Source organism: Dokdonia pacifica, assembly GCF_900188275.1.
Lineage (GTDB): Bacteria > Bacteroidota > Bacteroidia > Flavobacteriales > Flavobacteriaceae > Dokdonia > Dokdonia pacifica.
This window is the reverse complement of the sequence record NZ_FZNY01000001.1, coordinates 1,326,446-1,441,788: the sequence shown is the minus strand read 5'-3', so window position 1 is coordinate 1,441,788 and position 115,343 is coordinate 1,326,446. Positions and strand designations below refer to the sequence as shown.

The 115,343-nt window shown below is 34.0% G+C and carries 113 protein-coding genes (2 of these 113 running past the window's edge); 50 read left to right on the top strand and 63 right to left on the bottom strand.

All coding sequences use genetic code 11. From position 1 onward, the window contains the following. Positions 1–298 carry the 5' portion of a hypothetical protein gene (locus tag CHB80_RS06470; RefSeq protein ID WP_089370594.1) on the bottom strand. Its footprint begins 278 nt before the window's first position, so 298 of the gene's 576 nt are visible here — the first part of the coding sequence; the start codon lies at positions 296–298; its stop codon lies beyond the left edge, outside the window. A gap of 233 nt (positions 299–531) precedes the next feature. Then, the gene (locus CHB80_RS06465; protein WP_089370593.1) at positions 532–1,728 is read right to left on the bottom strand and encodes a beta-ketoacyl synthase N-terminal-like domain-containing protein; all 1,197 of its coding nucleotides are present in this window, start codon (positions 1,726–1,728) and stop codon (positions 532–534) included. 129 nt (positions 1,729–1,857) lie between these two features. On the opposite strand from CHB80_RS06465, the gene CHB80_RS06460 reads away from it, so the two are divergent. Beyond that, positions 1,858–2,271, top strand: coding sequence for a cytochrome c oxidase assembly factor Coa1 family protein (locus tag CHB80_RS06460; protein ID WP_089370592.1), 414 nt, complete (start codon positions 1,858–1,860; stop codon positions 2,269–2,271). 15 nt (positions 2,272–2,286) lie between these two features. After that, on the top strand, positions 2,287–2,748 hold the full coding sequence (locus CHB80_RS06455) for a cytochrome c oxidase assembly factor 1 family protein (protein WP_089370591.1): 462 nt from the start codon (positions 2,287–2,289) through the stop codon (positions 2,746–2,748). Positions 2,749–2,821: 73 nt separating this feature from the next. Here CHB80_RS06455 and bioA read toward each other — a convergent pair whose 3' ends face one another. From bioA to CHB80_RS06420, 7 genes are all read right to left on the bottom strand, one after another. Beyond that, a complete protein-coding gene (gene bioA, locus CHB80_RS06450) occupies positions 2,822–4,087 on the bottom strand; it encodes an adenosylmethionine--8-amino-7-oxononanoate transaminase (RefSeq protein ID WP_089370590.1) in 1,266 nt (421 codons plus the stop codon). 66 nt (positions 4,088–4,153) lie between these two features. Further along, positions 4,154–4,774, bottom strand: coding sequence for a dethiobiotin synthase (gene bioD / locus CHB80_RS06445; RefSeq protein ID WP_089370589.1), 621 nt, complete (start codon positions 4,772–4,774; stop codon positions 4,154–4,156). A 5-nt stretch (positions 4,775–4,779) separates the two neighbouring features. After that, complete coding sequence (locus tag CHB80_RS06440) at positions 4,780–5,223, bottom strand: putative signal transducing protein (RefSeq protein ID WP_229746905.1); 444 nt, start codon at positions 5,221–5,223, stop codon at positions 4,780–4,782. 24 nt (positions 5,224–5,247) lie between these two features. After that, positions 5,248–6,246: a S41 family peptidase gene (locus tag CHB80_RS06435; protein WP_089370588.1), complete on the bottom strand. Its 999-nt coding sequence runs from the start codon at positions 6,244–6,246 to the stop codon at positions 5,248–5,250. Positions 6,247–6,358: 112 nt separating this feature from the next. Further along, positions 6,359–7,186 (bottom strand): LytTR family transcriptional regulator DNA-binding domain-containing protein, encoded by an 828-nt coding sequence (locus CHB80_RS06430; protein ID WP_089370587.1) that lies wholly within the window; start codon positions 7,184–7,186, stop codon positions 6,359–6,361. Next, positions 7,170–8,345, bottom strand: a complete 1,176-nt coding sequence (locus tag CHB80_RS06425) for an aminotransferase class I/II-fold pyridoxal phosphate-dependent enzyme (RefSeq protein ID WP_089370586.1) — start codon at positions 8,343–8,345, stop codon at positions 7,170–7,172. The genes CHB80_RS06430 and CHB80_RS06425 overlap by 17 nt, the downstream gene beginning before the upstream one ends. Then, positions 8,332–8,874, bottom strand: a complete 543-nt coding sequence (locus CHB80_RS06420) for a hypothetical protein (RefSeq protein WP_089370585.1) — start codon at positions 8,872–8,874, stop codon at positions 8,332–8,334. The genes CHB80_RS06425 and CHB80_RS06420 overlap by 14 nt, the downstream gene beginning before the upstream one ends. Positions 8,875–8,998: 124 nt before the next feature. Between CHB80_RS06420 and CHB80_RS06415 the strand changes: the two genes are divergently transcribed. The 11 genes from CHB80_RS06415 (at position 8,999) to CHB80_RS06365 (ending at position 17,546) form a co-directional block, all read left to right on the top strand. After that, a complete protein-coding gene (locus CHB80_RS06415) occupies positions 8,999–9,532 on the top strand; it encodes a DUF2975 domain-containing protein (RefSeq protein ID WP_089370584.1) in 534 nt (177 codons plus the stop codon). 3 nt (positions 9,533–9,535) lie between these two features. Continuing rightward, positions 9,536–9,742, top strand: a complete 207-nt coding sequence (locus tag CHB80_RS06410) for a helix-turn-helix domain-containing protein (protein ID WP_089370583.1) — start codon at positions 9,536–9,538, stop codon at positions 9,740–9,742. 27 nt (positions 9,743–9,769) lie between these two features. Continuing rightward, entirely contained in the window at positions 9,770–10,207 is a 438-nt protein-coding gene (locus CHB80_RS06405; RefSeq protein WP_089370582.1) for an ankyrin repeat domain-containing protein, read from the top strand. Between the two features lie 64 nt (positions 10,208–10,271). Then, positions 10,272–10,835, top strand: a complete 564-nt coding sequence (locus tag CHB80_RS06400) for a DUF2975 domain-containing protein (RefSeq protein ID WP_089370581.1) — start codon at positions 10,272–10,274, stop codon at positions 10,833–10,835. A gap of 7 nt (positions 10,836–10,842) precedes the next feature. Then, on the top strand, positions 10,843–11,379 hold the full coding sequence (locus CHB80_RS06395) for a GNAT family N-acetyltransferase (protein ID WP_089370580.1): 537 nt from the start codon (positions 10,843–10,845) through the stop codon (positions 11,377–11,379). Positions 11,380–11,588: 209 nt separating this feature from the next. Continuing rightward, entirely contained in the window at positions 11,589–11,981 is a 393-nt protein-coding gene (speD, locus tag CHB80_RS06390; protein WP_089370579.1) for an adenosylmethionine decarboxylase, read from the top strand. After that, a complete protein-coding gene (locus CHB80_RS06385; protein ID WP_089370578.1) occupies positions 11,971–12,789 on the top strand; it encodes a potassium channel family protein in 819 nt (272 codons plus the stop codon). Before speD ends, CHB80_RS06385 begins: the two co-directional genes overlap by 11 nt. A 3-nt stretch (positions 12,790–12,792) precedes the next feature. Continuing rightward, complete coding sequence (locus CHB80_RS06380) at positions 12,793–13,278, top strand: DUF4178 domain-containing protein (protein ID WP_089370577.1); 486 nt, start codon at positions 12,793–12,795, stop codon at positions 13,276–13,278. A gap of 159 nt (positions 13,279–13,437) precedes the next feature. Continuing rightward, on the top strand, positions 13,438–14,151 hold the full coding sequence (locus CHB80_RS06375) for a hypothetical protein (protein ID WP_089370576.1): 714 nt from the start codon (positions 13,438–13,440) through the stop codon (positions 14,149–14,151). Between the two features lie 8 nt (positions 14,152–14,159). Next, entirely contained in the window at positions 14,160–15,698 is a 1,539-nt protein-coding gene (locus CHB80_RS06370) for a polyamine aminopropyltransferase (protein WP_229746904.1), read from the top strand. 63 nt (positions 15,699–15,761) lie between these two features. Continuing rightward, positions 15,762–17,546, top strand: coding sequence for a M61 family metallopeptidase (locus CHB80_RS06365; protein WP_089370575.1), 1,785 nt, complete (start codon positions 15,762–15,764; stop codon positions 17,544–17,546). Between the two features lie 72 nt (positions 17,547–17,618). On the opposite strand, the gene CHB80_RS06360 is transcribed toward CHB80_RS06365, so the two are convergent. Next, complete coding sequence (locus CHB80_RS06360) at positions 17,619–17,897, bottom strand: FoF1 ATP synthase subunit delta/epsilon (protein WP_089370574.1); 279 nt, start codon at positions 17,895–17,897, stop codon at positions 17,619–17,621. A 65-nt stretch (positions 17,898–17,962) separates the two neighbouring features. Then, positions 17,963–19,471: a F0F1 ATP synthase subunit beta gene (gene atpD / locus CHB80_RS06355; RefSeq protein WP_089370573.1), complete on the bottom strand. Its 1,509-nt coding sequence runs from the start codon at positions 19,469–19,471 to the stop codon at positions 17,963–17,965. 295 nt (positions 19,472–19,766) lie between these two features. On the opposite strand from atpD, the gene CHB80_RS06350 reads away from it, so the two are divergent. The 8 genes from CHB80_RS06350 to CHB80_RS06315 all read left to right on the top strand — a co-directional run bounded on the left by CHB80_RS06350 (position 19,767) and on the right by CHB80_RS06315 (position 27,575). Further along, positions 19,767–20,441, top strand: coding sequence for a DUF4956 domain-containing protein (locus tag CHB80_RS06350; RefSeq protein WP_089370572.1), 675 nt, complete (start codon positions 19,767–19,769; stop codon positions 20,439–20,441). Between the two features lie 9 nt (positions 20,442–20,450). Further along, the gene (locus CHB80_RS06345) at positions 20,451–23,465 is read left to right on the top strand and encodes a pectate lyase family protein (protein ID WP_089370571.1); all 3,015 of its coding nucleotides are present in this window, start codon (positions 20,451–20,453) and stop codon (positions 23,463–23,465) included. After that, complete coding sequence (locus CHB80_RS06340) at positions 23,446–24,156, top strand: VTC domain-containing protein (RefSeq protein ID WP_089370570.1); 711 nt, start codon at positions 23,446–23,448, stop codon at positions 24,154–24,156. The genes CHB80_RS06345 and CHB80_RS06340 overlap by 20 nt, the downstream gene beginning before the upstream one ends. A 102-nt stretch (positions 24,157–24,258) precedes the next feature. Then, positions 24,259–24,912 carry a hypothetical protein gene (locus CHB80_RS06335; protein ID WP_089370569.1) on the top strand — a complete coding sequence of 218 codons (654 nt, stop codon included), beginning with the start codon at positions 24,259–24,261 and terminating at the stop codon, positions 24,910–24,912. Positions 24,913–24,930: 18 nt separating this feature from the next. Continuing rightward, positions 24,931–26,001, top strand: coding sequence for a sensor histidine kinase (locus CHB80_RS06330; protein ID WP_089370568.1), 1,071 nt, complete (start codon positions 24,931–24,933; stop codon positions 25,999–26,001). Then, entirely contained in the window at positions 25,988–26,686 is a 699-nt protein-coding gene (locus CHB80_RS06325) for a LytR/AlgR family response regulator transcription factor (RefSeq protein WP_143337060.1), read from the top strand. Before CHB80_RS06330 ends, CHB80_RS06325 begins: the two co-directional genes overlap by 14 nt. A 9-nt stretch (positions 26,687–26,695) precedes the next feature. Further along, a complete protein-coding gene (locus tag CHB80_RS06320) occupies positions 26,696–27,310 on the top strand; it encodes an inorganic diphosphatase (RefSeq protein ID WP_229746903.1) in 615 nt (204 codons plus the stop codon). A gap of 4 nt (positions 27,311–27,314) precedes the next feature. Next, positions 27,315–27,575, top strand: coding sequence for a hypothetical protein (locus tag CHB80_RS06315; protein WP_089370566.1), 261 nt, complete (start codon positions 27,315–27,317; stop codon positions 27,573–27,575). A gap of 59 nt (positions 27,576–27,634) precedes the next feature. Here CHB80_RS06315 and glmS read toward each other — a convergent pair whose 3' ends face one another. The 3 genes from glmS to CHB80_RS06300 are packed head-to-tail and all read right to left on the bottom strand — an operon-like array spanning position 27,635 to position 32,020. Beyond that, the gene (gene glmS, locus CHB80_RS06310) at positions 27,635–29,482 is read right to left on the bottom strand and encodes a glutamine--fructose-6-phosphate transaminase (isomerizing) (protein ID WP_089370565.1); all 1,848 of its coding nucleotides are present in this window, start codon (positions 29,480–29,482) and stop codon (positions 27,635–27,637) included. A 23-nt stretch (positions 29,483–29,505) separates the two neighbouring features. Further along, positions 29,506–31,203 (bottom strand): DUF4270 domain-containing protein, encoded by a 1,698-nt coding sequence (locus tag CHB80_RS06305; RefSeq protein ID WP_089370564.1) that lies wholly within the window; start codon positions 31,201–31,203, stop codon positions 29,506–29,508. Between the two features lie 7 nt (positions 31,204–31,210). Further along, positions 31,211–32,020, bottom strand: a complete 810-nt coding sequence (locus tag CHB80_RS06300; protein WP_089370563.1) for a glycogen/starch synthase — start codon at positions 32,018–32,020, stop codon at positions 31,211–31,213. A 95-nt stretch (positions 32,021–32,115) separates the two neighbouring features. Between CHB80_RS06300 and panC the strand changes: the two genes are divergently transcribed. From panC to radA, 5 genes are all read left to right on the top strand, one after another. Next, positions 32,116–32,964 carry a pantoate--beta-alanine ligase gene (panC, locus tag CHB80_RS06295; RefSeq protein ID WP_089370562.1) on the top strand — a complete coding sequence of 283 codons (849 nt, stop codon included), beginning with the start codon at positions 32,116–32,118 and terminating at the stop codon, positions 32,962–32,964. A 19-nt stretch (positions 32,965–32,983) separates the two neighbouring features. Next, a complete protein-coding gene (gene panD / locus CHB80_RS06290; protein ID WP_089370561.1) occupies positions 32,984–33,334 on the top strand; it encodes an aspartate 1-decarboxylase in 351 nt (116 codons plus the stop codon). A gap of 3 nt (positions 33,335–33,337) precedes the next feature. Next, complete coding sequence (locus CHB80_RS06285; RefSeq protein ID WP_229746902.1) at positions 33,338–34,300, top strand: lysylphosphatidylglycerol synthase transmembrane domain-containing protein; 963 nt, start codon at positions 33,338–33,340, stop codon at positions 34,298–34,300. Positions 34,301–34,340: 40 nt separating this feature from the next. Continuing rightward, positions 34,341–35,489, top strand: a complete 1,149-nt coding sequence (locus tag CHB80_RS06280) for an alpha/beta hydrolase (RefSeq protein WP_089370560.1) — start codon at positions 34,341–34,343, stop codon at positions 35,487–35,489. A 201-nt stretch (positions 35,490–35,690) separates the two neighbouring features. Further along, positions 35,691–37,061, top strand: coding sequence for a DNA repair protein RadA (gene radA, locus CHB80_RS06275; RefSeq protein WP_089370559.1), 1,371 nt, complete (start codon positions 35,691–35,693; stop codon positions 37,059–37,061). Positions 37,062–37,074: 13 nt separating this feature from the next. Here radA and CHB80_RS06270 read toward each other — a convergent pair whose 3' ends face one another. The 5 genes from CHB80_RS06270 to CHB80_RS06250 form a co-directional block, all read right to left on the bottom strand. Then, positions 37,075–38,535, bottom strand: a complete 1,461-nt coding sequence (locus tag CHB80_RS06270; RefSeq protein WP_089370558.1) for a hypothetical protein — start codon at positions 38,533–38,535, stop codon at positions 37,075–37,077. 349 nt (positions 38,536–38,884) lie between these two features. Further along, positions 38,885–39,919: an aldo/keto reductase gene (locus tag CHB80_RS06265; RefSeq protein WP_089370557.1), complete on the bottom strand. Its 1,035-nt coding sequence runs from the start codon at positions 39,917–39,919 to the stop codon at positions 38,885–38,887. A gap of 45 nt (positions 39,920–39,964) precedes the next feature. After that, the gene (locus CHB80_RS06260) at positions 39,965–40,375 is read right to left on the bottom strand and encodes a hypothetical protein (protein WP_089370556.1); all 411 of its coding nucleotides are present in this window, start codon (positions 40,373–40,375) and stop codon (positions 39,965–39,967) included. Positions 40,376–40,394: 19 nt separating this feature from the next. Then, positions 40,395–41,378: an OmpA/MotB family protein gene (locus CHB80_RS06255; protein ID WP_089370555.1), complete on the bottom strand. Its 984-nt coding sequence runs from the start codon at positions 41,376–41,378 to the stop codon at positions 40,395–40,397. Positions 41,379–41,416: 38 nt separating this feature from the next. Then, a complete protein-coding gene (locus tag CHB80_RS06250) occupies positions 41,417–42,181 on the bottom strand; it encodes an exodeoxyribonuclease III (protein WP_089370554.1) in 765 nt (254 codons plus the stop codon). 197 nt (positions 42,182–42,378) lie between these two features. Between CHB80_RS06250 and CHB80_RS06245 the strand changes: the two genes are divergently transcribed. Both CHB80_RS06245 and CHB80_RS06240 read left to right on the top strand, forming a co-directional pair. Continuing rightward, positions 42,379–45,816: a hypothetical protein gene (locus tag CHB80_RS06245; protein WP_089370553.1), complete on the top strand. Its 3,438-nt coding sequence runs from the start codon at positions 42,379–42,381 to the stop codon at positions 45,814–45,816. A 37-nt stretch (positions 45,817–45,853) separates the two neighbouring features. Beyond that, positions 45,854–46,201 (top strand): hypothetical protein, encoded by a 348-nt coding sequence (locus CHB80_RS06240; protein ID WP_089370552.1) that lies wholly within the window; start codon positions 45,854–45,856, stop codon positions 46,199–46,201. A 256-nt stretch (positions 46,202–46,457) separates the two neighbouring features. On the opposite strand, the gene CHB80_RS06235 is transcribed toward CHB80_RS06240, so the two are convergent. The 4 genes from CHB80_RS06235 to CHB80_RS06220 form a co-directional block, all read right to left on the bottom strand. Continuing rightward, entirely contained in the window at positions 46,458–49,415 is a 2,958-nt protein-coding gene (locus tag CHB80_RS06235) for a GEVED domain-containing protein (protein ID WP_089370551.1), read from the bottom strand. A 219-nt stretch (positions 49,416–49,634) separates the two neighbouring features. Next, the gene (locus tag CHB80_RS06230) at positions 49,635–52,304 is read right to left on the bottom strand and encodes a GEVED domain-containing protein (protein WP_089370550.1); all 2,670 of its coding nucleotides are present in this window, start codon (positions 52,302–52,304) and stop codon (positions 49,635–49,637) included. A gap of 133 nt (positions 52,305–52,437) precedes the next feature. Further along, a complete protein-coding gene (locus CHB80_RS06225; RefSeq protein ID WP_089370549.1) occupies positions 52,438–53,973 on the bottom strand; it encodes a glycine--tRNA ligase in 1,536 nt (511 codons plus the stop codon). A gap of 160 nt (positions 53,974–54,133) precedes the next feature. Next, positions 54,134–55,015, bottom strand: a complete 882-nt coding sequence (locus CHB80_RS06220; RefSeq protein WP_089370548.1) for a coiled-coil domain-containing protein — start codon at positions 55,013–55,015, stop codon at positions 54,134–54,136. Between the two features lie 54 nt (positions 55,016–55,069). Here CHB80_RS06220 and CHB80_RS06215 point away from each other — a divergent pair, with 54 nt between their 5' ends. Next, positions 55,070–55,750 (top strand): ComF family protein, encoded by a 681-nt coding sequence (locus CHB80_RS06215; RefSeq protein ID WP_089370547.1) that lies wholly within the window; start codon positions 55,070–55,072, stop codon positions 55,748–55,750. A 113-nt stretch (positions 55,751–55,863) separates the two neighbouring features. Next, positions 55,864–57,429, top strand: coding sequence for an Ig-like domain-containing protein (locus CHB80_RS06210; RefSeq protein ID WP_179218095.1), 1,566 nt, complete (start codon positions 55,864–55,866; stop codon positions 57,427–57,429). Here the strand turns inward: CHB80_RS06210 and CHB80_RS06205 are convergent. Continuing rightward, entirely contained in the window at positions 57,426–58,202 is a 777-nt protein-coding gene (locus CHB80_RS06205) for an amidohydrolase (protein ID WP_089370545.1), read from the bottom strand. The two genes, CHB80_RS06210 and CHB80_RS06205, sit on opposite strands and share 4 nt — an antisense overlap. A gap of 179 nt (positions 58,203–58,381) precedes the next feature. Between CHB80_RS06205 and CHB80_RS06200 the strand changes: the two genes are divergently transcribed. From CHB80_RS06200 to CHB80_RS06185, 4 genes are read left to right on the top strand one after another with little or no spacing between them, the layout of a single operon-like run. Beyond that, positions 58,382–60,289 (top strand): DUF294 nucleotidyltransferase-like domain-containing protein, encoded by a 1,908-nt coding sequence (locus CHB80_RS06200; protein ID WP_089370544.1) that lies wholly within the window; start codon positions 58,382–58,384, stop codon positions 60,287–60,289. Positions 60,290–60,298: 9 nt separating this feature from the next. Further along, positions 60,299–60,955: a 3'-5' exonuclease gene (locus CHB80_RS06195; RefSeq protein ID WP_089370543.1), complete on the top strand. Its 657-nt coding sequence runs from the start codon at positions 60,299–60,301 to the stop codon at positions 60,953–60,955. Further along, positions 60,952–61,599 (top strand): HAD family hydrolase, encoded by a 648-nt coding sequence (locus CHB80_RS06190; protein ID WP_089370542.1) that lies wholly within the window; start codon positions 60,952–60,954, stop codon positions 61,597–61,599. The genes CHB80_RS06195 and CHB80_RS06190 overlap by 4 nt, the downstream gene beginning before the upstream one ends. Before the next feature lie 55 nt (positions 61,600–61,654). Beyond that, positions 61,655–64,726, top strand: a complete 3,072-nt coding sequence (locus CHB80_RS06185; protein ID WP_089370541.1) for a CHAT domain-containing protein — start codon at positions 61,655–61,657, stop codon at positions 64,724–64,726. Here CHB80_RS06185 and CHB80_RS06180 read toward each other — a convergent pair. Together CHB80_RS06180 and CHB80_RS06175 are read right to left on the bottom strand one after the other, a co-directional pair. Further along, on the bottom strand, positions 64,716–65,444 hold the full coding sequence (locus CHB80_RS06180; protein ID WP_089370540.1) for a tetratricopeptide repeat protein: 729 nt from the start codon (positions 65,442–65,444) through the stop codon (positions 64,716–64,718). The two genes, CHB80_RS06185 and CHB80_RS06180, sit on opposite strands and share 11 nt — an antisense overlap. Continuing rightward, positions 65,437–65,979: an RNA polymerase sigma factor gene (locus tag CHB80_RS06175; protein ID WP_089370539.1), complete on the bottom strand. Its 543-nt coding sequence runs from the start codon at positions 65,977–65,979 to the stop codon at positions 65,437–65,439. The genes CHB80_RS06180 and CHB80_RS06175 overlap by 8 nt, the downstream gene beginning before the upstream one ends. A 78-nt stretch (positions 65,980–66,057) precedes the next feature. Here CHB80_RS06175 and CHB80_RS06170 point away from each other — a divergent pair, with 78 nt between their 5' ends. Beyond that, a complete protein-coding gene (locus CHB80_RS06170) occupies positions 66,058–67,401 on the top strand; it encodes an OmpA family protein (RefSeq protein WP_089370538.1) in 1,344 nt (447 codons plus the stop codon). Between the two features lie 169 nt (positions 67,402–67,570). Continuing rightward, a complete protein-coding gene (locus CHB80_RS06165; RefSeq protein ID WP_089370537.1) occupies positions 67,571–68,038 on the top strand; it encodes a DUF6252 family protein in 468 nt (155 codons plus the stop codon). A 12-nt stretch (positions 68,039–68,050) separates the two neighbouring features. Here the strand turns inward: CHB80_RS06165 and CHB80_RS06160 are convergent, their stop codons facing one another. Next, positions 68,051–68,515: an ankyrin repeat domain-containing protein gene (locus CHB80_RS06160; protein WP_089370536.1), complete on the bottom strand. Its 465-nt coding sequence runs from the start codon at positions 68,513–68,515 to the stop codon at positions 68,051–68,053. A 212-nt stretch (positions 68,516–68,727) separates the two neighbouring features. Here CHB80_RS06160 and CHB80_RS06155 point away from each other — a divergent pair, with 212 nt between their 5' ends. Next, positions 68,728–69,876, top strand: coding sequence for a serine hydrolase domain-containing protein (locus CHB80_RS06155; RefSeq protein WP_089370535.1), 1,149 nt, complete (start codon positions 68,728–68,730; stop codon positions 69,874–69,876). Between the two features lie 3 nt (positions 69,877–69,879). Beyond that, on the top strand, positions 69,880–70,530 hold the full coding sequence (locus CHB80_RS06150) for a DUF2459 domain-containing protein (RefSeq protein WP_089370534.1): 651 nt from the start codon (positions 69,880–69,882) through the stop codon (positions 70,528–70,530). A gap of 6 nt (positions 70,531–70,536) precedes the next feature. On the opposite strand, the gene CHB80_RS06145 is transcribed toward CHB80_RS06150, so the two are convergent. From CHB80_RS06145 to CHB80_RS06135, 3 genes are all read right to left on the bottom strand, one after another. Beyond that, positions 70,537–71,397: an alpha/beta fold hydrolase gene (locus tag CHB80_RS06145; protein WP_089370533.1), complete on the bottom strand. Its 861-nt coding sequence runs from the start codon at positions 71,395–71,397 to the stop codon at positions 70,537–70,539. Between the two features lie 2 nt (positions 71,398–71,399). Next, positions 71,400–72,542 carry a methionine aminotransferase gene (locus tag CHB80_RS06140; protein WP_089370532.1) on the bottom strand — a complete coding sequence of 381 codons (1,143 nt, stop codon included), beginning with the start codon at positions 72,540–72,542 and terminating at the stop codon, positions 71,400–71,402. A gap of 62 nt (positions 72,543–72,604) precedes the next feature. Then, positions 72,605–73,174: a DUF3109 family protein gene (locus CHB80_RS06135; protein ID WP_089370531.1), complete on the bottom strand. Its 570-nt coding sequence runs from the start codon at positions 73,172–73,174 to the stop codon at positions 72,605–72,607. Between the two features lie 240 nt (positions 73,175–73,414). Here CHB80_RS06135 and CHB80_RS06130 point away from each other — a divergent pair, with 240 nt between their 5' ends. After that, positions 73,415–73,996: a MarC family protein gene (locus CHB80_RS06130; RefSeq protein ID WP_089370530.1), complete on the top strand. Its 582-nt coding sequence runs from the start codon at positions 73,415–73,417 to the stop codon at positions 73,994–73,996. A gap of 5 nt (positions 73,997–74,001) precedes the next feature. Next, entirely contained in the window at positions 74,002–74,217 is a 216-nt protein-coding gene (locus CHB80_RS06125; protein WP_089370529.1) for a hypothetical protein, read from the top strand. 14 nt (positions 74,218–74,231) lie between these two features. On the opposite strand, the gene CHB80_RS06120 is transcribed toward CHB80_RS06125, so the two are convergent. From CHB80_RS06120 to CHB80_RS06105, 4 genes are all read right to left on the bottom strand, one after another. Continuing rightward, a complete protein-coding gene (locus CHB80_RS06120; RefSeq protein WP_089370528.1) occupies positions 74,232–74,525 on the bottom strand; it encodes a hypothetical protein in 294 nt (97 codons plus the stop codon). Between the two features lie 18 nt (positions 74,526–74,543). Beyond that, on the bottom strand, positions 74,544–76,130 hold the full coding sequence (locus CHB80_RS06115) for a S41 family peptidase (RefSeq protein WP_089370527.1): 1,587 nt from the start codon (positions 76,128–76,130) through the stop codon (positions 74,544–74,546). Further along, the gene (locus CHB80_RS06110) at positions 76,130–76,558 is read right to left on the bottom strand and encodes a deoxycytidylate deaminase (protein WP_089370526.1); all 429 of its coding nucleotides are present in this window, start codon (positions 76,556–76,558) and stop codon (positions 76,130–76,132) included. Before CHB80_RS06110 ends, CHB80_RS06115 begins: the two co-directional genes overlap by 1 nt. 103 nt (positions 76,559–76,661) lie before the next feature. Next, the gene (locus tag CHB80_RS06105; protein WP_089370525.1) at positions 76,662–77,255 is read right to left on the bottom strand and encodes a HupE/UreJ family protein; all 594 of its coding nucleotides are present in this window, start codon (positions 77,253–77,255) and stop codon (positions 76,662–76,664) included. Positions 77,256–77,344: 89 nt separating this feature from the next. Between CHB80_RS06105 and CHB80_RS06100 the strand changes: the two genes are divergently transcribed. Next, a complete protein-coding gene (locus tag CHB80_RS06100) occupies positions 77,345–77,776 on the top strand; it encodes a tellurite resistance TerB family protein (RefSeq protein WP_089370524.1) in 432 nt (143 codons plus the stop codon). 50 nt (positions 77,777–77,826) lie between these two features. On the opposite strand, the gene CHB80_RS06095 is transcribed toward CHB80_RS06100, so the two are convergent. The 5 genes from CHB80_RS06095 to fbp all read right to left on the bottom strand — a co-directional run bounded on the left by CHB80_RS06095 (position 77,827) and on the right by fbp (position 82,123). Then, complete coding sequence (locus tag CHB80_RS06095; RefSeq protein WP_089370523.1) at positions 77,827–79,395, bottom strand: ATP-binding protein; 1,569 nt, start codon at positions 79,393–79,395, stop codon at positions 77,827–77,829. Further along, on the bottom strand, positions 79,388–79,882 hold the full coding sequence (locus CHB80_RS06090; RefSeq protein ID WP_089370522.1) for a Rab family GTPase: 495 nt from the start codon (positions 79,880–79,882) through the stop codon (positions 79,388–79,390). The genes CHB80_RS06095 and CHB80_RS06090 overlap by 8 nt, the downstream gene beginning before the upstream one ends. Continuing rightward, positions 79,869–80,666, bottom strand: coding sequence for a cell envelope biogenesis protein OmpA (locus CHB80_RS06085; protein ID WP_089370521.1), 798 nt, complete (start codon positions 80,664–80,666; stop codon positions 79,869–79,871). The genes CHB80_RS06090 and CHB80_RS06085 overlap by 14 nt, the downstream gene beginning before the upstream one ends. Positions 80,667–80,687: 21 nt before the next feature. Beyond that, entirely contained in the window at positions 80,688–81,038 is a 351-nt protein-coding gene (locus CHB80_RS06080) for a fructose 1,6-bisphosphatase (RefSeq protein ID WP_089370520.1), read from the bottom strand. 77 nt (positions 81,039–81,115) lie between these two features. Next, positions 81,116–82,123, bottom strand: a complete 1,008-nt coding sequence (gene fbp / locus CHB80_RS06075; protein ID WP_089370519.1) for a class 1 fructose-bisphosphatase — start codon at positions 82,121–82,123, stop codon at positions 81,116–81,118. A gap of 118 nt (positions 82,124–82,241) precedes the next feature. Between fbp and CHB80_RS06070 the strand changes: the two genes are divergently transcribed. The 3 genes from CHB80_RS06070 to CHB80_RS06060 are packed head-to-tail and all read left to right on the top strand — an operon-like array spanning position 82,242 to position 85,845. After that, complete coding sequence (locus tag CHB80_RS06070) at positions 82,242–82,724, top strand: GNAT family N-acetyltransferase (RefSeq protein ID WP_089370518.1); 483 nt, start codon at positions 82,242–82,244, stop codon at positions 82,722–82,724. A gap of 12 nt (positions 82,725–82,736) precedes the next feature. Beyond that, positions 82,737–83,990 (top strand): aspartate kinase, encoded by a 1,254-nt coding sequence (locus tag CHB80_RS06065; protein WP_089370517.1) that lies wholly within the window; start codon positions 82,737–82,739, stop codon positions 83,988–83,990. A 40-nt stretch (positions 83,991–84,030) separates the two neighbouring features. Beyond that, entirely contained in the window at positions 84,031–85,845 is a 1,815-nt protein-coding gene (locus CHB80_RS06060) for a GNAT family N-acyltransferase (protein ID WP_089370516.1), read from the top strand. Between the two features lie 124 nt (positions 85,846–85,969). Here CHB80_RS06060 and CHB80_RS06055 read toward each other — a convergent pair whose 3' ends face one another. Further along, positions 85,970–87,442 carry a M28 family peptidase gene (locus tag CHB80_RS06055; protein ID WP_089370515.1) on the bottom strand — a complete coding sequence of 491 codons (1,473 nt, stop codon included), beginning with the start codon at positions 87,440–87,442 and terminating at the stop codon, positions 85,970–85,972. A gap of 147 nt (positions 87,443–87,589) precedes the next feature. On the opposite strand from CHB80_RS06055, the gene CHB80_RS06050 reads away from it, so the two are divergent. After that, entirely contained in the window at positions 87,590–88,342 is a 753-nt protein-coding gene (locus tag CHB80_RS06050) for a DUF5995 family protein (protein WP_089370514.1), read from the top strand. A gap of 151 nt (positions 88,343–88,493) precedes the next feature. On the opposite strand, the gene CHB80_RS06045 is transcribed toward CHB80_RS06050, so the two are convergent. The 15 genes from CHB80_RS06045 to CHB80_RS05975 form a co-directional block, all read right to left on the bottom strand. Then, positions 88,494–90,944 carry an alpha/beta hydrolase family protein gene (locus CHB80_RS06045; protein WP_089370513.1) on the bottom strand — a complete coding sequence of 817 codons (2,451 nt, stop codon included), beginning with the start codon at positions 90,942–90,944 and terminating at the stop codon, positions 88,494–88,496. Between the two features lie 157 nt (positions 90,945–91,101). After that, positions 91,102–92,517 carry an MBOAT family O-acyltransferase gene (locus tag CHB80_RS06040; protein WP_089370512.1) on the bottom strand — a complete coding sequence of 472 codons (1,416 nt, stop codon included), beginning with the start codon at positions 92,515–92,517 and terminating at the stop codon, positions 91,102–91,104. A gap of 2 nt (positions 92,518–92,519) precedes the next feature. After that, on the bottom strand, positions 92,520–93,551 hold the full coding sequence (locus CHB80_RS06035) for a hypothetical protein (protein ID WP_089370511.1): 1,032 nt from the start codon (positions 93,549–93,551) through the stop codon (positions 92,520–92,522). A 181-nt stretch (positions 93,552–93,732) separates the two neighbouring features. Beyond that, positions 93,733–94,152: an arsenate reductase ArsC gene (locus CHB80_RS06030; RefSeq protein ID WP_089370510.1), complete on the bottom strand. Its 420-nt coding sequence runs from the start codon at positions 94,150–94,152 to the stop codon at positions 93,733–93,735. 83 nt (positions 94,153–94,235) lie between these two features. Next, the gene (locus tag CHB80_RS06025; RefSeq protein WP_179218094.1) at positions 94,236–95,351 is read right to left on the bottom strand and encodes a TlpA family protein disulfide reductase; all 1,116 of its coding nucleotides are present in this window, start codon (positions 95,349–95,351) and stop codon (positions 94,236–94,238) included. A gap of 112 nt (positions 95,352–95,463) precedes the next feature. After that, the gene (locus CHB80_RS06020; protein ID WP_089370784.1) at positions 95,464–95,970 is read right to left on the bottom strand and encodes a GNAT family N-acetyltransferase; all 507 of its coding nucleotides are present in this window, start codon (positions 95,968–95,970) and stop codon (positions 95,464–95,466) included. 8 nt (positions 95,971–95,978) lie between these two features. Further along, positions 95,979–96,470 carry a DUF6428 family protein gene (locus CHB80_RS06015; protein ID WP_089370508.1) on the bottom strand — a complete coding sequence of 164 codons (492 nt, stop codon included), beginning with the start codon at positions 96,468–96,470 and terminating at the stop codon, positions 95,979–95,981. Between the two features lie 12 nt (positions 96,471–96,482). Then, positions 96,483–97,928 carry a pyridoxal phosphate-dependent decarboxylase family protein gene (locus tag CHB80_RS06010; RefSeq protein WP_089370507.1) on the bottom strand — a complete coding sequence of 482 codons (1,446 nt, stop codon included), beginning with the start codon at positions 97,926–97,928 and terminating at the stop codon, positions 96,483–96,485. A 4-nt stretch (positions 97,929–97,932) separates the two neighbouring features. Then, a complete protein-coding gene (locus CHB80_RS06005) occupies positions 97,933–98,256 on the bottom strand; it encodes an ArsR/SmtB family transcription factor (protein WP_089370506.1) in 324 nt (107 codons plus the stop codon). A 168-nt stretch (positions 98,257–98,424) separates the two neighbouring features. Continuing rightward, a complete protein-coding gene (locus CHB80_RS06000; RefSeq protein ID WP_089370505.1) occupies positions 98,425–98,859 on the bottom strand; it encodes an NINE protein in 435 nt (144 codons plus the stop codon). Positions 98,860–98,967: 108 nt separating this feature from the next. After that, entirely contained in the window at positions 98,968–99,351 is a 384-nt protein-coding gene (locus CHB80_RS05995; RefSeq protein ID WP_089370504.1) for a VOC family protein, read from the bottom strand. Positions 99,352–99,396: 45 nt separating this feature from the next. After that, a complete protein-coding gene (locus CHB80_RS05990) occupies positions 99,397–99,891 on the bottom strand; it encodes a DUF4199 domain-containing protein (RefSeq protein ID WP_089370503.1) in 495 nt (164 codons plus the stop codon). Positions 99,892–100,128: 237 nt separating this feature from the next. Continuing rightward, the gene (locus CHB80_RS25100) at positions 100,129–100,542 is read right to left on the bottom strand and encodes a response regulator transcription factor (RefSeq protein ID WP_089370502.1); all 414 of its coding nucleotides are present in this window, start codon (positions 100,540–100,542) and stop codon (positions 100,129–100,131) included. Between the two features lie 14 nt (positions 100,543–100,556). After that, on the bottom strand, positions 100,557–101,495 hold the full coding sequence (locus CHB80_RS05980) for a 2-hydroxyacid dehydrogenase (protein ID WP_089370501.1): 939 nt from the start codon (positions 101,493–101,495) through the stop codon (positions 100,557–100,559). 71 nt (positions 101,496–101,566) lie between these two features. Next, the gene (locus tag CHB80_RS05975) at positions 101,567–103,321 is read right to left on the bottom strand and encodes an FG-GAP-like repeat-containing protein (RefSeq protein ID WP_089370500.1); all 1,755 of its coding nucleotides are present in this window, start codon (positions 103,319–103,321) and stop codon (positions 101,567–101,569) included. Between the two features lie 240 nt (positions 103,322–103,561). On the opposite strand from CHB80_RS05975, the gene CHB80_RS05970 reads away from it, so the two are divergent. The 4 genes from CHB80_RS05970 to CHB80_RS05955 all read left to right on the top strand — a co-directional run bounded on the left by CHB80_RS05970 (position 103,562) and on the right by CHB80_RS05955 (position 107,218). Further along, entirely contained in the window at positions 103,562–104,368 is an 807-nt protein-coding gene (locus CHB80_RS05970) for a LytR/AlgR family response regulator transcription factor (protein WP_089370499.1), read from the top strand. Beyond that, complete coding sequence (locus tag CHB80_RS05965) at positions 104,365–105,453, top strand: sensor histidine kinase (protein WP_089370498.1); 1,089 nt, start codon at positions 104,365–104,367, stop codon at positions 105,451–105,453. The genes CHB80_RS05970 and CHB80_RS05965 overlap by 4 nt, the downstream gene beginning before the upstream one ends. Before the next feature lie 177 nt (positions 105,454–105,630). Beyond that, positions 105,631–106,188, top strand: a complete 558-nt coding sequence (locus CHB80_RS05960) for a hypothetical protein (RefSeq protein ID WP_089370497.1) — start codon at positions 105,631–105,633, stop codon at positions 106,186–106,188. A gap of 19 nt (positions 106,189–106,207) precedes the next feature. Further along, positions 106,208–107,218, top strand: coding sequence for a response regulator transcription factor (locus CHB80_RS05955; protein ID WP_089370496.1), 1,011 nt, complete (start codon positions 106,208–106,210; stop codon positions 107,216–107,218). Between the two features lie 3 nt (positions 107,219–107,221). Here CHB80_RS05955 and CHB80_RS05950 read toward each other — a convergent pair whose 3' ends face one another. Further along, positions 107,222–107,608, bottom strand: a complete 387-nt coding sequence (locus CHB80_RS05950) for a cupin domain-containing protein (protein ID WP_089370495.1) — start codon at positions 107,606–107,608, stop codon at positions 107,222–107,224. A gap of 124 nt (positions 107,609–107,732) precedes the next feature. On the opposite strand from CHB80_RS05950, the gene CHB80_RS05945 reads away from it, so the two are divergent. Next, positions 107,733–109,121, top strand: a complete 1,389-nt coding sequence (locus CHB80_RS05945; RefSeq protein WP_089370494.1) for a TlpA family protein disulfide reductase — start codon at positions 107,733–107,735, stop codon at positions 109,119–109,121. Positions 109,122–109,133: 12 nt separating this feature from the next. On the opposite strand, the gene CHB80_RS05940 is transcribed toward CHB80_RS05945, so the two are convergent. The 7 genes from CHB80_RS05940 to serS all read right to left on the bottom strand — a co-directional run. Further along, positions 109,134–109,559 carry an acyl-CoA thioesterase gene (locus CHB80_RS05940; RefSeq protein ID WP_229746901.1) on the bottom strand — a complete coding sequence of 142 codons (426 nt, stop codon included), beginning with the start codon at positions 109,557–109,559 and terminating at the stop codon, positions 109,134–109,136. Continuing rightward, positions 109,556–110,914, bottom strand: a complete 1,359-nt coding sequence (gene mgtE / locus CHB80_RS05935; RefSeq protein ID WP_089370492.1) for a magnesium transporter — start codon at positions 110,912–110,914, stop codon at positions 109,556–109,558. Before mgtE ends, CHB80_RS05940 begins: the two co-directional genes overlap by 4 nt. 38 nt (positions 110,915–110,952) lie before the next feature. Then, positions 110,953–111,819, bottom strand: a complete 867-nt coding sequence (gene rsmA / locus CHB80_RS05930; RefSeq protein WP_089370491.1) for a 16S rRNA (adenine(1518)-N(6)/adenine(1519)-N(6))-dimethyltransferase RsmA — start codon at positions 111,817–111,819, stop codon at positions 110,953–110,955. Next, positions 111,803–112,240, bottom strand: a complete 438-nt coding sequence (locus CHB80_RS05925; RefSeq protein ID WP_089370490.1) for a hypothetical protein — start codon at positions 112,238–112,240, stop codon at positions 111,803–111,805. Before CHB80_RS05925 ends, rsmA begins: the two co-directional genes overlap by 17 nt. Beyond that, a complete protein-coding gene (locus tag CHB80_RS05920) occupies positions 112,233–112,547 on the bottom strand; it encodes a DUF4286 family protein (protein WP_089370489.1) in 315 nt (104 codons plus the stop codon). Before CHB80_RS05920 ends, CHB80_RS05925 begins: the two co-directional genes overlap by 8 nt. Before the next feature lie 27 nt (positions 112,548–112,574). Beyond that, complete coding sequence (locus tag CHB80_RS05915; RefSeq protein WP_089370488.1) at positions 112,575–114,368, bottom strand: tetratricopeptide repeat protein; 1,794 nt, start codon at positions 114,366–114,368, stop codon at positions 112,575–112,577. Between the two features lie 85 nt (positions 114,369–114,453). Continuing rightward, positions 114,454–115,343: the 3' portion of a serine--tRNA ligase gene (gene serS / locus CHB80_RS05910; protein ID WP_089370487.1), read on the bottom strand. Its footprint extends 385 nt past the window's final position; only the last 890 of its 1,275 coding nucleotides appear in the window; the start codon falls outside the window, past its right edge — the gene reads right to left on this strand; the stop codon is at positions 114,454–114,456.

Sequence of the window (115,343 nt, the reverse complement as noted above, 5' to 3'; positions counted from 1 at the left end):
CTAAACCACAAGCTGAAGCAAGCAGTACGACAATTCCCTTAGACATACCTGCCTCTAGAAAAGAGATGCCACTCCATCCAAAAATGGTAAAAAAAGCAACTAGGTTTTTAAAACTGAAAAACTGAAATCCTATTCCTGTATCTCCTTCTATTTCTGCATCTACATCACCTTCGAGACCATCGGCATCACCTCCTAACAAGGTAGTTACCAGAACAAAAACAAAAAACACAGAAGCAATTAAAGCGATACCCCAAAAGACTTGCTCAAAACTAGAGAGCGCACTATACCATTCTTGCATAAGAAAACATTTAAAAGGTTACTAATCCCATTTGCTCATTGAATTTACCGTAATAAAATGCCCTTCTCCCCTTTCTATTTCAGAATAAAAAAAAGCCGTAGCTAAGGCTATGCCTTATTTTTATTCCTCATATAAAGAAAAAAATAATCATTTTCTTTTCCAGCAAATTCAATGAACAAATAGTATAAAAAATACTTTGAAAAGATAGCGACTTTATCTGCGATGGCAAAGCTTTATCTTGAGACTAATACACTTACTGCATTACCTCCAAAACCAACTGCATTTACGAGAATATTATTGAGCTTTTGGGATCTTGTTTTCTCTTCCAGATATGGAATGCCTACATAAGTTTGATGTTGTAACATCTGTACGGCAAGTTTGAGACTTAACAGTCCACTAGCACCAAAAGTGTGACCTATCTTCCACTTATTGGTAGTCAATAAAGGCATTTTGTTACAAAAAATCGTATGAATTGCCTCTATTTCTGATTGATCTCCCTTTACTGTACCTGGCGCATGCATCACAATAGCATCAATTTCTGAAGGGTCCATATCTCCTATAGCCATACGCATAGACTTCTGAAAACAACTCCCATTTGCCGATAATGAAACGGCGTGTGTAAGTTCTTCTGTTGCATATCCTATACCTGTAATGTAGGCTAATGCATTTTCTTTTTTTCCAACCTCTAGACAAGCAACACCAGCTCCTTCTCCTAATACCATGCCATTTGTGGTTTTGGTCAAGTCTAAAGCTTTACAGTAGTATTGTGATATGTTATTAGTGTTACCAGATGAAGTTCCAGTATTGCTAGGAGGGGTTCCTGCTTGCGCGGGGATTAATTTCATGGCACGCATTTGCGCTATGGTAAAAGGAGTAAGTGCAGCCTCACTTCCACCTACTAAAAACTTAGATGTCATCCCAGATTGCAACCATACTACTCCATTTAATACTGCATGTAATGCTGTACTACACGTAATAGAATGAGAGATATCAGGACCGGTGCTTTTAAGGTCCTGTGCCACCCAAGAGGCTATATTACCTAAGGTAGTTGATGGGGAAGCATGTGTAGATGTTGTTTTTGCTTTCGCGAAAGCGTTATAATGTGCTTCAAAAAGTTGTGTAGCACCTCTTGACGATCCAATATTAATCCCAAAATCACCTTGCTTCCATCCCGCTTGTTTTATTGCTTTACGGGCTGTAGCAATAGCATACAACACAGATGGATCTAATCTTTTATAATGTGTATTCTCTTCTCGTAACGCATCAATGATAGTATATGCATCTTCTGTTAATTTAGATACAGGTGCTTTCAATATATTGTCCCATGCAATGACTGTTTCTGCTGTTAAATATGCATCCCATTCTTCTTGACTTGTTGTGCCAAGTGGAGATAATGATGCAAGTCCTGTAATTGCGATAGGAGTCTTCAAGGAGGATTATTTTTTCGCAAAAATACGAGTTCATAAATCTAGGAAAAACTAAAATGCAAAGTTTGTTTGCACAATCTCGTAACATATATCTGTTTTGATCTACTTATTAGCAAATCACACACTATTTTTATGGAAGAAGAAATCAAACAAAGTTGGTGGAAACGCAATTGGAAATGGGCATTGCCTTCAGGAGGTTGTCTTACTATTTTAATCATTATTGCTATTGTTATAGGGGTTACATTTAACTCACTTACTAAAAGCACTTCTATTATTGCGTATATTAACGTGGTAACTGAGCTTCAAGCAAATAAAGAAGTAGCTGAGGCGCTTGGAAAACCTATAGAGATACGAGATGAAGGGTATGATCCTGAGTTTTCTAAAGATCGTTTAGATATACAGATGGAGCTTGATGGACAGAAAGCAGATGGAACGCTCATAGCAAAGGCTGATAAAATAGATGGGAAATGGGTATATTCTATGTGTATGATTACTGTAGAAGGTACTGATCAAGTAATTGATATAAAAGATGCATTAAACGACTAAAACTATATTATACAAATGACAGATCAAAACGAACTTATTCAAGAAAAATCATGGTGGAAACGCAATTGGAAATGGGTCGTGCCTACTGGGGGATGCCTTACGTTACTTATTTTATTTATCGTTTTTATAGCTTCTGTAGTTTTTGGAGTCACTAAAGCAATTTCTGGTACCGAGCCTTATCAAGATAGTTTTGCGAAAGCGCAAAGTAATGAACAAGTTATTGAGTTGTTAGGCGAACCCATAGAGATTGATGGAATCATGCAAGGAAGTATCAATTTTAGTAATAATGATGGTGATGCTGATATTAGAATTCCTATCAAGGGCCCACAAGGAGAAGGGACTATTTATGTAGTTGGTGAAAAGCGAAATGATGTCTGGTCGTATAGCGAGCAAGAAGTAAGAATCGATCAAAACAATGAGGTCATTAACCTACTTAATGAAGGATTAGATCAACCAGAGGAAGAAGAGGATTTTTAAAGAGTTACACAGTAGTATCTCTTTTTTAGTTCTCGACTGCGCTCGAACGGACAGTCTACATTTATATATACTCCTAAAAGATTTCTAAAGCTTCTTCTATAGCTTTATAAATCTGATCTAATTGGGCATCACTAATTACAAAAGGAGGTAAGATATAGATCGTATTACCAAGAGGTCTTAAACAGACACCATGATCCATAAAGTGTTTAAAAAGTTGATTTCGCACGTTTCCGTAGCGTTCCATTTCGGTATGAAGTTCTAAAGCAAAGATCACCCCTTTCACACGTATATTGATCGCTTTGGGATGGGTTTTTATTGCTTTCGCGAAAGCGGAATGACGTTTATGAATATGCTGTATTTGAAGCTGAATATCATCACTAATTAATAAATCAATTCCTGCAATAGCGGCGGCGCAGGCTATAGGGTTTGCACTATAGGTATGGGCATGAAAAAAACCTTTAGCCACAGTATCATCTAGAAAAGCATCGTACACAACTTGTGTGCATGTAGTCAAACTCATAGGCACTAAGCCTGCTGTAAGCGCCTTACTTAAACATATAATATCTGGGTAGGTTTCTAAATATAAGGAAGCAAAATGTTTTCCCGTTTTCCCAAAACCTGTCATCACCTCATCGGCAATTGTAATAATATCGTTTTCTTTACAAACTTTAAGGATTGCTTCAAGTCCTATTGCATCATATATCTGCATTCCTGCGGCTCCTTGTACTAGAGGTTCATATACGAAACCTGCACATGGATGTTTAGCTATAATGGTTTCTAATAATTGAAGTACGTGTGGAAGGTTTTCTTTTGTAGGAGTAGGAATACGTTCTACCTGTAAAAAATACTCCTCAAAAGGACCATTATATACAGAAAGTCCGCTTACAGACATGGCACCAAATGTATCTCCATGAAATCCATTTTCAAAAGCAATAAGAGTATTACGTGTATTTCCTTTGTTATGATGGTACTGTAATGCCATTTTGATACCCGCTTCTACTGCTGTAGAACCATTATCATTAAAAAATATTTTTTGCTGATTATTTGGAAGAATTTCCAACACTTTCTGCGCCAGTGTTGTTGCGGGAGCATGTGTAAATCCTGTAAACACGATTTGATCTAGCGTTTTCATTTGAGCCGTTACTTGCTCAATAATATATGGATTGCAATGTCCATACATTGCCGTATACCAAGATGCTATCCCATCTATATATGCAGTACCATCTTCGGCATAAAGCATGGCTCCTTCTGCTCTAACAATAGGCGTTGGAGCATTACTGGTTTTATGCTGTGTTAAAGGATGCCAAATATGTGCTTGGTCTATTGACGAAATACTCATACTACTCGGAATTAATTGCAACACAAATGTAATGAATCGCTATATACACGATCCCTTTCAGAAGATTTATAATGCGTTTAATTTTTCCTTAAATAAAGAAGCATATTCACTTATAACACGTTCATCAAAATAAGGTTCTTCATCGATACGACCTATAATAGGGACATTTGCCATTTTAGTAATGATTGCTTCGGTAGTAGGATGTTCTTCTCCAGAAAAAATAATACCCGCTATCGTAAGATTTCTATTCTTTAAGGCCTCGACGGTTAATAAGGTGTGATTAATACTTCCTAAATAATGTCTAGAGACAATGATTACTTTGTCTTTAGGTTGAATTAAATCAATAATGGTTGCTGTATCATTTAGAGGAACTAATAATCCTCCTGCTCCTTCTACAACAAGATTATTTGATGTTTTAGGGCGCTTAATACTAGGCACTGTAATCTTTACATCATCTATCTCAGCTGCCGCATGAGGACTCATTGGGGTATGTAATGCATATGAGTTATCGTGATATTGCGATATATCATTAGATACTAAATATTTTACTTTGTGGGTATCACTATGATCAAGTTCTCCTGCTTGAACAGGTTTCCAGTAATCGGCTTCCAATGCTTCTGTGACAATAGCTGATGCTATTGTTTTCCCTACTTCGGTAGAGATTCCTGTTATAAAATAGGTATTCATAGTACTTAAAACTTGTGTTTACAATTTTCGCAACGATGATTATATTTGGTATAAAGTGGTAATACTCCTGCTAGGATACTCACTAAAAAAGACATCAATGATTTAAGATCGGTCACATTAGTCATATAATGAATTTTAGTACTTTGACAGTTGGGACATATCATTGGTGTACCTTCGTCATTTTGAGAATATTCTTCTATGCTATTGAGAATTTCTTTGGCTTTTACTTCATCTTCAATCCTAACTTTAAGCTTCACTCCACCTATTGCATTACTTACTAAAGGATCTGTATCTATGGTATAATTATCTGCGATAAAGACCTCTAACCCATCTGCCTCCAATCGTCCTTTTATAATTTGTGCTTCACTAGAATATTGATATCTAGCAATGGTAATAAATGTATTAGACATCTTACAAAAATACCAAATGCCTCTATCTTCGAGAGGCATTTGGTATTAAAATATATCTTAAAATTAAAGAAGTTCTAAGACTGTGTTTAGCGCATCTTCTGGTGCTGTTTTAATGGTTGGTGCAACTCCTATTTTATCTAGTCTACTACCATTTGCAGTGATATAATCTTGTACAGGTATAAAGAGGCTCAGGCTTTTATTAAGTTTAAAGTTTACACCACTTAACATGGCTCCAGCAGTATGCTCTCCCACTATTTCTGCAACACCTTGTTCTTTTAAAAGGTATACAAAAGGCTCACAGGTACTCGCGGTATACTTATCTGTAAGCACATACACTTTCCCTGTAAACGTAGGATTATTATGCGGAGGTACTACCATTCTAAAGGCTGGTTTTTTAGCCGCTTCTCTAAATCCAGCATAGGTCATATCTTGAAGAAATGGAAAGCTTGTAATTTCCTCTGGTGTAGGATAGTGATCGTTTTGCTCAAACCAAGAGCGACTCAGGTAAGATCCAGCATCTATCATCTTAGGTGTTATAAACTGCCCTAATACAACTGCCGCATCTAATGTCCCTCCTCTATTCCCTCGTACATCTATAATGAGGTTTTTATACTCTTTTTCTGATATTTCTGTTACTAATGATTTCATAAGAGAGGCATTTGGTATAAATTTTCGAACGGTAAGTAAGGCCGTTTCTGCATCTATTTCTGATAACTCAAATGCTTTTTTTGTCACTGTTCTTTTCTTTGTCTTTTTAGCTTTACGACGTTTTTCTTTAGCAGAATACTTTAGATAAAAATGAGAGAATGTTAGTTTTTGAGTTGCTATATTAAATGCTTTTTTAAACTGAGCATCATCTAAAGAAAGTACTTCTTCACTTTGAATATAATTTACAAATACATCCCATTCTTTGGTTTCTAAAAAAGCGGGATTACACATATGAGTATCTGTAAGATCTATAATGGTGTTGACTAATTCTCTTCGTTCTTGTAATGGATCAAATTGCGCATATGATGGTACAGATATGCATAAGAAGCTAATGACTATAAGTATTGTTTTCATGTTTTGTGTTTTAAAATTCCTTACAAATAGAAGGGCTTAAAACACAGTAAAAAAATGATAGTGACGAGTGCGTCCCTTTTGTGCTGAATTTGCATTTTTAGGGCTCTGATTGTTATTTTAGGGATGAAATTGAACCTCTTTTTTGTAGTGCTTCATAGTATTTTTGGGATACTGGAATAGCTTCTGGTGTTTCAGTTAAGAATAGTTCTCGTTTTCTACTATTACCAGAAATTGTCTTTGCGAAGGCTAGATTTACCAAATAAGATCGATGTACCTGCCAAGCATCGGGTATTTGTTTTTGAACATTAGAAAGTGTACTTCTAATCATCTTTTTTTGCAAGGTTTCATTTTCCAAATAATGAATTGCCACATAGTTTTGTTGTGCTTGTGCATACACAAAATCTGAAACTGAAATTGTTAGACTTTCTTTTTTATTTTCTCCAGTTATTGTTGTTGTTATATCTTTTTGCATTGTAGATTCAGGCAAGGTAATTTTCCCAAATCGGTTTCTAAAATACAACCACAAAGGGCCTAAAAAAGGCATAAAAGGAAGCCCGTAATAAATCATAAAATACTGCCATCCTTTTAGAGAAGCAACCCCTCCATTATTTACAATGTATGTATTATAAAAATAACAAGTCGTGTATATCAAGAGCAAACAAATAATGATATACCCTAACTCATTTAGAATATACCATCGGTATTGTTGTTTTTTAAAAAGAGCATTCTCAATAGGGTGCATTACTAGAATAGGAATCAAAAAACACAAACCATATCCAGCAAGTTTTAATACTTTATAACTCAACTGTACCTCACTGGTATCAAAGGGTTCTAAAAAGATTAAAAGCATACTTAACCCTGCCCCAACAATACTACCAATAGCTATTGTTTGTTTCCAGCCTTGTGTGTAAGGGATAGGGCGATTAAGTGATAGATTCATGAATAAAACTTTCTAGTAAAGATAATACGCTTTTTATTTTTTCTTCTGTCATTTCACTATGCAAGCAAAAACGCAAGCGTTCTTGGCCTTCTGGCACTGTAGGCGCAAGTATAGGTTTTACGTTGTATCCATGCTGTTTTAGCTTTCGCGAAAGCGTACTTACCTGACTACTTCCTGGAACGATCATACAGTGTATCGCTGAGTAACTGGGTATAAAATGATCTTTGATTTTAAGGGTTTCTAATTGCTTTGTAAATACACCTATGGTGTTTTGTAGTTTTGTGATAGCTGAATGAGGTTCATTCTTTGCCTCAAAACTTAGCTCATCATATACTGCTAAAATAGTAGCAAGTGTATGAGGCGGCAACGCTGTTGTATATATAAAAGATCGTGCGAAATTAATCAGATATTCACGTAATTTTTCATTACATAAAATAGCAGCTCCATGGACTCCAATGGCTTTACCAAAGGTAACGATACGAGCAAATACTTTCTTTTCTAATCCTAATTGCTGTACGAGTCCTTGGCCATAGCGACCTATTACACCCGTGGCATGTGCTTCGTCTACCACAAGATGCGCATTATAGGTATCACACAAGGTTTGCATTGCTAAAAGATCTGGAGTATCCCCATCCATTGAAAAGACGGATTCTGTAACCACATAGATTTCTTGGCCCGTTTCTTCTAGTGCATAATTAGCTATTTTCTTTTCTAAGTCTCCTAAGTCATTATGTATAAACTTATAAGATTTTGCATGACTCATCGTGAGGCCATCCCTGATACTTGCATGGATATACTCATCATACAAAATCACATCACCTCGTTGGGGAACGCTTTGAAAAAAACCTATGTTAGCATCATACCCTGAATTAAAAATTAATGCTGTTTCACTTTCGTGAAAACTTGCGACGGCACTTTCGGCAAGTGTATATAATTTATGATTCCCTGACAGCAATCTGCTTCCTGTAGCTCCTTGATGTTGTATATTATTCTTTCGAAGAATCTCAGATGCCTTATCTAAAAGAGAGCTGTTTTTAGAAAATCCCAAATAATCATTTGACGAAAAATCAAAGAGAGAATTAGATTCTCCTAATGACCGTAACGTATTGTTTTTTATACGTTGTTCTATTTTTTTTTGAAGTTTATTAGGAAGTTTCATTGAGTTTTTTTCGCCATTCGTCTTTATCTATCCATTTATAATCATTAGGAGTTGTTGCATCTAGTAAATCTATAGCTAACTGTTCTGAAAGATCAAATCCAATTAAAAAACTCTCCCTGTAATCTGTATTCGTATACAGTTCCCAGTGTTTATTTCTATCATACCAAAGATTAACTTTAAAAATATTATTCCCCTGTTGTACGGCTTGTTGAAAAACAGAGACATATTCTGGATCAGGTATTTTTTTCCATTGCCCTAAAACAAGAGGGCCTATTTCAAAGGTAGCTTTAAATTCTTTTGATTGCGGTTTTATTTGTATTCCTCTCTTATAACAAAGGCCTATTGCTAAAATCAGAAAAAAGACGCCCATCTCCATATAATCTCTATGTGTTTCGAGATCGGAAACTTCTGGAGATCTAGAAAAATATAGCCAAAACACATACCCACAAAGCGTAAAACAAACAGCAGCCAGAATGTTTTGCCATAAAGGTCTTACCGTATCTGCTATGATTACTTTTTCTGCTCCCATTATTCAAATATACCTTGAAAAATTAATCGACAAAAATTTCATTAATTATCAAAAAAGAACAATTTATTATTGTTTTTCAATAATTTTCATATATTTGTTATCGTAAAACGATAATTATTAAATTATGAATCTATCAAAAATCACATATCTAGTAAGCCGTATTTTCTTTTACATATGTGCTGCCTTTACGGTTTTTATATTTCTATTTAGTGCCTTGTCATTTTTTGAAAATCGTTTTAATATAGATATGCCTCTGATCACTATTGTAGAAAATCAAACTTCTATTACAATTCCTTTCTCAAAATTACACATAGAATTTATTAATTCATTTGGGATTATAGCCTTATGGTTAAGCTTTGGATTTTATGCTTTCTATTTTTATGCGCTTTCAGAATTTTTTAAAGTATTTACAAAAACGAAAGTATTTACCCAATATTCTATAAAGAAATTAAAGCTTTTTGGGTCTTTAAATCTTATCCCTCCAGTATTTATACTTCTCTATTTTATTATAGATAGAATTCAGAATACACCTCTACGAATGGATTCAGAATATATATTACCTATCCCACATTTATGCATTGCATTATTTGTATACCTCTATATAGATTTAATTAAGAAAGGTAAGCGTGTGCAAGATGAAAATGATTTAACTATTTAGAATATGCCAATAATCATCAACTTAGATATTATGCTTGCTAAACGCAAGATGAAAAGTAAAGAACTTGCAGAGATTGTTGGTATAACTACCGCAAATCTCTCTATACTCAAATCTGGAAAGGCAAAAGCAGTACGTTTTACAACATTAGAAGCTATTTGCAAGGCATTAGATTGCCAGCCGGGAGATATTTTAGAGTACACAGAAGACTAATTCATCAATCTTAAATCAATAACAATTATGAACAAATTTTTATCCATTTTCTTATTTCTATGTATCGTAACAACATCAAATGCTCAGGAGTTTACAAAAGACATGTACCTAGCGTTTAAAAATGACAATGTATCTGCATTAAAGAGTCATGTAGACCTGACTCAGACTAATGAATGTTTTGATATAAAAGGAAATCCGTACACCTTATTGGCTGTTAGCATCAAGTTTAAAAGCACGTCTATTTTTAATCACTTACTTTCTCAAGAGAAGATTGATTTAGAAAAGACATGTGGTGGTAAATCTGCCCTACAATATGCTGCAAAATATGGTCATTTAGATATGCTCAAAACTCTTATAAAAAAAGGAGCTATCACAAAAGCTACTCCTAACGGAAGAACAGCTTTGGACTATGCAAAAAAATACAAACAACAAGAGATCATTGATTATTTATCATCGATAAAATAATGTATGATCGCAGTGATTCAATACTAAATCACACTTAGTATTGAATCACTATAACAACTATCTTATGAAAACACAACAACTTATAAGCATCTTAAAATTTATATTTTGGGTTGTATTTATTGGTCTTTTAATTTCAGCAGGTGTATTAGTATTCACTTTTGGCTTGGGCATTATATATCCTGAAAATGCTAGAAATATATACCTAGGGCTTGATCTTTTTAAACTTCGCACAACAGACATAAGAGCATTTATGAGTGTCGGTTCTCTCTCAATAACTGTGGTAAGCATGCAAGCCTACATCGCATACCTTGCTATAAAAATAGCAACTACAGGAAATTTAAAACATCCATTCACAGAAGCTACAGCGATTCTTATCTCAAAAATTAGTCAATTAGCATTAAGCTGTGGGGTTATTTCAATTATTGCAGACCGATACTGCCGACGTTTGATAAAAAAAGGATTTGAAGCCGATTTAACTTTGGGAGGTCAACGTATCGTAGAGAAATTTGATATTGATTTCACTTTAAGTGGTAAAGAATTTTTATTTCTTGCGGCTATTCTTTTTATCATTGCAAAAGTATTCCAGAAAGGTATTGAGTTACAAAAAGAAAATGATTTAACGGTTTAAAAACACCATGATTACATACAAGAGAGCAGCTTCAGATCAAGAATTACAAGAAATATTAGCGATTCAAAAACGCAATTTAAAAGCCGTTATTTCTATTCAAGAGCGAAAAGAGCAAGGATATATTACGGTTCCTCATACATTTGATATTTTAAAAAAAATGAACGATGCCTGCCCTCATATACTTGCTATGGATGGTGATCGTGTTGCTGGATATGCACTCGTAATGTTGCGTAGTTTTAAATATGAAATGCCTATTCTTATTCCTATGTTTGAAACTGCCGACAGGTTACTTAAAGGAAAAAACTATGTCGCGATGGGGCAAGTATGCATTGACAAACCTTATCGAGGCCAAGGGGTTTTTAAGGGAATGTATACTTTTTACAAAGAGCAGTTGAGCACTACATATGATTGCTTATTTACAGAAGTAGCGACATCAAATATCCGTTCTCTAGAAGCTCATAAGCGTGTTGGATTTAAAATTCTAGAAACTCAAATTACCGATGGTACCTCCTGGGAAATTGTGAATTGGGATTGGAATGAATAACATTTAGTTTTTTATATTCTTTATTCGCTTTCGCGAAAGCGAACCTACGAGATTCACGACCAAAGGGAGAGCAAAGCGTTAAAGCGAATCTGTGAATTTCACAACCGTAGATAGCACAGCGTTAAAACGTACTTAGCCCTAATATCATATAAAAAAGGGATCCATTCTGAAAGATTTCCTGTTGTTACATATTCCTTTATATTTGGGATATGAATAAAACACACCTCGGATATCAGAAAACTATTGATTTTTATGGTTGTGATCCTGAAAAAATAAATACTAGAGATTTTATTGAAAACACTTTACTTAAAGCTGCTGCTATGATGGAGCTTACAGTAATTAATACAACTATTCATGAGTTTTCTCCTATCGGAATAAGTGGTGTCATTGTGATTCAAGAAAGTCATATTGCAATTCATACGTGGCCAGAACATAAGTATGTCGCATTAGATATCTTTACGTGTAGTCCATCATATTCACTTGCATCTGGGATTTTATGGCTTCAACAAGCTTTTGAAGCTACTCATTATGAGGAAGAAGATATCAAAAGAGGGGGTCTAAAAAGAATAGAAGCATTAAATGCTATGAAAAATGAAAATTAGACAGCAGATATATAATTTAATTGATGAAAATCAAAATAATAATAAAGCAGATGCCTTTGTTCATTATTTTATATCTGCACTTATTATCATTAATGTGATTGCATTGTTTTTAGAATCTTATGAAAACATCAACACAAAGTACAAAACACTATTCTGGTATATTGAGATTTTCTCTATCATTATATTTTCTATTGAATATCTTATACGAATCTGGACAGCCGATTTAGAATATAAAGATGTAAAGCCTTATAAAGCTAGGTTGAAGTATATATTCTCTTTTATGGGGATTATTGACCTACTTTCTGTGGTTCCTTTTTACTTACCGTATTTTATAAAGATAGATTTACGCGTTATTCGAGTATTAAGACTCTTCCGTCTTTTACGTCTTTTGAAATTAAATAGGCATTCTAATTCTTTAAAATTAATTCTACAAGTATTTAAAAGAACAAAAAGTGATATTTTAATTACTGTATTTATTGTTTCATTACTGCTTATTCTTTCTGCAACCTTAATGTATAACATAGAAAATGCTGCACAACCTGAGGCATTTGCAAATATTGGCGAAGCATTGTGGTGGGCTGTAGCCACCTTAACTACTGTAGGATATGGTGACATTTATCCTATTACCGGAATAGGGAAAATTTTAAGTGGAGTCATTGCTTTATTAGGTATTGGTATTGTTGCATTACCTACTGGAATTATAAGTTCTGCTTACATTGAAGAGATACAATACAACCGAGAAAAAACAAAAAAGTCTTCTGAAGAGCAGTGCCTATGCCCGCATTGTGGAAAGGATATAAAAAAATAATATATGTTTGGAAATTCTAATGATATACAACTTACTGCGCTTAGAGTAGGCACTACTTTTAAATATAAAAGTACTGCATGGGAAATTATAGAGGTATCTGATTATGACTGGGGCGTAGACGGAAAGAGTATAGAATATAAAATTCGTTCTAAAAACAATAGTGAAGCTTTCTTAGAAGTAGAACGCCATCAAGGGGATTATGAGATTTATTTTAGCGAAAGCGTTATCATTCCTGAAGAGACATTAAAAGATGGAATTGCTACTAAGTTTATCATTTATGACGGTCAAGAATATGAACAAGAAGAGCATTATAGAGGGAGTTGTAAAAACCAAACATTAGGTGGCAGTTGGGAAAAAACAGAGGTTTTTATGTTTTACGCAAGTGATGATACTATTCTCACTATCGAAAAATCGAGAGATGAAACACTTGCTGTTTATTCTGGCATAGAAGTAAAAGAGAAAGCATTAAAAAATATAAAACCCAATTAATAAAAGTGTTACACCACTCTTAATTCTTGGGAAAACTCAAAAAACAGTACATTAGCAACTCGTATCATCCATAATACATACACACTTATGAAGTCTACATTTTATTACGTTTTTATCGCTTTGTGTTCAATATTCATTATTTCTTGTGGGGAAAGTACAATGGAAAGTATCAAAGTCCCTGTAGAACCTTCTCAAGAAATTATTAAGCAATTAAAAGGGCAAGACTTCTCTATTGTATTAAATGATATGAATATTTCTGAAAAAGACAACAAACGTCTTTTTGAACATAAATACCATATTCTTAAAGTAATAGAAGACTCTCTTGTGGTAGATTCCTTATCATGGAAGCCTGTTAACCAAGCTTTTTTTGAAAAACACGAACAGGATTTAGGAATGGAAATTGTCTCAAATCACAATGGCAAGCTTTCAAAAACAGCACAACCTGTAGGATTTGGATGGGCCATTGGAAATCCTAAATATGGAGAGTGGGAAGAGGTATCAAAAACACAGGATAGTACAAGTACAGCTAGTACAACAAATAATCAATCTGAAAGAAGATGGCGTTCGCGCGGACCAAGTTTACTATTCTGGTATTGGATGTTACGCAGGCCTACATATCAAAGAGATTATGCTGGATATAGAACTGCTAACGCTGCTGGAAGATCTTATTATGGATCACAATCTAATGGTACATCAAAATATGGTACCAATAGTACGTATCAAAAAGCAAAGCGTCCGTCGTTTTTTAATAGAAAAAGATCAAGCAATTCTTGGAAATCATATACGACTTCTTCGAAGAAAACAAGTCGCAGTAGTTCTCGCTATAATAGCTCTTCTTCTACGCGTTCTCGTTCTGGAGGGTTTGGAAAATAAAGGTTGCATTGAGTATCTCAAACAAAAAGAAATCTCTCGTATTAAAAATAGCGCTATTCGCAACGGGCTTTAGTGGTATTGTTGCGGAGTATGTTTTATCTACACTAGCGAGTTATTTTATAGGTAATGCTATTTTACAATTTACCCTCATAGTATCTATCATGCTATTTTCAATGGGGCTAGGAAGTAGAATTAGTAAAACCTTTAGCTCAAATATTGTATTCTATTTTGTTATTGCAGAATTGCTCTTATCCCTACTCGTTTCATTTTCGGCTATTGCATCTTATATGGTATATGGGTATTCTAATAACTCTTGGATTATCATTTATCTATTATCCATTGCTATAGGACTACTCATAGGGCTAGAAATTCCATTTGCAACACGTATCAATGATTCGTATGAAGAATTACGACTTAACATTTCTAACATCTTAGAAAAAGACTATTATGGTAGTCTTTTGGGAGGTTTATTTTTTGCGTTCATTGGACTTCCGTATTTAGGATTGACTTACACTCCTTTTGTATTAGGATTGGTAAATCTTATCGTTTCTTTCTGGCTGTTCTACACACTTAAAGAACATATTTCTAAGAAACTTCAACGTGTTTTATGGATTTCTTATATAAGTGTTTTTAGTATCGTCTTACTAGGATTACTTTATGCAAAGCCACTTGTGCTTTTTGGAGAACAAGCAAAGTATAAAGATAAGATTGTCTTTAGCGAACAGACTAAATATCAAAAAATAGTGATCACAGAATGGAGTGATTGGCATTCGCTATACATCAATGGAAATCAGCAGTTATCTACTTTTGATGAATACCTGTATCATGAGCCTATGGTACATATAGCCTTAGGAATAACAGCTATTAAAAAAGATATTCTCATATTAGGCGGAGGTGATGGATGTATAGCGCGCGAATTACTACAATATGAACATGTAAATACCATCACACTGGTAGATTTAGATCCAAAAATGATTGAAATTGGAAAAACACATCCCATTTTTGCTTCTATAAATAAAAACTCGCTCAATCATCCTAAAGTAACTACAATTACCGCAGATGCTTTTACTTTTTTAGAGCAATCAAAAAACACCTATGATGTTATCCTTGTAGACTTACCAGATCCAAACAATGTAGATCTCAATAAATTATACACAAAAGAATTTTATACCATTTGTTACAATCACCTTGCTGATGAGGGTACTTTTATTACACAATCAGGAAGTCCTTATTATGCTACCAAAGCATTTTATTGTATTGAAAAAACACTAAGAACATCTGGATTTCACACATTACCTATGCATAACCAAATACTTACATTAGGAGAATGGGGATGGATTCTTGCAAAAAAAACACCATTACATAAAGAAGATTTAGAATCTATTGATTTCAAAAATCTTCAACTTAAATGGCTTAACAAAGAAGTATTACCAGCTATTACTTCTTTTGGAAAACCCCTTGTAGATACTACAGGAATTAAAATCAACACCATATTTGAACCCACATTGTATACGTATTACAAACAAGGCAATTGGGATTTATATTAAATACGCTTTCGCGAAAGCAAAAAAGCATTTATAAAACGTTATATTATATTAAAATCACATACTATGAAATACATCTTAGTACTACTACTCACCATTTCTTTATCCTTTACAATACAAGCTCAAAAAGAAAAAGTAGCTACTTCTTATACCATTTCATTTGAAAATGCAATCCATCATGAAGCCCAAGTAATGGCAGTTTTTTCAAATGTAAAAGACAAAGAAGTAACCTTCAGGATGAGTAGAACATCCCCAGGAAGATATGCCATACACGAATTTGCAAAAAACGTATATAATGTGGTAGTCACAGATGGAAAAGGAAACACGCTTAACACCACACGACCAGATCCTTACTCATGGAACGTAAAAGATCATGACGGAACTGTTCAGGTGTCTTATACACTGTTTGCAAATCGTGGAGACGGTACCTACGCACAAATAGACGAAACACATGCACATCTTAATATGCCTGCTACGTTTATGTATATGCCAAGCCTTGCAGATAAAGCAATACAGGTAACTTTCAAGCCTCGAAAAGACCTCAACTGGAAGGTCGCTACCCAATTGAAATCTAATGGCAACAACAGCTATTATGCAAGAGACTTACAGTATTTTATGGACAGTCCAACAGAAATTAGTAATCACAGTATACGCTCTTTTACCGTAGATAAGCAAACGATTAATTTTGTACTACATCACAACGGTACAGAAGCAGAATTAGATACTTATTTTGAAGATGTAAAAAAAGTAGTATTGCAACAAAAAGAAGTCTTTGGGAAACTACCTAATTATGATTATGATAATTACTACTTTCTAGCATGTTACATTCCTAATGCATCTGGTGATGGCATGGAACACAGAAACTCTACAATTCTCACAAGTACTCGAAGCTTAGCCAATGGAGGTTTAAAAAGAAATATAGGCACAGTATCTCATGAGTTTTTTCATGGATGGAATGTAGAACGCATTAGACCTCAAAGCTTAGAGCCTTTTGATTTTGAAGCAGCTAATATGAGCGGAGAATTATGGTTTGCCGAAGGTTTTACTAGCTATTATACGAGTTTAATGATGTGTAGAGCTGGACTTCTTTCAAAAGAAGAGTACATAAAGGGGTTAACACGTACATTTAATTATGTATGGAACTCTCCAGCTCGTGACTTTTTCAATCCTATAGAAATGAGTTACCAAGCACCTTTTGTAGATGCTGCTACCGCCGTAGATCCCGTAAACAGAAACAACACATTTATATCTTACTACTCATACGGAAGTGCATTAGGACTTGCTTTAGACCTATCTCTTAGAGAAAAAGGATTACAACTAGATGATTATATGAAACTAGTTTGGCAAAAACATGGCAAAAAAGAAAAACCATATACCGTAGAAGATTTGCATAACTTATTAAAGAAATATGCTGGAGATGCCTTTGGAGATTTTTTCTTTCAGAATTACATTTACAAAAGTAATATGCCAGATATGAATCGTCTTTTTGAAAGTGTAGGTGTATCAATATCACAAGATGCCACCAAAGCTTCTTTTGGTGTGAATATCACAAATGGAACCATTACTCAAAATACAACTATAGGCACTGCTGCCTATAAAGCAGGATTAGAGAAAGGAGATAAAATCATTAAAGTGAATAATACGGCTGTAACAAAGGACACTTCCTTTAAAGATATCATAGCATCACTTTCTCCTAATGATATCTTAAACATCGCCTATGAGCGTTATGGGGTCACTAAAGAAACAACAGCGACTTTACAAAAAGACCCTTCTTATATTATTCAATTAGACACGACAATATCCGATAAGTCCATAGTAAAAAGACGTGATATGTGGCTGGATCCTAAGTAAACAATTACTCTTAAAAACAAAAAATGCGAAGCTTTTAGCTTCGCATTTTTTTATTTGATTAAAGGATGATACTTAATCTGCTAGTACAATCACTTTATTATTATTCATTTCGATAGTTCCACTTGTAATAGCCAGTGACCATCTTCCGTCACTTTCTTTTACAAATTTATCTTCAAAACCTTCTGCAATCTCAGGACTTCCAGCAAATTTCACTTTCCCTTCTGCAAGTAATGATACTACAGCAGCGTGATTATTTAGCATTTGGAATTCTCCATTTACGCCAGGTACTGTAACAGATGTTACTTCTCCTTTTACTAGTGATGCTTCTGGTGTTACAATTTCTAAGTGCATACTTTTTAGTTTTTCAGTAAAACAGTGTTAGCAACAATTATATTGTTTCTTTACTGTATACTTAATTATACTTCTGCAAGCATTTTTTCTCCAGCTTCTATAGCTTCTTCGATGGTTCCTTTAAGGTTGAATGCTGCTTCTGGAAGGTGATCTAATTCTCCATCCATAATCATATTAAATCCTTTGATTGTTTCTTTAATATCTACCAGTACTCCTGGGATACCTGTAAACTGTTCTGCCACGTGGAATGGTTGAGAAAGGAAACGTTGTACACGACGTGCACGCCCTACAGCCATTTTATCTTCTTCAGAAAGTTCTTCCATACCTAAGATGGCGATAATATCCTGAAGTTCTTTATAACGCTGTAAAAGCTCTTTTACTCTTTGTGCACAATCATAGTGCTCATTTCCTAAGATATCAGCTGTAAGGATACGAGATGTAGAATCTAATGGATCTACCGCTGGGTAAATACCAAGCTCTGCAATCTTACGAGAAAGTACTGTTGTTGCATCAAGGTGAGCAAACGTTGTTGCTGGTGCTGGATCGGTAAGGTCATCTGCAGGTACGTATACCGCTTGTACAGATGTAATAGATCCTCTTTTTGTTGATGTAATACGCTCCTGCATCGCTCCCATCTCTGTTGCAAGTGTAGGTTGGTATCCTACCGCAGATGGCATACGTCCAAGAAGTGCAGATACCTCAGAACCTGCTTGTGTAAAACGGAAGATATTATCTACGAAGAAAAGTACATCTTTTCCTTGTCCTTCTCCTGCTCCATCACGGAAGTACTCAGCAATAGTAAGTCCTGAAAGTGCTACACGAGCACGTGCTCCAGGAGGCTCATTCATCTGTCCGAATACGAATGTCGCTTTAGATTCTTTCATCGCTGTTTTATCAACTTTAGAAAGATCCCATCCTCCTTCTTCCATAGAGTGCATAAAGTCATCTCCGTATTTGATAATACCAGACTCAAGCATCTCTCTTAAAAGGTCATTTCCTTCACGTGTACGTTCTCCTACTCCTGCAAATACAGAAAGTCCACCGTGACCTTTTGCAATATTATTAATCAATTCCTGGATAAGTACTGTCTTTCCTACTCCAGCTCCTCCAAATAATCCAATCTTACCTCCTTTTGCATAAGGCTCAATAAGATCAATTACTTTAATACCTGTAAAAAGTACTTCTGTAGAGGTAGATAAATCTTCAAATTTTGGTGCTTGACGGTGAATTGGTAATCCGTCTTCACCTGCTTTAGGTAAGTTACCGATACCATCAATAGCATCTCCAATTACGTTAAAAAGACGTCCGTAAACATCATCTCCAATAGGCATCTGGATAGGTGCTCCAGTAGCCGTTGCATCTACACCACGGCTTAATCCATCTGTAGAATCCATTGATATTGTACGTACTGTGTTTTCACCAATATGTGATTGTACTTCAAGAACTAATAGTGTTCCATCTGAGTTTGTCACTTCTAGTGAATCGTAAATTTTCGGTAATTCAGCGCCGCTTTCGAATGCTACATCTACTACTGGGCCAATGATTTGTGCAACTTTACCTGTAACTTTTGACATTATTAACTATTTAATGTTTAGCAAAATATATGATGAAAAAATACTTCGTTTTTCACCGCGCAAAGATACTGTTTTCTTCTTTATAAAAAAGCCTATTCTATTTAAATTTTATAAGGAAGTTTTTGCTTTCGCGAAAGCGTACTAAAACTGCTTAAAAACAGCTTCCATTTTAAAGTAAAAAATCCATCTCTTATCATCACAATATCCTAGTATAACAATGAAAAACTAACAATAATTTTAGCTGGTCTAAAGAAATAAATTTACATTAGCTTTTCATTAATTTTACAATTGATTTATGGATAAATTTTTAGAACAATTTTCTTTAACTGTTGAAGATTCGTTTTCTTCCACAAATTATATTGCATACATCTTACTCTGTGCTGCATTACTTTATTTACTAGCTGTTATATACAATAGGTATGGACAATCTATTTCAAATAGATCTCAATTATCTAAAGTTTTAATGATTGTAGGACTTACTACCTTTATCATTATATCTATTGTAAAATCATCTTTAGCGCTCTCACTAGGACTTGTAGGAGCTTTATCTATAGTACGTTTTAGAACCGCTATTAAAGAGCCTGAAGAATTAGGGTATTTCTTTATGGCTATTGCTATAGGATTAGGTATGGGAGCTAATCAGTTATTACCAACATTAATAGGGTTTGTGGTATTACTCTTAATTATCATACTACAACATAAAGGTCAAAGCTCTTCTATTACTCAAAACTTACTAGTAAACCTAACATGTGATACCGATAAAAAAACAGCGATCATTAAAGAGATAAGTGATACGGTAAGTGCAAACACAACACAAGTTGAAGTAAAGAGAATACAGCACGAAGAAACATCTGTAGCTATTAATTTTCTGGTAAAAGTAAAATCATTAGAAGATTTAAATAGCATTAACACCAAATTGATTGCTATAGATCCTAAGGTACAAGTAACTTTTATAGATAATACGCTTTAAATAGTATTCATGAAAATTAAAAATAACACCTCTGCAAAAGTAAACCCCTTTACGGTCGTAGCTATTATAGGGGTATTATGTTTGAGTTTTTTTGTACTAACAAATACTACTAATAGCACTCAAAAGGAGGTGTCCAAAACAACCTCTTTAAATAATGAAGATTTAAATACTCGCACTACACTTCCTACTGTTGAATACAATGAATTATTTAGTTCTTCCGATTATGCACTCCACGATGATGATGAACTCTCCATCTACTTAATGAGTGGCACTGCAATTCCTAAAGTAATTTATGCGTATAAAAATGAACCTAGTGATCGCCAACTTACCGATAACTTTTTTCTACACGTCTATGTAAAAGATTCTTCTAAACTAAAAGGGAAAGCGCAGTTTGCAAATGTAGATTTTATACAAAAACCTAAAACCTTTTTAATAGAGGGAAAGACCTATTATGTTTTTCAGAGAGATTTAACAAGTAGCAGCTATAAAGAAGGCCACATTCCTATTAACAACATTGACTATATCAATACTGGACGGTTTAAACCTACTGTAGGAAGGTCTCTTGATCTTAGAAAATTAGATCCTTCCAATATTCCTTCGGGTCAATTATACAATGGTTTGGATCATATTGAAATTACGATTTCTAAAAAAGCATTTGATAAAATAAAAAACAAAAGAGATGATGCTTTAAGTAAAGGCATTCATATTTCTCAAGATGATGATCTTGTAAATGGAAGTGTACGCCTTAATGATGAAGAAGATCAAAAAACAGAATTACGCCTTAAAGGAGATTGGACAGATCATTTAAAACATGAAAATAAGTGGTCGTATCGTTTAATTATGAAAGGTGAAAACACCTTTAAAGGAATGCGTAAATTTTCTGTGCAACATCCAGTAGTGCGAAACTATTTATGGGAATGGCTTTTTAATAAAGCTATAAAAGATCATGATCTTGTAGGATTACGATATAGTTTTGCAGATGTAACAATACAGGTGCAAGATACTACAACTACAAAAATCCCCATGGGGATTATGGCTATAGAAGAGTCTTTTGATAAAATTCTTATTGAGAACAACAAAAAGAGAGAAGGAATCATTATTGGTTTTGATGAGTCTCTTTTATGGAAAGACAGAGAAAAACAACGCATGTTGGGACTAGAAAGCAATGCACAATCTAAAACGCTTCATAGCTTGGCTAATGCTCAAATTAAAGTGTTTAATGAAAATAAAGTGCTTTCTGATCCAAAACTTTTAAAGCAATTTGAAACTGCAAAAGATTTATTAGAAGGACTACGACAAGGAAAATACCAACCTTCTGATGTTTTTGACACCGATAAGCTTGCTACTTTTTTAGCACTTACCAACCTCTTTGGAGGGTATCACGGACTAATCTGGCATAATTTGCGCATCTACTACAACCCCATTACCAATAAATTAGAACCTATTTCTTTTGATTCAAATAGCGGTACTCGTTTAAGTAAGATGCTCGAATATCCTATGTCAAAAAATGATACTATACTTCACGAAAAGGTATTAGAAAAACTTAAAGTAGTGAGCAGTTCTAGTTTTGTAACCGAGCTGATTGTTCGCCATACAAAAGAGCTTGAGCAATTAGAAGAAAGTCTTTATACAGAATATAATAACGAACTTGATCTTGACATTCTTACCTACAATAGCAACTTCATTAAAAAACAAATCAATCCAGCAGTTCTTATTACAGCAGACCTCGTATCGTTTGATAAGAGCCATATGAAGGTTGAAATAAATAATGTGTCTGGACATCCTATTACCATCGAAAGTCTATTAGACACAGAAGGAAGAGTTTTAAGTACAAATAAAAGTGCCATTACCTTAAAAGAAAAATCCAGTACTGTCGTTGATTTTTCACTCAGCAACTATTTTGTAAATGCATTTGTCTCCAAAAAAAATAAAAAAGGAACATTTCAATACCCAAAAGATGTTCAAAAATTGAGAATCTCTCATTACGTAAATGGGATCTCTACAAAAAGAAATGCCCCCATCGCTCCTTTTAGTAAAAATCAAAGCTTAGATAAAAGTATTGCCTATTACAAAAACGCGAAAGCACAAAACTTTCAAGAGTTCTCTTTTATTGAAGAACAAGAAGGGCAGATTCTTATATTTAAAGAAGGGGTTCACGAGATTACAAAAGACCTTATTATTCCTTCGGGATATACTATACAAATAACTCCTGGTTGCCATCTGGATTTTAAAAATAATGCCTCACTCCTTTCCTATGCTACTTTTTTAAGTAATGGAACAAAAGAAAAACCTATCAAGTTTTATTCTTCAGATAGTACAGGTCGAGGTATTTTTGTTTCAAATGCGGCACAACAATCACAAATACATTACAGTACGTTTGATAATCTTTCTAATCCGATATCGGCTATTTGGGAAGTATCTGGCGCGGTCAATTTTCACGAAAGTGACGTAATCATCACACACTCCTCATTTATAAATAATCGATGTGAAGATGGGCTAAACATTATACGCTCGTCATTTTCTATAACTGACAGTAGATTTGAAGGCACAAAATCTGATGCATTTGATGGTGATTTTGTAACGGGCACATTAGAACGGTGTACTTTTTTAAACGCAGGCAATGATGGTATTGATGTATCAGGGTCTGAACTTTACTTAAAAGATATCACTATAAAAAACCCATCAGATAAAGCAATTAGTGCTGGAGAAAACAGTCTAATCAAGGGTCAAGACATTCATGTTTCAGGAGGAGAAATAGGTGTAGTAAGCAAGGATCTTTCTAGGGTAGAGCTTACTAATTTAAGTATTATAGATACGCGTCTTGGCATTTCTGCTTTTCAAAAAAAATCAGAATATGGTGTAGCTTCTATCACACTTAAAAACACCACGCTACAAGGGAATGAGCTTGATTACCTGATAGAGAACAAGTCCAGTCTCATATTAAATGACATCACTGTCAAAACAGTATCTGACAATGTAATTGATCAAATGTACGGTAAGGAATATGGGAAAAGTAGCCGCTAAAAATTTAAGATACGAGCGTAAATTTATTTATGAGACAGGAACCCCTGAAGATCTTATACATACTGTTGTGCTTTCTAATTCTTTTTGCTTTCGCGAAATTTTTCACCGCCGTACCGTCAATAATATTTATTATGATGATGCATCTATGAGTTTTTATCATCAAAATGTATCTGGAGATGAAATTCGTGATAAATATAGGCTTCGGTGGTATGGAGATGCTTTTGAAATTATAGAAAATCCAGTTCTTGAGATCAAGAAAAAATATGGCGCTGTAGGTGATAAATTGTCTTTCGCTTTAAGCGAAAACACTTTTAATCTCAAAGAAGATTCGACAAAAGAAATTCAACAAAAGATTACAAAAGCTATTCAAGAAGCACACCCGCAAGAACTTGCTTTAAAACTTGGCAGCTTAACACCTTCTTTATACAACTCATATGAGCGAAGGTATTTCTTATCTAATTGTAAAAGGTATAGAATCACTATCGATTACAATATGACTTTTTATAATCCGCATTTTACAAATTACGAAGTGTCCAAAGCGCAACTATCTGATGTTGTTTTAGAACTGAAATACGAAGTTCCTCACGATAAAGAAAGTAGACAACTCACGCAGCAACTTACGAGCCGTTTATCTAAAAACTCAAAATATGTAAGAGGTGTACATCTTATACATCATCAACAGAATAATTAGGCAGCTATAGTGTTTGGCATGAGTTCCTTTGTGTTTGTCGAAATTTGTTGTTAGTCAGGTATAGAACTGTGAGTTTAGCCAAAACTTTTAAAATTAAACATTATGAAATCTAAGGCTCTTATCTTACTAACGTCTGTTTTACTTTTTAGTTCTTGTATTGTAAAATCACTACAACCCTTTTATAATACTGAAGATCTCTCATACAATGAAAAACTCATAGGCACTTGGACAGATCAAAAAAATGATACGTGGAGTGTCACCTCCGTAAAAGAAGAATTTGCGAAAGGCCTAAAAGAGGGAGAAAAACTATCTGAAGATGAAAAAGAATCTTTTGAAACCTATAAAGACGGGTATATTATTAATTATACAAAAAAGAATAAAGAAGTTCTTTTCATTGCAATGCCATTTAAAATAGAAGGACAATATTTTTTAGATTTTATTCCTTATGATTTTGATTCTGAAAGTATTAATGATTTAGCGTCACAACATCTTTTAAAAACACATTCGGTTGCAAAAATAGAACTTGACGATACAAATAATATTTCATTTTTATGGCTTACAGAAGAGCATATAAAAAACTTATTTAAAGCAGATAAATTACGTTTAAAGCATGAAATCGTAGGTCCGGATGAGGTGTTGCTTTTAACCGCTTCATCAAAAGAACTTTCAGCCTTTCTAAAAAAATATAACGCATCTTCTATTAAAGACAAATGGAAATCATCAGACATCTTGAAATTAACAAAAAAAGCTATTTAAATAACCAAGCTCATCTAGATGCAACACTTTAGTCTTAATACGTTTATTAAAAAAAACAGTTACCACAGACCACTTATTTTTAATAGTGTACTGTGGTTACTTGCTTTTGTTATTTTACTGTTTATTTTTTCAAAAGGAAAAACTCCAATAAAAGTAGATTACATATACACTTTTGTATTTCTACTTTTTATGGCAATTCCAGTAACCATTAATTTTTATGTCTTAATTCCAAGGTTTCTTCAGCTCGAAAAATATGTTATTTATATTTCATTATTTATTATAAATCTGCTCTTTTTCTCAACAATTTATATACTGTTTTTTCAATCATTATTAGATTACGTATTCCCCGATTTTTTCTTTGTATTCTATATATCCAACACAAATGGATATACGATATTTAGTATTTTTCTAATAGCGACAACACTTTTAAAATTAGCTGAAGATTGGTTTTATTTCAACACAAATGAAAACAAAATTTTAAAACTAGAAAATCAGCATATACAAACACAACTATCTTCATTAAGAGCACAAATAAATCCTCATTTTTTATTTAATTCCATAAACGTGATCTATGCTATGGCACTAGAAAAAGATGCCCATATTACAAAAGCAATTGTAGAGCTTTCTGATGTATTGCGTTATGTAATTTACGACTCAAATACAGAGCGTGTCACTTTAAAAGATGAGGTGAAATTATTACAAAACTATATTGCATTTCAGGAGTATCGCACACATGCCACAAATAGTGTTCATTTAAAAATAGCTATCCAAAATGAGCATTTTAAAATATACCCTATGTTGCTTTTACCACTTATAGAAAATAGTTATAAATATGGAGTCCTTGATCCCAATACTACTGAAACAATACAAATTGAACTACTACAATCTGAAAATCATTTTAAATTTGTAATCATTAATACTATAAATCCTTCTGCAAAAAACAATCTAGACGACACCTACTCAGGAGTAGGTCTAGAAAATCTAAAGAATAACTTACATTTGGTATACCCTGAACGTCATCAATTTATTGTAGAAAACACAGTAGACACCTTTAAAGTAACTATTGAAATTAAAGATGAGCACCAATAAAGATAAACATATACGTTGCCTCATTATTGATGATGAAATTTCATCTCAACGCGTATTACAGCATTTTATTAAAGACACGGAGGTTTTAGAATTAAAACAAGTATGCAATAATTCATCAGAGGCATATAAATACTTACAATTACAAGATGATGTTGATCTTTTATTTCTAGATATTAATATGCCACAACAATCTGGATTAGACTTTTACAAAAGCCTACAGCATCCTCCTGCTGTCATATTTACAACTGCCTATCCTCAATATGCTGTAGAAGGGTTTGAAGTAAATGCTATTGACTATCTATTAAAACCGATCGCGTATGATCGCTTTTTAAAAGCAATACATAAAGTCCTAAACAATACTCCTCAAAAAGAAATTTTAGATGACTTTGTTATTCTAAAAGAAAATAAAGTACTTCATAAAGTGTTTTTTAAAGATATTCAATATATAGAAGCCTATGGTGATTATGTGAAAGTAATGGTTGAGAAAAAAGTTATTATCACACATAGCACCTTCTCTAAGTTTATAGAAAACCTTCCTGATTACTTTGTGCGCACTCATAAATCATTTAGTATAAATTTAAGTAGGTTAAATCACCTTTCGGGAAATAAAATAATGCTAGATTCTCATACGATACCCATTGGCCAAACCTATAAAGCCAACGTTTTAAAAGCTCTTAACCTTTAATAAATAAATATGGCCATACGCATACTCTATATGTTATTGATAGCATCTCTACTTACAAACTGCACCTCTAAAAATGATGTATATAACACTCCTACTTTTTCTAAAGAAGGTACTTTACATTGTGTCATAGAAATTCCTGGAGGAACCAATAAAAAAATAGAATTTAATCCCGAAACTCATTCTTTTGTAGTAGATCAAAGAGATGGCAAAGACCGTATTATTTCGTTCTTACCCTATCCAGCAAATTACGGTTTTATCCCATCTACGCTCTCAGATAGTTCTCAAGGAGGTGATGGAGATGCCTTAGATATATTACTCATTTCAGAGTCAACTCCTACTGGATCCATCATAGAGGCCATTCCTATTGCAATGCTTAAATTGTTTGATAATGGAGCATACGATTATAAAATCATTTGTGTCCCAAAAGACCCTAAAAAACGTATTATAAAAGCTACTACCTACAAAAGTTTTTCTGAAGAATACATGCATGCAAAAAACATGATAGAATCTTGGTTTTTACATTATGATATTGGAGGAGACATATTATTGAGCAAAGGATGGGGAGATGAAGAGGAAGCACTTAAGGAAATTACTAAAAGCTTAGTACTTAAAAACAAGAAATGAGTTTATGGGAGAGAAAGAAGAAAACGCTAACACACATGAAACACTCATTAAGTCTTTACGTGATAAAACATACTCTTCATTAGAAATTAAAAGAATACATCGGAAATGCTACCTAATTATCCATTTTGCCACATATTCTAGAACATTTATAAATAGATTTGAAAGACCAAAAGAATACAGGCATATCTGGCAAATATCAGATTGGCTTAAAGCCAACTTTGATATTGAAAAAGAGCAATTAAAATTACCTATAAGGAACTCATAATAAAATATAAAAAATCCCGCAAATAGCGGGATTTTTTATAGTATTACTAAATCTATCTACTATTCTACTGTAACAGATTTAGCTAAATTTCTAGGTTGATCTACATTCTTTTCTAACATTACTGCAATATGATAGGACAGTAACTGTAATGGAATGGTAGCTAGCAATGGCGTAAATGGCTCTAATGTTTCTGGTATTTCAATAACATGATCTGCCAATTTTTTCACTTCCTCATCTCCTTCAGTGACAATTCCAATGATTTTTCCACTTCTCGCCTTAATTTCTTCTACATTGCTTACTACTTTCTCATAATGCCCTTTCTTGGTAGCTATTACAACTACTGGCATTTGCTCATCAATTAATGCAATGGGTCCGTGCTTCATTTCTGCCGCAGGATATCCTTCTGCATGGATATATGAAATCTCTTTAAGTTTTAAAGCTCCCTCTAAAGCTACAGGAAAGTTATATCCTCGACCTAAGTATAGCGCATTTGAAGCATCTTTATATTGAGAAGCTACATGTTCTGCTTGCTCATTAGATTTTAATGCTTTAGCAACTTTTGCTGGAATACGTTCCAATTCTTGCAAATAAGCTCTAAACTCAGAGTTTGAAAGTGTTCCTTTATGCTTTGCTAATTTTAAAGCTATTAGTGTAAGGATTGTAATTTGAGTTGTAAATGCTTTTGTTGAAGCTACACCTATTTCTGGTCCTGCATGTGTATATGCTCCTGCATGAGTTTCTCTAGAAATAGAAGACCCTACAACATTACATACCCCAAAAACAAAAGCTCCTTGGTCTTTTGCCAATTTAATTGCCGCCATAGTATCTGCAGTTTCTCCACTTTGAGAAATTGCAATAACAACATCATCTTTATATACAATTGGATTTCTATATCTAAATTCCGAAGCATATTCAACTTCCACAGGAATACGAGCAAATTCTTCAAAGATATATTCTGCAACAAGACCTGCATGCCAAGAAGTACCACAAGCAACAATTATAATACGTCTTGCGTTCAAAAACTTCTCTAAATTATCATCTATTCCTGCCATTTTCACAATACCTTTATCTACAAGCATACGCCCTCTAAAAGTATCTGTAATCGCATCAGGTTGCTCATAAATCTCCTTAAGCATAAAGTGATCATAACCTCCTTTTTCTATCTGTTCTAGATTTAATTGGAGCTCTTGTATATATGGATCAACAAGAGAATCATCTTTAATTTTACGTATTTTTAATTTCTTATGATTACGAACTACTGCCATCTCACCATCTTCAAGATAGATAGCATTATTTGTGTATTCGATAAAAGGAGTTGCATCTGATGCAATAAAAAGTTCATTATCACCTACACCTATTGCTAATGGACTTCCGAGTCTAGCCACTACAATTTCATTAGGCTTCGTTTTGTCAAAAACAGCCACTGCATAAGCGCCTATTGTTTGATTAAGTGCTATCTGCACAGCTTTCCCAAGCTTTACGCCCTCTTTGATCTTTACATCCTCAATCAAGTTTACAAGTACTTCTGTATCTGTATCTGAAGTAAAAGAATACCCTCTATTAATCAACTCTTTACGTAATGGGTCATAATTTTCTATGATCCCATTATGTATAATAACAAGGTTTCCTGAATTAGAGATATGTGGATGAGAGTTAACATCATTAGGAACACCATGTGTTGCCCATCTTGTATGCCCTATACCTATAGATCCATTTGTAGTTATCTCGCTTTCTAAACGAATTTTCAAATCTTCTACTTTCCCTTTTGTTTTTGATAGTTTGAGATTTTCACCATCATAGAGTGCTATTCCAGCACTATCATATCCTCTATATTCAAGACGTTGTAATCCTTGTAAAATGATAGGATATGCATCTCGATATCCTATGTAACCAACAATTCCGCACATACTGCTATATGTTATTCAATTATTTAATTATCTAAACCTAATATTTGACCACAAGGACTGTCAGGGTCTATATCTCCTGTTAATGTATAGAATATTCTTAATTTTAATCTTTTGGCTTCATCAGCACTTAAATTACCATGAAGAATAGTTCCTTCCGGAGAAATCACACTAGAAATAGGCGTTCTTTGAGCATCTTCTATACCTCCTGTACCTCCTATAATGGCTGTATTATCTACATTTACATTTTGTGATACAGCTAACGCCAAACGCACGTTTGTAGAATCATTTTTAATGATATTATTTACGTGTTGTGTAATTCGTATTCTATAACTCTGTCCTAAACTTGATTCATTCCCATCTTCTTCTCTTACAAGTCTTCCTAAGTGATTAGTCCTTGTATTAATTGGACCATTAATTCCTGCTGTATTGTCTATTAAATTATCTATTAATAAACTATTATTATCAAAATCTACTACAAATAATCTCTCAGGTTCCAAAGCACCTCCTCCAGCACCTAAATCATCTTGATCTACATAAAAAGTCAAGTTAGCTTCATTAATAATAATATTATCACACGTACGAAGTACTTCCAGTTGATCTGCGACTTCATCTCCGTCAAAATCAGGACCAAAAAGCTCTACAATAGCAATACTACCATCACCTCCTTTTAGGTATAAATTATCTTCTCCATTATCAATGTCAGAGTTTTCTATTGCAGTAACAATTGCAGGATTAAACTCATTTTGATAATCAATTATACTAACACCATTAAAATTTAAAGAAATTTCCCCAAAGCCATCATTACTAGGTTCTCCTGGATCTGCAGAATCATCATCTCCTTCAAAGGAATAATAAAGCGTAATATTTGCTTGACTGAAGTCAAACAAGAATAAATTACCATTACTATCTGCATCTTCTGCTTTCAAATAAAGACCTCTGAAATAATCATTAAATGTGTTTATATTTAAAAGCACATCATCTCCTTCTCTTTCTAGAATATTTTGAGTCCAATAGTCTGTATTAAGTTCTAGCCTTAATGCTGGAGAAATGCGTTCAGAAAATTCTTTAACAACTTCATTGTCGTCATCTAAAATTGGATTTCCATCTTCATCAAAAGTTACTTCTGTCAAAATAATTTCATCTGCTTGTGGAATAAAATCTGTTACTTGGAATAATAAATCTCCTTCTACACCTTGAAAGTTTGGAACATCATTAGAAAAATAGATTTCTGGATCTTCAAAATTTGAGTTTGGATCAAGATCATTTAAGAAAAAATTTGATCTAAATGCAGATAATGTAATACCCCCTGTATTTGCAAATATAGAATCAAGCTCAAAAGTGTTATTCCCATCTTCATCTACTTCTACTTGTCTCGCAAAATATGGCAATGTAAATATAACACTGTCCAACACGGTATTATCACCAAAATCTGGATTTGTTCTTGAAAGTGCCATTTGAGACAGGTATGAAGCTGTTGTTTTACCATATACAGGATCATTATACACTCCTAAAACTCCTACTGGCGCTCCATTGGTTTGAACACCTACAGGATAATTCATACTATAGGAAACAACATCTAGATCGTCTACCATTTCGGTATCAAAATTTACTTCGCCTACAATGCCAGTACCTACTTCACCTAAGTCTTCTTCGCAGGCAATGTATGCAAATACGAAAAGTAAGGCTACCAAGCCTTTACTTATATAATTATAAATTTTCATAGTCTTTTTACTCTAGTACTTTAGTGGTATAAAATTCTTCGTACGCTTGTGGAAATTCCTCTTTCTTTTTATACGATAAAACAGGAATCTTAGATGTGTTAAGTATTTTAGCCAAGTCTTCGTTTAGTTCTGGAGATCCAACGATAGCAGCATCAGAATTTTTCACTACTACTTTCATAAGGTTCTCGTATGTAGGATCTTGTAATTCTGAAATACTTTCTGTGTCTACACCATCAAAAGCAATTTTATTAATCATTTCTTTATTTAATGATCCTTCAAAGCCTTGGTTATAAATAGACGTAACTATTTTACTTTGACTAAAAAGAGGTTCACTAGCATAATATTGCTTAAGATATAATGGTAGTAAGGATGCCAACCATCCATGTACATGAATGATATCTGGCGACCAATTTAACTTCTTTACCGTTTCAACAACGCCTTTTGCAAAGAAAATAGCACGTTCATCGTTGTCAGGAAAAAGATTTCCATCTTCATCTGTAAACGTTGCTTTTCTTTTAAAGTATTCTTCATTATCAATAAAGTATACCTGTATGCGTTCTTTAGGAATAGAAGCGACTTTTATAATGAGAGGCATGTCAAAGTCATTAATAACTAGATTCATCCCTGATAGCCTTATTACTTCATGCAGCTGATGTCTACGCTCATTGATATTACCATAACGAGGCATAAAAATGCGTATTTGACCCCCCTTTGAATTCACCATTTGAGGAGCTTCAAACGACATAGAGGCAATTTCGGTCTCTGGTAAATAGGGAATAACTTCAGATGACACGTACAATATCCTCTTATCTTTCATATGTATAATGTTGATTTAAAAACACGCAAAAATACTAAATTTTATGCAATCTGCCTTTAATATAGTAAGTTTGCAGACGTTAATTTTTTAATAAAGTGAACTTAAAAAAAACAAAAACTGAAATAGCTAAATATGTTTCAGAGAAAAGAAAGCAAAAATCTACCATAGGCTTTGTCCCAACAATGGGAGCTTTACATCAAGGACACGCATCACTTATTGAGTTTGGTTTAAAACGTCACGATTATATAATTGTAAGTATTTTTGTGAATCCCACACAATTTAATAATGTTTCAGATTTAGAAAAATACCCTCGTACTTTAGATGAAGACGCCTCATTTTTAGACAAATACAAAGAAAGTGTTTGTATTTATGCCCCTACACCTCAAGAAGTGTATGGAGATAAAGTCGTATCAAAGCAATACAATTTTAATGGCATAGAAACTGTCATGGAAGGTACTCATAGGCCTGGACATTTTGATGGTGTCGGAACCGTTCTAAATCATTTATTTAGACAAGTAAATCCTGACGAAGCATTTTTTGGAGAAAAAGATTTCCAACAATTACTTATTGTAAAAAAACTTGTAGAAATTGAAAAATTACCACTAAAAATTACTGGATGCCCTATTCATAGACAAGAAAATGGCTTGGCAATGAGTAGTCGTAATGCCAGATTAACACCTCAACAATTAGAAGAAGCTACTTTTATTTACAAAATACTCCGCCAAGTGAAAGAGGATTTTAAAACCAAAAGTGCTCACACGCTTAGAGCTTGGGTGACTACTCAATTTGAAAACAATCCTCATCTTAGGTTAGAGTATTTTGAAATCTCTAATATAAAGAATCTAAAACCGCTTTCGCGAAAGCGTACCCATCAAAAGTATCGCGCTTTTATTGCTGCTTTTTCAGGAGAAATACGTCTCATAGACAATATGGCTATTAACTAAAATACCTATCTTTGCCCCCATGTTAGTAAATGTTGTAAAATCTAAAATTCACCGTGTTAAAGTAACAGGAGCTGAATTACACTATATAGGAAGTATTACCATTGATGAAGATCTTATGGATGCTGCAAATATTATAGAGGGAGAACGTGTCCAAATTGTAAATGTTACTAATGGAGAGCGTCTAGAAACCTATGCAATTCCTGGGCCTAGAAAAAGTGGAGAGATTACCTTAAATGGTGCTGCTGCAAGAAAAGTAGCCAAAGGAGATATCTTAATCTTAATCGTGTATGCATTTATGGATTTTGATGAAGCAAAAAAATTCAAACCTACACTCTGTTTTCCAGACGAAAGCACAAACCTATTAAAATAACTTGTGGCTTATAAACAAGCTATAAAAACACTCAAAATTATACTCCCACTCGCACTGGGAGTTTTTTTAATGTGGTACTGGCTTGGAGGAATGACACCTCAAGATAGAATTGACTTGTGGGATACTATTAAAAATGCAAACCCTCTCTGGATTTTAATTTCCTTTATATTTTCTATCCTAAGTCATATGTCAAGAGCCTATCGCTGGAAGTTTATGCTAGAACCTATGGGGTATAAACCTAAATTTGGTAATAGTCTAGCTGCTGTAATGACAGGTTATTTTGCAAATACCTTTGTACTACGATCGGGAGAAGTTTTACGTGCAGTCTCTATAAAACGCACAGATGACATTCCTTTTGAAAAAGCATTTGGAACTATAGTTTCAGAACGTATTGCAGATCTTGTAATGTTACTATTAATTATGATCATTGCAGTGGTGTTACAATCTACAGCACTCATTGACTTATTTAATAAAGAAACAAATCTTATTTCTTCTATCATAAGTCTTGCTGTTCTTCTAATAATAGGAATTATAGGGCTACGTATTTTAAAAAAATCATCACATCCATTTATTATTAAAATTCGTGAGTTTGGTTTAGGAATCTTAGAAGGTGTAAAGAGCATTTTATCTATGAAAAAAAATGCAGCTTTTATCTTTCATACACTTTTTATTTGGGCAATGTATATTGCCATGTTTTGGATCGTAACACTTACAGTACCTGGATTAAAAGGAGTTTCTATAGGCGTTACACTAACCGCTTTTGTAATAGGCGCTTTCTCAATGAGTGCAACAAATGCAGGTATGGGCTTATATCCATTGGCAATGGCGGGCATATTTACATTTTTTGGATACACAAATGCAGATGGAGATGCCTTTGGATCTATTATCTGGGGAACACAAACCATTTTTAATATTCTCATAGGTGGTATTTGCGCTCTTTATGTATTTGTAATACGTCGCAGATAAAATTTTGTATTTTAGGGCACTTATTAAAATAACAGCCCTAATGAAATCACTATTTTTTTCAGTTTTATTTCTATGTCTTTCGTTTGTATGCACAGCACAAACACAGTATGAAGAAATATCTTCTATAAAACTAGACGAAACACGCCAACTTAAAATACAATTGCCTCGCAATTACGAGTCTAATGTTGAAAAAACATATCCTGTCATTGTTGTACTAGATGGGGATTATTTATTTGAACCTGTAGCAGGTAATGTAGACTATTACAGCTATTGGGAAGAAATGCCAGAAGTCATTGTTGTTGGAATTAATCAGGTAGATACAAGAGATAGCGATACTTATTATGATGATGTAAGTTACTTACCTGTAGACGAAGGCGCTGCTTTTTTTGAATTTATAGGATTAGAGTTAATGCCATGGCTTGATGAAAAATACCGTACGAATCAATTTAGAATGGTCGTAGGTCATGACCTTACTGCAAATTTTATGAATTATTACCTTATGAAGAGTCCTGCACTCTTTCAAGGATACGTATCATTAAGTCCTGACCTAGCGCCAGAAATGGAAACTCGTCTTGTGGCAAGACTAGGTGCAACAGAGCAAAAAATATTTTACTATTTAGCTACTGCTACAGAAGACATACGTGTTTTACGAGAAACCATAGAACCTTTAAACAGTCAAATAAAGTTAGTTTCAAATTCAAACTTAAAATATTATTACGATAATTTTGAAGGAGCAACACACTACTCTCTCGTAGGAAGAGCCATTCCTAAGGCAATTGAAGAAATTTTTTCTATATACCGCCCTATTAGCAAAAAAGAATACAAAGAAGTACTTCTAAAACTAGACGGTTCTCCTTATGATTACCTTATAGACAAATACACTACGGTAAAGCAGCTTTTCGGACTAGATGATGCTATGCGAGTTAATGATATTATTGCTGTAGGAAAGGCGTTAGAAAAAAAATCAAATTGGGAAGGCATGGAACAATTAGGGCAACTAGCCAGAAAACAATACCCTGATACCATGTTAGGTAATTATTACCTTGCCTTATCTTTTGAAAAATCTGGAGAACCTAAAAAAGCAATGCGTACATATCAAAATGCATATTTACTAGAAGAAATATCTTTTTTAACCAAGGATTTAATGCTTGACAAAGCAGATCAGATTAAAGCAGATTTTGGTTATTAAGACGTAATAAAACGTATTAAAACAAAAGAGAGCAGTTACTAAGTAACTGCTCTTTTGCATAATATTCAATCCCCCAATCAAATATTTTATCAAAACACGACATGTTTTTTGACTGAGACAAATATAAGGCGTCCTTATTATCAAAAAGCACGTATTTCTACCTATTTTTATTAGTATTTTAGCTTAAAGCGAAATTTAACAATGGCCAAAACAAAAACAACTTTCTTCTGTCAAAACTGCGGAACACAACACGCCAAGTGGCAAGGACAGTGTCATGCCTGTAAAGAATGGAATACTATTGTTGAAGAAGTCATCCAAAAGGAAGACAAAAAGGATTGGAAACAGGATACCGCTTTCGCGAAAGCAAATACCCGTACCAATAAACCATTAAAAATAAATGAAATTACCGCCTCTGCCGAAAAAAGATTAGACACAAAAAACGGCGAACTCAATCGTGTTTTGGGAGGAGGATTAGTACCTGGCTCCTTAACACTATTAGGAGGAGAACCTGGTATTGGAAAAAGTACACTCTGCCTTCAAATTTCTTTAAACCTTCCCTATAAAACACTATATGTTTCTGGAGAAGAAAGTCAGCAACAAATTAAAATGAGAGCAGATCGGATCCATCCAGATAGTGATCAATGCTATATTCTTGCAGAGACAAAAACACAAAATATCTTTAGACATATTTCAGAGATACAACCCGATATTGTCATTATAGATTCTATACAAACGTTACACACCAATCACATAGAAAGTAGCCCTGGAAGCATTTCCCAAATACGAGAGACCACTTCAGAGCTCATCAAATATGCAAAAGAAACCGCAACACCTGTTATCTTAATTGGTCATATCACTAAAGATGGAAATATTGCTGGGCCAAAAATTTTAGAGCATATGGTAGATACTGTTCTCCAGTTTGAAGGAGATCGTAATCACGTATATCGAATTTTAAGAGCCCATAAAAACCGTTTTGGGAGCACCAATGAATTAGGTATTTATGAAATGCAAGGAAGCGGTTTGCGAGAAGTATCAAACCCTAGTGAGATTTTAATATCAAAAAACGATGAAGATTTAAGTGGTACCGCTATCGCTGCAACTTTAGAAGGCTTACGACCTCTCATGATTGAAATCCAAGCATTAGTAAGTACTGCTGTCTATGGAACACCTCAACGTAGTGCCACAGGTTATAATGTAAAACGTCTCAATATGCTATTGGCGGTTTTAGAAAAAAGAGCTGGTTTCAAATTAGGTGCAAAAGATGTATTCTTAAATGTTACTGGAGGAATTTCTGTAGACGACCCAGCCATTGATCTTGCTGTGATCGCAGCGGTGTTATCTAGTAATGTAGATATTGCCATAGACAAATCATTATGCCTTGCTGCCGAAATTGGCCTTGCTGGAGAAGTACGTCCAGTTACACGAGTAGAGCAACGCATCCATGAAGCCGAAAAATTAGGGTTTAGAGGAATTATTGTCTCTAAATACTGTAAAATTCCAAATCATGACTATAAGATTTCCATCATTAAAGTAGCTAAAGTACACGATGTCGTAAGGCATTTATTTGGATAAATGTCTCCTCTTCTCAATGAATCTCTTTTGTCAGATACTCAGGAAGAAGCTTTCCCTTTTCTTTAAGTACGGTTCTGTCAAATTCTAATCCTGCATTTTTATCTAGATTATAGCGTAGATTCCCATATAAATAAAACATGAGTAATCTATTATAATCATCAAGTGCTGGATCACCAATCGCACTAACAATGATATTTTCAAAAGCAGTTAGATCTTCACTCTCTGCAATTGCACGCCCCAACCTACTTATATTCCCATAATAATGGTTTTTACTAGGATTATTCACTCTTAACGTCATTCCTAATAACAAATCTGGAACATTGATATTAAGAACTTCTAATTCTTTTATATAGGTATGGCGCTGTTGCCACGCATAACTTCCATCAGAAGCCCTCTCAAAGCGATCATTCATAATATTAAGATGTGCTCTCAAAAACACATCCCAATTGTAACTCTCTGCAGATAATTGTGAAATATTCATCGCATGAATTCTTGGACTATTATCCATACTACATGACCCCACTACAATTCTATTTCTTTTTAATTCTAATGTTTTTGCTTTTGACAGATATTCACCAATATATCTTTCTATCTCATCATTAGAATTTCCATGTTCTACCGCTTCTTCATACGTCTGATTTAACAATTGTATAAATTGAGGGTCTTCAGATAAATAGGAAGTTATATGTTCTTTCTTTTTTGCTTCATAAGCAACAAGTGCTTTACTATATTTTTTATAATTAGTATCGCCGTTTTTTAGTTCATAATCTTCCCATTTTGGAGGTTTTACGCTTAACTTACTATTTACAAAATCAAAAAATCTTTTTTGTTTCTGCTTCTTAAGTGTATCTTTTTCTTCATACCCATCCCAACTTCTTGATGTATTTTTTTTAAAAACAGTCGTTGTAGAATCTATTAAGCATTCTGAATATTGCACCATTCTTTTATACGTATCTGGCAATGCAACACTCTTAAAATTATCTTCTAAATAAATAACCTTGAGGCGGTCTTTTCGAGTAAAATCTACGATCCAAGAACCAAATTGTGCATCTATCCAATTATCTTCTAAAATACGCACAGAATTCTCTCCTGGGTACTCATCTAATCGAACATATTTTTTCTTTTCATACCTATTGGTATACGATGATTTTACGATTAAAGAAAGTGGTTTTTTATCTGTTTTATATTTTGAAATAAAAGCCTCTAAAGAGATATTATTTTTTAGGTCTTTTTTTAACATACTTCTATATGCTTTTCCTAATTCAAAAACATAACCCTTTGTTTGTAATGTAGACGTAAAATTTTTAGTGATATCACAAGTCCTAAACTCTTCATTCTTATCTCCCACAATTTCTGAAAGTTTAGAAATAGCTGTAGGCGAATAAATCAGTCCATTTTTATATTCTTTAAACTCTCCTTGTGAATACACTTGACAAATAAAAAAGCAACATACTAATAGATACACGTTTCTCATAATTGGCTTATTTTAATATAAATGTAGTATTCAGACTATAGGATGTAAACAAGAATTGAGCCAATGATTGACATGAATGAGTAAACTATACTTTATAACGAGTAAACACAATATATTATTTGATGTAAACTTATTTATCAGAAATATATAACGAAGCTATTCCTAATCTAACACCCTAATTTAAATCGTTTTAAAAAACCTACATACGCTATAAAATTATAGAGAAGTTTTTATACGCTTTCGCGAAAGCGTAAACTAGAATAATCTAAATTTAAGACCTATTTTAAGCCAAAAGCCTGTATTAGAAATCTAATACAGGCTTTTATATTTTCAACGTATTTTACAACAGTTATGGCGCAGGATTCGGAATAGCTGCGTGTACCTCTTCGATAGCATTTAGTACCTCTTCAGATAATTTGACATCAATACTACCAATGTTTTCTGTAAGCTGTTCTACAGAAGTAGCTCCTATGATATTTGCCGTCACAAAAGGTCTTGTATTTACATAAGCAAGTGACATTTGTGTCAAACTTAACCCATGAGTATCTGCAATGGCCTTATAACGTCTGGTTGCTTCAAATGAGTTTTCATTATGATATCTTGCATAATTTGGGAATAAGGTAACTCTCGCATTTGGAGGATATCCATCAAGGTATTTTCCAGTTAACTGTCCAAAACCAAGAGGAGAATACGGTAAGTGACCTACTTCTTCTCTATGCATAATCTCTGTAAGTCCTACCTCATCTTTTCTATTTAGTAAACTATATGGATTCTGTACCGTAATCATTTTAGGGGCTCCTTTACGCGCTTCTTCTAGATATCTTGACAATCCATAAGGTGTTTCATTAGAGAGTCCGACATTTCTAATCTTCCCAGTTTTAATCAATCCATCTAGGTCTTCTAAGATTTGAGCAAAGTTATCTTCCCAAGCATCATCATCATTAGGTGTATATCCCAATTGACCAAAAAAGTTAGTCGGTCGTTCTGGCCAATGCAACTGGTATAAATCAATGTAATCTGTCCCGAGACGCTCTAAACTTTTATTGACCGCATCTTCCAATTCATGTTTTGCAAATCCACCGGTACGGATGTGTTTTGTAAACTCGGCAGGGCCTGCAATTTTAGAAGCAATGACTACTTGATCGCGTTTTCCTGTTTTCTTTAGCCAGCTTCCTATGATACGTTCTGTGCTTCCATAGGTTTCTGCACGTGCATTAGGCACACTGTATAGCTCTGCAGTATCAATAAAATTAACACCTTGTGATATGGCATAATCTAATTGTGCATGCCCTTCGGCTTCGGTATTTTGTTCTCCCCAAGTCATAGAACCTAGGCATATTTTTGAGACTTTAATGTCTGTGTTTGGTAAGTGGGTGTATTTCATTTTTCTTTTTCCGCAGCAACGGTTTTTTAATTACAACTAGATTATTTAATCTAGCACTATTTCATATTTTTCTACAAAATTATCATCATTTAACCAGATTAGCAAAAACTCACTATCTATGCTAAAATAACCTCTCTCTGGTCCTAAATAATAGATCATATCGTGATCTGGTTGATAAAAATAACAGTCTTCGTCTGGCATACCTAGAAGAGTAATCATCTGCCATACCGGTAAGTCATCTATTATTTTTTTACTTACAAGATCATCTATCATTTCTATTCGGCTTTCTTGATCGGCTTTCCAAATACTAGATGAGAATTCTTTCTCAACAAAATGATTACCCATTGTATTTATGAATAATAAAAAAACTAATAAAGACACAGATACTAATGCGATAAGGCTATAAGAAAGAATACGCAGGAACTCCTTAATGGTCAAATCCATATATTCTTTCATTGTCTCATTATTTAATCACTTAATCTATATCTTGTAATAACGCAGTGACTTCATCAAGTTTTGGTGTTAAAATCACTTCGATACGTCTATTTTTCGCTTTGTTTTCGGCAGTATCATTAGGAGCTACGGGCGCATATTCTCCACGACCTGCGGCCGTTAAGTTTTTTGGATCTATACTTTTATTTTCTCGTAATATATTGACAATGGCTGTGGCTCTTTTTGCTGACAAGTCCCAGTTTCCTTTTAAGTTTCCACTTCCAGAATAAGGTACATTATCAGTATGTCCTTCTATCAATACCGCAATATCGGGGTTGTCTCCTAATACATTTCCTAATTGCTTTACGGCTGTTCTTCCGTTTGCTCCAACGGTCCAGCTCCCGCTATCAAAAAGGAGTTTGTTTTCTAAAGACACATAGACTTTCCCATCTCTTTGCTCTACAGTAAGTCCTTTCCCTTCAAAATCTGTAAGTGCTTTTGATATCGCATCTTTTAGGTTTCGTAAGTTGGCATCTTTTGCTGCAATTACAGCTTCTAATTCATCAATACGATTAGAGCGATCTGCAAGGTCTTTTTGTAATTGCTCTAGTCGTTTGCGCTCTGCTTCCAAAGCTTCTTTATTTGCGGCAAGAGCTGCTTGTTTTACTTCTAACTCTGCAAGGAGTTCTCTATTTTTCTTTGAATTTGCTGCAATACTTGCACTACTATTCGCTTCCAAAGCATCGTAAGAGGCTTGCAAAGCTGCTAACTGTGCTTGCGCACTTTCATAATTAGTTTTATACGTAGCCAAAGAAGATTTTGCGGCATCGAGTTCTACCGAAGCTGCGTCATAATCTGCAGTCAGCTTAGCTAAGTCTTTTTTCGCGGAAGCGAGATCACTTGACAGATTACGATTTTCTTTACGAAGTCGTGCATATTTTGACTCAAGGTCTTCAAAGACTTTTTTTGAAACACAAGAATTTAAGGTAATTCCAGCAAGGCACAGGAGTAGGACTTTCTTTATCATTAGGTATTCTCAATTTTTGGGTTATTATTGTTTTTGATTTATGGGAGTGATAATTCAACCATATGCGGACAATGATCACTATGCATAGCGTCTTTTAAAATAACAGCGCGTGCAATTTTATCTTTTAAAGGGACACTTACCATATTGTAATCGATACGCCATCCTTTATTATTTGCTCTGGCATTGGCACGATAGCTCCACCAAGTATAATTATCAGGTTCTTTATTTAAGTGACGGAAAGAATCTACAAAACCACTTTTCATAAAATTACCAATCCATTCTCGCTCTACAGGTAAAAATCCACTTGTATTTTTATTGCGTATTGGGTCGTGTATATCTATGGCTTCGTGACAGATATTGTAATCCCCTCCTATCACAAGATTTGGATATTCTTTTGTTAAGTCAGAAATATACGATTGGAATAAATCCATGTATTCTAGCTTATGATCTAAACGAGCGCTATTGGTACCTGATGGTAAATACAGACTCATTACAGATACGTTATCAAAGTCTACGCGGATGTTACGACCTTCAAAATCCATAGATTCTATGCCTGTACCATACTCGACATGATTGGGTTTTTGCTTGGTTAAAATAGCCACTCCGCTATAGCCTTTTTTTTGTGCACTAAACCAATAATGGTGATATCCTAATGCTTCAAAAACAGCCACATCTACTTGATCTACAGTTGCTTTTGTCTCTTGAATTAGGACAACATCTGGGTTTGTAGCTTGTAGCCAAGTATCAAATCCTTTTCGGAGTGCGGCACGAATACCGTTTACATTGTAAGAAATAATTTTCACACGTTTAAATTTTAATAGTTATTTAATATAATACTTATAAAATTGAGAACGTGTCTAACCACTGCGTTCTCGCATTAAAAATGTTAAAATGCTAATTTATAAAAGTAGTGAACATATCAAGTTAAAAAGGCTATAAAGTTTACCTTTGATTTGTAATACCCACAAAATATTTTTAATACAAGAGAGTTCTAGTTATAATGCGGAATCTTTACTTTTTGTTTTTCTTCTTATGCGCAGCTACACTTGTAGCTCAAGAGGTACGCACCAAAAGAATTCCTTTACGAGATTCCATACAATTAGATTCGGTTAGTATCAACCCTTCTTTGTTTAAAATCACAACACGAGAAGGTGCTACGTTAGATAGTACAAAATATACGATTGATTATCCCAATAGTTTGCTTTCGCTTAAAGCGAAAGAAACCATCCCTACAGACACTTTAGTGATCACCTACAGGGTATATCCCAATTTTCTTACTCGAAAATATGTGCAATTTGATAAGAAACGTATTGTTAGTAGCTCTGGGAATTTAGATCGTCTTACCAATCTAAGAAATCAAAAAAAACGAAAAGGTTTTACACCCTTTAATGGTTTAAATACAAGTGGTAGTATTGTACGAGGTGTCACGGTAGGAAGCAATCAAAATAGCACTGTAAATTCTGAATTAGATTTACAATTAAGTGGAAAACTAAGTGATAAAGTTACGCTACGAGCTTCTATACAGGACGCTAATATCCCTAGTCAGGAAGGTGGTTTTTCTCAAAATTTAGATGAGTTTGATCAAATATTTATTGAGCTTTTTAGTGACAATTGGAATATTCGAGCAGGAGATATTAATCTTCAAGACACCGAATCTTATTACGGACAGTTTACTAAAAAAATACAGGGCTTGTCTTTACGTGGAGACATTAACCATTCTGAAGATAGTAAGACAAACCTATTTGCAACAGGCGCTCTAGTAAGAGGAGTTTTTAATACTAGTGTATTTACTGGGCAAGAAGGAAATCAAGGGCCTTATAAACTTACAGGGCCTAATGGCGAACTTTTCGTTTTGATTGTGTCTGGAAGTGAGGCTGTATATGTAAATGGAATTCTTCTGGAACGTGGCGAAGCAAAAGATTATATCATTGATTATAATGCAGGTGAGATTCGTTTTAATTCTACATTTCCCATCACCAGTGAGATGCGTATTACGGTAGATTATCAGTTTAGTGAGCGCAATTTTACTCGTTTTGTGGCGTATGGAGGTGGTAGCTTTCGCGAAAGCGATACTTTTAAGATTGCCGCACAAGTGTATTCTGAATCTGATGCCAAAAACCAACCTTTACAGCAAACACTTAGTGAGGCTCAAGTCGCTGTACTTGCCAATGCTGGTGACGATCCAAACCAAATGGTTGCTCAAAGTGCCGTGCCAGACACCTTTAGTGATAATAAAGTTTTATACCGTCAGATTACTGTAAATGGTGTAGATGTATTTGAATTTAGTACCGATCCCGAAGAAGAACTATTTAATGTTCGATTTACAAATGTAGGACCTAATCAAGGTGATTATATTTTAAGCACCACTAATACATTACGACGCACTTTTGAATATGTCGCCCCTATTGATGGGGTTTCTCAAGGCTCTTTTGCTCCTCAAATTAGACTTTTTGCGCCTACCTTATTACAGCTTGCTATTGTTAATGGAAGTTATACCCCTTCAGAAAAAACAGCTATTTCTTTTGAAGCTGCGGGAAGTAAAAATGACTTAAATCTTTTTTCTAATCTCGATGATGATGATAACAATGCATTTGCAACACATATCAATGCAAAACAGCAATTGTTTAAAAAAGACAGCACTGCTACATTGGAGGCTTTTGGAAAATGGGATTATATTCAAGAAAGTTTTACCAATGTTGAAGGTTTATATAATGTAGAGTTTAACCGTGATTGGAATATAGACACAGGGCTTCAAAACACTAATGGAAATGGACTTATTATAACAGGAAATCAAAGTTTTTTGACCACAGGCTTACGATATCAGAATAATAAACTAGGCTCTATCATATATAGTTTTGAAAATCTAGATTTTAATACTACGTATTCAGGAACGAGGCATTCAGTTGCAAGTACTATTCATTCTAAAAAAGTAAAAGGAGCTATTACAGGAAGTATCTTAAATACAAACGACCTGAATGTGACTTCCAACTTCTCCAAATTATACAGTAGTGCAGTATATGATCTTAAAAAAGCTTGGGTAGGAGGTAAATTTTATACGGAAGATAATGTGAGAATAACAAAGGCAAATGATTCTATTACTCCCGACAGTCAGCGATTTCAACTATATGAAGGTTTTGTGGGTGTGGGTGATAGTACAAATGTCTATATAGAGGCGGGCTACCGGTATCGAATCAATGATAGTTTACGAGCAAATAGCATACAACGCGTAAATACCTCAAATACTTATTTTTTAAAATCTCAACTGGTAAAGAATAAAAAAACCAATTTGTCTCTTTTTGTAAACTATAGAACCTTGGCGTTTGAAGATACTGCTATAGAAACTCAAAATTCATTAAACTCAAGATTATTATATGATCAGCGCTTTGCAAAAGACATTATCAGACTTAATACTGTTTTTGAAACCAATAGCGGCACTCAACCACAACAGGAGTTTACATTTATTGCGGTAGATGAAGGACAGGGTACACATACTTGGAATGATTTTAATGGGGATGGTATTCAGCAATTAGAAGAATTTGATCTTGCTCAGTTTCAAGATCAAGCCGATTTTATACGTGTCTTATTACCTAATCAAATTTTCCTACAGACACATCAGAATAAATTAAGTAGCCAATTAACGATTAATCCTCAACAATGGAATGGCCAGAAGGGATTTAAGAAGGTTTTATCACACTTTTACAACCAAACCAACTACAGTATAGACAGAAGGGCTTTGCGCGAAGGAGAAAGCTTTACAATCAATCCATTTGAAGCCGATGAAAATGAAATAGGATTAGGTTTGAATTTTCGTAATGCATTTACCTTTAATCGCGGAAAACAAAACTATACCACAACGTATAGTTATATTTCTAATCAATCTACTAATTTACTTTCAACCGGGCTTCAGGATAACGAATTAGAAACACATCAAATTAATTTTTTACATAAAATAAAAGAGAGTTGGCTTTTTAATTTTAAAGGAGAAACTGGAACAACAAAAAGTGTTGCAGAAAATTTTCCATCTAGAAATTTTAGTATTGACAATACCAATGCAAATCCTAAGATTTCATACCTCATAAGTAAGACTTCTAGGGTATCTTTATTTTACACATATCAAGATAAAAAGAACACCAATGGAGGACTAGAAGCGCTACAGCAAAATAGTTTTGGCACTTCTTTTGCGATAGCAGATGGTGAGAAGCTATCTCTTATGGGAGAATTTAATTATATAGACAATCAATTTGAAGGAAGTGCTTTTAGTCCTGTTGCGTATCAGATACTAGAAGGTTTGCAACCAGGTACCAATTTTACATGGAACCTAATTGCTCAAAAAAGATTGACTAAATTTTTAGATTTAAACATCTCCTATTTTGGTAGAAAAAGTGAAGATTCTAGAACCATACACACAGGAAATATTCAATTAAAAGCGTTATTCTAAAATTTTTACGACCTTTAATTTTTAAAATCAAACCATTATGAAAACTACACTATTAGTATTGGGAACTGTAGCATTGCTATGTTTTAATTCCTGCAAAAACACAGAAAAAGTGGCAAAAGATAACATTGAAGAAAAAGTAGCTGAGGAGGCATTTGACCCAACTGGATACACAAGTGGTATCATTGCTTATTCTAAAGAAAAAGATGATTGCGAGTATACCATCAAGTTAAAAGATGGATTGTATTATGATCCTATTAACTTAGAAGACAGCTACAAAAAAGATGGCATGGCTGTCTATTTTAAATTTAGAGGATTACGTATGATGAATCGTTGTACAAAAGCAAATCCGGTATCTATAGAGGAAATGCGAGTTGCAAAAGAATAACTACTATATTCTTAAAAGAAATTAAAAACACCATCGTAAAATAGGTTTAATTCGGTTTCTGAGTTAGACCTATTTTTATATATACTTTACTCATTATTGGTACGCTTTCGCGAAAGCGAACTCGTGAGATTCATGACCATAGGAAAAGCAAAGCGATAAAGCGCAAAACGAAAGAATCAATTTATATATTTAGTACAAAAGAAAAAGGATGAAAGTTACACTTTCATCCTTTTTAAAGTATAGATAAGAACTAGACTTAGTTAGCTCCCACTAAAATTCTTTTTACTTTATTTAAATCGGCATTACCCACTTTTATAAAATAAACTCCATCAGACACATAAGACATATCTATGGTTTTTGTATATCCTCCACCGTTATTATCAACAGTGTAATATGCTAATGTTTGACCTAATGTATTGTATACAGCAATAGGAAGTTTTTCTGTGAAACTCGAAGTGTTGTTAAATACTACTTCAAACTGATCATTTCCTAAAGAGTGTACTTGTAAATCTGTAGTTGCAAATAACTCATCTGTAGTTCCTAAAGTACCACTAATATTAGCCGTATAGTCATTCGTTCTACCAAATGCTAAATCATCACAAGGATCTAAAAGATCTCCAGCTTGATCATCATCTTCTCCTCTCAATCTCATTCTGTGCATTCCTGGAGTGACATCTGCAGCAACTGTAGAGAAGTCTACAGTAAATGCAAAGTCACTATTTGCATTCGCAACTAAATCTGTAACAACTAGCTCATCTGCTTCAAAAGAATTGTTATCGTTAAAATCAATCCAGATAGCAAATGTAGAAGCATTAAAACCTACTTGTAATACGCCTTCAAATGGATTTTCATCTAGCACAAAGTTAAATATGATATCTGTATCATCGCTATATCCTGCTGGAGAACCTCCACAATTTGTAGCAATATCTTGATCTGCTAATTGAATTTGAGTAACTCCATCATCAAATCCTGCGCAATTAGACTCAGGCTCACAAATAGCGTTTGTTATTGTAGCTGTTACATCATCATTAGTCTCATCTGCATCGCCTGCAAGTTCAGTTCCCGCAGTAAACACATAATCTCCTAATGCAGAAAGGTCTTCTGTTGTTGTAAATGTGTAGGTATCTGTTTCTCCAAGAGCAATAGACCCTGTATACGTTTCCTGAACCGTGTTTCCATCTAATGTATAAAATACAGGAATAGATGTTTGTGTTGCCGTACCAAAGTTTTCAATTTCAATAGTTACTTGTGCAGCATCAGATGGTGTTGCTGTAATACTAATTGCTCCTACATCATCAGGATTAAGGTGGGTTACATTTCTTGTTGTAGCATCATTTTCATTAAACTCATCTGCTCCATAAACTGTAGCTGCTGTGATCTCATATGTTTGACCTACTACAGAGAAATCTCCTTGTGCAGTAAATGTATACTGCTCACTAGCTCCGCCAGCGATTGTTCCAGGGAAAGCTTCTGTTGCAACCGTTGTTCCATCAATTGAATACGTAACATCAAAACCAGATGCATCATTAAGACCAAAATTAAAAATAGTTACCGTCACATCTTGAGGTGCTGCTAAATCTCCATCTACTGGAGTATCAATAGCTACCACTCCTATATCATTATCAAAATCTGATTGAATTTGGAATACAGCTACATGGTTTGTATTTTGATATTCAGTAATGAACCAGAATTCTTTATCATTGCTTGGATCAACATCTGCTTTTGCATAATCTCCAAATCTAAGTCCTGCAATATTTCCAGCACTACCAATAAATTCTTCAGCAACATTCATTACGCCAGGCGTACTAGTTCCTAATTGTCCTGTATAATAAGCTCCTACTCTAAAATCTGTAGGGTTTGGTGTTGTAGGCCCTGCCATAGAAGAATATCCCATTCCGATATTCCCTTGATTATCCATTGCCATACTTCCATTCCATGCATGTCTTCCATCTGGTGCAGTATAGGTGCCTTCTTGTTCTAATGACCAAGGACCACCATCTACTGTCTGGCGAAACTCATACCAACGAATTCCTGCAAGTTCTCCTGCACTAGCATCGGTATCTACAACAAAGTTAAATATCAGTGAGTTATGAGTAGCAAATTTTCTAAACTGCATCTGATTCATAATCGTTGACTGAAGTGCATCAATAGGAATTCCTCCTCCTGGTTGCGTTAAATTACTAAACCCACCTCCATCAAATACATTAATAAATGGTGTTATCACTGGATCTGCAAATACTTCTGGAGCAGAAACAGTAGAGTTTGCTGGTGTATCAAAATCAATATCTAGTGTCCAAATATTAATAGCATCTGTAGTGACACCCGCAAAACCATCATCTCTCATATACACTAAAGGAGCACCTCCTGTAGTAGGCATTACATCATCTGTAATATTTGCTACTTGAGCACTTGTAAAACCTTGTCCTTGCACTCCTGCTATATTGAAGCCTTGGATATTTGCTGCTGGATCTCCAGCTAATACGGCATCTCTATCGATTACCCAAACATCATTTGCACCATTATCTGTAATATAATATCCGTCTGTCCATCTAGACATTTTATTATAATCATTTATTTGTGGGAATGAAAATAACGTCCAAGTAGAAGTAATAGGATCTGGCCCACTAGAAACAGCAAGTTCTAGACCTGCACCTACAAATAAATACGTAATCACCCATCTATCAGCATTATTATCATATGTAGCTGTTAAATCACAACATCCTCCAGCTGAAAATATATTGTTTACACTTAAAGGACCCGTAAGATCATTTCCATCTTTATCGTAAATAATATATCCTGTATTATATACAATAAATACGTGATCAGGTCCAACAGCTAGTGCTGGATCTGAAGGAGAACCAACATTGTTATTTACAACAAAGTCATTTTCTAAATTTCTGTTTAAATGGATTGCTTTGTCTAATCTACCTGGATTAGCTGCAAGTCTATCGTTTTCTGTTTGAGGATCTTTACCTGGTACTACTTCAGCTTTTACTCCTCTTACATATTTACCATCTTTAGGCTCTTTACCATTCCATTCAGGAGCTGGAATTAATGAAGAAGATCTTGAAGCCATTGAAGGCACAATACGCATAGATGCTGCGTGACCAACATACTCTAAGGTACCACCTTGAGCTTCGGTGTCTTGTTGAGCTATTGAGTTAAACCCAATAGCAAGCATGGCAATAACTGCCAATTTTAGTTTTCTAATCATGTTATATTATTTTAATAGGATTTATGAAGGATAAAAGTATCGAAAAAAAAAGACTTTTCTAAAGAAAAAGTTAAAACTATTACGATTTGATTAATATTTCACATATCAATTAAACTATATAACATATTATTTTGAAGATAGTTAACAATAAGAAAGCCCTGTCTTTAGTAAGACAGGGCTTTTATTATTTATGTATTATTTTAAATAAACTACACTTGTTTATTTTACAATAATCTTTTTAGTAATTGGCGATCCTCCATCAATAGCATCAAATTGAACTAAATATACTCCCGCTGCCGCATATGACATATCTAGGTTATAGTTAAATTGATTCCCTTCTTTAGTAAGGTTATTATAAACTAGTCTTTGACCAGCTAAATTGAATACACTTATCGCTGTTCTACCATCAAATGGAGTAATAAAGTTGATATCGAATATATTATTATCTAAAGTAGAAATTACTAAATCAGACGCTTCAAATACTTCTTCATTTACATTTAATGCAGGATCGAAGAATGCTGTATAATCATTTGTTCTACCAAATGCTAAGTCACCACAAGGATCTAATACATCTCCAGCAGTACTTTCGTCTTCTCCTCTTACACGCATTGTGTGCTCACCTAATAATTCTTCAACAGTAAATGCTGATAGATCTAATGTAAATGCAAAATCAGTATCTGCACTTGCTACTTGCTCAGAAGCAACAACTTCACCTGATTCAAAAACTCCGTTATCATTTACATCAATCCAGATTGCAAAAATAGAATCAGCAAATCCCATTTGTAAGACACCATCTAAACCTCCTGGTCCATCAGGATCAAATGTAAATATGATATCACGATCATCACTATAACCTGTAGCGCCACAGTTTACACTAATATCTTGATCTGCTAGTTGTAACTCTGTTACACCATCATTAAATCCTGCACAGTTAGATACTGGTTCACATAACTGAACTGAATTTGTTACCATTATAGTACTTGAATCATTATCTGTGTTAGAATCACCTGAAAGAAGTGTAGTCGCAAATATCTCATATGTTTGACCATCAACTCCTAAATCAGCCTGAGCAGTAAAAGTATATGACTCAGTAGTTCCTGCTGTAATTGTTCCAGAAAACATTTCTGTTGCTACTTCAACACCATCTACAGAGTAACTTACCATAGGATCTGTAATATCATTATTACCAAAGTTTCTGATAGATACTGTAATATCCTCTGCATTTGTTAAAACTCCACTCATTGGACCATCAATACTTGAAACTCCAATATCATCTGGCATTGGCTCTAATAATTCAAAGTTTGCCACTACATCACGACGTGTAGGTTCAAAATATTCTGCAATGTGCCAGAAAGTATCATCTACTGGGTCAATAGTAAGTTGTACATAATCTGCAAATCTGTTAGATGGGTTTGCACCAGTACTTTGAGCGATAAGCTCTTCTGCAGATGTCATTACGTTTAATGCATCATCACTTTGACGTCCTGTATAACGTATAGAAATCATATCTGTAGCAGATGAAGATGAATATGCTAAAGCAATATCTCCTTCTGTGTTCATTACCATACTACCAGAATACGCATCTCTTCCATCTGGTGCTACATACGTACCTTCTTGGTATATTTCCCAATCCTCAGTATCATCACCCGTAGGTTGTCTTAATTCATACCAACGGATTACCGCTAATTCTGCTTGATTAACATTATCATTAATAACGAAGTTAAGTACAACAGAGTTATGAGTTCCGAATCTTCTGTACTGAACTTGATTCATTACAGTTGCTTGTAATACATCTAGATCTGGACCTCCTGGTTGTGGTCTGTTTGAGAAACTTCCTCCATCAAAAACAGATACAAATGGAGTTAAACCTTCTGAAGGGCCTATTTCTTGTGCAGAAACAATACCATGGTTTGCTGGGTTTGCCCAATCGATAGTAGCTTCCCATATTTGTAAGTGATCTTCTGTAACTCCAGCCCATGCATCATCTTGCATGTAAATAATTGGCGCTGGTGTTCCTGGATCTGGATGCTGATCATCAGTAATATGGAATCCTTGTGGACTATAGAAACCGTTTGTAGCGATTCCAGGTAATGGGAATCCTACAAACTGTGCAGCATTACCTTGTAACATTTCATTACGCTCAACAGCAAATACTCTATCTCCGTTTGCTCCGTTATTTACGTTTGCAGTTACGATATAAGAATCTCCCCATACAGAAAACTTAGTATAATCAGGGAAAGCACCTGTTCCAAAACCTGTAGTATATACATGCCAAGCAGATGTCATTGCATCTGGACCTGTAGATACTGCTACGTTAAATCCATTAGGGTTGTTGTCAAACTCAGTGATTACAAAACGTCCTCTTGGTTCTCCATCTCCATTTTCTGCTTCAGCATCAAAAAAGATAATCGGATCTCCAATATTATTTCCTGGAAAGATAGTTCCTAAAGCAAGTTCTGCTGATTCTGGATTTCCATCTTTATCAAAAATTCTAAAGGCACTATTCCAAGCCGCCATGTATTGGTTTACACCTGCTGCTCCTGTTGGATCAGATGGTGTAGCTTGAGAAATATCTGCTGTAAAGATAAGGTTTGGAGCTCTCATTCGAGTTTGTACAGTATTACGCTGTAACTCAATTAAAGGATCTGGTGCTTCTAATGCTCCTTTACCTGGCACAACATTATTTCCTGGTTTTCCTTTAGGGTGTCCTAATTGAGGTGTATTGTCTGCGTATTTTACGGTACCATTTTTAATCTGGTCTGCAATACTAGGAACCAATATTGGCGCAGGCAATGTTCCTTTACTTCCTGCTGGAAATTTCTCTTGAGCAGTAGCATTAAAGCCGAAGGCTAATAATGCAACTACCACTAGTTTCATGAACTTACTCATCGTGTGTAGTTTTTTAGTCTATTAGTATAAAGTTTTTGTTAAAAAGTTGCTAAATTTACTTAAAATCTCGCTAACTACAACATAAAAAGACACACAATTCCTTGTTTTAACTATGTATGCATAATACTTTATACTATAATATCCAGTTTTTAAAACTCACTTGCTGTTCAATAATTCCTTTAATATCTTTTATAGCTATTCGTTCTTGCTTCATAGAATCGCGATGACGTATTGTGACTGTTTGATCCTTAATAGTGTCGTGATCTATCGTAATACAAAAAGGAGTACCTGCAGCATCTTGGCGACGGTAACGGCGACCTATTGCATCTTTTTCATCATAAATTACATTAAAATCAAACTTTAAATCATCTACGATTTGTTGTGCTATTTCTGGCAAGCCATCTTTTTTAACGAGTGGTAGGATCGCTGCTTTTACAGGAGCAAGGATAGAAGGCAATTTTAAAACCACCCTAGATGTTCCGTCCTCTAATGTCTCTTCTTGTAGAGATTTAGAAAACACCGCTAAAAACATACGATCAAGACCAATAGAGGTTTCAACTACATAAGGAACATAACTTTCGTTAAGCTCTGGATCAAAAAATTGTAATTTTTTACCTGAATGCTCCTCATGAGCTTTAAGATCAAAATCTGTACGAGAATGTATCCCTTCCAATTCTTTAAATCCAAATGGGAAGTTAAATTCTATATCTGCAGCAGCGTTAGCATAATGTGCTAATTTTTCATGATCATGAAAACGATAATTCTCTTCTCCTAACCCTAGTGACTTATGCCATTTTAAACGAGTTTCTTTCCAGTATTCATACCATTTCATTTCTTCTCCTGGACGTACAAAAAACTGCATTTCCATTTGTTCAAATTCTCTCATACGGAAAATAAACTGTCTTGCCACAATTTCGTTTCTAAATGCCTTTCCCGTTTGAGCAATTCCAAAAGGAATTTTCATTCTTCCTGTTTTCTGAACATTTAAAAAATTAACAAAGATCCCTTGTGCTGTTTCTGGACGTAAGTACAAATCTGTAGCAGTTTCTGCAGAGGCGCCTAGTTTTGTTCCAAACATTAAATTAAACTGGCGTACATCTGTCCAATTTTTTGATCCTGACTCTGGACAAGCAATTTCTAGTTCTTCTATAAGTGCTTTTACACCTGCAAGATCTTCTGCTTCTAATAATCTAGCGAGTCTAGTAGTAGCATCTTTTTGTTTTTGACGATATCCCATCACACGAGGATTTGTAGTCTCGTATTGATCGCGATCAAAGCTTTCTCCAAAACGCTTTGCAGCTTTTGTAATTTCTTTTTCGGCTTTAATATTTAATTTTTCAGCATAATCTTCCACCAAAACATCGGCTCTATATCTCTTCTTAGAATCTTTATTATCTATGAGTGGATCACTAAATGCATCTACGTGACCAGAAGCTTTCCAAGTAGTAGGGTGCATAAATATAGCAGCATCAAGTCCTACAATATTTTGGTGCATATTGACCATACTTTTCCACCAGTACTCACGTATATTTTTTTTAAGTTCTGCCCCATTCTGGCCATAATCATATACCGCACTTAATCCATCATAAATCTCACTACTTCCAAAAATATACCCGTATTCTTTTGCGTGAGAGATTACCTTCTTAAATTGATCTTCTTGCTTAGCCATAACTTGTTTTCTAATTTCTTTATGCTGTTGCTATATTGTTTTATTGCTTTATACGCTTTCGCGAAAGCGTATACTTTTTACAAGTAATTACACGAGTAACTATTTATAATAAGATCGCAAAAATAGGGATACCTCTTAATTTGAAGAAATTGAAATTGTGTTATTTTAACTCAAGTATGGAAGTAAGTAAGAGTCTATCTTCATGAAATACGTTTACAGTGTAAGCATCTTTTTCAAAAGTTTGTACTGGTAGCACCAACTCGCATACGTTAAAAGGTTTATTACTATAGGGTATTGTAGTGCGCGAATTAAAACGGATGCGCTCTCCATTAGAAAGTTTTTCTTCTCTAGGAATTCCTATCATTTCGCCTTTGCTATTAAGTACTTGCACAAAAAAGTTAAGATCTCCTGGTTTTGCTAATTTGTTTTCATTTACCTCATAACAGATACGTACCATTTTGGCACGATTTGCTCTGGAAGTATTAAAAAACTTACCGCTATTACGCTGAATAACACCTCTTACAATAAGATTACTAGCCGTTATCTGAGCTCCTAGACTTATCTTATTTTCAAGAACTCTCTTGTCATTCTCTAGTTCATTTTTAGCTTTTACTACTTTTTCTAAAGCATCTTGTGTTTCTTCATTGAGTTTTGCTAAGCGTTCTGTTTCATTAAGAAGACTATCATTTTGCTTAAATAATAGTTCGCGCTCACGGCGCATTTTATTGAGTTCTATTCTATATGCCCTGACTGTAGCTTGGGTTATTTCATTACTATCTAATCGTTTTTGTAATGCTTCTAAGCTTTCCTTAGCATCAGAAAGTTCGTTTGAGAGGATATTCTTTTCGGTTAAAATATCATTATACTTCTTTATTTCTTCTTTGAGTTCTCTCTCAATAATGGCTTTTTCTTCTTTAAGGCGAGATTCATTTTCTTGCATATCACCGTGAACTTTTATAGTGTATGCTCCCAAGCCTACAACAACTAAACAAAGTAGTATAGTAAGTATAAGAAGTGTGTTTTTAGTACTTTTAGTACCCATAGAAGTTCTATATTCTTTGAAAAGTGGTTAAATTAGAAAAAAAATAACAAATGCATGTTGCAATCATTACGCTATTTTTTATTTCCAAAGACTTGTTATGCGTGTTCTGAAAGCTTACAAGCATCAGAATATATGATTTGCACACAATGCAGGCATTATTTACCACTTACCCAGTTTCATTTGTATAACGACAGTGTTATTCAAAAAGTATTTTATGGTCGTATTATGCTAGAACAAGCAACAGCCTTACTCTATTTTGAAAAGAAAGGTCCTGTTCAAAAATTATTGCATAATTTAAAATACAATGATAAAGAAGAGATCAGTACGTTTTTAGGAGATTGGTTAGGAAGAGAACTAGCAGAATTGCCTTCATATCAAGTTATAGATACTATAATTCCTGTTCCTATACACCCTAAAAAGAAAAAAAAGCGTGGTTATAATCAAGTAACAGGATTTGCTATTGCCTTATCAAAACATCTTAAGGCTTCATATATAAATGATATTTTAATTAAATCTAAAAATACCAAGACACAAGTTTTTAAAGGGCGCTTTTCTAGAAGTGATGAAGTACTAGATGCTTTTTCAATTACAGATAAACATGCGCTAGAAGGAAAGCACATTTTATTAGTAGATGACATTCTAACGACTGGCGCTACTTTAGAAGCATGTGCATTACAATTACTAAAAATCCCTAAAATAAAGTTAAGTATTGCAACAATGGCAATAGCGAAATAAGTATTTCGTTTGGCTAAAAATTAGTTGTTTCTTTGTTACCATAAATGAATACTACATCTCTATATATTTTGAAAGCAAAAAAGTGCCTCTATTATGTTGGTATGATTGTGTTTATGTCACTTACTTTAGTGAATTGCGCAAAGAGAGGATCTCCTACTGGAGGACCTCAAGATAGCATTCCTCCTGTGTTTATTAAATCTGAACCGCCTAATTTTACTACAAATTTTGATGGTAATAGAATACGCATCTATTTTGATGAATATATTAAGCTTAAAGATTATCAAAAGCAATTAATAGTATCGCCACCTTTAGAAAATAGTGTGATTTCTCCGCAAGGGTCTGCTGCTAAATATGTAAATATTGAAATTAAAGACACATTAGAACCTAATACAACCTATGTATTTAACTTTGGTCAAAGTATTGTAGATAATAATGAGAGTAACCCATTTTCTTATTTTAAATATGTGTTTTCTACGGGTGATTATATAGATAGTCTTACCGTTAAAGGATCTATTACTGACGAATTAAAAACAAAACCTGATGAATTTGTATCTGTGATGTTATATACTATAGATAGTACATTTAATGATTCTATTATCTATAATGAACGCCCTCGCTATGTTACTAATACATTAGATAGTCTTACCACATTTGAAATAGGGAATATAAAAGAGGGAGAATATATGCTCATTGCCATGAAAGATGAGGATGCCAATTTTACATTTCAACCTAACAAAGATAAAGTAGCTTTTTTAAAGGAGTTTATAACGGTTCCTAATGACAGTTCATATACGCTAAAGCTATTTAAAGAGGTTCCTGAAACCAAATCATCTCGACCTAGACATTCTGGTTCCAATAGAATTACTTTTGGTGTATCTGGACCTATAGATAGTATCGCTATAAATTTACTTACAGAAACGCCTCCCAATTTTAGATCTAAAATCACTCAAAAAATCAATTCAGATACCTTGTACTATTGGTTTGATCCGAAGCCCGAAATAGATTCTCTTGTTTTTGAAGCAACAGGACCGACCTATAGAGATACGCTAGTAGCAAAACTACGTACTCCTAAAGTAGATTCCTTACGCTTTTCTTCAAAAACAGGAAGAACACTTGTTCTAGATTCGCCTTTTGAAATAACGAGTAATATTCCTATAGAAAAAATACAAGATAGCCTTATAAGGGTAATTAGAGATTCTATTCCTTTAGATTATGAATTACTTCTTTCAGAAAGAGATACAAAACTCTCTTTGTCATTTAAAACAGAAGAAAAAACCAAATATTCTATCTTGGCATTACCAGGTGCTATGACCGATTTTTTTGGAAATGTAAATGACACATTAACCTACACCTCTACTACAAAAGAAGCGTCGGATTACGGGAGTATCAAACTTACGTTAGTCAATGCAAAAAACTTCCCATATATCATTCAGCTTACCGATCAAAAAGGAGAGGTGATACAAGAACGTTATACCACTAATGAAACTGTATTTGACTTTACTACATTAAAACCTGCTACCTATCTGATACAATTAATTGAAGATACAAATGGCAATAAGATTTATGATACTGGAAACTATCTTAAAAAACGTCAACCTGAAAAGGTAATTCATTATGGGGAAGCTATTGAGGTAAATGCCAGTTGGTCTCTCGTTCCTACTTTTGAATTAAAGGATTAAACTAGTGTGAATTGATCTCTATCTTCAAGGAAAGGTAATTTTTTTCTTGTGGCTTCAATATGGCTTTTAGATAATGTAGCTGTGATTATTTTTTCTTCCGCTTTCGCGAAAGCAATCTCATCTCCTAACACATTATATACTCCAGAGTGGCCTACGTACTCCAATCCATTCCCGTCAAGCCCTATGCGATTTACTCCTATCGCATAGCTCATGTTTTCTATTGCTCTTGCCTTAAGTAAAGCATCCCACGCTGCTACACGAGGTTTTGGCCAATTTGCTACATAAATCACAACATCATAATCTACTGTGTTACGAGCAAAAACAGGGAAGCGTAAATCATAACATATTTGTGGAAACAATTTCCAACCTTTATAAGGTATTACAACTTGAGTTTCTCCAGCAGTATATAACTCACCTTCTCCAGCCATCATAAATCGATGACGTTTGTCATAATGGTCTATAGTGCCATCTGGTTTTACAAAAAGAAATCGGTTATAATACTTATTGTTTTCTGTTATAATGATACTCCCACAAATTGCTATATCTTTTTGGCTTGCCCATTTCTTCATCCATTGCACAGTAATTCCATCCATAGGCTCTGCAAGAGATACAGGATCCATGCTAAAACCTGTTGTAAACATTTCCGGTAAAATAATTAGTTGCACCTCATCAGACACTTGCGCTACTAAAGCCTCTAAGTTTTTACGATTTGCTGTAGCATTTTCCCAAACAAGATGGGTTTGAATAATGGCAATTTGAAGTGTATCTATCATAACTCCAAAGATACAAGAAGTTTAAAAAATAAATATATTGCATTTTACATAAATGTAATATTGCAATATTAAGATTATATCGCACTAACAAGTAAGCTTTATTATTTTTAAATGTCCAAATTCTATGTAACTTTGAAAAGCCTCTTATGTACATACTAATTTTAAGCACCTTAAAATAAATGAAAAATACGATTGCATATCGTATCTATGATTTCTTAAAGCAGTTTCCACCATTCCAATTTATGGCAAAAAGAGACTTGTTAGAAATTTGCGAGTTGGCACAAGTACAGTATTTGGACAAAGATCAAATACTTTTTAAGCGAGATGCTCCTTATAACACACACTTTTACATTGTACACCAAGGAGCTATAAAACTCTCACGTCCTTCTCATCAAGGAATTAAGACGGTAGATATTTGTGATGAAGGTGACTTATTAGGATTACGAGTTACTAAGGAAGATTCTTATCGCACGACTGCTATTGCTAATGAAGAAACAATTATCTATGCGCTTCCTATGGAAGCATTTGCGACCCTTACAAAAGAAAATAAGGCAGTTTCTAACTATCTCATCACAAGTTTTGCTTCTAATATAAAAGATCCATATACCCTTGAGAATAGTGGGCAACTTCTAAGTGAATATGATCCTGAGAGATCTCAAAACATTTACGGAGTTTCCAAAGCTCGATTTACAGAAAAAGTAATTCAAAGTTCGCAAGATATCTCTATTCAAGAAGCAGCTAGTAAGATGAAGAAATATCAGATAAGCTGTTTAGTCATTTCAGAAAATAATATCCCCATTGGAATTCTCACCAATAGAGATTTGCGTAATGTAATTGCTTCTGGAGAATTTACAGCAACTACTTTGGTAAAAGAGGTGATGGTCACTCCTGTCATTTGTGCATCGCCAGATATTAATGTGACTCAAACGCAGCTTATATTACTTACACATGGTATAAGTCATCTAGTGATCACAAAAGACGGAACTCCTCAAACAACTATTGTAGGTATTTTAAGCAAGCATGATATTGTGGTTTCTTTTGCAAATAGTCCCATTGGATTACTTAAAGAAATAAAACGAGCCACACGTACAAAACATCTACGACAGGCTTGGAGTAAAACAATGCTTTTATTAAAAAGATATTTAGATCAAAACCTCCCGTTATCACAAATTCTTAAAATATTTGGCGAACTTAAAGATGCTCTCATACATCAAACGATGCAGTTATCACTGCGTAAGATGGAAACGACACCACCTGTTACTTTTGCATGGTTAGCATTAGGAAGTCAAGGGAGAAAAGAACAATTACTTTATACAGATCAAGATAATGCCCTGATCTATGCAAATAGCGATACAGAAAATCCTGAACAAGTAAAGCAGTATTTCTTAAAGCTTGCTAATAGAATGAACAAACGATTACACAAGATTGGATATGATTATTGTCCTGCAGATATGATGGCTAGTAATCCGTTGTATTGTCTTTCTCTTTCAGAATGGGAAGCACAGTTTTCTACTTGGATTACAACTCCTACTCCAGAAAATATTCTTCTTTCAGGGATTTTCTTTGATTATACGTTTATGTATGGAGATCAAACATTAGTAAAAGGACTCACAGATCATATTTCAGAAAAGCTTGCACATCAAAAAGTTGTATTGCGCCATATGGCAAAACATGCACTTAAAAACTTACCGCCTATTAGTTTCTTTAGACAATTCATAGTAGAATCTAATGGAGAGCATAAAGATTTTTTTGACATAAAGCATAGAGCTATTGCTCCTTTAAGTGATGCTGCAAGAGTGCTAGCTCTTGGGCAAGGTATTTTACATACCAAAAACACTTCAGAGCGTTTTACAGCTTTGGCAGCAATAGATGCGCCTAATAGAGAGCTATTTGAGAATTGCTCATATGCTTTTAGGGCATTATTAAAATTTCGTACTAAAAGAGGGATGGCTCAAAATGATAGTGGTCGCTTTATCAATCTAGAAGCACTTACAAAGGCTGAAAAGCTAAAATTAAAACGATGTTTCAAGCCTTTACGTGATGTTCAGGAGGTGCTTCGTGTACGATATCAAACACAAAATATTTAACCCCATACTATGAAATGGCCATGGCAACATACTAAAGAATACCCTCCATTTTGGGAGCAGTATGAGTCCGCTTTCGCGAAAGCGGAACAAAAACCATTAGCAGAGACTCGGTTTATTGCCTTAGATACAGAAACCACGGGTTTAGACATAAAAAAAGATCGCATTTTATCTATAGGAGCCATTGCCATAAAAGGAGATACAATTACAGTTTCTGATAATTTAGAATTATATGTAGAACAGGATCATTACGATCCTAAAAGCACACCCATACATGGGATTTTAAAAAAAGGGGCTTACGATAAAATCTCAGCAATTGAAGCCATACAACGAACCTTACATTTTATTGGTACTGATATTATTATCGGGCATCATATTGGTTTTGATATTGCAGTCATTAATAAAATGCTACAACGCCATCATCTAGGGAAATTAAAGAATAAAACCTTAGATACAGGAACTTTATACAAACGATTACAACATCCTGTAAATAGAATGAATATGCAACAAGGATATAGTTTAGATCAACTAAGTGAAGCGTTAAAAATACCATTATATGATAGGCATACCGCTTCTGGAGATGCTATGATTACGGCTATTGCATTTATAAAAATATGTAAACGCCTTGCACAAAATGACACATTAAAGCTCAAAGAATTATTTACATGAACGCTTCTAATACCTTATATATATTTGATATAGACGGAACGCTTACTGATAGTATTCCAACCTATTTAAAAGTGATTACAAAAGTACTTGGCGATATTGGTTTACATACTATCGATACAGATTATGACAATTACTTACATCATACAGATAGATATGCATTAGAGTATAATTACGAGCGTAATTTTGGCAAAAAAGCACCCGACTCATTACGATATGAATTAGATACATTGTTGGAAACAGAGCTTCGCAAACATGACCCTGTTATAGAAATACCTGGCGCTAGAGAACTATTATTAAACCTTCAACATAAAGAAATTCCATTTGCCTATGGAACTGGTGCTTTTCCAAAAGCGACAGCCATTAAAATGAATGATGCTAATATTCCTTTTATTCCAGAGGTATTAGCCACTTCCATAACGAGTGTTTCTAGAGTTGGCTTTGTAAAAGAAGCTATTCAAAAATCTAAAGAGTATTACCAACGAGATTTTAATAAAATAATAGCTGTAGGTGATGGATTATGGGATTTAAAAGCTGCGCAAGAATTAAAAATTGATTTCTTAGGAGTGGGTCTAAAGAATAAAGAAATGATGCTACAACATGGATGTACAGATTGGGTAGAAGATTTTAAATCGTACACAATTTGAAAAAAGGTATCTTTAACACTGACATGCAAGTAATTGACTAACCATCTTCTTTATTATGAATTCAAGGGTTTATCCATACATCCTTTTTATGATTGCTTTTTTGTGTAATGGTATTACTACCCATTCACAATCTAATCAGGATCGTTTAGATCGTGCTATATCTGAATTTGAGCTCATGTACAAAACAGGAGCTATGAGTAAACAAGATTCTTTACTTACCTCTTTTCAAAACATAGAAAAGCAAACTCAAAATGCTCCTCTTCAAAATACAAAAGCGACCGTATATATTGCCCGTATTCTATCAAACAAGAGGCGTTTTAATGAAGCAGAAACACTCATAAAAAAAGCAAAAAAAAACTATGAAACGGCTTCTCTTAATGACCTAAAAATAAAGCATACTATTGCCTATTATGAGATGTATCTGGATATTCAAGTTTCAAAAAAATACGATACCGAAAAAATTAAAACATACGTTACAACCTATAAAAACAAACCAGGAAATGATCCTTTTATAGAAGCCTTGAGTCATGAGTATATGGGAAGGATACATCAAGACTGGAGGGAGTATGAAAAGTCTATTTTAAGTCTTACAAAAGCTATTGAATTATTTTCAAATCTAGGTTATAAAAATCAGGTGAGTATTGCATATAGTATTATGGGAGCCACCTATGATCTCACAGAAGATTTTGAGATGGCTGCAAAATACTATGAAAAATCTTTACAAATAGGAGATCAGCTTCAAGAACCAAATCTTGATGTACTAGCAAGCACTAGTTATAATCTTGCACTTATGTTTGGTGATCGGTTAGGGAATAATCAAAAAGGTCTTTTTTACGCTCAAGAGGCTGTAAAATATGATTCAAAAGCTAATGAGAAAAATCCATATCTAGCATTAGATTATAATCAGGTAGCCACTTCTTATATGAAAATAGGCGATTATACCAAAGCACAGATTTATGGAGAAAAAGCACTAGAACACGCAAAGTTATATTTAAGCCAGCAACCATCTCGTATTGCAGAATCACTTCGCACCCTTGGTAAGGTATACGCTAAAATAGGTAGGAAAGAAGAGGCTATTTCATTAGGAAAGGAAGCAATAGATATTGTCATTAAAGTAGTGCCTGAAAACCATCATTGGGTTTGCGCAGGATATCTTCATCTGGCAAACACGTATAAAGATTTAGGAATGCTAGATAAAGCTGAAGCCTATTTCTTAAAAACAGAGCGTGTTGCACAAGCTATCAATAGAGATTTGTTTTTGATAGATGTGTATAACAATCTTCCTGAACTCTATTTTGAAACCAATCAATTAGAGAAAGTGCCTCCTTTACTAGAAAAATCTCAGGAAGTCTTGCAGGATCGCTTTAAAGATGCAGATTACTTTCATAGGCGTAATGATATGAATACTATCATATACTACACTGCAGTAAATGATACTCAAAACGCAACACAAGCTCTCAAATCGATTAAAGAAAAAATTCCTCAAAAGTATACATATCCAGATATCGAGCTAAAAATTGAAGCTTATGAACTTCTTTTAAAGAGTAGTCCAACAAGTAAGGAATATGAACACTTTTTAAAAACAATTATTGATCATAAAAACAGATTTCCAAATCAGTTTAATAAGATCATTTATGGTAATACAATAAAAGAACTTCTAGCTAAAATTATTTCAAAAATTTATGACAATATACAACTAGAAGATTCTGAAGATTTGAAGTCAATTTTTTTCAGATACCTAGAAATCAATAAAAATTCAGTTTTATTAGAGGGAATTCAAGGAACACGATTTAAAAAAGTAGCCGGTATCCCAGAAGAATTACTGTATACGGAAGCACAATTATTAGACTCATTACAGCGTAATAATAAACGTATTTACAATACAAAACAATCTAAGTATAAAGATTCAGATAAAATACAAAAGCTATATAATAGACAGCTTATGTTTGAACATACATACGATAGTTTACAAAAAGCTATTCAAAATACATATCCTAAATTAAAAAACCTTAAATACTTATCTGCCACAAAAGATTTTAATGGTTTCACAAACAAATATCTTCAGGAAGAAGAAGCCATCATTATGTATTTTATAGATACCCATACATGGTATCGATTTACTATTACTAAAAACAAAAACTATATAGAACAATTCTCCACCTCTAAGTCATTAAAAGAGGATATTAATCAATTAGTAACTTCTATATCCAAACAAAAATTTAATAGCGCATTATCACAAAAAATGTGGGATCAGCTATTACCAAAACTCCCAGACGAAATCACAAAATTAACCTTCATTACAGATGATATTTTAAGCTTACTCCCATTTGAAGTATTACAACAAAAAGAAACATTTCTTATAGAGAATTATGCGATTAGTTATGCGGGATCTTTACAGTTATTAGAAGAACAAATCAACCTAAATAATAAAGGAAAAGGGTGGTTAGGTTTTGCTCCAAAATATGATAAAAACCCACTGCCTAACAATGCAAAAGAAGTAAAAGAAATTGAAAGAATCACAAACGGAAAATCATACCTTGGAGAAGAGGCTACCAAAGAAAATTTTATCACGTTGAGTAAAGAATATAATATTCTTCATCTCGCAACGCATACTGAAGTAGATCAAAACAACCCACTTTATAATAAAATGCTTTTTTCTCAGAAGCAAGGAGATAGTTTACTTACAGCTTCTGAAATTTATGGGCTTAATCTCAAGGCAAATCTTGCTGTTTTAAGTTCGTGTAATACTGGTTTTGGAAAATTAGAAAAAGGAGAGGGAGTCATGAGTATGTCTCGTGCATTTACTTATGCAGGTGTGAGTAGCACTTTAATGACATTATGGAAAGTCCCTGATCAAGAAACCGCTACAATTACCACCTATTTTTATAATAATCTAGAATCTGGAATGACAAAGGATAAGGCATTACAAGAGGCAAAACGATTATACTTAAGCACAACCACAGATCAGGATTTAAAACAACCCTATTATTGGGCTGGATTTATACTTAGTGGCGACACCTCTCCTATTGTAAACTCTTCGTATATGTGGTGGTATATTATAGGAGGAATTATACTTTTAGGAGTGTTGTATACGCTTTCGCGAAAGCGTACAGAAGCTAACGAATAGCATTTAATAGAACGCTTGCTTCTTTATGATGATACCCATCACTAGCACTAATCTCTTCTAAAAGCATCACACTTTTATTTTGGTTCTTTTCTTTTAGGTATGCTAAGGCTAGATACCATCGTGATTTTTCATAAAAGTCATCTTTAAAACGCTGATGTTTCTCAAGTAGTGTAATAGCATTTTTTGTGTCTCCTAATGCCAAATAAGCATTTGCAGTATAAAACAAATAATATGGTTGTTGAGTTCTAGAAAACTCTGTTTCAAAAGCATTGATGGCCGCTTGATACTCTTTCATTTCATATTTGAAAAAAGCTTCTTTTTCAGGAGAATCTATTCCTTCTCCTCGTTCTATAGGAAGTACGATATTGCGATAAGCAACAAAATTTTCTGCAAAAAGATCGTCTGTACTTGTTGTATTTATAAAATATTTAGATGCAAAAATACTAAGCCCTATAATCAAACAAGCAGCAATTGCATATCTCAAGAATGAAGGGGATGTTTTTTCAAACTGCTGTTCTTGTTCTTGATTTTCAAAATCAACAAACTGTTGTTTTAAGCTTTCTTTTCCAACATCTATGAGTACTGTATGTAAGTCTTTCTCAAGTTCAAAATTGGCTTTAAACTCAGGATCACTCTCTAATAACTCATTCAGAGCCATCTGCTCTTCGTTAGTAAGAGTTTGATGTAAATATTTATGTATAAGTAAATCCCTATCCATAATTTTGGGGGTTCATCATTGTTTTAAGTTGTTTCAGACAACGCGACTTCTGTGCTTTTACTGTATTTTCATTTTCATAATTGGCCGCTATCATAATCTCTTTAATTTTTAAACCATTTAAATAAAAGAGTTCTAATATATTACGACAACGATCTCCTAATTTTTGAAAATGTTGTTTTAATGCTTTTTGTCGTTCTGTAAGCGCTGTTGTTTCTACTTCTTCCATGGTTTCTTGGTCGTTAAAATCATCTACAAGCACCATTTTTTTCTGAGCTCGTAACTGCTCATAAAGTTTAAACTTTCCAATACCAAAAAGATATGTTTTTATAGTACTGCTAAAGTCTTTTACCTTTCCTTTCATCACATTTTCATACAAGGCAATCATACTTTCCTGATAGACATCTAAAATAGCATCTTGATCAATATCATACTTACTAGCAAAAGCAATAAAAGCATCTCTATATCCTTCATAAATCACTTGATATGCAACTGAATCTCCAGTTCTAAGTGTTGTAATAGAAGGTTCGTTTTTCATTTATGTAAATAGATAGTAGAAGGTTAACAGCAAGCCTAAAATAATTTTTTTTTTCGAGACTATGTTAACCTTTTTAAAATGACTTTCATAAAGATGTGGAATCAACAACTACTCATTATGAAATATATCTCTCTAATACTTGTGATGATTGCATTATTATACAGCTCACAAGCAGAAGCACAACTCTTTAAAAAAATCAAAAACAAGGTAGAACGAAAAATTGAACAAAAAGTCGACCAACAAGTTGACAAAGAAATAGATGATGTTTTTGATGGAGACAAGAAAAAAAAGAAAAAACGTAAAAAAAAGAAAAAAGACGCTTCAAATTCTGAAACAGAAGACACCACAGAAAATGAAATTGAAACCACTCCAGAAGTAGGTTTTAAAGCCTACTCTAAATATGATTTTATCCCTGGAGAAAAGCTAGTTGCTTATGAAGATTTCTCTAGCGATGTTGTAGGAGATTTACCTCAAAAATGGAATACCAACTTAAGCTCTGAAGTGGTTACTATAAATACAACACCTGGAAACTGGATGCGCATTGGGAAAGGAGTGGGTATATATGTATTTTCAGAAATACCAAGTAATATCCCAGAAGATTTTACATTAGAATTTGATATTATTTATGACTTTAAACCCGATTCCTGGGCATTTAAAAGACATTTAAATATCCTATTATCAGATCTAGCAGATCCCAATACATATATGGGAAAACACAACCAAGGGAAGCACTATGCTAAAGTAGGTCTTGCAGTAGGTAGTGGTAGTGGAAGAGGTGTTTTCTTCACAAAAAAAACGCCTAATAAAGGCTTGAATATGACGAGTAAGAGTTATCCTATTTCTTTTACAAAAGAAGGAACTCCATATGAAATTACACATATTTCTATTCTTAAAAAAGGAACCCGTATAAAGGTATATTCCAATGAAGAAAAAGTCATAGACATTCCTAGAGCTACAGAATCAGATATCTTATTTAAAACCATTCGTTTTGAATCTGAAATCACTACTGAAAATGAGCATTTTTACCTCAATAACATCAAGTTTGCAACAGGGGTTAATAGTTCCGATCGTTTATTTGAAAGTGGAAGCTATCAAGCACATGGAATCACTTTTGATAGTGGATCTGCAAGTATTAAAGCATCATCATATGCAACCTTAAAGCAAATTGCTCAAGCAATGAAAGCAAATCCAGACAAATCTTATAAGATTATTGGACACACAGATAATGATGGTAGTGATAGTGTTAATATTCCTTTATCAGAAAATAGGGCCATTGCCGTTCAAAAAATATTAAAGAAAGAATTTGGAATAGATTCTTCAAGACTTCAAACTCTTGGAAAAGGATCATCAGAGCCACTTTCTGATGAAAATACCGTAACTGCCAAAGCTCAAAATAGACGTGTAGAAATCGTTCAATTATAATATCAGAATTGCCATCTCTAAATGGGGACTAATTACGCTACTATATGAATGTATATAAGTTTTAAGAACCGCTTATGTATATAGTAACCTTATCTCACTAAAACACCCCATTTTTTGTTTGTTTGCGCCTTTAATTAGGCGCAAACATTAACAAAATAAAACTCAACATATGAAAACCACAAGCTATATATACATCCTATTATTTACAATCTCCTTACTTAGTAGTAACAGTTGTAAACAACAAGAACAAAAACAGTCTATTCGTGTATCAACAAATAGTTTAAAAGCAGCTGTAAATGGAAAATCATATAACGCTATTCACGTTACTGGTTTTATTTCTACAATACCTAACACATTGCTACTTACTGGAGCAATGGGTACAGGGGAAGATATACAGTTAATTCTCCCTCAAGAAGTAACTCCTGGAACTTATAAATTTGAGGATCTTCTCGTTCAAGGAAAATATCAGGAAAACGAAGAGCTTGCAGGATTTGCAACTCGTGGCTCTGTCACTATTACGACACATGATATAGGAAACAAACATATAGAAGGAACTTTCTATTTTACGACAAAGCCTATTCTTCAAGGGAATCCTTCTTTTGATATTACTGAAGGGAATTTTAAAATTACATATTAGAAATGATCAGACTTATGATAAAATCTCCATAAGAGTTGTCACTCCTTGCATTTTTGCATGATCATAAGCTGTATGTCCACGCTCATCTTTGTGGTTTTTATCGGCGCCTTTTTCTATGAGTAATTTTGCAATCTCAGATTGCGCAAAAGTAGCGGCATAAATAAGTGCTGTTGCATTATTAAAATTAATAGCATTTACATCTGCCCCAGCATCTATAAGGAGTCTTGCAATTTCTGGATATCCTTTAAAGCACACCCCCATTAAAGGTGTATTTCCTGATCCGTCTTTTGCATTTACATCTGGTTTGTGCTTCAGTATTACTTCCGAAATATCTTTATGTCCATAATACGTTGCTAACAATAGAGGAGTTGATCCTCTAGGGTCTTTTATATCAACTAGCTCTGGATGTGCATTCAATATTTTTGAGACCGTCTCTAGGTCTGCAGAACGAATGGCATCAAATAGTGAATTATTCATGGGTTTAAGATATAAAAAAACAAGGGAATTTAGCGCCCTTTTTCTACAACAAGCTTATTTTCTCAAAAATTCATAAATTACTATCTAAGGCCTTATAAAATTGTCAGATTACTATTAAAACGGGTATTTTCAAACTCATTCTTTATGTATTCTTAGTTGAAACAACCCTATCTTTTTTATTTATAAAGCGTAAAATAGTACATTTAAAGTCTATGAAAACACTCAGTATATTTTTTATTGCTAGCCTTACATTTTTTCAAGGTACGGCACAAGATTATTATTTTCCTGAACGCAATGCCAATTGGGAGGAAATTACTCCTAAAGAAGCGGGTATTGACTCAGAAGGTCTTGTTGATGTAATCGCTTTCGCGAAAGCGAACGAATATTCAGGCTCTAGAGACCTGCGTATTGCTATTTTAGAAGGGTTTAGACGCGAACCATTTCACCAAATTTTAGGCCCTACAAAAAAACGTGGTGGCCCTGCTGGAATGATTCTAAAAAATGGAAAGCTCGTAGCGCAATGGGGAGATACAGAACGCGTAGATATGACTTTTTCTGTGACGAAAAGCTTCTTGTCTACTATGGCTGGTCTCGCTATTGATAAAAACCTTATTGCTAGTGTAGATGATCCTGTAAAAAAATATCTCTGGGACGGTACATTTGATGGACGTCATAATTCTCAAATTACATGGCGTCATTTATTACAACAAAATAGTGCCTGGCAAGGAATTTTATGGGGTGGAAAAGATTGGGCAGATCGCCCACCTAGAGAAGGTGATCTAGATGACTGGCAGTATGCAGCACCCAAAACTCCTGGCACTGTCATGGAGTATAATGACGTACGTGTAAATGTACTATCATATAGTCTTTTAAATGTGTGGCGCAAACCCCTACCTCAAGTTTTAAAAGAGGAAATTATGGATAAAATAGGAGCTTCTACTGCTTGGAGATGGCATGGTTATGAAGATGCGTGGGTAGAGGTAGATGGTATCCAAATGAAATCTGTTACTGGTGGCGGACACAGTGGTGCAGGATTATTTATTAGTGCTAAAGATATGGCGCGGTTTGGGTTATTATTTTTAAATGATGGGGTTTGGAATACCGAACGTTTGATCTCTTCAGAATGGATACAAGATGCGATAGCACCCTCTAAGCCTAATGTAAATTATGGCTTTATGTGGTGGCTTAATAAGAAAGGACCTAGACATTGGGAGCAGGTAGGCGAAGATGTATACTATGCTGCTGGGTTTGGAGGAAATTTTATTATTGTAGATCGTGCTCATGATCTTGTGGTTGTTACACGATGGTTAGAGCCTAGCAAAATAGGTGAGTTTATGGCTAAACTTACAAAAACATTATAATGGATGAGATATATAAAGCTTCTTCTTAAAGGCATTGGTTATGTCTTACTTATCCCGATTAGCTATATTATTATATCGCTAATTCTCACATACATTCCTGTGGGAGACGAAATAGAAGAAGCTCAAAAAAATAATACCATCTATTTAACTACGAATGGTGTACATAGTGATGTAATTTTACCTAAAACGCTTATGATCCCCGAGCTTCTTAAAGGGCAAAAATACCATCCTAAAGAACAGTATTTTGCCTATGGTTGGGGAGAAGAAAACTTTTTTTTAAATACCCCTACTTGGGGAGAACTCAAATTCTCTACTGCATTTAGAGCGGCCTTTTTAGAAAGTAGTACCCTAATGCATGTTACTAGATACCGCACAAAAAGAGAGCGTTGGATTGCAGTTCAGATTACTGAAAAACAACTTCAAAAACTTAATACATATATTCTCCAAACTTTTGATGAAAATGATACTGGAAAACAACTTATAGAAGGAGCTTCCTATACTCCAGATAGAGATAATTTTTATAAAGCCCATGGCAATTATATGTTTTATAAAACCTGTAATAGTTGGACCAATACTGCTCTTAAAGAAAGTGATATGAAAGCAAGTTTATGGACACCTTTTGACTTTGGAGTTTTGAGATGGTATGAGGAGTAATTATTACTATTCTAAAAACACCTTCTCCATAAACTTCAAAATCAAAGGCTTCATCAAATCTGGCCGTCCCCACGCAATCTCGTGACCTGTATTAGGCGTTGTAATAATTTCTATATCCGGAAAAACTTCTTTAGTATACTGTATGTTTTCATAAGGAACAATATCATCTATATCTCCATGAATGTGTAAAACAGGAACAGTTACGGCACTCCAATCATTTGCTATAAGAGCGAGTTCTTGCGCATGTACTGTTTTTTCATCTCCCGCAACACGATATCCTGTAGGGCACAACCAACGCGTAATCCACCATTGTGTAAACTTAGATTGCCAAATTTTCTTTTCATTATTTGGATCGATGGCTGGAGAGATCATCACAACTCCTTTTACACGAGGATTTTCATATGCAAGTCTTGCAGCAAGTGGTCCTCCATAAGAAGAACCTATAGCAATCACATTCTCAAGATCATAATGATCTAAGAGATTACTCATTACTTTAGCTTGTGTATCTATAGAAGTCATGGCATCTCCAAAATTTGAATAGCCATATCCTGGTCTGTCTACAGCATGAATCCTTGCTTTTTTTACAAAGGCTGTATCATTTAAATAGCCATTCCATGCAGACAAAGAACTCGGTGAACCGTGAAAAAAAATAATATTAATATCTGACTTTGATTGTTTGATGTGTTGTACACGAATTTTTAAATCCATGCTATCAATCTCAAAATAACTAATCTCTGTAGGAATTTCTTTTTCTGCAAAATACGCTTGAATTTCTGCATCATTAGATCGCCACTGCAACACAGTGCAAGACGTAAATCCATTTAAAATAGAAAAACCAAGCAGTATATAAAAAGCAGCACTTTTCATTCTTAGATGGCATTAAGTATCGTCGCCGCTTGTTCTAATGTTTCGTCGGTTTTAGCAAAACAAAAACGTAACATTTTAAAATCTTCTTGATCCAGATTAAAAACAGACGTAGGTATAGAAGCTATCCCTTTTTCTTTAATAAGCCTTTCGGCGAAAGCTACATCATGTTCATCAGTAATAGCGCTATAATCCAATAATTGAAAATACGTTCCTGAAGAAGGTGTCATCTTAAATCTAGACTCTTTAATCAGCTCTAAAAACAAATCTCTTTTACGTTGGTAAAATGCGCCTAATTCTAAATAATGATTGGGTGTTTTTAAATAGTGAGCAAAGGCTTTTTGTGTAGGGTGGTGTACAGAAAAAACAGCAAATTGGTGTACTTTTTGAAATTCATTCATTAAATGCTTAGGCGCTGCAGCATATCCCATTTTCCACCCTGTATTATGAAATGTTTTTCCAAAAGAAGCTGTTATAAAAGCTCTCTCTGCCAGTTTAGGGTATTTAGCAACACTCTCATGTACTATCCTATCAAAAACAATATGTTCATACACCTCATCGCTCAGTAATATGATATTGGTTCCTTCTAAAATAGCTTGTAGCGCTAACATATCTTCTTTCGTCAATACAGTACCCGTTGGATTATGAGGTGTATTAATAATAAGCATTTTTGTTGCTGGCGTAATCGCTTGTTTAACTATTTCCCAATCTACTTTATAGTCTGGAGCCTTAAGTTGTATGGGCACTACCTTACCTCCATTTACTAATATAGCAGGCTCATAAGAGTCATACGCAGGTTTTAGTACAATAACCTCATCATTCACATGTACAAATGCAGAGATTGCTGTATAAATGGCTTGTGTTGCTCCTACCGTTACTGTAATTTCTGTTTCTGGATGATAATCGCTTTTATAAAGCGTATTAAGTTTTAAAGCTATTTGTTCTCTAAGGCTATACACACCTTGCATAGGTGCATATTGATTATGGCCAGAAGCCATTGCCTCAGTAACTAGTGCATGTAATTTGGGATCGGTATCAAAACCTGGGAATCCTTGAGAGAGATTAATAGCATTATGTGCATGTGCCATCTGCCCCATCACACTAAAAATAGAGTTGGTTACCTCGGGTAATTTGGAAGTGTTTTTCATAGTATATTCTCTTTCAATGGAAAGCGCAGACCACTTACACTGTCTCTATTATAAGCCTGACCTTACTTTTTTATAGCTGCTGCCACTTTTTCTAACTCTGCATACCAAGCGTCTCCAAACTTACGGACAAGCGCATCTTTCGTAAACTTATAAACTGGTACTTGTAGTTCTTTTCCTAGTGTACATGCATCATCACAAATAGGCCATCTGTGATAATTTACCGCAGAAAACGAACTGTATTTTTGAACACGAACAGGATATAGATGACACGATATAGGCTTTTTGAAATCTACTTTTCCAGCATTGTATGCATCTTCTATTCCACAACTCGCAAATCCTTTGTCATTAAAAGTCACATAGGCACACTCAGCACCATTCACTAAAGTAGTTTCTAATTCTCCTAAATCTGTCACAATAGAAGTTCCTTGTTGCTCTATTGCTGCAATACCTTCTGGTCTCAAAAAAGGTTTTACATCATCATAAATAGTCTTTAGTATCTCAACCTCTTCTTTTTCTAATGGAGCTCCAGCTTCACCAGCTATACAACATTCTCCCTTGCATGCATTGAGATTGCAAACAAAATCTTTTTCTATAATATCTTCGGAAACGATGGTATTTTTAAGCTGAAACATATCACAAAGATACCTCGAAAAGTATGAGCTATAAAATATCCGTATTAAGATTTAAAAAACAGCTATTAGTTATATCAATACATCTTTATTCAAAATATGGTTATAGAAATAAATATGGTTGTATACGCTTTCGCGAAAGCGTATAAATTCACATAAATTTTACCTTAATTTCATATGGAATATACAAGTAAGATCCTATAATTTGTAGTAATTTTACCGCGCATTTTAAACCATCAGGTTATGGATTTTAATTTTAAAGAAATAACAGCGGCAACTATGATCCTATTTGCCGTTATTGATATTGTAGGGAATATTCCTATTGTGATCAAACTGCGTAAAAAAGCAGGGCATATTCAAAGCGCTAAAGCATCTATTATAGCTTTAGTGATTATGATTGCTTTTGTTTTTTTAGGAGAAAGCATCTTGAATGTGATAGGTGTTGAAGTAAATGAATTTGCCGTGGCGGGTTCTTTTATCTTATTTTTTATTGCCTTAGAGATGATTCTAGGTATTACATTATTTAAGGATGAAGAGGTGAGTCCTAAAACAGTAACGGTATTTCCGCTAGCGTTTCCATTACTTGCAGGTCCTGGAAGTTTAACATCACTTGTAGCCTTACGTGCAGAGTATAAGATTGAAAATATAATTGTGGCTATTGCTATTAATATTTTACTCATATATATTGTCTTAAAAACCTCTAGACATATTGAAAAATTTATGGGTAAAAATGGAATTGCTGTGATTCAAAAAGTTTTTGGTGTAATTTTGCTAGCTATTGCCGTAAAATTATTTACATCAAATATTCAGGAATTATTTAAATAGAACATATGCGTATTGCCATCCCAGTATTTATAGCACTTGCAGCAATCTTACTTATTTATAATGTAACACAGGTTAATTTTGATGCTCCTTTTCAAGGAGATAGCTCTGTAGCTCTTATAGGTATTTTAGGAAGTACTTGTGCCATTATATTGCTTCTTATTTTACAACTCTCTAGAAAGATTGCAAAAAAGCAAAAGGAGCAAAGACGAAGTGCTAAATAAGTTTTGTGAAAACCTTAAAATAAATAAATAAGCTCAGGCTTATATATTTCTAAACCTATACCTACCATTAATGTAATAATAGATAAGATGGTAAAGATTTTATGTAGTTTTTGGTAGAGTAGGTTACGTTTTAGTTTTTGTTTTAATTTATCATCATCAAGTTTATTCATTTCTTCAATGACCGTTTCTGCTGAAAGATAAAATGGACTTACAGAGATCCCATTAGAGATAAATAACTTAGCACTGTTATCTAGTAATCTAAAGATAACAGCGATAATAAATACAAATACTGATGCAATTATAACCATATATAATATATCCCCTAATTAATTGGTACTTATACTAACAACCTTTTGGATAATCGCATCATCTTGATTAACCATTTGTTCAAAAGCATTGTTCCCAAAGAGCTGTTTTGCCATAGTGGCTTTTAGGTATCTTTTATAAACGTCCCTGTATTTTTTTGCTCTTAAATTAATTCCCCTTAATTGTGCGTAAGATATAAAATCTTCTACAATTGTATCTGATATTATAATTTCATTTTGAAATTTCTCTATTGAAAGGGTATTATAATACGGACGATCTTTTTCTAACTCTTCAAAAATAAACATACGCATATATCCAGATCTGAGTAAATAATTAAGGTGTTCTATCTCATAATCAGTATTTTTAGGAACAAAGACATCGGGTATAATACCTCCTCCACCGTATACGACTTTCCCTAATGGGGTTTTAAATTTAAGAGAGTCGGCTACTTTAATACTATCTGCACTTCGTAATTCGCCATTTTCATAACGCTCTAAATAATCTTCAAAATAGTCTTTATTTCCTAACTCATAGGGTTTTTGGATAGATCTACCTGTGGGAGTATAGTATCTCGCTATGGTAAGACGTACAGCACTACCATCACCCAAGGCCATTTCTCGTTGCACAAGCCCCTTCCCGAAGGAACGTCTTCCAATAATGAGTCCTTTGTCATTATCTTGTAATGCTCCAGCAACAATTTCACTAGCAGAAGCTGAGTTTTCATTAATCAAAATAAACACTTCTCCATCTTCAAAAATACCTCCTCGATTTGAGTATGTTTTATTAATCTTTCCTGTTTTATTTTTAGTAAATAAGATGAGTTTATTTTTTTCTAGGAATTCATCGGCTATTGCCTCTGCACTAGAGACGTATCCGCCAGGGTTATCTCTTAAGTCTAATGCTAGTTGTGTAGCTCCTTGTGATTTAAGCTCTTTTAATGCTTTTTTAAATTCGTCATAGGTAGATTCGGCAAATCTATTGATCTTAATATATCCTAATTGGTCTGTAAGCATATAATTTGCAATGACACTTGATATAGGAACAACATCTCTTTTTACTCGATATGAAATAAGCTCATCTTCACCTTGTCTTTTTATTTTTAGATTTACAGAAGTATCGATACGTCCTTTTAAAATTTTAGATAAAGAGTCGTCATCCATTGCTTTTCCTGAAAGCGGAATGCCATCTGCAGATACAATACGATCTCCGCCTTGTATTCCTACTTTAGCACTAGGTCCTCCTTCTATAGCTTGTATAACAGCAACAGAATCTTGGTAAGGGTAGAAACTTATACCTATCCCTACAAAATCACCCTTCATATTTTCTTCAATCTCTTTTAATTCTTCTGGAGGAATATATGTAGAGTGAGGATCTAGGTTATCTAAAATTCCATTTACAGTTACTTCTACAATACTATCTGTATTTACAGTATCTACATACTCATAGTCTATATAATCTATGAGTTTATTAAGTTTTTCTTTTTTACTGTTTGAACTAAAAAAAGCGGTATCGGAAGAAGTACCAAAGTTTAAAAAACTACCTAGCACAATTCCAAAAACGATTCCTAAGCTAAAAAGGATGGGTACGTATTTCTTTTTTAATTTCATTAATCTTCTAAATTTGAAAGATGTACTATCTCAACGCCTGCTTTTTCTAAAAATTTCACACCGCTCTGATCTTTATAACCTTCTTTAAAAACAACGCGATTTATTCCAGCTTGATGAATAAGCTTACTGCATTCTTTACAAGGACTTAATGTAATGTATAACGTAGCTCCTTTACAAGATTGTGTAGATGATGCTACTTTTAAAATTGCATTTGCTTCGGCGTGTAAAACATACCACTTTGTATATCCTTCTTCATCTTCACAAAAATTCTCAAATCCTGTAGGCGTTCCATTATAGCCATCAGATATGATCATTTTATCTTTTACAATAATTGCGCCAACTTGTTTACGCTCACAGTAAGATAGTTTTCCCCATTCGCGCGCCATTCTTAGATAGGCGATATCGTATTTATGTTGCTTTAAACCCATGTATTTATTATGCGGGTATACGCTTTCGCGAAAGCGTATAAATAACCAAACCCAATTTATAACTACTAAAGTAAGTGCCTCTTACGGGATACGCAACCGATTATTAAATATTTAACGCAAATAATGCATTTCTAAAAATAGGAATTGCAACCCCAATCACAATAGCAGAAATGACCATGACCCAATCTCTTAATGAAAAACGGAACAAAAACTGGCCTACAAAGCTCATAATGAGCACTAAAAGTACTATAATAATTTGAGATGCTTCTATACCCAATGTATATTCTAATAGGGGTATAAATTTATTCTCTGTACTAGCGGTCATCATTTTAAAATACGTAGAAAACCCAAAACCGTGAATAAGCCCAAAAAACAATGTACTAATAAAGTAAACCCCCACTTGTTCTTTTCTTCCCTTTTTCCCTGCTGTAAAAATGTTATATAGGGCTGTAATTAGAATCGTCACAGGAATTAGAAACTCTATAAGGGTTGTATTAATTTTGACAACTTCATATGCAGAAAGACTAAGCGATATGGTATGTCCTACGGTAAAAATAGTTACTAACGATAATAATCTTTTCCAGTTAGAAAAAGTGTATGGAACGGTTAAAACTATAATAAAAAGAATGTGGTCATAGGCATTCCAATCAAGTACATGGAAAAGTCCTTCTTTAAAATAAAACCAAAAAGTATCCATCAAAAATATATTAGGGGGTTTTCCAAATGTACAAATTAAAAATGATGCAATAATAGCTATATTTGCGACTTAATTATAAAGATAAAACTATGTCTATTTCAGATTTGTATGATAGCGGTTTCCGCAAGCGTAATGAAGATCATTTTGCAGCTATGGTACGTATTGCAATGAGTGATACCATCATCACTGAAGATGAAAAAAAATTCCTAGATAGAACAGCTCGTAATCTCGATATTTCAGAAGAAGATTACAAAGCCATATTAAAAGATTATAAAACTCATAAAATCAATCCTCCTATTACATATGAAAGCCGTTTAGAACGTCTTTTTGACTTAGGAAGAATGGTTTATGCAGATCATGAGCTTGGAGATAAGCAAACTATCATGCTAGAAAGACTTGCTGTAGGTTTAGGATTTACAGTAAATAATGTAAAGTATGTTGTAGACAAAGCATTGTCTCTTGTGAGTGAAGGTGTAGATCTAGATACTTTTAAGGAAGAAATCAAATTAATGAATCGTTAATAACACTATCATATTTCATAAAAAAGGCGACAAATTTGTCGCCTTTTTTATTATTTCACACTTTCTTGAGTTTTCTTATTCTTATAGCGATGCAATAATCGATCTATTGTTTTAAATAAAACTTCCGAATTTACAGGTTTTGTCAAGTATGCATTCATTCCACTTTCTTTAGCCGCCTCTCTTTCTTCTTCTGTAGTACGAGCAGTTAAAGCAATAATAGGAATTTTCTTTATTTTCTTATCTGTATGGTTTCGAATTCGTAATGCAGCGTCATATCCGTCCATAACAGGCATGGTCAAATCCATCAAAACAAGATCATATTGATATTTTTCAAGAAAAAGCACTACTTGCTCTCCGTTTTTTGCAATATCTAAACTATAACTGCCTTCATCTGCAAATAATCGCATCATGAGAAGCTGATTTACTTCTATATCTTCCCCTAATAGAATACGATATTTTTTCTTTTTTGCACCTCCGCTTTTTCTATCTATTTTTCTAGTAATCGATACTTCTTTTTCTTCTTTTTGATCATGAGAAACACCCATATAAATCGTAAACTTAAATATAGAGCCTTCACCTTCTACACTTTCTACTTCAAGATCACTATCCATTAATTGGGTAAGCTGTTTTACAATACTAAGTCCTAATCCAGAACCGCCAAACAAACCTCGTTTTTCTAATTGCGTAAAACTTTCAAAAATAGTAGTAAGGTGTTCTTTAGGAATCCCTATACCTGTATCTTTAATTTCAAAAGTTACTGGAATACGACGCATATTACGTGAGTTTGTTGATACACGTAGCATAACAGTACCTTGATGTGTATACTTTAAAGCATTTTCCAGTAAATTAATTAAAATTTGATTTAATCTAAGTTGATCTCCAATCAGGAAACGAGGAAGGTTTGCTCCTATATCAGCAACAAATTTCAAGCGTTTTTCTTCAGCTTGAAGTTCATACGTTTTTACAAGTGACTCTGTAAATTTTTTAAAATTAAATCGCTTATTCTTGATTTCTAGCCTTCCTGCTTCTATTTTTGAAATATCTAAAAGATCATCTACGATAGAGACTAAGTTTTTAGAAGACTCTTTAATAATACTTATTAAGTCTAATTGCTCTCTATCTACACTTGTATTTTCAAGTACACTTAAAAATCCTAGGATACTATTGAGAGGCGTTCTAATTTCATGGCTAACATTTGCTAAAAACTTGTTCTTAAATCCTCTTTGAACATTTAGCTCATGATTCAATTCTTGCGTAATATTAAAGTTTATAATAGATTCATTACGCACTTGTTTTATTTGATGTACCGTTTTATAATGATCAGTAAGGTCTTCTATAAATAATACAATTTGTTTTTTTTCAGAATCGACTACTGTCCTTATATCATAAAAGCAAGTTTTACCTTTTACCTCCATCTGTACACAATAGAACTTTTGTTCGTTTCTCTTATCTTCAAAAAGAGATGAAATAACGTGAAAGAAGGGGTGAAAATCAGTAATATCAGAATCTCTCTTTATGTAAAATAAAGAGTTATCCGTCTCTAAAACTCGATTTGTATTATCTAAAATAAGTATTTGAGTGGTCTTCTCTAAAAAATCTTGTCTGAGCTTATCAAGCATTCTCAAGTAATTGTGCTGCTACATTTTGAAACAGCAATTCAACATTTTCTCCAGTCTTAGCACTAGAAAGATAAGAATGCTGAATATCTTGTGCTTTTAAATCATTTAAAATCACTTCAGAATCGACCAAATCCACTTTATTACCGATAATGTGCACAGAAACATGAGGGAATTTCTCTTTTAGATGCTCTAAGTTATATTTTATATCACTATAAGTAACTGGCCTAGAGGCATCAAAAACATATATAAAGCTAGACGCTCCCATAAGATATGAGGGTCTATATTTAGTAAAATCGTCTGTTCCTTCAACATCCCATATCACTAAAGTAACGCTTTCTTTTTCTAAATGCACTTCCTTTTTCATGATATGAACTCCGATAGTAACGGTATAACTTTCTGAAAAGGTATTTTCTACAAAACGTCTAAGAAGTGAAGACTTTCCTACGCCAAAATGTCCTAACAGTACAACTTTTTTAGATACGCTCATCTGTAAAATATGATTTTAATTTTTTGGTAAAAGTTTCTGGGTTTTCTAAATCGCTTTTGTTTACAACAAATTGTGCAAAATCTAATAGCACATCTTCTAGTTTATCTTTATAATCATCGTCATAAATACCCGTAATAACTACTGCAATATAATAATTTGAAAAGTTTTGAAGGTGAATTGTAAATAATTCATAATCTATTCTTTCCAATTCCATCTCTCCTTGGTTATAGGCATCTTCTACAAAGCTTTTGATAGCCGTTAACATGCCCGCTAACATATCTTCATCAAGAGTAGGTCTTTTAGCATAATTAGCTTTAAGCAATCCTGATCCTTTTTCAATGATCATAATTTGCTCAATTCTTGCTTTATACTGTTCATACATTAATGCGGCAGCATCAATATTGTTATCCTTTCCTGAAAACCAATTTCTAAATGAAAATGTTTTATTAAGCCTTTTATTAATATCTTCATTAAGCTTTTTAATCTCAGCTTGAACATATTTTTTAATCATTTTACCCATTACTGGGTATAGTGCTTCGGCTACTGCTTCTTGAGATTTTTTTATTTCTGTCTTAAGAGTTTCTGTAATTACAGGTCCTAGCGCTTTAGGCATATTTTCGACAAAATCATCCATACGTTCATCAAGTATTGGAGTTACTCTATCAGAAAGGTTATCTTGTCTTGATTTTAATTTTTCAATCTTAAGCACAAGGTCTTTGTCAAACTCACGCTCTTCTGTAAGTAAGATTTCCTTTAAAATCTCGAGTCTTTCCTTAGAGTCCATGACAGAGAATAGTTAGAACTATTAAGATTTTATACTCTCGCCTAACTTTATTAATAAATTGCCTAATTGCGATTTATCTACTTTTTTCTCATCCAAAGACGTTGCTTTGTCATTTAATGATTCTTCTAGGTCAGATATTCGAATATTAACATCTGTACTTAGATTGTCAATAGCAGTCATAAGTTCTTTTCGAGTGTCATCAATATAATCTGTTAACTCGTGTCGTCTTTTTTCAAGCTCTTTTTTTAGCGTATCAAACTCTTGGCTATATTCAGCCATGTTTTCTCCAAAAATAAGCTGCTTAATAGCATCTATTTTAGAATTTGCTTCTAATTGATTTTGATTGCTCTTCTCTTTATTTCCTTTAGACATAATGTGATGAGGGATTCATTGCGTTATAGCAAATCAAATATATAAAAAATGACGATAAGCGCCTAGACATATAGGGATTATAATGATTCTGCCATAAAAGCTTCTGCTTTTTCAACCATTTTTTTACTTCCACAAAAGAAAGGAACCCTCTCATGTAATTCAGTAGGTTGGAGGTCTAATATTGACGTATATCCATCACTTGCCTTGCCTCCAGCTTGTTCAGTTATGAATGCCATTGGATTACATTCATACAATAATCTAAGCTTCCCTTTTGCGTTAAGAGAGCTCTTTGGGTACATATAAATACCTCCTTTAATCATATTACGATGTATATCTGAAACCAGAGATCCTATGTATCTAGATGTATAAGGACGGTTTTCAGACTCTTCTTGGCAATATTTAATATAGTTTTTTACCCCTTGTGGGAAATGTGTATAATTTCCTTCATTTACAGAATAAATATTTCCTTCTTCAGGGAATTTCATGTTAGGATGAGATAAGTAAAATGTTCCAATTGCTGGGTTTAATGTAAATCCATTAACTCCATGACCTGTTGTATATACTAACATTGTACTAGTGCCGTAAATAATATATCCTGCAGCCACTTGATTACGTCCTGGTTGCAAGAAATCTTCTAAAGTAACAGGAGTTCCTGGATCAGTAATTCTTCTGTAGATAGAAAAAATGGTACCTACAGAAACATTTACATCTATGTTTGAAGAACCATCTAAAGGATCCATAAGAATTACATACTTATTATTATGATCGTCATTATGCCCTTCTACCGTAATAAAGTCATCATTTTCTTCACTACCAATACCACAAACAATCTCTCTATTTTTAAGTGTATTTATAAAAGCTTCATTTGCAATAACATCTAACTTTTGTTGATCTTCACCTTGTACATTTGTATCTCCTACTCCTCCTAATATATCAACAAGTCCAGCCTTGTTAACTTGATGATTTACCACTTTAGCAGCTAATCGAATTGCATTAATCAGTCGAGACAATTCACCAGAAGAATACTTAAATTCTGATTGATTTTCTATTATAAATTCTCCTAAAGTTTGATTTTTACGTGCCATGTAGTGTCTATCATTATTTTTTTGCAAAAATATTCAAAAAAAACACCACCACTACAACGATTTCGTATTCTTTTATCTATATATTTTTTTACTTTAGCTCGCTTAGATCGGATTTCTTATGGATTATTTTATTCGCAGAGCAGAGGTAGAGGATATGCCAGCTGTTCTTGCTCTTATCAATGAGCTTGCTGTTTTTGAAAAAGAACCTGATGCAGTTAACATCTCTGTAGACACCCTTATTAAAAACGGCACAGGAACAAATCCCTTATTTACTTGTTTTGTAGCAGAACATGAAGAAACAATTGTAGGAATGGCACTTGTTTATTATAGATTTTCTACTTGGGAAGGAAAATCTTTACACCTTGAAGACCTTATTGTATCACAAAATTATAGAGGAAAAGGCTTTGGAAGAGCATTATATAATGAAGTTATGCGTTATGCTATAAGTCAAGATGTTAATAGAGTAGAATGGGTTGTGTTAGACTGGAATACTCCTGCAATTACTTTTTATGAAAATAGTGGTGCACTATTACTAAAAAATTGGCATCTTGTTCAAATGAATAAAGAGAGATTACATAACTATATTCGTTCAATAGCATAATTACGATATAAAATGCAAGTATTTAAATTTGGAGGAGCTTCTGTAAAAGATGCAGATAGCGTAAAAAACATAGCCACTGTCTTAAAAAAGACAGGTTTCACAAATAAATTAATTGTGATCTCTGCTATGGGAAAAACCACCAATGCATTAGAAAATGTAATACACGCATATTTTAATGATAGCACTAAGGTTACTGATACTATTGAAACATGCCTTGACTATCACCTTGATATAATTTCTATTCTCTTTCCTAAAGGTCACGCTATTTTTGAGACTGTTCATACTTTATTTAAACAGCTCGGAAATTTCCTAGAACTTAATAAATCACCTAACTATGATTTTGTTTATGACCAAGTAATTTGCTACGGCGAACTTACATCTACACATATAGTGAGTGCTTTCCTTTCTGAAAATAATATTAAAAATCAATGGATAGATGCTCGCGAACTTATAAAAACAGATGCAAATTATAGAGATGCTCATGTAGATTGGGAAACAACCAAAAAAAATATCCAAGATACCATTCAAAAAGAAGGGCTTTTCGTCACACAAGGTTTTGTTGCTTCTGAAGGAAATAATTTTACAACAACATTGGGTAGAGAAGGAAGTGATTATACAGGTGCTATTTTTGCATATTGCCTAAACGCAGAAAATCTCACTATCTGGAAAGATGTTCCTGGTGTTTTAAACGGTGATCCAAGAGTATTTAAAAACACCAAATTATTAAAACGAATTTCATACAATGAAGCTATTGAAATGGCATTTTATGGAGCCTCTGTAATACACCCTAAAACGCTGCAACCATTACAGAGAAAAGAAATACCACTTTATGTAAAATCATTTATTACTCCTGAAAATCCAGGCACATACATAGGAAAAGGAATACAGTTAGATCCTATGGTTGCTTGTTTTATTGTGAAAAAAAACCAAATTCTTATCTCCTTATCTTCTATTGATTTTAGTTTTATAATGGAAGAGAATATAAGTGACATCTTTAACTTGTTGCACATCTATAAAATGAAAGTAACCATGATGCAAAACTCAGCTATTAGCTTTTCCGTTTGCATTGAAAATAAGTTTAATACCCTAGAACCGTTACTTAAAAAATTGAGAGCAACCTATAAAGTAAGATGGAATGAAGGTGTTACATTACTTACTGCTAGGCATGCTTCACCTAATGAGATGAATCTGCTTTTACATGGACGAAAAGTACTTTTAAAACAAGAAAATAGAACAGTTACTCAGTATGTGCTAAAAGAAGAGTAAGTATTGTTATATTTGATTATATAGTTATAAATAATAGTATATGAGTTTAGTTACCGCAAAAGAAGTTGCCCAAGCCATAAACGTTGATAAATTCGGCTTTATAGGTACTTTTCTTGGTTGGTCACTCATGAAAACACTTAAAATTTCTAGCCTAAATAAAATTTATGATCGCAATAAACATCTGAGTGATCTCGATTTCTTAAATGCCCTTCTAGATGAATTTCAAATCAAATTTGATATCCCTGAAGAAGATCTTAAACGTCTTCCTAAAAATGGTGCTTATATAACTATCTCAAATCACCCATTAGGAGGGATTGATGGTATTCTTTTACTTAAACTCATGCTTGAACAGCGTGATGATTTTAAAATTATAGCAAATTTTCTTTTACACCGTATAGATCCTTTAAAACCTTACGTAATGCCCGTAAATCCTTTTGAAGATCGTAAAGATGTAAAATCTAGTATTGCTGGTTTTAAAAATGCACTATTACATCTCCAAAATGGATGCCCACTAGGAATTTTCCCGGCAGGAGAAGTCTCTACCTATAAAGATGACAAACTCATTATTGATAAACCATGGGAAGAAGCAGCTATAAAGCTTATCAAAAAAGCAGAGGTCCCTATTGTACCTATCTATTTTCATGCAAAAAACAGTAGGTTATTCTATCAACTATCACGTATAAGTAGCACCTTACGAACCGCTAAACTTCCTAGCGAATTACTTACTCAAAAAAATAGAGTGATTAAAGTTCGTATTGGAAACCCTATAAAAGTTACTGCTCAAAAAGAATATACAGACTTACCTAGTTTTACAGAGTTTCTTCGTAAGAAAACATATATGCTAGCGAAATCTTTTGAAACAAAAAGTCGTCTTAGCACCATACCACAAACTCTTAAAGTTCCTAAAGAACCCAAAGAAATTGCCGTTTCAATAAGTAGTGATTTAATTTATGAAGAGATTGATAAACTACGATCTAATGACCGTCGCCTGTTACAATCCAAAAACTATGAAGTTTTTCTTGCACCTGCAGATGAAATGCTCAATACACTTCGGGAAATAGGACGCTTACGCGAAATCACATTTAGAGCCATTGGAGAAGGAACTAATGAAGCTACAGATCTGGACAAATTTGATCGTTACTACCATCATATGTTTTTATGGGATAGTGATGCAAAAAAAATAGCAGGAGCCTACCGTATGGGATTAGGTTCAGAAATCTATGAAAAATATGGTATTGATGGATTTTATCTTCAAGACCTTTTTCGTTTTGATACCGAATTACATACAATGATGAGCCAAAGTATCGAAATGGGACGTGCTTTTATTATTAGTGAATATCAACAAAAACCAATGCCCTTATTCCTATTATGGAAAGGTATTGTTCATACTACCTTACGTTTTCCAAAACATAAATACCTCATCGGAGGAGTTAGTATTTCTAATCAATTCTCAAATTTTTCAAAATCCTTGATGATTGAGTTTATGAAATCTCATTATTGGGACCCTTATGTAGCCCAATACATTCGCCCTAAAAAAGAATTCAAAGTACGACTTAAAGACGCCGATAAAGAATTTGTTTTTGACGAAAGCGCTGCCGATCTTAACAAGTTTGACAAGCTCATAGATGAAGTAGAACCGGGCTCTCTTAGGCTTCCTGTACTTATCAAAAAATATATAAAACAAAACGCAAAAGTAGTTGCCTTTAATGTAGACCCACTATTTAATAACGCAGTAGATGGTCTTATGTACATACGTATTGCAGACCTTCCTGAAAGTACTGTAAAGCCTGTAATGGAAGAGTTTCAAGCAGAACTTGAAAAAAAATATGGCCATAGAAATCTAGAAGAAGAATAGTCTTCGATTTCTACGGTTTTAATTCTTAATCTATCTTATTCATTATACGCTTTCGCGAAAGCGAACCTGTGAGGTTCACGACTATTAAGGAGAGCGAAGCGTTAAAGCGTACACAGGCTTAAAATTAGTTTTTATACAACGCCTTCCCTGCTGCTTCATATTTATCGCCAGCCGTCCAAGTAGGGGTTACTGGATCATTCCCGATATTTCTTCCCGCAAGTACATAAGCACTAAAAAACTTAAATAGATAGTCATAATCCAGCGTATTTGCTTCATCCCCTGGTCTGTGATAGTATTTCGTCACATCACCATTAAAAGCAGTAAAACCTAAGGAAAATGTAGGTGCAGGAATTCCTTTTGCAGCAAAATTTACATTATCGCTTCTATCAAAAAGTCCTTGCTCTGGTGCAGGATCATCTATAGCCGTTAATCCAAAAGCACTTGCTGCATCTTTTATATGTTGTGCCGCAGTTGTTCTAGGCAATCCAATAATTGTAGCCAAAGACGTGTCATTATACCCACCATTATCACTATTAAAACAATACACCATTTGTTCAAGAGGAAGCACAGGATTTTCTACATAAAAAGAACTTCCAAGCAATCCTTTTTCTTCTCCGGTAAATAAAATAAATAACGCCGATCGTTTTGTTGGGTATTTTGCAAGGTTTTCTGCCATGCTCAACACTGTGGTTGTCCCTACGGCATTATCACGAGCTCCATTATAAATAACATCTCCTGTTTCGTCTGGCGTACCTATCCCTACATGATCATAATGCCCAGAATATATGATATATTCATTTTTTAATGTTGGATCTGTACCTTCTACAATACCTATTACATTTTGAGATTTTACGATCTCTTTTTGAGAATCACTCATTGTAAGTGACGCGGCTACAGGTTTATTTGTAGAAAGGCTGTTTGCTATGTTACTTCCTTTATCTAATATCCAGACATAAGGCATGTTAGACTTCTTACTTTCCTCCTTTACAATATCAAGTGAAGGAGCATTAAAATTATGCTCTATAAATCCCCACATTTGTTCTTGTGCATCTAATAATTCAAGAACTCCTACAGCACCATTTTGTTTCGCCAGTTCTCGTTTTAGATCTCGGAGTCCAAAAGCAGCACGTGCATCTTTTGCATCGGCACTACCCGCTTTTACAATAACAAGCTTCCCATCTACTGATTTTCCTTTATAATCTTGCTCTAATCCATATCCTAAATAGACAGCGCCTTTAGAAAAATCTGTAACTGCTACATCTAATACCGCATAGTCTTTTATAGTGCTGCCATTTATAGAGATTATAACATCTTTAGGTGGCGCTATTTTTTGAAGAGTTACTTCTTGATAATAATCTCCAGTTTTAGGATTAGGTTTTACGCCATAACTACGCAATGTATTTGCTAGATACGATGCCGCAATTTTATTTTCAGGAGTTCCTGTTTCTCTTCCCTTTAATAAATCATCAGCTAAGAAATAAATATGCCCTTCAATTTTTGATTTTGTAACGGTCTCTTGGACTTTAATTTTATCACTTTGTCCAAAAGTGATTGTCGTACTTAATACTACTAAAAAAAGAAATGCAAATTTTTTCATGATATTTAATTTATGCTTTAAAAGTAAGTAATTATATACTTAAATTAAGTAGTAAATATCTCCTTTAAAGATTATAGTCTCTAAATAATTTGATCATATACCTACTTATCTCTAACTTTAATCTCTATAACTATCTGATTATATGACATGAAACAGGCTACAACCATAGATGAAGTTATTGCAATTTTGGGAGATATTATCACTACCGAAGTAGCTGCAAATAGTAATCTTGCTTTTTTTCCAATCCTTTATAAAAAAGTAACAGAACGCATTAAAGAAGGAATCATTCAAAAAGAATTTGAAGACAATCCAAGAATGGAGCGACTTGATGTGATTTTTGCCAATAGATATCTAGAGGCTTATTTTACGTATAAAGAAGGAAAAAAACCATCGCTTTCATGGGAAAATGCTTTTGAAGTTGCAAAAAATCAACGGCTCTTAATCTTACAGCATCTTCTTTTAGGAATTAATGCACATATTAATTTAGACCTAGGTATCGCTGTTTCTGAAACTATGGGACCAGATGGTAATTTAGAAAATATTCATGCAGATTTTAATAAAATCAATGCCATTTTAGCCAGTATGGTAGACGGTGTACAGCAAAAGATAGGACGTGTATCTCCATTCTTTTATTTACTTGACAAAGTAGCAGATGGAAAAGAAGATCTTATTGCGACCTTTAGCATTAATATTGCTCGTGATGAAGCATGGTTATTTGCCAATGAATATCATGATGCTACAGACAAAGAAACTGTTTTCTCAAAACGCGATACTTCTATTGGGGATATAGCCATTAAACTATCTACTACTAAAAGTAGGATTTTGCGATGGGTGATTCGATTTATACGTTGGTTTGAAAGTAAAAATGTAGCAAAAGTAGCCGATGTTTTAAGTAGTTAAGATGTTACTTATAATTAAGCATTCTTTTATAGCTTTTCTCGCTTTCGCGAAATCGAGCCTGCAAGATTCACAACCACAGAAAGAGCGAAAGGTAAAAAAACCACCTAACAGATAAACAGATAGTCAAGTGGTTTTTTATACTTATATCGTATTAGTTTTTTAATTCTTCGTCATCATTAATCTCTGAAGTTCCTCTATTCTTTACATAGGTATCTAACCATTGATCTTGTTCCCATAAAAGGTGAAGTATAGATTCCTTAGCACGATATCCATGACTTTCTTTAGGAAGCATGACAAGCCTTGCTGTGGCTCCTAACCCTTTCAGTGCATTAAAATAGCGTTCACTCTGTAAAGGATACGTCCCTGAATTATTATCTGCTACACCATGTACAAGAAGTAAAGGGGTTTTCATTTTATCTGCATGCATAAATGGAGACATATTATAATATACCTCTGGTGCTTCCCAATAACTACGTTGCTCACTCTGGAAACCAAAGGGTGTTAAGGTTCTATTATATGCACCACTACGAGCAATCCCTGCTGCAAATAAATTGGAATGAGAAAGTAAATTAGCCGTCATAAATGCTCCATACGAATGACCTCCTACGCCTACTCGATTACGATCTATATATCCTAATGCATCCACAGCATCAATCGCTGCTTTCCCATTAGCCACCAATTGTTTTCTAAAACTATCATTAGGCTCTTCATCTCCTTCTCCTACAATTGGAAAAGAAGCATCATCCAACACTACATATCCACGAGTAATCCAATAAATCATAGATCCATAATAAGGAAATGTAAATGCATTTGCGTTCTTAGTAGATTGTGATGCACTATTTTTATCTTTAAACTCTTCAGGATACGCCCATAAAATCATGGGCATTTTTTCTTTCTTTTCCTTATCATAACCTACTGGCAAATATAAAGTTCCCGAAAGCTCTAGACCATCATCTCGCTTATAGGTAATCACTTCCTTATGCACATCTTGTATACTTGCAAAAGGATTTTCAAAATCTGTAATCTGTGTAAGTTTATCTTTTTTGATATTACGTATATAGTAATTAGGATATTCTGTAGGTGACTCAATACGAACTAAAATTTCTCCTTTTTTCATATCGATAGCGCCTAGTAAATTTTCTAGCTTATCTGTATATGTAGATTCATACATGCGTTTTGTTTTTCCTGTTTTTAGACTCATTGCATCTATAAACGGAAATTGCCCTTTCTCGCTATAACCATCTCCCGTCAGAAAGAGTTCATTGTTTTCTATGGTAAGAACATAACGCCCATATTCATTTTCGTGTGTCACAAAAGCACCTGGATCGCTATACACATCTTGGTAATTACGATCTGTAATAATCTTCCCATTATTACTTTTACTAGAAGGATCAAAAAGATACGTTTTTGTATTACGTGTATTCCACCAATAGTCATAAGCTATAGCTGTTTGATCATTCCCCCATTGGATTCCGCTAAAACGTCCTACCGTTTGAAGTACTTTTTGAGGTGTATTTGTAAAAGGTGCTGCTTGCATAAATACTTGATCACGAAATGCCACATCTACTTCAGGATCGCCATTATCTAACACTTCTGCCCAAACCAAGGTTGCAGGGGCATCAGATCGCCATTGCATTCTTCGTTTCCCTTTGCGAGCAGCCATAAAACCTTTGGGCAATTCTTCAATAAGCGGAACTTCATTTACCGTTTTCACAATAGTCCCGTCTACATTATAAACCACAGATGTTTGCGGGAAACGACGATAAGGCACTATATATGAAAAAGGTTTTTCTATCACAGTAATCATCCAATATTTTCCATCTGGAGATAACGAAATACCGCTGTACATTGCCGCTTCTTTCCATGGTGTAATAATCCCATTTAAATCAAGTTTTATAAGACTAGAAGTAGCTAATTGTTCAAAATTAAATACATCATTTGGGTTTTGTAATAAATCCTGATATGTACGATTTTGAGCTTTTGAGCCATCACTTGTAGAAATGGTAGGTCCTGTAGGTACTGCTTCTGCTGTATTAATAAGTGCTTTTCTAGAATCTGGAATCACTTTTACTAACAAGCTACTACCGTCCTTAAACCATCGTATTGGGTTTCCCATATTTGCATTGAGAGCAGGTGTGGCGAGCTTTGATGCTTTCGCTGTAGCTACATCAAGAATCCAGACTTCTACAGCATCATCTATAGTATTTGTAAGTGCCATTTTAGATTCGTCTGGAGACCAACTAAAATTACTTAGTTTTGGATTATCAGGCAGTCCCGTAATCTGTCGTGCTTCTTTTTCGGTAACTCCTTTTATTTTAACATTATTAAAATAGGTAACACGACTCCCAATATTTGTTTTTGGATTTATACGCAGCCCTCCTAAACGGAGTTCTTTTTCAGATAGTGTAGCGATATCTTTATAACTATCTCTATATAAAAGTAACATCGTATCGCCATTTGTATTCATACGTACACTTGGGGCACGTGGCACATCAACAAGGTCTAAAATTTCTTTTGGAGGCTTCTGATAATCAAGATTAATTTGAGCAATTGTACTAGAAACAACTAGCAAAAAACTTAGTGAGAATAATACTTTTTTCATTGGTAAGGTTCGTTTTCCTAAAATTACAGAAAAAGCACGCTACGAACTGTTAATGTTTTGTGAGAATGTCTTTTTATTTCATCTCCCCACTTTAACATTTCGTTCTTCTTATCTCATAAGTTCGCTTTCGCGAAAGCAAAAACAACCAAAAAATAGTTTAGAACTGAAAGTAAATAAACTGTTCTCCACTTCCTTGCGCTAAACAAATCAAAAAGAATAATACTGCCCAACCAACACCTAATACCCAAGAAGGAGTTTTAAGTGACACCTCTTTCATAGATGTATTACGCATAAACCAATGACATAAAAACAGTCCTGTAATCACAATAACAACCTTTCCAATTTCTGCAATTCCTAAAATTTTACTTCCGTCTGGATTCAGAAAAAACATAGAGGTAATCATGTCATTTGCAGTAGCAAATCCTTTGGCTCTAAAAAAGACCCACGTAATATTGACTAATGTATAGGTTAAGAACGCTAAGAAAATTCCATTCCATGCATTAATTTTTATAGGAATTAATTTTTTAAGTAAACGTTCTCCCACCAAGTATATTCCGTGCAAAGCACCCCAGATTACAAATGTCCAAGCGGCTCCATGCCATAATCCTCCCAATAACATAGTAAGCATAAGTGCTACATACATTCTTGTAATTCCATGACGATTCCCTCCTAATGGGATATATAAATAGTCACGTAACCAACTAGACAGCGAAATATGCCATCTACGCCAAAGGTCAGAAAAACCTATAGATGCATAAGGGTATCTAAAGTTATCTGGTAATATAATACCTAACATCAATGCGATCCCGATTGCACAGGTAGAATATCCAGCAAAATCAAAAAATATTTGTCCTGAAAAGGCAAGTGTACCTATCCATGCATCTACCCCATGAAGTAGTTTACCTGCATCAAAAACTTTATCTGACGTACTAGAGAGTAAAGCATCTGCCAAAACTACTTTCTGAAACACACCTATGGTCAATAAAAACAATCCCCATAAAAACTGATGAATCGTTGCCTTTTTGGGCTCATAAAATTGTGTAATCAAGTCTTTTGCTCTCACAATAGGTCCTGCAACTAATTGCGGGAAGAAGGTCACATATAATGCAAAATCTAGGAAAGTACGGGCACGCTCCCCTTTTCTATAATACATATCTATAGTATATGACATGGTCTGGAACGTATAAAAAGAAATTCCCATAGGTAAAATGATATCCATAGGAAGTGCCTCGTATTCTATTCCTATACTTTGGAGTATCGCCGTAAAATTTTCTAACAAAAAATTACCGTACTTAAAGAATCCTAAAAACCCAAGATTTACAACCATACTCAACAAGAGCCATAGTTTTCTCTTTTTTTTATTTTCTAGCGTTGCTAGTTTTTTTCCTGCAGTCCAGTCTACAACTGTAGAAATCCAAAGTAAAATAACTAAGGGTGGATTCCACATTCCATAAAACACATAACTAGATAGCAAAAGCATGCGCTTTTTTCCGGTCCAGGATAGTATTTTTGAATAATAAAGCGCTAAAACAACAATCAAAAAAACCACAAAACTGAGTGAATTGAATAACATAATTATCGAGTTTTAAGGTTAGAAATTTGTTGATCCTCTAGAAGAATTTTCACTAGCTCTTTGGTAAAAATACGTGCGTCTGTAGAAAAGAGATGAGATTCTTCTGGACAGGTAAATTGATTTAACTGTGTATAATCTTCAAAGTGATAGCCATTAAGTCCAGATTGTAAAAGTAGTTCATCCCAACAGACAGTTCTGGAGTATATTTCGTTCTCTTTTTCTCTTAGTTTTCCACTAGAAGGACATCGTATGAAAATAGCATTTCCTCCACGTTTTTTTAATTTTTCAATTAAAGGCTGGTAATAAAGTATTACTGAGTCTACTACAGGTGTTGGGCGTCGCTCTATCCCTCCTAGCCATATTTTGACAATTCCATTTGCAAAGGCTGTATCAGTTTTGGTCTTTTCAAACATGGTCACATTTCGATCGGCATCTACGAATCCAAAATTATTGAAAGGAGGTCTCCCTTCGGGCAAACGATTGCCTATTTTAATGTTGTTAACTAGGGTTTTTAAATCTATATCATCAGACCATTCTTCTTCTGATGCATTAAGAAACGAAAAGGTGCGTTCTAAAGGAAGGGAAAGGTAATGGTTGGCACGTTGGGCATAGGTTTGTTCATAATAATGACGGAGTCTTTTGGTAGGACGATCCCACATAAATCCTTTTCCTGGTTGTGAAAAAAATAATGCCGGAGCCACACCTATGACCACGGTACCATTAAAATCAGTCTCTTCAACAATTTCTTTAAAAATAGGGGTGGGTGTTGTACCATCAGAAGCTAGCATAATAGGACGAACGCCTGTAGCTTCTTCCCATTCATTGAGTTGAATATCAAAATGAACTCTTGAAGAGCCCAATAATACGATATCATCTGAAGAGAGCTTATCTACTTTGGCTCTTTGAATAGCCCAAAGTGCTTTATTATCATCAAGTTCTGAAACATATCCTAGCGATCGGACATAAAGTTCCCAAATGGCAATAAAGGCAATGCCGAGTACGACGGCGATGCCTACTGATTTTTTAAGATTCATTTTATTGTTATTGGTAACCCAATGACAATACGAGGGAACTTGACTATTTTAATTTTGACAAGGAAATTGTCTAAAATGGATTGGTTAGTTAATTTATAGCCCTAAATGTATAAAAAATTATAATTACAAAAACAGGGGAAATTCCCTGTTTTTGTAAGAAAATCCCGTTAAATCAAGAAAATTACAAATGATTTGATATAAAATCTTGACAATATGCTTTTATTTCATTTCTCGCTTTCGCGAAAGCGGCCTCTGTATCTTCAGTAGATCCTACAAACTTTGAGGGATCGTAAAAGTTGTGATGTAATCGTGTGGCATTAGGCGCTGCAATGAATGGACAGTTCTCATAAGCATGATCACATACGGTAATAATAAAATCCCAATCCACCCCTTCATATTCATCTACATGATTTGAGGTATGCCCAGTAATATCTATACCATCTTTTGCCATAGTAGCCGCTGCTCCCGGATTGATCCCGTGGGTTTCTATTCCTGCCGAATAGATCGTTGCCTTATCACCTGCTAATAGGTTTAAATATCCATGTGCCATCTGACTACGACAGCTGTTTCCTGTACAAAGTACGAGTATGTTTTTTTTCATAATTAATTCATTTCCATATCCGCGAAGGCGGATATCTTTTTTAATTTGTAATTATAATCTGATACGCTTTATAAATATTCTTTTTACAAATTATCTTTAATAATACTTTCAATTTTTTCCTTATCAAATCCAGATGCTACATAAATAATAGTTCCCTTTTTATCTATAATCATTACTGTAGGTGCCGCTTGAACTGAATATTTATCAGCTAGTTCTTTCCCTTTATATAATGTTGGGTAACTCATCTTTATTTTGGAAGTATATTCTTGCAAATTTTCTTTTGGAAAATTTTCTCTAAACTCTATCCCGTAGAGTAAAAAATTCTCGTTTTTATACTTTTCACTTAATGCATTAAGTTCTGGTACTGCTTTAACACATGGACCACAGAACTTAAACCAAAATTCTAACAAAACAACATTCCCCTTAAATGTTGAAAAATCTATAAGCTTATCATTATCTAAATTAGGAAGTTCCCAATTTTCAATTTTTTTAGTCTCATTTTTAGCAGTACTCTCTTTTACTTGCAACATCATTTTTTCTTGCATTTGCTTTACATAATCTCCAAAAGAGATCTTAGTAAATTCATTTGGAAGTAAGTCACCAGTCCATAGATTTGGATCAACTTTATAATTGAGGTTTACATTTTCTATAGTTCTGCTCATGGTTCCAGAGGGTCCATTTGGCATTATTATTTTACTGGGTAAATAATCAGAAGTATTTATGTTTAGTATATACGTAGTATACTTTACATCTGCTAGATCAAAAGTATTTATACGTAGTCTTTCCCAATCGATGTTACTATTTTTTAGTACGAATTCAAATTGGTAGTTTTTTTGCTCATTAACAAAAACATCATTACTTCTTTTTATTTCGACATTTTCGTTAGTAATTAGTTGAGGTAATAGTTCTTTAATCGGGTGCAATGTTAATAATAGAGGATTGTTAGGGTTTCTAGAACCTCCTGTTGCTATTAATTTCTCACTCACTAAAGATTGGACATGACTTTCTCCATCAAATATCAGTTCGGATTCTTTATTTTTTATATAATATTTTGGTGTCTTATTTCTGGTACTATTTGAAAAATCAAAATAAATAGCATCTTCACTATTGATGTACGTGACTCCTTCTTCATTTCCTTCAAAACTTGACGTATAAAAAACACGTTCAATATTACTTAATGTAGTAATTGTTTTTTTCAAAATCTCAAGATTCAATTCTTGGCTAGTAATTTGTAGCGTTGACAGAAGGAAAATTAAATACATTATTTTTTTCATAGTATTAATAAATATTTGACAACAATTAATAACCACTTCATACAATCTGATGACTTCTTCTCTCTAGCAACACATTATCATACCAAATCCCACCGCGCATAGCAATTTTTTTGCGTACTCCTACTTTTCTAAAACCATAGCTTTCATGCAACTTGATACTAGCAATGTTTTCTGGAAAAATCTTTGCTTGTAGGGTCCAAAAATTTGCTTTCTCGCTTTCTTTTATAAGATGTTGTAATAGCAACTTCCCTATTCCTTTTTGCTGTGCTTCTTTTGCTACATAAATAGTCACCTCAGCAACTCCTTTATAGACTTTTCTTGATGAGAAAGGCGTGAGAGCACACCATCCTAAAATGGTTTGATTTGCTTCAGCTACAAAACGACATTGCTTTAAAAACTTAGCATTCCATGTGTCCCAATCTGGTACTTTTGTTTCAAAAGTTGCAATACCTGTATCCATGCCATCTTTATAAATTTTCGCGCAAGCGGAATAATCATTTTTTTGAAACAAACGTATTTGAATATCTGGCTGAGCTACACGCATATCATTTATTAGCAACATCCACTTCCAGGAGCGCATCCACCTGCTTGTGCATCGGCGGTTACGGGAGCAGCAATACCACAAGCTTCCTTAGCCTTACAATCTGTAGGTTGCCCGACTAATTTAAGCAGTAAATTGTTTCCGCGTATTTCGTAATCGTTAACATATAGTTGTGCTGTATGAAAGTTTGCATTGCTATATTCTATACGTACTTCTGCATCCATTACATAAGGTTTCATACGACCTACTTTGGCTAGAATAGCCATGGCTTTATAAGCACTCATGAATTCTGTTTTGCCTAATTCATTAGGGTCTTCCCATAGTTGAATAATGGTTTCTTTCCAAGCATCGACACCTGCACCACAATCTACCGAATCAATGGTAATGTGTTTTACTTCTGTGATGTGATAATTTGCACCTACTAATAAATTGGGAGCATATTCAAATAATAATGATTTGCCTTGATGCTCTTTTAATATTTCTAAAAATTCTTGTGTTTTCATCTTTCTTATTTTTTATGCGTCTTGCATTTTATGATGTATGCTTTTTGCTATTGTTCTTATTTTATCTGTTAGTTTTTGAGTATGTTCTTCTGTTGTAAATGGATTCATAAATGTGGTACGCAACCACAATTCTCCTTTTAAAGTAGTAGAAACGATATAAAATGTCCCTTCTTCTAAAAGGGTCTTTCTAATGGTTTTATTTATTTCCTGAATTTTTTCTTTTGGAATACCTCCCGTATATCTAAAACACACAATATTGCTTTGAGCTTCTAAGGCAAGTTCAAAATCAGGGCTTTCCTTAATATATTCAGAAAACACATATGCACTATCGTAAAGTGTGGTTACAAAATCATCAAAAAACTGAGCGCCATAGGCATTAAGAATTGCATAAAATCGCAAACTCATCATACTTTTTGTACACTCAAAGGTTCGTTTTGCAAGGTTGTACCATTCTGGGTCGTCATTTTGTTCCCATAGGTATTGGGCTTTTTGACTAAAGGTGGCATAACTATCTACTGAATTTTTAAAAAGAACTGCTGTTGTGATAGCAGAAGTACCCATCATTTTATGACCATCTATAATAACAGAATCTGCTTTGTTTATGCCTTGCAGTAGGTGTTTGTATTTTTTAGAAAAAATCGCAGCGCCTCCATGAGCTCCATCTACATGAAACCAGATATTATTCGCTTTCGCGAAAGCGGAAACCCCATCTAAATCATCGTATATTCCTGTACTTGTAGATGGCGCACTTCCTATCACGGCAATAACTTCAAAGCCATCTTGTACAGCTTGATCATAATAGTGTTGTAAGAGGTCTACACGTATTTTGTAATCTTCTCCTACGGGTACTTTGATAATTCCTGCTTCTCCTAGTCCCATTATTCTGGCAGAACGATCTACACAATAATGTGCTTCTTCAGATACCATAATAGCGAGTTTGCCATCATATCCATCATTCCAAATATCTGAGTTTGCTTTTATTTTTCTTGCAGCTAGTAATGCCGTAAGATTTGCTAATGTTCCTCCAGAGGTTAAAAATCCATCTCCTTCATGCCACCCAATGGTTTCTGTAAAAAACTCTATGACCACTCTTTCTATTGCAGAACTCGCTTGCCCCATCTCATACACTGCCATTCCATTATTAAGTTGTGCACTCAACAAATTTGCCAATGCAGATACAGGCACTGTAGGCGCTATTTGATGTCCAATATAATGTGGATGATGTATGTGTATAGAGCGTTTTAAAACGGTTTCAAAGAAAGACTGTGTTGTATGATTCTCTTGCGTATATGTCTTCCAAAAAGTATATTCATCCTGAGGATCTACCCATTTAGTGATGGTTTCTTTTTGTCCTGTTATATTTTGCTCAAGATGATTCCTTATCTGCAGGATTAAGTCATTCCCTTGTTCACTAAATAAACGACTATCGTATGCTTTATGTAGTGTAGGTGTACTCATACAATTAGCAACATTTTGCTTTGGTAGCTTCAAAGAAATCTTGGAAGTGTTGTTGTAATTGTTCCCACTTCCTCACATCAATACTGTAGTACTGAGCTTTTCCTTTAAACTGGCTTTTTAGTAAGCCTGCTTTTCGGATCACTTGTAAGTGCTGTGAGGTTGTAGGTTGTGATAGTCTTATTTTTTCTGCGATATCTTGACATAGGCAACCATCACAATCTCCTATATATTCTAAAATAGCTACTCTGGCAGGATTAGAAAGCACCTTTGCAAGATCTGCCATTTGGTTTGCTCTCATAGAGTGTATGTGTCTTTTTGTAACTCCCATAATAGATGTATTTAGTGTTAAACTAACATAATGTATAGACTCTTATTGTGAGGATTCATCCATTATGTTAGTACAAAATTAGAAATAAAAAAGTAATATAGCAATATTACGATATTAAATTTAACAAAAAAGCCTGAAAATGATTTTCAGGCTTTTCTCTATACTATTTTAGAACCAAGGTTTTTCTCCCGCTTGGTACGTGTTGTAAAACTCTTCATCAGATTTTGTGAGGTATATAATCCCTTCTATTAAACCAACAGCTCCTGTTGCCATTAAAATAAAAAAGCCTATTCCTATACAACTAGTGGCATATCCTATTACTGTAGCCACAAGAAGTATAATTCCTTCTTTCTGATATCCTAGAATAAATTTATGAATTCCTAAAGATCCTAAGATAATTGCCAATATTCCTGCAAGTATTTTCTTATTATCGTTGCTGTTAGTTACTTTATTCCATTCTTCTTTTGCACTATCAGAAAATTCTTTTGCAGATTCTTTTACATCATCTGCAAATTCACTTGCTTTCTCACTAGCTTCACTAGCTGCTTTTTTTGCTTTGTCTTTAAGATCATCCCCTAGACCTTCGTTCGTTTCTTCGCTCATTGTTGTATTGATTAGTTAATTAGAATCTTAAAACTATTAAAAAAAGGGCAGAAATCTTAAAAAACTCCATTATTTAAATATAAACATGTTATAAAAAGCAGTATAATCTTACAAAAAGGCGCTATCTACAGGCTCCCATAATTCTATTTTATTTCCTTCAGGATCAAGAATCCATCCAAATTTCCCGTAGTCATATTCCTCTACATCACCTACTACAGTTACTCCTTCTTCTTTAAGAACTTTTAATAATTCTATAAGGTTGTCTACCCTAAAGTTAAACATAAATGGCTTTTCGCTTGGGGAAAAATAGGTAGTATCTGCTCCCATAGGACTCCATTGTGTAGAGCATTTATTTCCGTTTTCATCTCTCCACCAGAATGTCCAACCGTATTGATCTGTAGGTAATCCTAAATGTTTTTTATACCATTCTTTTTGTGCATCGGGGTTTTCGCTTTTAAAAAACATCCCTCCTATTCCTGTAACTCTTTTCATATGCTTGCCACGTCTCTAGCGTGGTGTTTTTAATGATTAAACTATTTACTTTTTCTGTAATATCAATCCTGAAATAATCGTGATAATGAGTCCTATTACTCCAACGAGAGCAAACATAAAACCTCCTGAAAAAAGGCCTAGTTGTGTTATTGACATTGCGCTAAATTCTTTTAACTGCGTTTCTGCATCCGTAATTTTTACTACATCTCCAGTTTCTTTAGCTGCTATCACAGCAGCTTCTCCATAGTTTTGATAAAAATCAGGATCAATAACAGTAACATATAATGCATCTACAATAGCAATACCTAGTGCTGTAAATAATGCGATACATATTCCCACTATAAAAGCCTTTGTAAAACTTATCTTTCCATCATTTTCGGTATCTCTAAAATATTTGATTCCAAAAAACACAAAAGATAGGGCTACAAAAATTGCCGTGTATCCTAATACTTCTGAAGCGCCTAAGAACAACGAAAAGCCAAACGCTATCATCCCAGTAATCATAGCATATGCTACATATTTAAAAACTACTTTTTTCATCTCCTTAAAATTTTTATTTATTATGAAATAAACTAAACAAAAATTTAATGCTTAGATCAACCGCTACGCTTTCGCATAAAAAATTTAATTATTTCGGAAGACAAGCAAAAAATTAATTTTGCTTATGCTCATTTCATAATTTATTAGTTTAGAATTGTTGGATCAAAAGTACCTGAACTCTAAAAAAACAGTCTCATACTAAAGTACTAAATACCTCCTACTTTGGTAGGAATCGCTTTAAAATGGTAAGATCTGTAGCTCTTTTGCTTTTTGGATAGCTTGTGTACGTCTTTTTGCATTTAATTTTAAAAGAACACTCGAGACATGTGTTTTGATGGTACTTTCTGACACAAAAAGGCGATCGGCAATTTCTTTATTGCTATAACCAGAAGCCATTTCAACTAACACCTCATATTCTCTTTTGCTTAATCCTATGGTTTCAATTTGTTTTTGATCAACTTCTACAAAGGGAGCTTCTTCTTTTCTAAATTTCTTCTGAATAAACACCCCTATAACAAAGAACACGATAGCAATACCGCTTATGACAAATTCTATTTTCAAATCTCCAGACAGCAAACTATATTGACTCAACTGTAGTAATGCCAAAATGGCTAAAGCTAGCATCCCAAATATTAAAACCGTCTTCTTCATCTGTCTTAAAAATACTAAAAGCTAGCGAGAATTTTGTCTACAATGGTTTGTGCCAATTTACGCTTGCTTTCTATAGTCCATCCAGCAATGTGAGGAGTTAGTAATACATTTTGTGCTGTAATAAGGTATTTTAATGGATCTGGCATTTCTTCTTTTGAAGTAAAGAGGTTTTCAAAAGATAGTTTTTCATATTCTAATACATCGAGTCCTGCTCCTTTTATTTTTCCACTTTTTAAAGCAGTGACCAGTGCAGATGTGACCACACTTTTCCCTCTCGCCGTGTTTATGAGATAGAACGCTTTCGCGAAAGCGTTTATAAAATTATCATCAACCATCTTGTCTGTTTGAGGCGTCCAAGGGGTGTGTAAACTCAATACATCTGTCTTCTCTTGAAGTTCTTGAAGGGATACTTGACGTGCGTTGTCATCTCCTACTTGATCTAAGATATCATAACATAGCACTTCGCAGTCAAAGCCTTTTAGTTTTTTTGCAAAAGCTTTTCCCATATTTCCATATCCAATAATTCCAATCGTTTTTCCTTCTAGTTCTAAGCCGCGATTGGATTCTCGATTCCAATGTCCTGCTTTCACCTCAGCATCTGCACGATTTAATTTATTAAAGAGTGAAAGGATCATTCCTAATGCGTGTTCTCCTACTGCATTGCGGTTTCCTTCTGGAGCACTTATCAGGTAAATACCTTTACCTTCTGCATATGGAATATCGATACTTTCTAAACCAGCTCCTACGCGTGCAATAAATTTTAATTGTGATGCAGCATCTATAAATTGTTTGTCAATTTTAAATCTGCTTCGTATGACAATACCGTCATATTTCGAAATGATCTTTTCTGTTGCTTCTTTTGAAATGGTATAATTTTCGTCATTATGATGTCCCGCAAGTGCTAATTGCTCTAGTAATAGTGGATGATTTTGGTCGAGATGAAGAATGCGCATCGTTGAATGTAATTTACATCAAAGATACGCATTGGTTTTTCCAGATAATCGTTTGTAGTATAGCTATTGTTTTATTGCTTTATAAATCTGCCAGAATACATTTGTTTATCATCGCTTACGATGGTATAGATATAAGTGCCCGATGCCAATTTTGAAACACGTATGGGTGTTTGAATCCCTTTAGAGTGCATTTCTTCCTGAACTAATTTTCCTTCTGTCGTATATATTTGTATGCTTAGGTTTTGTGATGTTTCTAGAGATTCTAAACCTACAATATGTAACAGATCTTTTACCGGATTAGGGTAAATAAGGGGTTGTATGCTATTTGTTTCATTTACACTAAAAGTAGCGCCTTCTAAATAACTATAGATTTCATTTACAGACACATCTACATAAGACTCTGAAAGACCTGAAGGCCACTCAATGCGTATCTCATCTATGATCGTACTGTTTCCTAATCCAAAATGAACACTATACGAGTTCTGACTACAATACCCGCTTGCCGCAGCGATATGACGAGTTTGTGTTACTTCTTGCCCGTTTATAGTGCTTGTTAAAAATACTTCTGCTCCTACGGCGCTTGTATTTGAATCTGTTCCTTCTAAATTGATTTTAATCCAGTTATTTCCTGAGCCAGTATTTCTAAAAAGAGAATTGGTTTCACTTTCATTTATGGTATTGGCAAGTATGACGTCCAACCAACCATCATTATCAAAATCTCCAAAAGCAGTGCCAAAAGTCCAGCCTTGATGATTTGCCAAACTACTCGTTGTATCTAAGCTAAAATTCCCTGCTCCGTCATTGATATACACAAAGTTTGTATTCTGCCCTGCTAAGAATGAATTACACACTAATAGGTCCAGATCACCATCATTATCTATATCACCAAAAGAAGATCCGAACGAGTTTGTTAAAGGTGTAGCGATTATTGAGCTGGTATCTTCTACAAAAGAACCGTTATTATTAATAAACAACTGATTTGCTTGTCCGCTACTCCCATAATTTGCTACAAATAGGTCAAAATCGCCATCATTATCAATATCACCCCAAGAGCTTCCTGCAGAGTTTCTTGTTTGGTCTACGATAACAAGATTAAAGATTTGTGTAAATGTATTGGGGCCATCATTTCGATATAAAGCATTTCTGCTATTTTCTTCATTGGTCACAAATAAATCATTGTCGCCATCCTGATCATAATCTACCCAGTCTATAGATCTTGATGCACGCACCTCACCTGTAATAGCTAGATTAGTAACACTTTCAAAAGACATATCTCCTTGGTTTTCAAAATAGAGATTTCTTAAGTTCCCAACGCTATTGGTAAAATACAAGTCTAAGTTTTGATCATTATTAACATCTATCCAGTTTGCCATTTCTGAATAGGTAAGTGGTATTCCCATTGCAATGGTAGGCTCGTATGTAAATGATCCATCTCCATTATTGCGATAGAAATAATTTTTCTTCCCTTGCCCATTAGCGCCAAATGTAACAACAAAGGCATCTAGGTCTCCATCATTATCTGCATCTGCAAAACTAGCGCCATCACTTCGATCATTATCTAATACAATCGCTTCTCCTGAAACAGCTGTAAATGTATTGTCTTGATCATTTAAGAACAACATGTTATTTTGTCCAGAAAAAGGGCCATTTGATATAAATATATCATCCCATCCGTCTCCATTTACATCAATAAAGTTAGCACTTCTCGAGGCTGTAGGAACATTTGTAAGTCCTGGCACAGAAACTTCTTCAAAAGATTGTGCTTGTATAGAAATACTTGTACATATGAAAGTACTTAATAACAATTGGTAATATAGTCTCATCATAATATGTTTTAAAATTGAGCTATAAATATTGCATAAACGTATCAATGCTGGATTAAAAAAGATATGAATACTATACTTTATGATATGAAGTTAATCTCCTTTAATTAAGACGCTTATCGCGAAAACAAAACATCTTTATATCAGTTTTTAAAGGGTATATATCATAAAATACTATCTTTTATATCAAAATATATGTTCCTTAAAACATAGTATCTTTAATTGCTTACTTAATATTCTTTCATGTACCAAGAATCAGAACACATACATATATTAATTGCAGATGATGAATCTTTGGCTCGTAAACGTGTTAGGAAGTTTATAACAGAAAGTACTATAGATTGCACAATTATAGAAGCCTCAAGTGGTAAAGAAGCACTTCACGTTATAGAAACATATAAAATAGACCTTGTTTTTTTAGATATTAAAATGACTGACATGAGCGGTTTTGAAGTACTTCAGCAACTACCAAAAGATAAAATACCCATCATCATTTTTGTTACTGCTTTTGATGCATTTGCAGTAAAAGCTTTTGAAGTACAAGCCATTGATTTTTTACTAAAACCTTATAAAAAAGATCGTTTTTATGAAGCATTTGATAGAGGTCTAAAGCAGTTACAATTATCGCAACAGCATATTTTTCAAAACAAGATTTCAAAACTTGTAGCATCTATTCCGCATCTTGAAGGATATCCTATTATTGAAAATACTTCCTACATAGAAACACTTGTCTTAAAATCAAAAAAGAAGTATTACTTCTTAAAAGTATCTGATATAAAATATATAACCTCTTCTGGATATTATGTAGAAATATTTACAGAAACAAATGAACGACATGTACATAGAATCTCTATGACAGATTTACTATCAAAACTAGATCCTGCGCACTATTTTAGAGTCAATAGATCCGTTATTATACACAAAAAACATATCCAGGAAGTTATAAGTGAAGGTGCTGGAGATTATAGTATTGTAATGAAAGACAAAACTTCTTATGCTCTCTCCAAAAAATATAAATCTGATTTTTTAAATCATATGGGAATTAAATGAACATCCATTCTAAACATAAGATAGATACAACACTACTTAAGTATATTTTACTATTTTTTGTAGTTGCTTTTTTAATTTCTGGAATAGGGGGTTTTATTGCAAAAGGGATAGGCGTTGCATATTCAAGTTATAGCTGGAGTGGTTTATTTGCAAACTTATTGATGCGTTATATCTCAAAATTTGTATTTATTATGGCTGGTATTTATACCGTACAATATATATATGCCAAAGGAGCAAAAAATTGGATAGGACTATGTATTCATGCAATTTTTGCTGTAGGACTTACTTTTTATTCTATATACTCACAAATCTTACTTTCTAATTGGTTTTTAGGTACTCAAGATGCCATCTCTTGGAACTATATTTATACAAGAGCTATTCTAGGAACTGATTATAACTTCTTCTTATACTTCTCTGTAATTGCTATTGTATATGCATATAATTTTTTTAAAAAACAGAAAGATTATAAAATTCAAGAGTCTATCTTAAAAACACAATTATCTGATGCTAAAATGAGCACACTACAATCTCAACTACAACCTCATTTTTTGTTTAATGCGCTTAATGACATCTCTTCATTGGTAGATATCCATCCTGAAAAGTCACAAGATGCTATTGCAGATTTAAGTGATATGCTACGACAAACTCTTAGTTTAAAAGACACAAAATTTATTACCCTCAAACAAGAGTTGACATTACTTCGTAAATATCTTTCATTAGAAAAAATAAGATATCAGGAAAAGCTAGAATATGATATTCAATACACAACAGAAATTGAAGACTGTCTTCTGCCTCCGTTATTATTGCAACCTATTGTAGAAAATGCCATTAAACATGGTTATTCCTATTCGCATGATTTTTTAAACATAGATGTTCACATCTATCGGGAAGAAAATTATCTATTTATAACTATTGCCAATAATGGAGCTCCTTTAAAAAATTCTCAAATAACATACGGCACTGGTTTAACAAATATTCTGGCTCGTCTTGATACCTTATACCAAGATAATTTTAATTTCCAATTTGAAAATCAACAACCTAAAGGCGTATACACTTCTATAAAAATCCCCATGCTAATAGCATAAACTACAATAGCCTTATATACACTCATTAAAACAACATAAAATAGGTTGAACCCTTATAGATAAGAATATGCAGGCTTTTTTAAACCTTTTTTAGTACCTTTTTCAAACCTTTATTTTCTGTATTTGGAGATACTTACTTATAGATTTGTATCATACAAATTTTTAAATATTCTCATCATGAAAAAAACGTTCGTACAGTTATTAATCCTTATCATTTGTTTTAGTATTGGTCAGCAATCTTTTGGTCAAAAAGTGAAACCTACAAAGGTTGACACATTCTATTTTGAAGCACCAGCAGTCACACTAAAAAACTCCTTTAAGTTTAAAACAAATCATACCATAGACAGTCTTCCTATAACTACAAATCGTGTTATCGCAACTGGATTTTCTCGATCTGAAGAAACCGATTTCACATTAACCCGATCTATAAGGCTCTCTGATAATTCAGGATCAAAAACAATTCCTATAGAAGTTAATAAAGGTTCTTTAGAGTTTCTAGTTTCTGTAAATTGTAATTTAAACTCAGGAATTCTTAATGTTGAAATTTATGACCCTAAAGGAACTAAAAGGGGAAATTTCTCAGTAATTGGAAGTAATGATAAGTCAGGTTGGTCAGAAACCGTAGGTGGTGTTATAAACAAGCGATTTCCAAGTCCAATGGAAGGATCCTGGATTCTCACGTTTGTAGCAAAAAAAGTAACCGCAGATATTTTGATAAAAACCAATGTCAGATAATAAGTAGCCGCATCACTTTATGAAATCAGCTCTTATATTTTTAATATCTCTATATAGTTCTTGTTTTACATCTATAGGTGTTATTGCTCAAAACACACAAGAAACTATCGCGATAAAAGGAACGTTTGTTTTGGATTCTACACTTTGGGAATCCAAAGCATACCTTTCTCATATTCGATCATTTAATGATATGTATACTATATCAAAAGACATGATCATTGCAGAAACCATCATTAACTCAAAAGGTTATTTTGAATTTCCAACCAATTACTTCCCAGAAGAAGAGCAGGTATATCGAATTCATTTTTCAAAAAAGGGAGCTCCTATAGCCTCTCTAATTATTGGCGGCCCCGAAGAAAATCACTTTTTTGTAATTGCTAGCAAAACCAAAGGCGTCTCATTACAAGGATATTCTCAACAATTCCCTTTTAGTAAAGTATCTGTTTCAAACTCTTCTGCTACTGGTTGGTTAAAGCAAGTTGATCTTATAGCGAGTTATGTAGATAGTACGCAAAATATGGGCTCTCAACTAAAAAGAGAATTCATTGCTACAGGTGTACATGAAAAATTACGCAATATAGCAGATACGCTATCCGAGCCCTTACCCTCTCTATATGCACTCTACAAAAGTGACTATAGAAGTCATGCCATAGAACATCCAGAATTTTATACTGAATATTTCAAAAAATGGGAAAAAGAAAAATCTTCTTATTTTTCTATGTTACGCAAAGAACTCGTACTTCAAAAAGAGTTATCTTCTTTCTGGATATATCTTATTTTAGGGATCATCTTTTTGTTTACGGGTGTATTTTTAAATAAATGGTATGCAAAAACCGGCACTCGATCTTCAAAAAAATTGAAAGCGCTCAGTGTTCAAGAACGAAAAATATTTGATCTCATAAAAGCAGGTCACTCCAACAAAGAAATATCAGAACAACATAACATAGGTGTAAGCACTGTAAAATCTCACGTAAGTAATATATACAGTAAGCTTCAAATAAAGTCCCGTAAAGAAGCAATGGATTTTTAGCCCTTATATTTTAGGGTATTCCGTTTGTGTTTTTTCATGCTGAACATCTCCAGTATGAGCCGTGTTTTGTTTTTCAAAAAGCAATAAATGTACTTCTTCGCCGTCCTTTGTAGTCGGGCAATGCTCAACACCTTTAGGCACCACTATGATTTCTCCCTCATGCACAGTTTCAGACCATTCGTTCTCTAGGTTTCCGCTTTCGCGAAAGCGCATATATAATGTACCCCTTTGTACATAAAATAACTCATCTTCGTTTTTATGACTGTGCCATACAAACTCTCCTGAAATTTTAGCCAAAATCACTTGCATATCATCCACCAAAGCAATTTGATGGGGATGCCATTGGGTATCAAATTTGGTATATTTTTCTTTTATATTAATAGGTTTCATAACAATACATTCTGTTTTTAAGTACTAAGATATTGATATTTAACAATAAAATATACTAGCTAACATCTATAATTTCTTTTAAAATATATAAATTGAACTACATTATACATTTATCATAAATCCTATGAAAACAAACATTGTATTGATAGTAGCACTATGTATGTTATGCATCACATCTTGTGAGAAAAAAGAGAAAGAAGAAGTCATTGATTATGCCATTTTACACGGCAATATTAAAAACCTTGGAGACTTAAAAGTGTTCTTATTTGATAATCCTGCTGTTAATGGCCCTATCACTGTTAATCCAGATGGAACTTTTACAGATACATTACATCTATCTCAAAACGGATATGTAAAATTAAGAGCTGGTTATAGTACTATTGATATGTTTTTATCTCAAGGAGATGAACTTACATTCACTACAGATATTGCCTCACAAGATAGCCCAACTGTTTTTACAGGGGAAAGCGCTGCAATACAGCAATATATTATGACTAAAAGTGAAAGTCAAGTAAGTTTGATGCAGGATTATGAATTATTTTTCGGTCAAGAACCTGAGACTTTCATAAGTGATATCAATAGTTTAAAAGAACGTCAAATGAAAGCACTCGATTCTAGTGTCTTTCCAGAAGCATTCAAAAAAATAGAATCAAAGGCATTGACACTCTTCCAAATGAATCTAAAGATGAGATATGCTAGTCATCAAAAGTATTTAGCAAATGGAGATGACTCCATGATTCCTGAAGGGTTTTTAGAGGATGTAATCGCACTAAATAAAGATAACGATACAGACGCAAAACAATATAATAGTATGTATTTAGAAATCGTTACAAACGATCTTATAAATACACTAGAAGCAAAAAAAGATACTGTCGCTCCTTTCTTAGAAGGGATTGTTAATGAACTTGAAAATTATAAAAGCCCTACTATTAAAAATCACATACTAAATAGCATGCTATTTGCTTTTAGCCCTGGTGAAAGTGATGTACACATTATGAAAGACAGGTTATTAGCACTAGCCTCAGATGAGAAACTAAAAGAAGCCATTACAGCACGTTATGACAAGATTAAAAAACTTGTAAAAGGACAGCCATCACCTACTTTTGACTATGAAAATTTTAAAGGAGGAGAAACAGCATTACAAGATCTTAAAGGTAAATATGTATATATAGATGTATGGGCTACCTGGTGCGGTCCTTGTATTGGAGAGATTCCTTATTTAAAAGAATTAGAACATACCTATGAAGGTAAGAATATAGAATTTGTAAGCATTTCTGTAGATGAAAAAAATGATTATTCAAAGTGGCGCACTATGGTTGCCAATAAAGAACTAGGAGGCACACAACTTATCTCTGAAAATGCTTTTAGCTCTGAGTTTATTCAAGACTATGCTATTAATGCAATTCCGAGATTTATCATTATAGATCCAGAAGGTAATATTGTAAGTGCCGATGCCACTAGACCTTCTGATGCCAATATCAAATCAAAGCTTGATGCTTTAGATTTAAAATAACAAAAGAAATAATTAGAATAAAATGCGTAGTTCCTCTGGGATGCGCATGGGTTTTCCTTCTGGCATTTTAAGTAAACACCAATTTGTAACTGCTGTAACTAATAGTTTTTGATCGTTTTTTCGAGTGATTCTTGTATGGCGTTCTGAGCGAACTCCCGTCATTTTTTCTACAAAAGTAGTTACGATTAAAACATCACCTTCTAGTGCTTCTGCTTTATAACTAATATGATGATCTAGTACTACCCAAGCCATTTTTTTGATTCCTATACGCTCTTCGGTAAGATCTTCATCTTTAAAATAAGATGCAGTTGCGTGATTCCAGTGTTTTGAGGCTGCCATTTGTACCCAATCCAAATACACTACATTATTCACATGTCCCATCACATCTATGGCAGATGAAGGTACTGTAAGTTCATATTCAAATGTCTGTGGCTTCAAAATAAGATGAGTTTGGCGATCCAGAAGTAAATCAAAATACCAAAAATATCATTACTTGTTGTAATAAAAGGACCTGTTGCAATTGCTGGATCAATCCCTCTTTTATTCAAAAATAATGGAATAAAAGTACCTATAATTCCTGCCATAATAATAACAGCAAAAAGAGAAATAGAAATAGCCAGCGCAGTATGTAAACTATCTGGTTCATTACGATACCAAAGCGCTGTAAAAGCAAAAAGAGCTAATCCTAATAATAATCCATTAAGAGCAGCAAGTGCCATCTCTTTTAATAAACGATTACTTATACTCCCTTTTACATCATCATTTGCCAATCCTTGTACAATAATAGCACTAGATTGCACCCCTACATTTCCAGCCATTGCAGCTATAAGTGGCGTATAGAAAAAAAGCAACGCATAATCTTCTAAAATATCTTCAAAACCACCCATAATAGTAGCCGCTCCTACTCCTCCTATCAATCCTAAAAACAACCATGGTAAACGTGCACGTGTGAGCTCAATAATACTATCATCTGCCTCTACTTCCTGTGTAATACCTGCCGCCAGCTGATAATCTTCCTTTGCCTCGTCACGTATAAAATCTACAATATCATCTATCGTAATACGTCCTAAAAGTTTTTTTTCATCATCTACTACTGGAATAGCTTCTAAGTCATATTTCTGCATCAACTTAGCAACATCTTCCCCGTCATCATTTACGTGAACTGAATCTACTTTTGGAATATATATTTCAGAAATTTTAGTCTTTGTATCAGAAGTTAATAGATCTTTAAGAGACAATCTTCCTATAAGAACATCTTCTTTAGTCACTACATAAATAGAATGTACTCGTGTTACTTCTTCTGCCTGACGACGCATTTCTCGCACACAACCTGCAACTGTCCAGGTTTCTTTTACTCTAATAAGCTCTTTTGCCATAAGACCACCTGCAGAATCTTCATCATACTGCAACATCTCACGGATATCGGCCTTGTGCTCTTCATCTTCAATTTGCTCAATAACTGCCTCTTGAATAGCTGAATCTAACTCTGCAATAGCATCTACCGCATCATCCGTATCCATTTCTTCAATCTCCTCAGCAATTTCTTTTGGGGTAAGACTATCTAATAAACGCTCACGAACATCATCATCCAGTTCCATAAGTGCCTCAGAAGTAGTCTCACTATCTAGTAATCGTAATAAATAAAGCGCTTCATCCCAATTTACTTCATCAAGAATCTCTGCGACATCGGCGTGATGCACATCTTCAAAAAGTTCAAGCAAGATCTTATCATCTTCATTGCGTATATGAACTTTTATCTCTTCTAATAATATGTCTGTAATTTCAAATGACATACCTTTTCGGTTTAGGCAGCCACAAATATAGGGAAACCCTATTCTAAATCCGATGTAATATCACTAGTCAATGTTATAAAATCTTGAACAGACAATTGCTCGGGGCGTTTATTTAGAATTTCGCTTTCGCGAAAGCGGTCACTTAGCGACATTCCTTTTAAGCTATTTCGTAACGTTTTACGTCGCTGTTGAAATGCCATTTTCACCACTTTAAACAATTGTTTCTCATCACAACCTATGTCTTTATAATTTTCTTTACGACGTAGTCGAAGAACACCGCTATCTACTTTTGGCGGAGGAATAAAAACCGTGGGAGGTACCGTAAAAAGATACTCTGCCTCATAAAATGCTTGCGCAAGCACCGATAAAATCCCATAGGTCTTATTCCCATGAGGAGCACAAATACGCTGTGCTACTTCTTTTTGGAACATGCCTGTAAATTCAGGAATACGTTCTTTATGCTCTAGCATTTTAAATACAATCTGAGTAGATATATTGTATGGAAAATTACCTGTGATTGCAAAAGGCTTCTCTGGAAATAACGTCTCTAATGGATACTTTAAAAAATCAGCCTCCAGCACTTGAAATTTATCTGGACTACTTACTTTTTGTTCCAATTTAAAAGAACTATTTAGATACCCTATAGATTCTGTATCCAGATCCATAACAATCAATTGCACAGGTTTACTAAGAATATATTTGGTGAGTACTCCCGTTCCCGGACCTATCTCTAATACATTTGAATATCCATCTAGTGTAAGTGTATTTCCTATACGTTCTGCTACTTCTTCATCTCCTAAAAAATGTTGTCCTAGATGTTTTTTTGCAACAATCCCTCTATCTCGGTTTGTAGATTTTTTGTGTGACTTTTCAAAAGTGCGTTTTGATTTATGTCCTTTTCCCATTAATAAGTTTTTGTAAAGCAGTATCTACTTTTAACCGTTCTGTTTTTTTAAGCCATGAAGTTTCTATAACAATTCTGCTTCCATTTGTAAGTATTACATATGGTTCACTATTGCCTAAAGAAGGGTGATAAGAAGTGATATCATGTATCTGAAAATCACCCTCATTCGTAAAAATTTCATTCTCTGAAATTCCTACCACAAAAGTTCCCCATCTCCTTCTTAAATGAGCGTCTTTTATATCTGCTTTATAATCTTCTATGTATTCAGAAAGAATAGCACCTTCTACCCACCAATTCACCAATAAATCAGGTAAAAGAATGAAGCAGATGTAAGCGATCAACTTAAAAAAATCTCTTATCCCTACAAACAGAAGTTTGACGAGATACCAAAGTGATATATTTATAGTATACTCTTTATACATGTTGTTCTGAGATAACATCAAGTTCAGTTCTAAAAGCCACAAATTTCCCTGTAAAACGACTACTTTTTGATCGTAACCGCTCTGCATCTTGATCATAATATGCCTGTAACTGAGAAGCACTTGAACAGGTATATTGTATAGAATATGTAATACCGCCCATCTCCTCTTCAACAAGAACTTTAGTCATTAGTGCTTTTGTAAACCTTCCTGTGGCTAACATATCTGGAATATGTTCTTCTTTCATCCAGATAAGCCATTCTTGCTCTATCGCAGTTTCAATATTTATAGTGACATTGTATATGATCATAACTAACTGTATGTTTAAAAGAACAGCTTAATTAATTGCGTCTCCACGCAGCGCTCTAAATCGTTTTTGCGCTTCTACATAATAAATGCTATCTGCAAAATCAAAGATAATACGCTCATAGTTATTTTTGGCTTTTTCAGGCTGTTGCAATGGTCCTTCATAAAGTTGTGCCAATCTGTAATATGCATCATCTGCTAAGATGCCATCTTTATAAAAATCTATAATGGTGATGTAATTTTTTTCCGCTTTCGCGAAAGCGGACTTCTGCTCATACAACGTTGCCTGAGCGAGCAGTGCTTCATCTTCAATACTCTCTCCTTTATGCTGTTCTAAAATCTCATTATATTTCTTTATGGCCAATTCTGGTTTATTTTGATAGCCTAACAAATCGGCTCTGGCATACTTCTTTAATGCTGTTTGTAATGTATCATCCAAAGAATTGTCACGGATAACCAATAAAAGCTCTAAAGCGTCATTGGCAATAAGTTGTGTAGCACTAGATTTTAAAACATCTAGCTGTGTTTCTGCCCACTTAAAATCTGCTTTATAATAACTTGTTTTTGCTACTTTAAAACGTGCCTCTTGAGAAATGACACTATTCTTAATTTTATTCTGAATTTGAGAATAATAAATAAGAGCTTGGTTAAATTTTTCTTGTAACACTAAGATATCAGCAAGCTCCATTTTTAATCTTGCTTCATCAAAACGATTGATTTCTTTTTTGACACTTTGTTTTAAAAAGGTAGCTCCTTCACCAGGTGTTTTCATTTCAAAAGCTAAGAAATGTGCATAATCTATTTGAAGAGGTACCGTATAACTATTGATTCCATATTGATCAAGAAGCACTTCGTAACGACTACGTATCTCTTCTCTTTTTGAATTGGTAGTTGCTTTTTTAATTTCAATTTTTAGAAGTTGTTGCTCTGCATCTAATTTTGTCTCATCATCTATAGCAACTTCTTTAATATATTCAAGAATATCTTGTGCATCATCTAATGCATTTGCCTCTATCGTAATACCCGCAAGATCAACTACACCTGTAATATCACCATCGGTACGTTTAAATATTGCCTTTTCTTGTACAAATGCTTTTTTATATTGCTTCTGTTGGATAAATAGCCAACTCAACAATTCATTATAAATGATATTTTGTTCGGTTTGAAGACGTTTAAGTAAGGTTTTTCTAAAAACAATATTTGCTTCATTGGTAGGATCTTCTGTAATAAACATCGCAAAATTACGCTGTGCAGATGCAACATATGCTTGGTTTTCATTAGCTAAATTTAGATAGCTATCAAACATCTTATCCAGTTGCCCTAACTCTCCATAAATACGAGCTAGCTGTCTATTAAAATTACTGTTAGGGTTGGCATCCATACCTGCTTGATATGCTCTAACTGCTTCTTCTAAAAGACTATGGTCTTGAAGTGTTTTGCCTACACGATAGGCACTCGTCATGCGATTTCTTACTAATTCTATTGCAGTTTCATACTCAACTTTTGCGATAGAGTCTTGTCCTTGTAATTGATAATTATAGCCTAATTCTACATGCAAGAGTCCTTTATAACGTGAATTATCAACTTGTTTTTCTATGAGTGTTTTAACCGCAGCATAGTCTTCTAATTGTTGATGCGTTTTAATGAGACCTAGAAGTACGGTGTTATTTGTAGGCTGTTTCTTTAGTGCCTTTTGGTAAGAAATACGTGCTTTTTCAAACTGCCCCTGATCAAAGTAATTACGTGCAAGTTGCTCGGTTTGCGCTTTCGCGAAAGCGAATACCCCAAAAACAAGTACGATTACAAATATACATCTCTTCTTCATATGCTAAATATACATAAAAGCCCACAACCCTAAACCCCTTCTCTAAAAGGGAGAAGAGAGTTTTAACAATATTTTGTACTATTTTCTATTGAATCATCTCAAATCCGCAGTAAGGCACTAAAACTTTTGGTATTTTAATTCCTTCTGGGGTTTGGCAATTTTCAAGAATTCCGGCAAGTACACGAGGTAATGCTAATGCACTTCCATTAAGTGTATGGGCTAGCATTTTCTTGCCATCTTTATCTTTAATACGCAGTTTTAAACGATTTGCTTGGAAGGTTTGGAAGTTTGATACAGAACTAATTTCTAACCAACGATCTTGCGCAGTAGAGAAGACTTCAAAATCATACGTAAGATGTGCTGTAAATCCTAAATCACCTCCACAAAGTCTCAAAATACGATAGGGTAATTCTAATTCGTCTAAGATAGTTTTTACGTGATCTACCATTCCGTCAAGTGCTGCTGCAGAATTATCTGGATGTTCTACGCGTACAATTTCTACTTTATCAAACTGATGTAGTCTATTGAGTCCTCGCACATGCGCTCCATATGATCCTGCTTCACGACGGAAACATGGAGTATATCCTGTGCAGGTAATAGGTAAATCACTCGCAGCGATCATATCTCCTCTAAACATGTTAGTAACAGGAACTTCTGCTGTTGGAATTAAAAACAAAGGGTTCTTCTCTGGAATCGTATACATTTGCCCTTCTTTATCTGGTAATTGCCCAGTTCCAAAACCAGAGGCTTCATTAACTAAATGAGGCACTTGATATTCTGTATATCCAGCAGCTGTATTTTTATCTAAAAAATAACTGATTAAAGCACGTTGTAAACGCGCACCTTTCCCTTTATATACTGGAAATCCAGATTCAGCAATTTTTACGCCTAGTTCAAAATCTATGATATCATATTTCTTTGCTAGTTCCCAATGTGGTTGTGCTCCTTCGTGTAATGTAGGAATATCTCCTTTAC

What these genes read in the sequence shown, in the direction of transcription:
- CHB80_RS06460 (WP_089370592.1), top strand. Translation starts at nt 1,858, where the DNA reads ATGGAAGAAGAAATCAAACAAAGTTGGTGGAAACGCAATTGGAAATGG.
- CHB80_RS06455 (WP_089370591.1), top strand. Translation starts at nt 2,287, where the DNA reads ATGACAGATCAAAACGAACTTATTCAAGAAAAATCATGGTGGAAACGC.
- bioA (WP_089370590.1), bottom strand. Translation starts at nt 4,087, where the DNA reads ATGAGTATTTCGTCAATAGACCAAGCACATATTTGGCATCCTTTAACA.
- bioD (WP_089370589.1), bottom strand. Translation starts at nt 4,774, where the DNA reads ATGAATACCTATTTTATAACAGGAATCTCTACCGAAGTAGGGAAAACA.
- CHB80_RS06440 (WP_229746905.1), bottom strand. Translation starts at nt 5,223, where the DNA reads ATGCCTCTCGAAGATAGAGGCATTTGGTATTTTTGTAAGATGTCTAAT.
- CHB80_RS06435 (WP_089370588.1), bottom strand. Translation starts at nt 6,246, where the DNA reads ATGAAAACAATACTTATAGTCATTAGCTTCTTATGCATATCTGTACCA.
- CHB80_RS06430 (WP_089370587.1), bottom strand. Translation starts at nt 7,186, where the DNA reads ATGAATCTATCACTTAATCGCCCTATCCCTTACACACAAGGCTGGAAA.
- CHB80_RS06425 (WP_089370586.1), bottom strand. Translation starts at nt 8,345, where the DNA reads ATGAAACTTCCTAATAAACTTCAAAAAAAAATAGAACAACGTATAAAA.
- CHB80_RS06420 (WP_089370585.1), bottom strand. Translation starts at nt 8,874, where the DNA reads ATGGGAGCAGAAAAAGTAATCATAGCAGATACGGTAAGACCTTTATGG.
- CHB80_RS06415 (WP_089370584.1), top strand. Translation starts at nt 8,999, where the DNA reads ATGAATCTATCAAAAATCACATATCTAGTAAGCCGTATTTTCTTTTAC.
- CHB80_RS06410 (WP_089370583.1), top strand. Translation starts at nt 9,536, where the DNA reads ATGCCAATAATCATCAACTTAGATATTATGCTTGCTAAACGCAAGATG.
- CHB80_RS06405 (WP_089370582.1), top strand. Translation starts at nt 9,770, where the DNA reads ATGAACAAATTTTTATCCATTTTCTTATTTCTATGTATCGTAACAACA.
- CHB80_RS06400 (WP_089370581.1), top strand. Translation starts at nt 10,272, where the DNA reads ATGAAAACACAACAACTTATAAGCATCTTAAAATTTATATTTTGGGTT.
- CHB80_RS06395 (WP_089370580.1), top strand. Translation starts at nt 10,843, where the DNA reads ATGATTACATACAAGAGAGCAGCTTCAGATCAAGAATTACAAGAAATA.
- speD (WP_089370579.1), top strand. Translation starts at nt 11,589, where the DNA reads ATGAATAAAACACACCTCGGATATCAGAAAACTATTGATTTTTATGGT.
- CHB80_RS06385 (WP_089370578.1), top strand. Translation starts at nt 11,971, where the DNA reads ATGAAAATTAGACAGCAGATATATAATTTAATTGATGAAAATCAAAAT.
- CHB80_RS06380 (WP_089370577.1), top strand. Translation starts at nt 12,793, where the DNA reads ATGTTTGGAAATTCTAATGATATACAACTTACTGCGCTTAGAGTAGGC.
- CHB80_RS06375 (WP_089370576.1), top strand. Translation starts at nt 13,438, where the DNA reads ATGGAAAGTATCAAAGTCCCTGTAGAACCTTCTCAAGAAATTATTAAG.
- CHB80_RS06365 (WP_089370575.1), top strand. Translation starts at nt 15,762, where the DNA reads ATGAAATACATCTTAGTACTACTACTCACCATTTCTTTATCCTTTACA.
- CHB80_RS06360 (WP_089370574.1), bottom strand. Translation starts at nt 17,897, where the DNA reads ATGCACTTAGAAATTGTAACACCAGAAGCATCACTAGTAAAAGGAGAA.
- atpD (WP_089370573.1), bottom strand. Translation starts at nt 19,471, where the DNA reads ATGTCAAAAGTTACAGGTAAAGTTGCACAAATCATTGGCCCAGTAGTA.
- CHB80_RS06350 (WP_089370572.1), top strand. Translation starts at nt 19,767, where the DNA reads ATGGATAAATTTTTAGAACAATTTTCTTTAACTGTTGAAGATTCGTTT.
- CHB80_RS06345 (WP_089370571.1), top strand. Translation starts at nt 20,451, where the DNA reads ATGAAAATTAAAAATAACACCTCTGCAAAAGTAAACCCCTTTACGGTC.
- CHB80_RS06340 (WP_089370570.1), top strand. Translation starts at nt 23,446, where the DNA reads ATGGGAAAAGTAGCCGCTAAAAATTTAAGATACGAGCGTAAATTTATT.
- CHB80_RS06335 (WP_089370569.1), top strand. Translation starts at nt 24,259, where the DNA reads ATGAAATCTAAGGCTCTTATCTTACTAACGTCTGTTTTACTTTTTAGT.
- CHB80_RS06330 (WP_089370568.1), top strand. Translation starts at nt 24,931, where the DNA reads ATGCAACACTTTAGTCTTAATACGTTTATTAAAAAAAACAGTTACCAC.
- CHB80_RS06325 (WP_143337060.1), top strand. Translation starts at nt 25,988, where the DNA reads ATGAGCACCAATAAAGATAAACATATACGTTGCCTCATTATTGATGAT.
- CHB80_RS06320 (WP_229746903.1), top strand. Translation starts at nt 26,696, where the DNA reads ATGGCCATACGCATACTCTATATGTTATTGATAGCATCTCTACTTACA.
- CHB80_RS06315 (WP_089370566.1), top strand. Translation starts at nt 27,315, where the DNA reads ATGGGAGAGAAAGAAGAAAACGCTAACACACATGAAACACTCATTAAG.
- glmS (WP_089370565.1), bottom strand. Translation starts at nt 29,482, where the DNA reads ATGTGCGGAATTGTTGGTTACATAGGATATCGAGATGCATATCCTATC.
- CHB80_RS06305 (WP_089370564.1), bottom strand. Translation starts at nt 31,203, where the DNA reads ATGAAAATTTATAATTATATAAGTAAAGGCTTGGTAGCCTTACTTTTC.
- CHB80_RS06300 (WP_089370563.1), bottom strand. Translation starts at nt 32,020, where the DNA reads ATGAAAGATAAGAGGATATTGTACGTGTCATCTGAAGTTATTCCCTAT.
- panD (WP_089370561.1), top strand. Translation starts at nt 32,984, where the DNA reads ATGTTAGTAAATGTTGTAAAATCTAAAATTCACCGTGTTAAAGTAACA.
- CHB80_RS06280 (WP_089370560.1), top strand. Translation starts at nt 34,341, where the DNA reads ATGAAATCACTATTTTTTTCAGTTTTATTTCTATGTCTTTCGTTTGTA.
- radA (WP_089370559.1), top strand. Translation starts at nt 35,691, where the DNA reads ATGGCCAAAACAAAAACAACTTTCTTCTGTCAAAACTGCGGAACACAA.
- CHB80_RS06270 (WP_089370558.1), bottom strand. Translation starts at nt 38,535, where the DNA reads ATGAGAAACGTGTATCTATTAGTATGTTGCTTTTTTATTTGTCAAGTG.
- CHB80_RS06265 (WP_089370557.1), bottom strand. Translation starts at nt 39,919, where the DNA reads ATGAAATACACCCACTTACCAAACACAGACATTAAAGTCTCAAAAATA.
- CHB80_RS06260 (WP_089370556.1), bottom strand. Translation starts at nt 40,375, where the DNA reads ATGAAAGAATATATGGATTTGACCATTAAGGAGTTCCTGCGTATTCTT.
- CHB80_RS06255 (WP_089370555.1), bottom strand. Translation starts at nt 41,378, where the DNA reads ATGATAAAGAAAGTCCTACTCCTGTGCCTTGCTGGAATTACCTTAAAT.
- CHB80_RS06245 (WP_089370553.1), top strand. Translation starts at nt 42,379, where the DNA reads ATGCGGAATCTTTACTTTTTGTTTTTCTTCTTATGCGCAGCTACACTT.
- CHB80_RS06240 (WP_089370552.1), top strand. Translation starts at nt 45,854, where the DNA reads ATGAAAACTACACTATTAGTATTGGGAACTGTAGCATTGCTATGTTTT.
- CHB80_RS06235 (WP_089370551.1), bottom strand. Translation starts at nt 49,415, where the DNA reads ATGATTAGAAAACTAAAATTGGCAGTTATTGCCATGCTTGCTATTGGG.
- CHB80_RS06230 (WP_089370550.1), bottom strand. Translation starts at nt 52,304, where the DNA reads ATGAGTAAGTTCATGAAACTAGTGGTAGTTGCATTATTAGCCTTCGGC.
- CHB80_RS06225 (WP_089370549.1), bottom strand. Translation starts at nt 53,973, where the DNA reads ATGGCTAAGCAAGAAGATCAATTTAAGAAGGTAATCTCTCACGCAAAA.
- CHB80_RS06220 (WP_089370548.1), bottom strand. Translation starts at nt 55,015, where the DNA reads ATGGGTACTAAAAGTACTAAAAACACACTTCTTATACTTACTATACTA.
- CHB80_RS06215 (WP_089370547.1), top strand. Translation starts at nt 55,070, where the DNA reads ATGTTGCAATCATTACGCTATTTTTTATTTCCAAAGACTTGTTATGCG.
- CHB80_RS06210 (WP_179218095.1), top strand. Translation starts at nt 55,864, where the DNA reads ATGTCACTTACTTTAGTGAATTGCGCAAAGAGAGGATCTCCTACTGGA.
- CHB80_RS06205 (WP_089370545.1), bottom strand. Translation starts at nt 58,202, where the DNA reads ATGATAGATACACTTCAAATTGCCATTATTCAAACCCATCTTGTTTGG.
- CHB80_RS06200 (WP_089370544.1), top strand. Translation starts at nt 58,382, where the DNA reads ATGAAAAATACGATTGCATATCGTATCTATGATTTCTTAAAGCAGTTT.
- CHB80_RS06195 (WP_089370543.1), top strand. Translation starts at nt 60,299, where the DNA reads ATGAAATGGCCATGGCAACATACTAAAGAATACCCTCCATTTTGGGAG.
- CHB80_RS06190 (WP_089370542.1), top strand. Translation starts at nt 60,952, where the DNA reads ATGAACGCTTCTAATACCTTATATATATTTGATATAGACGGAACGCTT.
- CHB80_RS06185 (WP_089370541.1), top strand. Translation starts at nt 61,655, where the DNA reads ATGAATTCAAGGGTTTATCCATACATCCTTTTTATGATTGCTTTTTTG.
- CHB80_RS06180 (WP_089370540.1), bottom strand. Translation starts at nt 65,444, where the DNA reads ATGGATAGGGATTTACTTATACATAAATATTTACATCAAACTCTTACT.
- CHB80_RS06175 (WP_089370539.1), bottom strand. Translation starts at nt 65,979, where the DNA reads ATGAAAAACGAACCTTCTATTACAACACTTAGAACTGGAGATTCAGTT.
- CHB80_RS06170 (WP_089370538.1), top strand. Translation starts at nt 66,058, where the DNA reads ATGACTTTCATAAAGATGTGGAATCAACAACTACTCATTATGAAATAT.
- CHB80_RS06165 (WP_089370537.1), top strand. Translation starts at nt 67,571, where the DNA reads ATGAAAACCACAAGCTATATATACATCCTATTATTTACAATCTCCTTA.
- CHB80_RS06160 (WP_089370536.1), bottom strand. Translation starts at nt 68,515, where the DNA reads ATGAATAATTCACTATTTGATGCCATTCGTTCTGCAGACCTAGAGACG.
- CHB80_RS06155 (WP_089370535.1), top strand. Translation starts at nt 68,728, where the DNA reads ATGAAAACACTCAGTATATTTTTTATTGCTAGCCTTACATTTTTTCAA.
- CHB80_RS06150 (WP_089370534.1), top strand. Translation starts at nt 69,880, where the DNA reads ATGAGATATATAAAGCTTCTTCTTAAAGGCATTGGTTATGTCTTACTT.
- CHB80_RS06145 (WP_089370533.1), bottom strand. Translation starts at nt 71,397, where the DNA reads ATGAAAAGTGCTGCTTTTTATATACTGCTTGGTTTTTCTATTTTAAAT.
- CHB80_RS06140 (WP_089370532.1), bottom strand. Translation starts at nt 72,542, where the DNA reads ATGAAAAACACTTCCAAATTACCCGAGGTAACCAACTCTATTTTTAGT.
- CHB80_RS06135 (WP_089370531.1), bottom strand. Translation starts at nt 73,174, where the DNA reads ATGTTTCAGCTTAAAAATACCATCGTTTCCGAAGATATTATAGAAAAA.
- CHB80_RS06130 (WP_089370530.1), top strand. Translation starts at nt 73,415, where the DNA reads ATGGATTTTAATTTTAAAGAAATAACAGCGGCAACTATGATCCTATTT.
- CHB80_RS06125 (WP_089370529.1), top strand. Translation starts at nt 74,002, where the DNA reads ATGCGTATTGCCATCCCAGTATTTATAGCACTTGCAGCAATCTTACTT.
- CHB80_RS06120 (WP_089370528.1), bottom strand. Translation starts at nt 74,525, where the DNA reads ATGGTTATAATTGCATCAGTATTTGTATTTATTATCGCTGTTATCTTT.
- CHB80_RS06115 (WP_089370527.1), bottom strand. Translation starts at nt 76,130, where the DNA reads ATGAAATTAAAAAAGAAATACGTACCCATCCTTTTTAGCTTAGGAATC.
- CHB80_RS06110 (WP_089370526.1), bottom strand. Translation starts at nt 76,558, where the DNA reads ATGGGTTTAAAGCAACATAAATACGATATCGCCTATCTAAGAATGGCG.
- CHB80_RS06105 (WP_089370525.1), bottom strand. Translation starts at nt 77,255, where the DNA reads ATGGATACTTTTTGGTTTTATTTTAAAGAAGGACTTTTCCATGTACTT.
- CHB80_RS06100 (WP_089370524.1), top strand. Translation starts at nt 77,345, where the DNA reads ATGTCTATTTCAGATTTGTATGATAGCGGTTTCCGCAAGCGTAATGAA.
- CHB80_RS06095 (WP_089370523.1), bottom strand. Translation starts at nt 79,395, where the DNA reads ATGCTTGATAAGCTCAGACAAGATTTTTTAGAGAAGACCACTCAAATA.
- CHB80_RS06090 (WP_089370522.1), bottom strand. Translation starts at nt 79,882, where the DNA reads ATGAGCGTATCTAAAAAAGTTGTACTGTTAGGACATTTTGGCGTAGGA.
- CHB80_RS06085 (WP_089370521.1), bottom strand. Translation starts at nt 80,666, where the DNA reads ATGGACTCTAAGGAAAGACTCGAGATTTTAAAGGAAATCTTACTTACA.
- CHB80_RS06080 (WP_089370520.1), bottom strand. Translation starts at nt 81,038, where the DNA reads ATGTCTAAAGGAAATAAAGAGAAGAGCAATCAAAATCAATTAGAAGCA.
- fbp (WP_089370519.1), bottom strand. Translation starts at nt 82,123, where the DNA reads ATGGCACGTAAAAATCAAACTTTAGGAGAATTTATAATAGAAAATCAA.
- CHB80_RS06070 (WP_089370518.1), top strand. Translation starts at nt 82,242, where the DNA reads ATGGATTATTTTATTCGCAGAGCAGAGGTAGAGGATATGCCAGCTGTT.
- CHB80_RS06065 (WP_089370517.1), top strand. Translation starts at nt 82,737, where the DNA reads ATGCAAGTATTTAAATTTGGAGGAGCTTCTGTAAAAGATGCAGATAGC.
- CHB80_RS06060 (WP_089370516.1), top strand. Translation starts at nt 84,031, where the DNA reads ATGAGTTTAGTTACCGCAAAAGAAGTTGCCCAAGCCATAAACGTTGAT.
- CHB80_RS06055 (WP_089370515.1), bottom strand. Translation starts at nt 87,442, where the DNA reads ATGAAAAAATTTGCATTTCTTTTTTTAGTAGTATTAAGTACGACAATC.
- CHB80_RS06050 (WP_089370514.1), top strand. Translation starts at nt 87,590, where the DNA reads ATGAAACAGGCTACAACCATAGATGAAGTTATTGCAATTTTGGGAGAT.
- CHB80_RS06045 (WP_089370513.1), bottom strand. Translation starts at nt 90,944, where the DNA reads ATGAAAAAAGTATTATTCTCACTAAGTTTTTTGCTAGTTGTTTCTAGT.
- CHB80_RS06040 (WP_089370512.1), bottom strand. Translation starts at nt 92,517, where the DNA reads ATGTTATTCAATTCACTCAGTTTTGTGGTTTTTTTGATTGTTGTTTTA.
- CHB80_RS06035 (WP_089370511.1), bottom strand. Translation starts at nt 93,551, where the DNA reads ATGAATCTTAAAAAATCAGTAGGCATCGCCGTCGTACTCGGCATTGCC.
- CHB80_RS06030 (WP_089370510.1), bottom strand. Translation starts at nt 94,152, where the DNA reads ATGAAAAAAAACATACTCGTACTTTGTACAGGAAACAGCTGTCGTAGT.
- CHB80_RS06020 (WP_089370784.1), bottom strand. Translation starts at nt 95,970, where the DNA reads ATGCGTGTAGCTCAGCCAGATATTCAAATACGTTTGTTTCAAAAAAAT.
- CHB80_RS06015 (WP_089370508.1), bottom strand. Translation starts at nt 96,470, where the DNA reads ATGAAAACACAAGAATTTTTAGAAATATTAAAAGAGCATCAAGGCAAA.
- CHB80_RS06010 (WP_089370507.1), bottom strand. Translation starts at nt 97,928, where the DNA reads ATGAGTACACCTACACTACATAAAGCATACGATAGTCGTTTATTTAGT.
- CHB80_RS06005 (WP_089370506.1), bottom strand. Translation starts at nt 98,256, where the DNA reads ATGGGAGTTACAAAAAGACACATACACTCTATGAGAGCAAACCAAATG.
- CHB80_RS06000 (WP_089370505.1), bottom strand. Translation starts at nt 98,859, where the DNA reads ATGAGCGAAGAAACGAACGAAGGTCTAGGGGATGATCTTAAAGACAAA.
- CHB80_RS05995 (WP_089370504.1), bottom strand. Translation starts at nt 99,351, where the DNA reads ATGAAAAGAGTTACAGGAATAGGAGGGATGTTTTTTAAAAGCGAAAAC.
- CHB80_RS05990 (WP_089370503.1), bottom strand. Translation starts at nt 99,891, where the DNA reads ATGAAAAAAGTAGTTTTTAAATATGTAGCATATGCTATGATTACTGGG.
- CHB80_RS25100 (WP_089370502.1), bottom strand. Translation starts at nt 100,542, where the DNA reads ATGAAGAAGACGGTTTTAATATTTGGGATGCTAGCTTTAGCCATTTTG.
- CHB80_RS05980 (WP_089370501.1), bottom strand. Translation starts at nt 101,495, where the DNA reads ATGCGCATTCTTCATCTCGACCAAAATCATCCACTATTACTAGAGCAA.
- CHB80_RS05975 (WP_089370500.1), bottom strand. Translation starts at nt 103,321, where the DNA reads ATGATGAGACTATATTACCAATTGTTATTAAGTACTTTCATATGTACA.
- CHB80_RS05970 (WP_089370499.1), top strand. Translation starts at nt 103,562, where the DNA reads ATGTACCAAGAATCAGAACACATACATATATTAATTGCAGATGATGAA.
- CHB80_RS05965 (WP_089370498.1), top strand. Translation starts at nt 104,365, where the DNA reads ATGAACATCCATTCTAAACATAAGATAGATACAACACTACTTAAGTAT.
- CHB80_RS05960 (WP_089370497.1), top strand. Translation starts at nt 105,631, where the DNA reads ATGAAAAAAACGTTCGTACAGTTATTAATCCTTATCATTTGTTTTAGT.
- CHB80_RS05955 (WP_089370496.1), top strand. Translation starts at nt 106,208, where the DNA reads ATGAAATCAGCTCTTATATTTTTAATATCTCTATATAGTTCTTGTTTT.
- CHB80_RS05950 (WP_089370495.1), bottom strand. Translation starts at nt 107,608, where the DNA reads ATGAAACCTATTAATATAAAAGAAAAATATACCAAATTTGATACCCAA.
- CHB80_RS05945 (WP_089370494.1), top strand. Translation starts at nt 107,733, where the DNA reads ATGAAAACAAACATTGTATTGATAGTAGCACTATGTATGTTATGCATC.
- mgtE (WP_089370492.1), bottom strand. Translation starts at nt 110,914, where the DNA reads ATGTCATTTGAAATTACAGACATATTATTAGAAGAGATAAAAGTTCAT.
- rsmA (WP_089370491.1), bottom strand. Translation starts at nt 111,819, where the DNA reads ATGGGAAAAGGACATAAATCAAAACGCACTTTTGAAAAGTCACACAAA.
- CHB80_RS05925 (WP_089370490.1), bottom strand. Translation starts at nt 112,240, where the DNA reads ATGTATAAAGAGTATACTATAAATATATCACTTTGGTATCTCGTCAAA.
- CHB80_RS05920 (WP_089370489.1), bottom strand. Translation starts at nt 112,547, where the DNA reads ATGATCATATACAATGTCACTATAAATATTGAAACTGCGATAGAGCAA.
- CHB80_RS05915 (WP_089370488.1), bottom strand. Translation starts at nt 114,368, where the DNA reads ATGAAGAAGAGATGTATATTTGTAATCGTACTTGTTTTTGGGGTATTC.